Below are 104,382 nucleotides of genomic sequence, written 5' to 3'. Positions count from 1 at the left end.
TGCCGGACGCCGCCGTCGTCTGCCTGGTAGGACCTGGGTGCGGGCCAAAGCGGCAGGGGCGGGTGGTAGCTTGATGGTGCCGGCGAGGGTATGGCCCGCGCCGCATGGACCCTGGAGTTGCCCATGGATAGCCTCGCAACGAAAAACGCCCTCCTGAACGACAGCCCTTGGGGCGGCACCCCGCTGGTGGCCGCGGCACGGGCCATCGCCACCATCGCCCACCGCGGGCAGACGGACAAGCTTGGCGTGGATTACATCCTGCACCCCGCGCGGGTCGCGGCCCGCCTGGCGGATCCGGTCGAGGTGGCCGCCGCGTGGCTGCACGATGTGGTTGAGGACTGCGGCGTCATCCCGGACGACCTGCTCAAGGCGGGGATCGCCCCGGAGGTGGTGGACGCCGTCGTGCTGCTGACCAGGCCTCCGCGCGGCCAGGAGGGCTCGGACCCTGACGCCTACTACCGGGCCTTGCGGGAGAACCCGGTCGCCCTCGCCGTCAAGCGCGCCGACATCGCAGACAACACGGACCCCAGCCGCACGGCGCTGCTGCCCGCAAAGGAGCGCGAGCGACTGCGGGCCAGATACGACCATGCGCTGCAGGTCTTGGCCGGCCGGGAGTCGGGCCGGGAGTCGGGCCGGGAGTAGGGGAGGACCGGGGCGCCGGAGGGGGAGCGGGCACCGCCTGCGGCAAGCGGCTCCCGCCTCCTGAGCGGGGACGGGAGCCGCTTGATCCCTGTCTTCGCGGAGAAAACGCAGCCGCCGTCTAGGCTCTGGCCGCGGCCAGGTTTGGAGCAGCGATGCCCGGTGCCGCGTCCTGGCCGTAGAGCCAGTCGGTGTAGCGGTAGTCGTCGCCGCGGTTCTTGAACAGGGTGTTGCGCAGGGAGCGGGCGATGCCCGGCTCGACGTGCCAGGACTCGCCCCACACGCGGGCGGTGCGCTGGACGGTGGCCGTGCGCTCGGCGCGGGCTTCGTTGTAGGCGGCGAGCGCGGCGTCCCAGGCGCCGGCGTCGACGCCTTCGCCGGCGAAGACCGTGGCGGCGGTGACGTCCTGCAGCACCGCGGCGTCCTCGAAGGCCTGGCACGCGCCCTGGGCCAGGTACTGGAGCATCGGGTGGGCCGCGTCGCCGATCAGGGCCATGCGCCCGTCCACCCAGTTCCGGATCGGATCGCGGTCGTACATGGGCCAGCGGATGCTGGCGGTGAGGTTCTTCAGGGAGTTGCGGACCTCGGGAACGCAGTCCTTGTAGGCCTCCTGCAGTTCCGCCTCCAGTTCGGCGACGCCGGAAACCTGCTCGATGCCGCGCTCGAAGGAGGGCGACTTGAAGACCGCGACCGTGTTGAGCAGTTCGCCCTTGCGCAGCGGGTACTGGACCAGGTGGCAGTTCGGGCCCAGGTAGACCACAACGTCCTCCAGGTCCTGGGCGTTCTCCACCTCGGCGATCGGGCGGGTGCCGCGGTAGGCGACGTAGGCGGAGCCGACCGGCTGGTCGCCGGAAACGGCAGGGCGGAGCGCGGAGCGGATGCCGTCGGCGCCGAGCACGACGCCGGCCCGGTAGGTCTCGCCGGTGGAGGCGAAGGCCGTGGCGGTGTCCCCGGCGGTCTCGACCTTTTCGATCTCGACGCCGTTCGCCAGTTCGACGCCGAGCCGGTGGCACTCCTCCACGAGGATGCGGTGCAGGTCCGGGCGGTGGACCACCACGTAGGGGGCGCCATATGTGGCCTGGAACTGGGCGCCGACGTCCTGGCGGGCGATTTCCTCGCCGGAGAGCGCATCGCGGAACACGAGGTGGCGCGGCTTCACGCCGATCTCCATCACCTTCTCCAGCAGGCCCCAGCGCTGGAGCAGGCGGGTGGCGTTGGGGGCCAGCTGCAGGCCGGCGCCCACCTCGCCGAATTCGGGGGCCCGCTCGACGAGCGTGACGCTGGCGCCGTTGGTGCGCTGGCCGATCGCGGCGGCCAGGCCGGCCATGCCGCCGCCGACGACCAGGACATCGGATGCGTTGGGGGAAGTGGACATGTCTTGCCTCTCTGGTGGGGTCCGGGCGGTTGCCCGCGGGACCGGTTTCCTCACACTGTGGTGCCCCTCGCGGCCAGGGAACGATAAAATTCTGTTATGCAGAATCCCAAGGGCCAGCAGCGCAAGCCCACCTACGCCATCGACGCCGTCGACAACGCGCTGACCCTGCTGCAGCTGCTGCGGGACCTGGGGCAGGTCCGGCTGAAGGACGCCGCCGCCGAACTCGGCGTGGCCCCTTCCACCGCACACCGGCTCCTGGCGATGCTGGTCTACCGGGGGTTCGCGGTCCAGGACGAGTCGCGCCGCTACCTGCCCGGCCCGGCGATGGGCGCCGCGCCGGCGGGCATCAGCTGGACCGCGGAACTGCGCCGCATCGCGCAGCCGCACATGGAACTGCTCGCGTCCCGGCTGAACGAGACGGTCAACCTGATGGTGCGCGTGGGCACCCAGGTCCGCTTCCTGAGCACCGTGGAGGGCTCCAACCTGCTGCGCATCGGGGATCGCCAAGGCTCGGTCATGCCGGCCCGGGCGGCGTCCGGCGGGAAGGCGATCCTGGCCGAACTGCCGGAGGCCGTGCTGCGCCAGCTCTACGGCAAGCCCAGCGCCGAAATCGCCGGAGACAGCGTCTCCGCGGCCGAGTTCCCGGCGTTCCTGCGCGAGCTCGCCGCCATCCGGACCGCCGGCTTCGCCGCCAACTTCGAGGGGACCGAGGAGGGCATCAGTGCCCTCGGCCTCACCCTGCACAACGGGGCGGGCACCCTGCTCGGAGCCCTCTCGGTGGCCGTGCCGTCCACGCGCTTCCGGCAGGTGTACGACGCCGGTCTGGTCCGCGCCGTGATGCAGGCCAAGCTGGGCCTCGAGGCCGACCTGCTGGATTTCCAAGTCGGCGGCTCCGCCCAATAAATTCTGCACCAAAGAACTTTGTCCCCCACCGTGCAGTGGGCTGCGTAGCCTCAAAACAGGAACCGCGCCGCACTTCGCAGCCCCCACTTTCCAGGAGGGACACCATGAGCCACAACCAGATGATCGCCGCCGATCCGACGCCGGAAGAGCAGGAACAGCTGGACAGGCTGTACGACGATTTCGGGGCCGAGCACCTGATCCCGCTGTGGACCGAAATCGGGGACCTGATGCCCATGGCGCCGGTGCCGGCGGCCGTGCCGCACGTGTGGCGCTGGAACACGCTGCTGCCGCTGGCCGAGCGGGCCGGGGACCTGGTGCCGGTGGGCCGCGGCGGGGAGCGCCGCGCCATTGCGCTGGCGAACCCGGGCCTGGGCGGGCGCCCCTACGCCACCCCGACGCTGTGGGCCGCGATCCAGTACCTGGGCGGGCACGAGACGGCGCCGGAGCACCGCCACTCGCAGAACGCCTTCCGCTTCGTCGTCGAGGGCGAGGGCGTCTGGACCGTGGTGAACGGGGACCCGGTGCGCATGTCGCGCGGGGATTTCCTGCTGACCCCGGGCTGGAACTTCCACGGCCACCACAACGAAACCGACCAGCCGATGGCCTGGATCGACGGGCTGGACATCCCGTTTGTGCACTACGCCGACGCCGGCTTCTTCGAGTTCGGCACCGAACGGGTGACCGACGAGTCCACCCCTGACATCTCCCGGTCCGAGCGGCTCTGGGCCAACCCCGGCCTGCGCCCGCTTTCGGGCTTGGAGAACACCGTGTCCTCGCCGATCGGCGCCTACCGCTGGGAACACACCGACCGCGCCCTGGCCGAGCAGCTTTTGCTCGAGGACGAGGGCCACCCGGCCACCGTCCATCAGGGCCACGCGGCCGTGCGCTTCGTCAACCCCACCACCGGCGGGGACGTCATGCCGACCATCCGCGCCCAGTTCCACCGCCTGCGCCCCGGCGCCGCCACTCCGGTCACCCGCGAGGTCGGCTCCAGCGTCTACCAGGTCTTCGAAGGCCGCGGGGCGATCACGGTCAACGGGCAAACCCACCCGCTGGAGAAGGGCGACCTGCTCGTCGTCCCGTCCTGGGCCGCCTTCTCCCTGCAGGCCGAAACCGAATTCGACCTGTTCCAGTTCGGCGACCAGCCGATCATGGAGCGCCTGAACTTCAACCGAACCCACATCGAAGGAATGACCAAGTAATGCGCCTGACCACCCTCCGCACCCCCGCAGGAACCGTCGCCGTCCGCCAGGACGGGGACACCTACACCGAGATCGACGGCTTCGCCGACGTCGCCGAACTGCTCCGCGACCCCGAGTGGAAGGCGCGCGCGGCCGCCGCGGCCGGCGCCACCCACCCGGTCGACGGCGCCGAGCTGGCCTCCGTGGTGACCACCCCGGGCAAGATCGTCTGCGTGGGCCTGAACTACCGCAAGCACATCCTGGAAATGGGCCGGGACCTGCCGCAGTACCCGACGCTGTTCTCCAAGTACCCGGAGACGCTGATCGGTCCGAACGACGAGATCGAGCTGCCGGCCGAGGACGAGGCGATCGACTGGGAGGCCGAACTGGCCGTCATCGTGGGCAAGTCCGGCCGCCGCATCCCGCAGGAGGAGGCCGCCGGGCACATCGCCGGCTACTCCATCTGCAACGACATCTCCATGCGCACCTGGCAGTTCCGCACCAAGGAGTGGCTGCAGGGCAAGAACTGGGAGAAGTCGACCCCGCTGGGCCCGGTGCTGGTCACCGGCGACGAATGGACCCCCGGCGGCACCATCCGCACCGTCCTGGACGGCAAGGTCATGCAGGAAGCCTCCACCGGGGACCTGCTCTTCGACCCGGAGTTCCTGGTCTCCTACGTCTCCACGATGATCACCCTGAACCCGGGCGACGTCATCATCACCGGCACCCCCGGCGGCGTCGGCCGGGCCCGCACCCCGGAGGTGTACATCACCGACGGGCAGACCGTGGAAACCAGCATCGAGGGCATCGGCACCCTGCGCAACCGCGCGGTCGCCACGGTGTCCGCCACCGTCTGACCCGCCCCCACCCGTACCCTGCCCGCCCGGTCCGGCACCTCCTGCCGGGACCGGGCGGGCACCCGCCAAGCCCCACCCCTCAACCCCACTCCTCAACCCTTGGGAGGACCGATGACTGCCCGCCATGACCTGACCACCGATGCGACCCTGCTGGCCGAACTGCTCACGGTCCGGCGCGGGACCGCGTTCTTCGGACGCAAGCTCAACGAACTCACCGACGACCAGCTTCGGGAGCCCTCGCTGCTGCCGGGCTGGAGCCGGGCCCACGCCGTCGCGCACATCGGCTACAACGCCCGCGCCCTCACCCGGCTCATCGAGTGGGCGAACACGGGCGTGGAAACCCCCATGTATTCCTCGCCCGACGCGCGCAACCAGGAGATCGACGCCGGCGCCACGCTGCCGGCGCGCGCCCTGCGCCACCTGCACGAACACGCCGCGATCACGCTGGACGTCAGCTGGCGCGACACCCCGCCCGACGCCTGGGGCCAACCGGTCAAAACCGCCCAGGGCCGCACCGTGCCCGCCGCGGAGACCGTTTGGATGCGCACCCGCGAGATCTGGGTCCACGCCGTGGACCTGGACAATGGCGCCCGCTTCAGCGACATCCCGGACCATGTCAACGAACGGCTGCTGGGCGACGTCGCCGGTACCTGGAAGGCCCGGGGGCAGGACAAGGGGCTGGTCCTGAAGGTCGCCGGCGCGCCGAACACCACGGAGCTGAACACTACTGAATGGGGCGACCTGGACGCCGTCGACCCGGAAGTCGTCTCCGGCAGCCTGCCGGCCTTGACCGGCTGGGCCTTGGGCCGCAGCCGCGACGGCATCACCTCCAGCCACCGCGAGGACCCGGCCGCGCCACGCTGGCTTTAGGAACGGCTGGCTTTAGGCACGGCCGGCTTCGATGCCCCCTCTTCAGCAGGGTCCGCGTCCCTGGAAGGAGGCATCCAGGGACACGCGCCAGGCTTTCCCCGCCGAATGCGGGGCGTCGCCGGTTCCGGCGGCGCCCCGCATTCGGCGTCTATTCGGCCAGCAGGTGGCACCAGGTGTCGGTCAGCAGGTCCAAGGCCTGTTCGCCGTCGGTGTCCCAGCCCAGCCGCATCCACCGCCGGGACAGGAACTCCAGGCCGCCGAAGGCCAGCAGGCAGCGGTCCCGCCGCGTCGCCGGGTCGAAGCGGCCGGCCTGGTCCAGGCCCTGCTGCATCTCCTCCACGGTTTCGTCGAACCACCGGTCCAGCGCCGCCTGGATGTCCGGATCGACGGCGGCAGCCTGGTGGCCGGCGATGACATACGGGCGGATGGCCGCCCACTGGTCGAACTTCCGGGCCAGCCAGGCCTTGATTTCCTTCCGTTCCCCGCTGCGCACCACGGCCGGCAGGGGCGGCGAATCGGTGCTGGTGAGGATGTTGTTGGCCTCCTGGATCAGGGACTGCATCAGGTGGGCCTTCGAGGGGAAATGCGCATAGAAGGTGGTCCGGGTCGTGTCGGCGGCGGCGGCGATGTCGTCGACCGTCGTTGACGCGTACCCCTTTTCGTCGAAGAGCGCCAGGGCCTTCCGCAGCAGGAGCTGGCGGGTCATCTGCTTCTGTGCTTTTCGGAGACTGGCCACGGAGTCAGGTTAGTCGACGGTGCAGGGCGGCCGTCGGGGGAGGGGGCCGAACGGATTTCACCCCTCGGGATGGCGCAAACCGCGGCACTCGGCGCGGACAATTCCGTCTCAGGGACCGCGAGACGAAACTTCAAAGCCCAACTTGCAGAGGATTGAGATTTCAATCACTAAATTCAGTTGACGCACCGTAAAGTCAATTGTCATAATAATAGTGAAAATGCTCACAGGGGCAGCCAATGCCCAGCCACTCCCGGCAAAACGGCCGCAGCAGGATTGCGTTGCCGCCGGGCCTGCCTCGAAGCACTCACCGTCGGGCCCGTGCTGGGCTCCGTCTCCAGGCGCGCCCACCTCTTCTCCGACCGGCAAGGCCACCACAAGCAAAAGGAGCACCATGATTCAGGATCCCGGGTCCCCGACCCCCATCTCCCCGCCGCCCCCGGCTCCGCCGGCGCGCATCAAGGGCACCTTGGCCGCGGCCTCCCTGGCCGTGATGGTCGCGCAGGTCGCCAACGCCCTGCCCGGCGCGCTCAACGGCGTGTTCCAGCAGACCTTCAACACCGTCGGCTCGCAGCTGACCTGGATCACCGCGGCGTTCATGATCCCGGTCGTGGTCTTCGAACTGACCTTCGGGGTGCTGGGAGACCGCTTCGGGCACCGCAAGCTGGTCGCCGGCGGGTCCGCCCTGATGGTCCTGGGCTCGATCGTGTGCACGTTCTCGCCCACGATCGAGTGGATGTGGGCCGGTTCGGCGCTGAACGGCCTCGGCGCCGGCGCCGTCTTTCCGGCCACGCTGGCGCTGGTCGCGGCGGTCGCCCGCACCCCGAAGGAGCGCATCCGCGGCATCGCGGTCTGGGCGGGCTTCCTCTCCGCCGGCTCCGCGCTCTCCCCGCTGCTCGGCGGGGTGTTCGCCGGGTTCGGCTGGTGGCGCGGCGCGTATGCCGCCGTCGCGCTCATCAGCCTCGCCGCCGTCGTCATCACGCTGCTGCGCGCCCAGGAGTCCGCGAAGCAGGAGGGCCGCCGGCCCGACCTGTGGGGCCAGACAACCTTCGCGATCGGCCTGATCCTGGTGCTGTTCGGCCTGGTCCAGGGGCCGGAGGACGGCTGGACCGCCACCCACGTGATCGCCTCCCTGGTCATCGGGGCCGTTATGCTCGTGGTCTTCGTGGCGATCGAGCTGCGCGTCGAGTCCCCCCTGCTGGACCTGCGCCTGTTCCGCAACCGCCAGTTCACGGTGTCGTCCATCGTCGCGGTGGTGGGCATGTTCGCCTTCCTGGGCGCCTGCTTCTCTACCAGCATGTGGCTGGGCCCCGTGCAGCACCAGGACGGGCTCTACATCGGACTGCTGTTCCTGCTCCTTCAGGGCCCAGCCTTCTTCCTGATCCCGGTGATCCACCGCCTGCAGGAGCGCATCGCCGCGCGCTGGCTGCTGACCGTGGGCTTCCTGTCGATGGGTGCGGGGGCGTTCCTGGCCAGCCAGAACGACGTCGCCAACCGCGACGTGACCGCTTTCGTGCTGCCCTCGCTGCTGGTCGGCATCGGCTTCGCCCTGACGCTGTCCCCGATGACGGCGATCGCTGTCACCTCCGTGCCCCGTCACCAGACCGGCATGGCCAGCGCCACCACCAACCTGCTGCGCGACCTCGGCTTCGCGCTCGGCCCGGTGCTGGTCGGCGCGATCGCCCTCAGCGCCGCCGGCAGCCAACTGGTCCCGGCGCTGCAAGCCTCCGGTCTGCCGGCCGACCAGCTCGGCCCGGCCCTCGGGATTGCCGAAGCCGGGGGACCCATCGCGCTGAACAGCCTGCCTCAGGGCGTCCCGGGCTCGGCCGCCCACGAGATAGCCCTGCAGGCCCTGGGCAACGGGTTCTCCCTCGCGTTCACGGTGGTCGCCCTCGCCGCCCTCGCCGCGGCCCTGTTGAGCCTGATCGGCCTGCACGGCATCCGCAACGAACACCAGCAGGCAGCCGAGCCGGAGGCCACCGCCGACCTGGTGCATTAGGAGGCCTCGTGCTTTAAGAGGTCGGGTGCATTAAACGACTTGTGCACTAGCCGATCCGCCGGTGCCGTCGGGCGCCGGACGGTTTGGCCCGGAACCAGAGCGCCGCCCTCCCCATCGTGGGGGAGGGCGGCGCTTTGCGTCCGTGGCGGTGCGTCCGTACCGGTGCGTACCGCCGTCGGGCTACAGGTGGACGGCCGGCACCTCTGACTCCGCGCCGCTGAACGTCTTCTTGTCGATGGTGATGAGCGCCAGGGCGATCGGCGCGATCAGGAGGGCGAGAACCGCGGCCCAGAGGAAGACCGCGGAGTAGCCGGCGGACAAAGCCTCCAGCATCGGTCCGCCCGCGGCGGCGGTGGCGGCGGCCGCGATGGTGCTGAAGAGGGCGATGCCCAGCGAGCCGCCGATCTGCTGGGATGCGTTCACCAGGGCACTGGCGGCGCCGGCGTCGTCCTTGCCGACGCCGAACAGGGCGAGGTTCTGCATGGGCACGAAGACCAGGCCCAGGCCCACGCCCATCAGGACCAGGGCGGGCAGCATGTCGACGAGGTAGGTGCCGTCAGCGCTCACCCGGGTGAGCCACAGCATGGCGGCCGCCATGAAGACCGGACCGGCCGCCGTGGGGATCTTCGCGCCGAGTTTGGGCAGGTTCTTGGCGACGATTCCGGCAGTGAGGATCAGGACGACGGTCATGGGCAGCGAGGCCAGGCCGGCCATGAACGGCGCGAAGCCGAGCACGATCTGGAGGTGGAAGTTGATGAACAGGATGCCGCCGATGAGGACGGCGCCCGCCAGGAACGAGGCCAGGAACGCGGCGCCCCGGTTGCGTTCGGTGGCCACGCGCAGCGGCAGCAGCGGGTGCCTGACACTCCGCTCGACCAGGACGAACAGCACCATCAGGACGGCGCCGGCCAGGATGAAGCCCCACGCCTCGGGGGCGGCCCAGCCGTGCTCGGCGTTGGTGAAGCCGTAGACCAGGGAGCCCAGGCCGAGCGCGGCCAGGACGACGCCGGGCCAGTCGTACCTGGTGTCGCCGTCGGCTTTGCTTTCCGTGACGCTGTAGGCGACGCCGAGCAGTGCCACGATGGCGATGGGCACGTTCACGTAGAAGCACCAGCGCCAGGAGACGTACTCGGTCAGGTATCCGCCCAGGAGGACGCCGATGGCCGCGCCAACGCCGCTCAGCGAACCGAAGATGGCGAAGGCCGTGCCCCGGCTCTTCCCGCCCGGGAACGCCACGGTCAAGAGGGCGAGCGCGGCCGGCGCCAGCAGCGCCGCGAAGACGCCCTGCAGTGCGCGGGCGCCGATGAGTACCGAGGCATCCTGCGCAACGCCGCCGATGACCGAGGCCGCGGCGAAGCCCGCGGAGGCCCAGATGAAGGCCTTCTTCCGGCCCCAGAAGTCCGCGATGCGTCCGCCGAGCAGCAGGAGGGCGCCGAAGGCCAGCGCATAGCCGGTCACGACCCACGAGCGGGTCGAATCGCTGATGCCCAGTTCCTCCTGCAGGCGGGGCAGGGCGAGGTTCACGATGGTGCCGTCGAGCACCACCATCAGCTGCGCCAGGGAAAAGAAGATCAAGGCCATCCAGGCTTTTCGGGATGTGCCCGGTTGCTGATTGGGCGGCGCGCTGGTCGTTGCTGTCGTCACTGTTTCCACACTTCCTCAAAGTAATACTTACAAAAGTATAAGTGATGAACGGAAGCGGTCCGAACTCGGCGGGATCAGCCCGGCTGCCCAATGATCGAGGCGAGGCGCTGGAGGGCGGGCAGGCTGGCCCGGATCCGGGCCTGCTCCTCCGGCAGCAGCTGCGCGGTCGCTGTTGCCAGCACATCGGCCCAAGCCGTCTCCAGGAGCGTCTTGATCCGCAAGGATTCGTCGGTGGGATGAAGAGTGACGTAACGCTTGTCGGTGGCGTCGCGGGTGCGGGTGACCAGCCCGCGGGCGACCAGTTCGCGCAGCTGGGTGCTGACGTTGCTGAACTGCCGTCCCAGCCGGGAGGCCACCTCGGCGACCGTGATCCCAGGCTGGTTCTCCACCACGCGCAGGATCTCAATCAACGCGTTCGGCAGCGGAGGCAGGCCCGTGCCCTCGAGGGATTTTCGGCGCACGTCGAAGGAAATGTCCATCAGCGCCACGGCAAGTCCCCGGTGGTCCACGGCTGGCGCTGGGTCCTGCGCGGTGTCCGGCGCCGCGGCGGATTCAACGTTTTCCATTCCCCCAGCTTAGGCCGCGGCCCCGCCCCGGACGGGCGCTAGAACCGGGAGGAACTGCCGGAGCCCGAAAAGCTTCCTCCGCTGGAACCGTAGCCGGTGCTGGGGGAGGACGAGGCGCTGGTGCGCGCCTCCTCCACGGCCGAGCGCCCGCTGCTGAAACCCGCGGAGTAGGCGATAACGCCGCGGCCGCCCAGGTTCGGGTAGCCCACGTCGATGATCGTGCCGTGGCTGCGGGTCCGCAGGCGCTCCTGCTCGCGGGCCTTCTCCAGTTCCGCGCGCATCAGGTCCGCCTCCTGCTTGCTCCGCGTGGCGGCCTCGACCACGGTGTCCGCATGGGCGGCCAACAGGCCGGTGAGTTCCTCGCGGGCCCTCCGCACGGCGTCGAGCGCCTGGTCGGGGGTCAGGGTCCGGTCGGCCAGGCCGGCGCCGCAGGCCTCCAGCCGTTCCCGGGCGCCTTCGGCGAACAGGCGCAGGGCGCGGGCGCTGGCGGCGTCGGTTCCGGCGCCCGCAAGAAGCTGCGGGATCCCGTCCAGGTCCTCCCGCAGGCCCGCGGTCTGGGCCCTCCAGGCCTTCCGCCAGTGGTTGGACATGTTCAGCAGGTCGTTGGCCTGGGCTATCGCGTCGTCCAGTCCGTCCAGGGACAGGGCCAGCTCCTCGAACCGTTCGGCCTTGCGGACCGCTTCCTTTCGCGAGCGCGCCCTCTTGCCCAGTCCCAGCAGGTCCTGGTGCATCCGCGTCGCCTCGGAATGGCGTTCCTCGAAACCGGAAAACTTCTCCAGCAGCAGCCGCCCGTAGGCCGAGTCCTCCGGCACCGTGCGCGCGTTCAGCTCGGTGGCCTCCAGGTCGGTGGTGACGGACGCGTAGGACGCCTCGCCCCGCTCCAGCAGTTCGGCGAAGAGTCGGCGGCGGCCGGCCCGCACCGCCTTCGCCGTGCCGAGCGCGCCCAGTCCGATCACGGCCGCCGCCGCGCCCGCGATGTACAGGGCGGGGGAACGGTACCAGGGGCGGTTCATCAGGTCTGCGGCCTTGGCGATCCCGTCGATCGTGCCGTCCGTCCAGCGCGCCTCCCGGTAGGCGTCCTTGGTCGCCTCCTGGATCTCCTCCTGCTGGTCGAGGCTGACCTTCCGGTCCTCGCCGAAGTACGTGCCGACCTGGCGCCCGTCCGGGTCCAGGGCGATCAGGAACAGGCCGTCGGCCCACTTCTGCCCGTCGGCGGTGATCCACTCCGGGTGCTCCGCGCGGGCGAACGCCAGGACCACCTCGTTGAGGTTGTCGGACGCCTCGCCGCGGCGCGTGTAGACGGCGACGGTGGTCGGCTCGTAGAAGTCCAGGCCCGCGACGGCGGACTCGAGCTGCGGCAGGTACAGCACGCCGGCGTCGTCCTCCACCACCAGGTCGGTGGCCGGCACCGCGTGCGCGGCCGGGGCCGCGGTCAGCCCCAGCAGCACGACGGCGGCGGCCACCACCAGCCAGCGCAGCGCCTGCGCCGCCCGGAGGGCAAGGCCACGGACGCCGGAGGCGCGCGTTGTGGTCACCATGTCGGACGCCGCCGGGCTCAGGCCTTGCGGCGCCCGAAGACGAAGTAGGCGATCGGGCCGATGAAGTTGATGAAGGTGCCGGCGATCCACGCGGCCTTGGGGCCCTTGATCTGGTAGGCCGGACGCTTGGTGATGTCCTTGATGGCGGCGGTCTGCAGGGCGATCTGCAGGGCCCCGAGGGAGAGAACCCGGGCCTGCTGGGCCTTGGTCAGGTCTTTCCAGTGCTTCCTGTCCTGGTGGTACTTGCGGAGGCTGCCCATGGCAGGTCCTTTCGGTCTGCGGTGCGGATGACTTCATCCTAGGCCGGTTCGCGGCGCAGGGCTCTAGTTCGCCCGGCCCGCTTCAGGCCGGCCTGCCGGTGCTGTCCGTGACGGAGGCCTGCGTCTTGAACTTGTTGCAGAAGACCGCGTAGGAGCCGTCGGTGCGCTGGGCCAGGGTGGCCCCGTCCTGCCAGATGCCGTTCTCCGCTGACCACTCGGTGCCGGGCGGATCGCCCTGGTTCTGGTGGATGTTGTGGACACCCAGGGTGCCGTCGTGGAACGGCTCGCCGAAGACGAACAGCCGCTGGGAGGCGTCGATCAGGGGTTCGAGCTCGGCCAGCGCATCGGTGCTCCGCCCCGATTTCCAGGGCTGATCGTGCATAAGGGGCCCGAGCAGGCGGGCCCAGATGCCCGTCGCCCCGAGCAGGCACCCGGGCTTCAGCGGGCGCAGGTCGGGATTGCGGATGTAGTCTAGGGCCCCGCTGGCGGGGGAGGCGGCCAGAAGGTGCCACCCGTTGGACAGGGCATCGATCCCCTTGAGCGTGGATGCGGGCAGCTCGACGGTCTTCCACTGGACCCCGTTGGGCAGGAACTTGCTGTCGACGTCAATGGCGCAGTGGTAGGTCCCCGCCGGCGCTGAAACGTACAGGTTCCCGTGGAAGTACTGGCCGTAGTCGTTGACCGGATCGCGGTGGTAGTGGTGCCGCGTGCCGATGACGACGCCGTATCCGTGGTTGAGAGGCATGGGCGCTCCCTGGGGGTGGGCAGGGCGTCGTGGAGTGCACGCCGCCTGGTATCAGGATCGATCCGGCCCGTTACTGCGGCGTTACGGTCCCGCCGGCCCCGGTCCGGCGCCGCTACCCGCGCAGCTTTTCCATGTCGCGGCGGTCCTTCTTGGTGGGACGCCCCGTGCCGCGGTCGCGCACCGGGACGCTGGGGACCAGTTCGCGGGGGCGCTCGGGCGTGGTGTCGATGTAGCAGCGGGCGGCCGCCTCGGCGCCGACCCGCTTGGAGATCAGCGCGCCCACCTCCAACAGCCGCTCGAAACCCGGCTGGCGCACCCTGATGGCATCCCCGACCACGACGGTCTGCGCGGCTTTCACCGGGCGTCCGTTCAGGCGCACGTGCCCGGCGCGGCAGGCGGCGGTGGCCGCCGAACGGGTCTTGTAGGCGCGGATCGCCCAGAGCCAGGCGTCGATGCGGACGGATTCGGTGCTGCCCATGGTCCCCAAGTCTAGTAGGCGGCGAGGGGCCCGCGCCGAGCGAAGCCAGGTGCGGGAGCCGGCCGGACGCTCTCCCAGACGCCCCTGCGTGGCCCGACGGTGAATCCGATGATAACGGTGTGGCAAATGTGCATATTGATACTTATGTGATTAGTGTTGTTTCGCTTAGGCTGGGATCTTGTGGCCCGCGTCTTCACTGGTCACCCCAATGAACGACTCGTCGCCCGGGTCCGCCCGGCTGGATGGCAGGTGTCCGCATGGCCGCTTCACAGCGCACGTTCGCAGTACCGGTGACCACTATGCTGGCCGCCACCGTGCTGGTTTCCGGCCAGGCCGTGGCCGCCGCCGCTCCCGCCGCCGCCGATCCCGCCGTCCTGGCCGCCCAGCCGCGTCTCGGCGTCGTCCCCGGGCCCGTCACGGCAACGACCGCCACGAAGCTGGTCCTGCCGCTCAAGGCCGGCTCCTACCGGTACTCCTCCCAGTACGGGCCGCGCTGCATTCCGGTGATCGGCGGCTCCACGTTCCACCGCGGACAGGACCTGGCCGCCGCCAACAACGATCCCATCTACGCGATCGCCGACGGCACCGTGACCCGCACCAACAACGGGACCAGCTCCACCAGCGGCTACATCGTGGTCAAGCACGTCATCGGCGGCAGGACCTACCACTCCGTCTACGTCCACATGTGGAACGCAACCACCCACGTCAAGGCCGGTTCCGTGGTCAAGGCCGGGCAGCAGATCGGCCTGGTCGGCTCCTCCGGGCCCTCCACCGCGCCGCACCTGCACCTGGAGGTGTGGGAAGGGGCCTGGTACACCGGAACCTCGCTGGATTCCACCACTTGGCTCAAGGCCCGCGGCGTCGACCTCAAGGGCAATGCCGGGCGCGTATATTCTTCGGTAGTGCCCTCGTCCTGCAGCTACTATGCGGCCAAGCAGGTGAGCCTTCTTTCCCAGCCGAACGCCGCGGCCCTGCCGCTGGTCGTCCTGCCGGTCAACACCCAAATGACGGGAGTCCCCGCAGACATGAGCAACGGCTACGTCAGGGTCACCGCCAAGGGCCTCACCGGCTGGGTCGCGCACTCCGCCGTCTCCCCGTCCAAGGTCGCCGGCTCCACATCCCCGGGATCTTCCGCAGGCCCTTCCACCGGCGGCACCACCCCCGTCTCCAGCGGGGGCTCCACCACCACGACGCCCCTGTCCGGCCGCTACAAGGTCGTTTCCGGGGTGAACATGCGTGCCGGCGCCGGCAACACGTACAACGTCGTCAAGGTCCTGCCGCGCGGGGCCGTGGTCACCGCCGTGGCATCCACCAACGGCTGGTACAAGGTCACCTACTCGGGCACCAGCGGCTGGGTGTACTCCAGCTACCTGGCCTCGACCACCGGCGGGACGCCCACGACGCCGGCCCCGTCCACCCCCTCGACGCCGTCAACCACCCCGGCCGCGGCCACGCACACCACCACGGCGGGGCTGAACCTGCGCAAGGGAGCGGGCACCACCTACGGCATCCAGAAGGTCCTGGCCAAGGGGACCGCCGTGACCGCGCTGGGCACCCAAGGCTCCTGGACGCGCGTCACGGCCGGATCCACCACCGGCTGGGTGTCCACCGCCTACCTGAAAAAGATTTCGGCGGCCACCACCGCGCCGGCACCCGCCAAGCCCTCCGCGGCGCCCTCGGTCGTGTTCAAGACCGCCGCGAACCTGAACCTGCGCTCCGGCGCGGGCACCGGATACCGCGTGCTGAAGGTGCTTTCCAAGGGAACCAGCGTCACCGTCGTCTCGGTGAAGGGCACCTGGTCCCAGGTCAAGGCCGGTTCCACCACCGGGTGGGTCTCCACCAGCTACCTGGCAACCCCTGCCGCGGCCGCCGCGCCGGCGGGCACCACGGCCCTCGCCCCGTCCAGCTACCGGACCACCACCACCGTCAACGTCCGCAAGGGCCCCTCCGACGCGCAGGCCGTGGTGAAGATCCTCGCCAAGGGCGCCGTCGTGTCCGTGGACGCTCGCAACGGGGCCTGGCGGCGGATCACCGTCGGCTCCACCACCGGCTGGGCGCCGGCGTCGCAGCTGACCGACGGAACGGTCGCCGCATCCGCGTCCACGAGCACGACCGCAGCGGTCAACTTCCGCAAGGGACCCTCCACCACCTACGCCTCCCACGGGATGCTGCGCGCCGGAACGAAGGTGACGGTGAACGGCACCTCCGGGCTCTGGAAGAAGGTCACCTACGCCGGCAAGACCGGATACATCCACGGGGCATACCTGAAGTAGTCCGGCGGGCGTCCTTCTACGGGGCGTCCTCCTGCTGGGCATCCTCGTACTGGACCATGCCCCCTTCGGCGGAGGCCTCGTTCAGCGCACGCACGTCCTCGCGGTTCAGCTTCAGCCGTGCCCCGGCCATCAGCGCGCTGAGCTGGACCACGTTCCGGGCGCTCGCGATCGGCGCGGTGACCTCGCCGCGGGAGCGCAGCCACGCCAGGGCCACGCTCGCCGGTTCCTCGCCGAGCCGGCTGCCGATCCGGTGCAGTTCGTCCAGCACGGCCAGTCCGGCGGGGGAGAAGAACCGGGACACGTGCGCGGCGCGCTCAGCCCCGACCGCGTCCGCCGCGGAGCGGTACTTGCCGCTGAGGAAGCCGGAGGCCAGCGCGGAATACGGCAGGACGCCGAGTCCTTCGGCGAGGGCCAGGGGCGCCACCCGGTCTTCGTAGGGGTTGCGCGCCACCAGGTTGTAGTGCGGCTGCAGGGCAATCGGCCGCGGCACCCCCAGTTCCGCGGAGAGCCGGAGCCATTCCCGCACACGGTCGGGGGAGTAGTTGGACAGGCCGATGTAGCGGACCTTGCCCGACTGCACCAGGTCCCCGAAGGCGCGGACGGTTTCCTCCAGCAGGACCGTGGGATCGTCGCGGTGCGCGTAGTAGAGGTCGATCGTGTCGATGCCCATCCGGCCCAGCGAGGCCTCGGCGGCGGCCTTGACCGAACGGGCGGAGAGCCCCCGGTATTCGGGGTGGGAGCCGGCCTTGGTGGCGATCAGCAGGTCGTCGCGGTCGTCCCGGCCAGCCAGCCAGGACCCCAGAATGCGCTCGGATTCGCCGCCGGAGTGCCCGGGCACCCAGTGCGAATAGCCGTCCGCGGTGTCGATCATCGTTCCGCCCTCGGCGACGAACGCGCTGAGCACCTCGTGCGACTCCGCCTCGTCCGAGGTCCAGCCGAAGGTGTTGCCGCCCAGCACCAACGGGAAGATGTCCAGATCGGAGGCTCCAACGAGATTCATGGCGGTCCTTCCAAGGGAAACCTGCTGTAACGATTAAACGCCCGAAATCCCGGAATCGTTCTCCCGTGCCGGCGCCGGGGTTTTTGGCGCCCCGTTTTCCCTCTCCGTCCCCGGCGGTGGCGCGGGTGGCCGTGCCTCAGGTCTCGTCCAGCAGCGCCGCCAGCCGCCGCTCAAGGAAGCGGTCCTCGGGACGCGGCTCGTCACCTGCGGCCCACACTCCGCCCAAGCCGTCGGCAAGGATCTCCGCCACGCTGGCCCGCACGACGTCGGGAACGCACAGCGCCGTCCCGACGGCGAGCAGGCCCCAGTCCTCCCATTCGCGGACCAGCCGGTGGCCGGCCCGGGCGGTGCGGCGGGCCGCGCTGCGCTCCGCCGCGCCGGCACGGTCGGGGGCCGCCAGCAGCCAATCCAGCGGCGTGGGATGGTCGGAGGAGCCGGTTGCCAGCAGGGTCAGCGCCAGTTCGGCCACCTCGGGCCCGTGGCGGCCGTCTTCGATGCGGTCCAGATCGCAGGCCAGGAACTCGGTCACGAAGTCGCGGGCCGCGCCCAGCCACTCCGTCCCGCCGTCGTCCGGGCCAGCCAGCAGGATCTCCGCGGCCGGGCCCGGCACGATGCGCGAGGCCACCAGGCGGGTGGCGCCCACGGTGTGCAGCGCGGTCAGGACGGTCACCAGCTGCGGCACCTCCGCCATGCTGCGCACCACGCGCGTGCCGTCACCGGCATCCTGGGCGTCCGGGCCGCCGCTTCCGGCGCCGCGGGCGCGCACTCCGATGCAGGCCGCGGCCTCCTCGATGTCCCGGCGCCGCAGCAGGCCCGACGCCGTGGCCTCGCGGCCTCCGCCGATCCAGGCCAGCAGGTCCAGGCCCCGGCGGACCACCGGCAGCGCGGCCAGCGCCGCGGCCTCCTGCTCCACCGTCAGGTCCGGAATGTGGAGGTCGGACAGGAGCGGGTCCGGGGCGTCGTTGCTGTCCAGCAGGTCCAGGACGCGGTCGAAGTCCGCGTCGCTGCCGGTCCACCGTCCGGTCTGCCCCAGGAAGTTCACGTAGAGCGCCAGTGCCCCGGAGAGGGACTCCATCCGCTCCGGATCGCCGCTGCGCGGGTCGCTCTCCAGCGCTGTCCGCAGCAGGCCGGGGGCCAGGTCCGTGGCCGAGGAGGTTTCGGCCAGGTCCGCGAACGTCTTCAGGAAGTCCTTCACCAACGCCAGGTCCCGGCGTCCCGCGTCGGCGGGGCCAAGGGGGTCGTGCCAGCGCACGAACTCCGGGGCCATCGAATCGACGGCGCGCCCCACTATCGCTGCGGACAGCGAATAGACGGCGGCTTCCCGCGGCAATCCGCGGCCGCCCGTCCCGTTGCGGCTGTTCGATGGTGGCACCACAATGTCCCCTCGTCGGATGGTGGCGTCCGCGGACGCCTCGCCCTTCCGGGCCACGCTACGTGCCCGTCCGGCAGGACACAACGGGTCGGCCCGGTTCCGCGCGCAGCGGCCATATCCTGCCGGGGCGCAGACCCGGAGGTTGGCGTGCCGTTGGGCGGAACGGGGTGCGGCAAGGGTCCGGCACCCTGCCTACTGTGGAAGGTGAGGGCCCCTGCGCAGGGGCCGGACAGCAGCCGTTTGCGCGCCGCGGGGCGCCGCCACGGATTCCAAGGAGTGTGCATGACCACCATCGAGATCCCCGACTACACGACCGACACGTTCTTCGGGCTGGAGGACAAGTGGCTTGAGACCGCCGGTGGCGAGCTGACCCACTACCACGAGCTGGGTGAGGGCACCCCGATCCTGTTCCTCCACGGCTCCGGCACCGGCGTGACCGCCGCCGCCAACTGGTGGCTGAACCTGCCTGAACTCTCCGCGCTGGGGCGCTGCATCGCGATCGACTCGATCGGCTACGGCCAGTCGGTGGTCGCCCCCGGCACCGAGTACGGGATCAAGGAATGGGTCCGCCACGCGGTGCGCGTGCTCGACGCCCTGGGCATCGAGAAGACCTGGATCGTGGGCAACTCCCTGGGGGGCTGGCTGGCCTTCCAGTTCGCCATCGACTTCCCGGAGCGCCTGCTGGGCGTCGTGTCCATGGGCACCGGCGGCGCGAAGCTGACCGGCGCGCTGGCCGGGCACTCCAAGCCGGACCTGTCTGAGGCCGGCATCCGCAAGACCCTGGAGATGTTCGTGGTGGACAAGTCCCTGGTCACCGACGAGCTGGTGTCCCTGCGCTACCAGTCCGCCCTCAATGACACCGCCTCCGACCGCCTCAAGGACGTCGTCGCGGCGCGCGACCGCGACCGCTACGAGCTGCCGCTGGACTTCGATGTCCTGGCCAAGATGGAGGTCCCGGTCCTGCTGATCCACGGCGTCCAGGACGTGGTGATTCCGGTTTCCCGCACCTGGGAACTGCTGAACACCATCCCCCACGCCGACGCGCACATCTTCTCCCAGTGCGGCCACTGGTCCCAGGTGGAGCGCTCGGCCGAGTTCAACCGGGTCATCACCCAGTACCTGACCGCCCGCGGCGTCACCGGAAAGTAGTCCAGACCGCCCCGCGTCCCACAAAACGATGCCGGAGGGCCGGGTTCCGTACGGAACCCGGCCCTCCGGCGTCGTGCTGTCTTCTGCGCTACTCGGCGATGTAGAAGAGGCGCTTGTTGACGAATTCGTCCATGCCCAGGGGTCCGAGCTCGCGGCCGAAGCCGGAGCGCTTGACGCCGCCGAAGGGCATGTCCGCGCCCTCGCCGACCCCGTTGACGTTGCTCATGCCGACGTCGAGCTGCCGGGCGAGGGTGCGGGCGCGCTCGGGATCCTGCGAGAACACGGCGCCGCCGAGCCCGTAGACGGTGTTGTTGGCCAGCTCCAGGGCCTCCGCGTCGGAGGAGACCTTGTAGACCACCGCGACGGGGCCGAACAGCTCCTCCTGGTAGGCGCGCATACCCTCGGTCACCCCGGTCAGCACGGTCGGCTCCAGGTAGGCGCCGGGACCCTCGACGGCGCGGCCGCCGGCGTGGACGGTGGCTCCCTTGTCCACGGCGTCCTTGATCTGTGCGGCCAAGCCTTCCGCGGCGGCGCGGGAGGAGAGCGGGGCGAAGGTGCCGTTCTCCTCCTTGGCGGGGTCGCCCGGGACGAGCCCGTTGGCGTGGTTGGTCAGGGCGGTCACGAACTCGTCGTAGATGTCTTCCATGACGATGATGCGCTTGTTGGAGTTGCAGGCCTGGCCCATGTTCTCCATGCGGGTCTCCCACGCGGCGGCCGCCGAGGCCGCGACGTCGGCCGAGTCCAGGACCACGTACGGATCCGAGCCGCCGAGCTCGAGGACCGCCTTCTTGAGGTTCTTGCCGGCGAGTTCGCCGATGATGGCGCCGGCGCGTTCGGAGCCGGTCAGGGACACGCCCTGGATGCGGTCATCGGCGATGATGTCCGCGATCTGGGCGTGGGTGGCGAAGAGGTTCACGTACGCGCCGGCGGGCAGGCCGGCGTCGTCCATGATCTGCTGGATCGCCAGCGCCGAGCGCGGGCAGGACTCGGCGTGCTTGAGGATGATGGTGTTGCCCAGCACCAGGTTCGGCGCGGCGAAGCGGGCCACCTGGTAGTAGGGGTAGTTCCACGGCATGATGCCCAAAAGCGGGCCCACGGGCAGCTTCTGAATGACGGCCTTGCCCCCGCCGATGGGCTTGATCTCCTGGTCCGCGGCCAGGGCCGGGCCCTCGGTGGCGAAGTACTCGAAGATGTCGGTGCAGAACTCCGCCTCGCCGCGGGACTGGGAAAGGGGCTTGCCCATCTCCTCGGTGATGATGGAGGCGAGTTCCTCGGCGCGCTCGGTGAAGAGCTGCCCGATGCGGTGCACCACCTTGGCGCGCTCCTCGATGGGCACCTCGCGCCAGGCCTTGTACGCGGCGTCCGCGGCCTCAAGGGCCTGCCCGACCTCGGCGTCGGTGGCCGAGGCGAACTCCTCGACAGTCTGCCCGGTGGCGGGATTCACGACGCGGTATTGGGGGGTGGTCACAGCGGGGGCTCCAATCTGCTGTACAACTTGTGGGTGCTGCGGGTGGTGGGTGTTGCGGGTGCGGCGCCCCACATGTGGCGCGCCGCACACCCACTATGGTTGCCTGAAACTGCGGATTTGGAAAGTCGGAACCACCAGAATGGCTCCAATTCGTTGCAAATTGATGCTCTCAGTCATGAATTGGTTTTATTGGGTCCATCCTGCAACCGAATCAGTCGCCGTACGCGCTTCCACTGTCCTCGGGGGAGGGGCTCCCGGAGCCGCTTGTGTCCCCCGGGCACTGCTGGCAGGCTGGGCGCATGCCCAGCGAGGACGATGTCCGGAGGATCTGCCTTTCCCTGCCCGGCGTGGCCGAGCGGGAAAGCCACGGCCGTCCCGCATGGTTCGCCGCCTCGATGATGGCCCGCATCTGGGAAGACGGCGTGCTCTCCGTCAAGGCCGCGGACCGGGATGCCCTGGAGGCGCAGGACCCGGACACCTACTTCTGGACCGCCGCCTACGAGGACACCCCGCTGGTGGTGCTGGTGCGGCTGGAGCGCATCGACGAGGACCAGCTTGGCGAACTCCTGGACGACTCCTACCGGCTCTCCGGCGCGGGGCACCACCCGTCCTAGGCTGTCCCCCGGTAAGCGCGGGGCAGTCGGGCCCCTGCGTGGCGACGAAGTCGACACGAGAGGGCCTGCCCCGCGCGCTAGGAGTGGCTGGTGAGGCGCTTGGCCGCGTCCATGGCGGCCTCGTTGAGCGCTCCAACGATTTGCGGCAGCCGGTCGCGGTCGTAGCGCGCGGCGGGGATCGCCACCGCAAAGGCCGAGAACGGGCGGGCCCCGAGGGGAATGGCGACTCCGAGCGCGGCGACCCCGGGCCCGATCTCGTCGAAGCTGGACCCGTAGCCGGTCCTGCGGACCGCCGCCAGCTGCCGCTTGAGGGTAGCCGGGTGGGGCCCCTCCGGACCGGCCTCCGCGTAGAGGGCATCGATGGCCTCGTTGCGCAGCAAGGACAGCAACGCCTTGCCGGCGGCTGCCTTGTGGGCCGGAAAGGTGCCGTCCAGGGGCAGGGACACCCGCAGGCTCTGCGCGGTGTCCTCGATGGAGTCCAGGAACCTGATCGACTGCTTCTGCAGCACCACCAGCGCCACGGTTTCACCCAAGACCTCGTGCAGGTGTTCCAGGGTGGGGCGGGCCAGCGCGCGCAGCGCCGAGTGGGCGATCGCCGTGGGAGAGCCCGCGCCGAGCTCAGGCCCCGCCAGATAGCGCCGTTCCCTGTCCTGGACCGCAAAACCGCGGAAGGTCAGGGCCGTCAGGATCCGGTGGGCGGTGGAGGGGGCAACCCCCAGCAGCTCGGCGGCGTCGGTCACGGTCAGGGCGCCCTCGTGGCGCAGGACCCGCGCCAGCTGCAGGGCCCGGTCGACCGACTCGATGGGGGGCTGCGGGCCCTCCGGCGGGCGCATGGCCAGCCCTTCCGGGGCTCCGCCGGTGCCGGCGTGGAGGGCGGGGTCGTCCGGGGCGGTGGTGTTGTGCTCTGCGGACCGTGGCATGGTCCAAGAATGCCACGCAGAACGCCCGCCGTAACCGTTAGCCGAAGTATTCCCGGGCGGGCGTCCGGGGGCGTTAAATGAAGCACCGGCCATAGCGGACAAGGAGGCGACTACTCCGCTATGGCCGGTGCTTCTGATCACTCGCACCTTGAGAAGGTGCTTTCAGCCTAGGGACGCCCCCTGTGAGTAGGCTGAACGCATCGTTTGAGAATGGTGGGAACCGGCAGGGCGGGGGACGTTAGTAGTTCGACGGCGGGTCGGAGGCCGGAAACGACTCGTCCTCCCATTCCTCCACCTTTTCCTCGTCGGTCATGTGCCGGGCTCCGTCTTGCAGCTCCTTGTCGTGGTCGCGCTCGGCGCTCGCCCAGTCCTCGGGCAGATCCTTCGCGCGCGACAAAACCTCGGTGTCTTCGGGGCTGGTCTCGTTGGGGGCTTCGCTCATGGGGTCCTCCTGGATCACGTGGCGGTCGTGGTGACACCAGTCTGGTCCGGCCCCGGCGGACTGTCGAGGGACGCCGGGCACTCCGAGAGCCCTGAGGGTCCACACGCCGCGGCTTAAAGGAGTGAGCACCGGCCGGACGACCCGTTGGGGGGAATGGTCGTTAGTTCCGGCCGGTGCTCTCATCACTCGCACCTTCAAGAGGTAGTAAAGACTCTAGGGACCGAAGCTGGGTGCAACCTGAAAAACCCGTCAGAACAGCATGTGAGTGCGGGCCCGCAGGCTGCTCCTCGGACCCTAACGTTTAGGGGCCTCCCACCCCTCGCTGGCGCTCGGGGCGGGTCCCTCGGACCCTAAACTTGGATGGTGCCTTCTGTGACGAACCCGCTGGACGGGACCCCCATCGCGTACGACGACGCCGGCGGCGACGGACCCGCCGTCGTGCTCCTGCACGGTTCCGCGCTCTCCCGCGCCATCTGGCGCGGGCTCGGCTACACGCCCGCGCTGGCCGGCTTCCGGGCGGTGCGGATCGACCTGCGCGGCCACGGCCGCAGCGGCAAGCCGCACACCTCCGACGCGTACCGGATGCCGCTGGTCGCCGCCGATGTGGTCGCCGTGATGGACGCGCTCGGAATCGGTGCCGCGCACGTGGTGGGGTACTCGTTCGGCTCGCGCGTGGGCTTCACGCTCGCGGCCACGGTGCCGGAGCGCGTCCGCACGCTGGCCACGCTCGGCGGCACCTACCAATCACAGTCCGGCCAGATCGCGAAGCTGTTTTTCGACGGCTACGCGCAGGCGCTGCACGACGGCGGGATGCCCGGCTTCGTCGCGGGCCTCGAGGCCGCCGGGTGGGCGGTGGACCCGGGCACGCGGGCCGCGTTCCTGGCCAACGACCCGCTGGCCCTGGCCGCCTACTTCGAGCGGACCGAGGTGGAGCCGGGCCTGGGCGAGTTCGTGCTGCCGCAGCTGCGCCTGCCCGCCCTGCTGCTTGCCGGGACCCGGGACGGCCAGCGGCTGCGGGAGTCCCGGCATGCCGCGGAGCTGATGCCCAACGCGCGGTTCGTCGAGCTGCCCGGGCGCACGCACGCCGGAACGCTGTCCCCGGCCGGTCCGGTGCTGGAGCACCTGGTGCCGTTCCTCGAGGAAAACTAGCCGGCGAAGGCGGAGATCCCTGTGATGTCCCGCCCGATGATCAGCGCCTGGACGGTCTCCGTGCCCTCGTAGGTGTGGATGGCTTCGATATCCGCGAAATGCCGGGCCACGCGGTTCTCCAGCAGGATGCCGTTGCCGCCGAGCAGGTCGCGGGCGGTGGAGGCGATCCGCCGTGCGGTGCGGGTGCAGGTGTACTTGGCCAGCGAGGCCTGGACGTGGGCCAGGTCCCCGGCCGCTTCCAGCCGCGTCATCTGCACCGCCATCAGCTGCATCGTGGCCAGTTCGGAGCGCATCCGGGCCAGCCGCTCCTGGACGATCTGCGAGGCCGCCAGCGGGCGGCCGAACTGCACGCGCTGGGCGGCGTACTGCACGGCCGTCTCGTAGCAGGCGGTGGCATGCCCGACGGCGGACCATGCCACCCCCAGCCGGGTGGCGACCAGGACCTTGGCGGCGTCCTTGAAGCTGTTGGCGCCGGGCAGGACCATGGTGTCCGGGGCGAACACGTCCTCCATCCGGATGTGCGCCTGCCAGATCGCGCGCAGGCTCAGCTTGCCCTCGATGGTGGTGCCCACGTAGCCGGGGGAGTCTTGGGGAACCAGGAAGCCGCGCACCGCGCCGCCGCCGTCGCGGGCCCAGACGACGGTCAGCGCGGGGATGCCAGCGGCTCCCAGCGAGCCGTTGCCGATCCACTTCTTCTCGCCGCTGATCCGGTAGCCGCCCGGGACGCGGACGGCGCGGGTCTCCAGCGAGACGGAGTCCGATCCGTGCGTGGGTTCGGTGAGGGCGAAGGCGCCCAGGACCTCCGCCGTCGCCAGCCGTGGGCCCCAGTGGGCGATCTGTTCGGGGGAGCCGCAGGCGGCGATCGTGCGCAGCGCCAGGCCCGCCTGCACGGCGGCAATTGTGCCCACCGATCCGTCGCCCCGGGAGAGTTCCATGTTCACCAGTCCGGCCGCCAGCGCGCTCATGGGGGCGTAGCCCTCCACCTCGAGTCCGTCGCGCAGCAGATCCAGCTCGCCGAGCCGGCGGGCCAGGTCCAGCGGGTAGGTGGCGGCGTTCCAGTGCGCGTCGATGGCGGGGCGCACCTCCTCCAGGCAGAAGTGCCGGGCCCGGTCCCAGTAGGTGCGGTCCGCCTCGGGGATGTCGCGGAACACTCCGGCGGGGTCCGTGTCCACCTCGCCCCAGAGCCGGTACTCCGGTTCGGTGACGCCGGCGGGGAAGCCGGCGGCCTGGAGGTCTTGCGGGGCCTGGATGTTGTGGGGGGTCATGGGGCGTCCTTTTCCGGGGAAGGGGTGCGCCACCAGCCTCGGTGATACTCGGTATCACCGTCAAGGGATTCAGTTTCAGTTTCTGCGGGAGCCCCGCAGCTACCCGAGGGCGTCGCGGACGGCTTGGAGGATGGATTCGGTTCCCGCGCCCGGATCGAGCACGGTGACGACGACGGCGGGCCGCGCCGGCACGGCCTGTCCGGCCGCCGGAGCCCCGAGCGCTGGTGCCCCGACCGTTGGAGCCCCCGCCTGCCCGGGCGCCTGGCCTGCCAGCCACGGTCCGAACAGCGCGCACAGCTCGGCCAGCCGGGCCTCGAGCTCCGGGCGGATGGCCTCCACGGGGGTGCGCAGCCAGCGCCGCAGGTGGTCGTTGTGCACCGCCACCACGGCGGCGGCGAACGCCGTCGACGCGGCCCGGCGCCCGGCGTCGTGCTCCACCCCGCCCAAGGCGCCGCCCAGGAAGGTGCGGAAGGCGTGCTCGTAGCGGTGGGTGCTGACCAGTTCGCGGTCGCGCAGGGCCGGGACCTTCTGCAGCAGCCGGTGGCGCAGCAGCGCGGCCTCGCGCTGGGCCGTGAGGTGGTCGAACACCGCCAGCGCGGCCGCCGCGACGGCGGGGCCGGGAGCGCCGCCGCCGGCGAGCACCTCGCCGGCCCGGGCAAGCACCGCCTCCTGGTCGGCGAAGACCATGTCCTCCTTCGAGCCGAAGCGGCGGAAAAAGGTGCTGCGGCTCATGCCTGCGGCTACGGCCAACTGGTCCACGCTGGTGGAGTCGAAGCCCTGCTCCAGCAGCAGGCGCAGGGCGGCGGCGGGCACGGCGGGGGCAGGGGTCATGCCGGTGAATCTAACACGGAGCCCTTGTCCGCAGCCCTTTCGCCGGACGCCGGACACCTGCAATGATGCACTTCGGCGACGCGGCGGAAGGCGGCACAATGCTGGACATCAACGAGGTCCTGGCCAAGTACGGGACCGGTGACGACGGGGACTTCCACCTCCGCGTGAATTTCGTGGCCAGCCTGGACGGCGCGGTCACCCGGGACGGACTCTCCGACGGGCTCAACAACGAGGACGACCTGATCGTCTTTTCCGCGCTGCGCCGGCTGAGCGACGTGGTGCTGGTCGGTGCCGGAACGGTGCGGGCGGAGGACTACCGCGCGCTGCGCCTGTCCGCCGAATCCGTCCGGTGGCGGCAGGAGCACGGGCTGCAGCCGCATCCGGTGATGGCGGTGGTGAGCGGGAACCTGGACCTGGACCCGGGCCTGCGGATCTTCGCGAACCCGCCCCACCGGCCCCTGGTGTTCACCACCGCCGAGGCTCCGGCCGAGCGCGCCGCCGCGCTCGCCGACGTCGCGGAGGTCATCCGCTGCGGGGGCGAGTACGGGGGCGTCGACGTCACGGCCATGCTGGCCGAACTGGAGCGTCGGGGACTGCGGCGGGTGCTGAGCGAGGGCGGTCCACACCTGTTCAGTGCGCTCCTGGCCGCGGATCGGGTGGATGAACTGTGCCTGACGCTGTCCCCCTTCCTGGAGGCGGGGACGGCCGGGCGGATCACCGCGCCGGGCCCCCACGCCGGCTGGCCCATGCGGCTGGGGCACACCTTCGCGGCCGGGGACATGATCTTTCTGCGTTACTTCAGGGACAGGTCGGAGGGCGCCCCCTTCGATGACGAAGCGTCCGCCGACGCAGGCTCCAGCTCCGGCTCCGGTGGGGGCGCCGCAGAGGACAAGTAGCCGGCGTCGTCAGCCACGTCAGCCGCCGCCATTCCGTGCGGGGTGGCCAGCACCCAGCGGCCGCCCGGGTGGTGCTCCAGCACATGCCAGGCGCAGTTGGCCGGTGCCTGGACGGTGCCGTGCAGACCTTGTTCGGGCAGGTGGTGTTCGGGCAGGTGGCCGGACAGGCGTTCGGTCAGGCCCAGCACCGCGATGATGCCCCAGCGGATGGCTGCGCCGTGCCCGACCACCAGCGCGGTCCCGCCATCGTCCAGCGCGGCGGTGACATCGCCCAGGGCGGCTGCCATCCGGGCCCCGGCGTCGGCCGGGTGCTCCGCCCCGGGCACCACGTAGGCCGGGTCCGAGGTGAAGTGCCGGTGGACCTCGGGATGCTGCCGGCCCAGCTGGTCGCGGGTCAGGCCCTGGCGGATCCCCACCCCGACCTCGCGCAGTCGCGGGTCCAGGGCGATCCGCTGTCCCGTCAGCCGCGCCACCGCCCCGGCCGTGTCCCGGGCCCGGGACAGGTCGCTGGACCAGATGCCGTCAGGCCGCAGCGCGGCCAGGACCGGCGCCGCGGCGGCGGCCTGGGCCCGGCCGGTGCGGTTGAGCGGAATGTCCGCCGTTCCCTGCGCGCGGTCGGCCACGTTCCAATCGGTCTGGCCGTGCCGCCAAAGCAGCAGCCGCTTGGGCCGGGGGCGTGCGTGGTCGGGGTGCGGCCGGTCGGGTGAGGGCCGTTCCGGCCCGGCGGACGCTGCCGCGGTCTGAAGATCCATGGTCCTGAAAGCCCCTGAAGAAGTGTGGTGAAGCAGTGCAACAAGAAGCTGGGTGAAGTGACTTGCACCGACGCCGGACAGCCTACCGCCCGTCCGCATGCAGTCCGTCCCTTCCGAAGGGCAGCCCGGCAGGGCCACCCAGTAGGGTGGTGCTTGTCGCTAGGGTTGTGCTGGCGGCGCCAGCGCCTTGCGCGCGGCTTGCAAGGCGCGGCGCAACGGGCGGGAAGGACTTCTTGGTGCAACCGGTGACACGGGCCGCGTGGCCGTTGCCCCACACCTCGCACAGCGGCGACTGGCCGCTGGCGGGGCTGCTGGAGGCCAAGCGCGCCGCCGGAGTGGCGGTCAGCGTCGTCATCCCCGCCCGGAACGAGGAGAAGACCATCGCCGGGGTGGTTGGGGCGCTGCGCCGGGAGCTGGTGGACCGGGCGGGCCTGGTCGACGAACTGGTGGTCATCGACTCGGATTCGGTCGACGGCACCGCGGCCCGCGCCCGGGAAGCGGGGGCCACGGTCCACGCCGCGCGCGGCATCCTGCCCGAACTCGGAGCGCTCCCGGGCAAGGGCGAAGCCCTGTGGAAGTCGCTTTTCGTCACCACGGGCGAGATCCTGGTCTTCATCGACGCCGACCTCACCGAGTGGGGCGTGCACTTCGTGACCGGGCTGCTCGGCCCGATGCTCCACCTTCCGCGCGCCCAGCTGGTCAAGGGGTTCTACGACAGGGTATCGACGTACCAGGGGCAGGCCGCCGGCCTCGAGGGGGGCCGTGTCACGGAGCTGTTGGCGCGGCCGCTGCTGAACCTCTGGTGGCCCGAACTGGGCGGCCTGGTGCAGCCGCTTGCCGGGGAGTGGGCGGTGCGCAGGTCGCTGTTCGAGTCCATGGAGGTTCCCACCGGGTACGGCGTGGAGCTGGCAACCGTCCTTGAGGCCCACGCCCGCCACGGGCTGGCCGGGCTGGCGCAGGTGGACCTGGGGGCCCGCGCCCACAGCCACCAGAGCATCCACGACCTGTCCCTCATGGCCACCGAACTGCTGGCCGTGGCCGACCGGAAGCGGAACCGGCCGGCGGCCCAGGACGCCCCGCCCCACCTGGTCCAATTCAGTCGTGGCCCCGACGGAGCGGTCCGCCCCATCCGCCGCGACGTCCCGTCCGCCGTCCGCCCCAAGGCAACCGGCCTGGCGGCCTACCGAAGCAAGGAGCTCCACCGATGACCGCCGTCCGCACGTTCGCCCCGTCCCCGCGTCCGGCGGAGCTCAAGCTCCGCGGGGCCACCTTCGGCACCGACGAGCTGCTGACCATGGCGATCGTCAACCGGACCCCGGATTCCTTCTACGACCGCGGGGCGACATATGCCTTCGAAGCCGCCCTGGAGCGCGTCCACCAGGTGGTGGAGGAGGGCGCCGAAATCGTCGATATCGGCGGGGTCAAGGCAGCCCCCGGCGAAGAGGTCGGGGTGGCGGAGGAACTGCGCCGGACGGTGGAGTTCGTGGCCGCGGTCCGCGCAGCGCATCCGCGCCTGGTCATCAGCGTGGACACCTGGAGGCACGAGGTCGGCCGGGCGGTCTGCGAGGCCGGCGCAGACCTTCTCAACGATGCCTGGGGAGGGTGGGACCCGCGCCTGGTCGAGGTCGCGGCCGAATACGGTGCGGCCATCGTGTGCACGCATGCCGGCGGCGTGGCCCCGCGCACGCGCCCGCACCGGACCGGCTACGCCGACCTCACCGCCGATGTCCTGGATGGCGTCATGAAACTGGCGAACCGTGCCCTGGAGGCCGGCGTCGACCCGGCCAGCATCATCATCGACCCGGCCCACGACTTCGCCAAGAACACCCACCACTCGCTGGAGATCACCCGCAACCTGGATCGGCTGGTCGCGACCGGACTGCCGGTCCTGGTTTCCCTGTCCAACAAGGACTTCGTCGGAGAGACCCTCAACCTCCCCCTGGAGGAGCGCCTGACGGGAACGCTCGCGGCCACCGCCGTCGCGGCGTGGCAGGGGGCCCGCATCTTCCGGGTGCACGAGGCCGCCCAGACGCGCCAGACGCTCGACATGGTGGCCGCCATCCGCGGCACCCAGGCCCCCGCGCTGGCCCTGCGGGGACTCGCCTAGGCGCCGGTCCCCGGATCCTGCAATCGAAGTAAGGAAACCCCGCAATGCTTCTTGCCGCCGCCCTTGCTCCGCATCCGCCGCTGCTTTTCACCGAGCTGGTCGGCCCGCCCGGCGACCTGCCCGAGGCCGTGCGCTCCCTCCTGTCCAGCTGCACCCGTGCCGTGGAGAGGCTGGTGGCGTGCCGGCCGGAGACGATCGTGGTCATCGGCGCTGCGGAGGACAGCCGGGACTACGACCCCCGCGGCGCGCTGCCGGTCCACCGCTACGGGCCGCTGGCGGCGCCGGCCGCTGACGGCGCCGCGGTTGAGGAGGGCAGGGCGGAAGGGGCCGAGGTCCTGCCGCTCAGCCTGGGGGTGGGCTCCCGGCTGCTGGACCTGGCCGGATGGCGTGGCGAACGGCGGCTGGTGGGGCTGGCGGCGGACGCGCCGGCGGCCGAGTGCGCCGCGGCCGGGCGGGAGGCGGTGCGTGCGGGGCGCCGCGTCGCCGTCCTGGCGATGGGGGACGGCAGCGCCCGCCGCGGCCCCAAGGCACCGGGCCACCTGGACGGGCGGGCCGCGGAGTTCGACGCCGGGATCCTCAAGGCCCTGCGCGAGGCCGACGCCGGGACCCTGCTGGCGGTGGATCCGGCGCTGGCGCGCGAACTCCTGGCCGCGGGCCGGCCCGCCTGGCAGGCCCTGGCCGGTGCATCCGGTGCATCCGGTGCGGCCGGTGATACCGCCCAGGCGGTAAAGGCTGAGGTCCTCTACTCGGACGACCCCTATGGCGTGCACTACACCGTGGCGCTCTGGACGCCCTCGCCCTCGGCGGGGTCCGGCGAGTAGCCGGCGGACCCCTGCGGCTGGGCCGTCTCGGCGGCCCAGCGGGTGCGGGCCACCTGGACCGCCTCCGCCAGTTCGGCGAGGCGGTGGGCACGGGCGGATTCGGCGGGCGTGAACGGCTCGCCGGGACGGTGGGCCAGCAGGGGTTCCCCGCTGGCCGTGGGCAGGCGCAGCAGCGTCCCGGCCGCCCGGGCGGCCTCCAGCACCTCACGGGCGGGAAGGCCCGACGGCGGCGACCCCACTGGCGTCATCACGGGGGAGTTGCGGACCACGACGATTCCCGGCGCGTGGATCTCGGCGCCGAGCAGCTCGGACAGGGCCTCCGGCAGGGACTGCGGCTCGGCCGCGACGCGGGCGGCCAGGCCCAGGCTGCGGGTCTGCGCGTCCCCGAGGGCCATCGGGGAGGTCGGCCAGGCGGCCCCGTCCCGCGCCCCGGCCCCGTGCAGGGCGTCCACCAAGTCCTCCTCCTTCAGGCCGGCCGGGGCGGACAGCACCAGTTCGTCGAGGACCTGGGAGGTTTCGCCGCCGAGCGGATGCACGTGGATGACCAGGATGTTGGCGCCAACGACGGCGAGCCCGTGCGTGACGCGCTCCAGCGCCCCGGCCCGGTCCGGCAGGGTGAAGCGCACGCGCCACAGGGCCTGCGCCTCGTCGAGCACCTGGCGCCGCTTGAGCTCCGGGGCGTGGAGGAACCGGCGCAGCAGGCGGGCCGCCGACGGTTCGGCGACCCAGATGGCCAGTACCGTCGCGGTGACGGTCAGCAGCAGGACCTTCAGGAGCAGGGGCAGGTGCAGGCCGACGATCAGCGCGTGGACCGCGAGTTCCACGGGCAGGATCGCCGCGACCAGCGCCAGCGTGCGGCGCATCTGCGCCGGTTCGGGCAACTGCCCGCAGTCCGGGCACGCGAGGGGATGGCCGCGGTGGGGGCGGTGTGGGCGGGAGCTTCCGGTGAGCCGCTTCATGGCTCTAGCGTGCCCCCGCAGTGTCACCGCCGTGTTGCGTGCCGGTCACGCCGGTGTGAGGGTTCCGTTCCGGCCACGTGGCAGCGCGCCGGGGGAAAGGGGCGGCTATGCGGGCGGCTTGCGGAGGAAGAGGCAGACCAGGCCGGCCGCCACCGCGGCCAGGCCCGGCAGCAGCAGTGACTGGCCGAGGGCGCTGCTGAAGGCGGCCTGCAGGAAGTCCGGGACGGCATGGCCCAGCGTGGATTCCGCGCCGTGTGCCAGGAGAGTGTCCGGGGAAGCGCCGATGTCCTGGGCATGCTGTGCGACGGCGGCCGTGGACTCGGCCGCGATCCGCGACTCCATGAGTGCGGCGATCAGGGCCGAGCCCAGCACCGACCCGACCTGCCGCATGGTGTTGTACACACCCGACCCCGCGCCGGCGTCGGCCGGACCGAGGTTCCGCGTGGCCGAGAAGGACACCGAAGGCCAGATGAACGCACCGCCCAGGCCCATGGTGAGCGGCGGCAGCAACAGCAGCCAGTACGGGGTGCCGGGCCCGATCAGCAGGCCGTAGGCGATGATCGAGACGCCCAGCAGCAGGAAGCCCGGCACCGCCATCAGCTTGGGATCAATCCGATTCACCGCCCGCCCCGCCACGGGCGCCAGCGCTGCGGAGACTACGGCCATCGGGGCAAGCATCAGGGCCGACAGCGTCGGACTCAGGCCGCGCACGGACTGGAGGTAGAGCACGATGGGGAAGCTCATCGAAACCACCGTCAGTCCCATCCCGGTGATGGCGACGTTGGCCAGGGAGAAGTTGCGATCGTGGAAAAGGCGCAGCGGGATCAGCGGTTCGCCCCGGGTGTAATGCTGCCGGAGGATGAAGAGCACCATCACGGCGAGGCCGGCCGCCAGCAGGTGCCACACGCCCACCCCGCCGGCTATCACGCCCCAGTCGTAGCTGTTGCCTTCCTGGATGCCGAAGACGATCAGGAACATCGCCACCGAGGACAGCGCCACGCCCAGCCAGTCGATGCGGTGCGCATGCCGTTCCAGTTGCGGCACCTTGGCCATCGCGCGCCAGAACGCCAGGATTCCCACCGGGACATTGACGAAGAAGATCCACTCCCACCCGAGGGTGTCCACCAGGACGCCGCCGAGGACCGGTCCCACCAGGGTGGCGATGCCGGCCACGGCCCCCCACAGTCCGATCGCCGGGCCGCGCCGCTGTGCCGGGAACATCCGGGTGATCACCGTCATCGTCTGCGGGCTCATCAGGGCGGCACCGAGGCCCTGGACGACGCGGGCGGCGATCAGCAACCCGATGCTGGAAGACAGCCCGCACCACAGGGATGCCGCGGTGAAAACCGCAAGCCCGGCCAGGTACACGTTTTTGGGCCCGTACCGGTCCCCGAGCCTGCCGGTGACCAGCAGCGGAACCGCGAAGGCCAGCAGGTAGGCGCTGTTCACCCAGACCACGCCCGTGATGCCGGTTTCCAGCCCGCGCATGATGGCGGGCATGGCCGTGGACACGATCGTGGTGTCCACCAGGATCATGAAGAAGCCGATGGCCACCGCCCACAGGGCGCCCCACGCGGCCTTGCTCGCGTTTGTCTCCCAGGGGTCCGCCGACCGCGCCGCTGTGCTCACCGCCCGAGCCTACTAGAGCCGGTTCGGAGCCGACGTGGAGCCCGGTAGGCGCTACCCGGTGCGCACCGTTCCGTCGATGCAGGTCACGGCCTCTCCCGCGATCCAGATCCCCTCGGCATCCGTGGACACCTCGATGAGTCCGGCGCGGCCCAGGCGGGTGCCTTGGCGCACGGTGTAGTGCTCCGGGGCGAGGCCGTCGCGGGTGAGCCAAACGGCGAAGCCGGCGTTGAGGCTGCCGGTGGCCGGATCCTCCGGGAACCCCTCGCCCGGAACGAACGCGCGCACCTCGAAGTCGGCCGGGGCGGAGGCGACGGCCGACTGGAACGCGGCGGCGGTGACCGGCAGGCCCGCGGTGTCCGGGGCCGGCAGTGGCTCGAGTTCGGCCCGGGCCCCCTTGCGGCGCGCGGTGCGGGCGGCTCCCCGGTACCGGCCCGTGTGCGCGCCGTGGGAGGCGTGCGGGCCGATCACCCCCACCTCCAGGCCCTCCAGGACCGCGAAGTCAGGCTCCAGGGCCAGCACCGTGTCGGCGTCGCGCAGCATCAGCCCGGCCCATTGCGGGCCGTTGGCGATCCACTGGTGGGCCACCACGTCGGCGCGCGCCAGGCCGAGCCCGGACAGGGCCCACTCCAGCACGTCGTCCTCGAGCGGGCCGGTGCGCACCAGAGGCGGCGCCTTCAGCGCCAGCCAGTGCCCGTCGTCGTCCGCGGCGTGCGCGCGGACCTCGATCAGGCCCGCCGGGCACTCCTGGACCACGACGCCGGGACGGGACGGGACGCCGCCGGCCTCCAGCCAGGCGTGGGCCGTGCCGAGCGTGGGATGGCCGGCGAACGGCAGTTCCGTGGTGGTGGTGAAGATCCGCACCCGGTAGTCGGCGCCGGGCTGGGTGGGCCGCAGGACAAACGTGGTTTCCGCCAGGTTCATCCAGTTGGCGAAGCGGAGCATCTCCTCGTCGGCCATCCCGTCCGCATCCAGGACGACGGCGAGGGCGTTTCCGTAGTACGGGGTCGCGGTGAAGACATCGACCTGCTTGTAGGGGCGCAGACTCATGGGAGCCATGGTGGCACATCCGGCGCGGCCGATCGGGTCATCCGGCGCCGCGGGCCGAGTCGACCGGCACCGCCAGCCACGTCAATCTGCGCAATCCGCTTCCGGCCCGGTGCGAGGTTTGGCAGGCTGGGTCCATGAGTGTCATCAAGATCAATGCCATCACCGTCCCCGCCGACTCCGGCGACGAGCTCGCCCGCCGTTTCGCCGCCCGCGCCGGCGCCGTCGACAACGCCCCCGGCTTCGAGGGCTTCGAGCTGCTCCAACCCACCGACGGCCGGAACGTCTGGCTGGTGCTGACCCGCTGGGCCGACGAGGAATCCTTCGACGCCTGGACCAAGTCCCGCGCCTTCGGCCAGGGGCACGGCCAGGAACAGGGGCGCGGCCAAGAGCAGGGTGGGGCGCAGGGCGAGGGGAACCGTGAGGAAGGTCACGGCGGCGAGGGCCACGGCGGGGCGCGCAAGCCCATCGGGCTCGGTGCCGAACTGTGGTCCTACCAGGTGGCCGACCTTTCCGCACCCCGCCCTGAGTAGCGGGAACACGGCTCCGGGCGGGCTGGCCGCGGTGGCGGCGGGTTCTCCCGGAGCGTTCCCTTCAGAAGCCACCGGGTCACGTTTCGATTAAGGTTTTACCCAGTTTCGTATGGAACGCTGGAGCAATGCTTGCCCTTGCCTCCACCCCGGTGCCGCCCACGCCGGCGCCTTCCGGGGACCCCCTGATCCCAGAAGACAGCCTGACACCCACCGTCAACGACGTCGTCGGAGACCTGACCCAGGCCGCCGGCACCGACTCGCTGCCGGAACCGTTCCGCCCCTGGTTCGCGGTCATCATTGCGGTGATCGCTTCCGTCCTGATCGTGACCATCGCGTTCACGGCCCTCGGCGGCGTGCTGCGCAAGCACCCCACGCTGCGCACGGACACCGCGAAGGCCCGAGTGCCAGCGACCCTGGTGCTGTCCTTCGTGGGGTCGCTGAGCGCGCTGGAAGTCACCGTGCCGGATGCTCCATGGCGCACGCTCGTGGACTTCCTGCTCCTGGCCGGGCTCATCTGCAGCATCGCCTGGCTGGCGACGGTGCTGCTGCACCTGCTGGAGGCGGGGCTGCTGGCGAAGTACCGCAATGACCTCTCCAACGAGCGCCGGATCGCCAAGGTGCGCACCCAGGTCTCGCTGCTGCGGCACGTGGCCATCGCCGTCGTAATGGTGCTCGCGGTGGCGGGCATCCTGCTGCTGATCCCGCAGGTGCGGGCACTCGGCGCCGGTATCCTCGCCTCCGCCGGTCTGATCTCCGTCGTCGCCGGTCTGGCCGTGCAGAGCACCCTGGCCAACGTCTTCGCCGGCCTGCAGATCGCCTTCACCGACGCGATCCGGGTGGACGACACCGTGCTGGTGGAGACCCAGCAGGGCCGGATCGAGGAGATCACGCTCACCTACGTCGTGGTCGCGATGCCGGACGGGCGGCGCATGATCCTGCCCTCGACCTACTTCACGTCCACCCCGTTCGAGAACTGGTCCCGCGGGACCGCGGAGCTGAACGGCAACGTGCTGCTTGACCTGAACTGGAACGCCCCGGTGGACACGATCCGCCACCGCCTGACGCAGCTGCTGGAGGCCACCGACCTGTGGGACGGGCGCGTGGGCGTCCTCAACGTCACCGACGCGATTGCGGGCGTGCTCAAGGTGACGATCACCGTCAGCGCCCGCAACTCCGCGGACCTGGCGGACCTGCGCAACTACGTGCGCGAGAAGCTGGTGCATGACCTGCAGACCAAGTACCCGGAGGCGTTGCCGGCACCGGTGGCGCAGGTGGCGGGCGCGAAGAAGTAGAGCCCCCTATCGGGGCAAGACGACGGCGGCGGCGGGGTATTCCCGCCGCCGCCTTTGCGTGTGGGGCGGTTCGGTGGCGGCCGGTCAGTACCGGCTGAGGGCCGCGGGTCGGTAGTCCTCGCGTTCCCGGGCGCGGGCGGTGCGCCGGCGCAGCTCCTCGACCAGCCGGTCGGCCATCCCGACCAGGGCGCGGATCTGTTCCTCGTCGCGATCGACCCAGCGGCACAGGGGTTCGGCGTGGACCGGGACGAAGTCCTCGTGCTGCTCCCAGACCACCAGCGTGCGTTCCGCGCCGAGGACGTACTGCTGCCACCAGACCTGGCGCAGGTAGTGGCGCGGGATGGACCGCCAAGCCTTGTTGGTGGTCTTGATTTCGGCCAGCTCCACGCGGCCGCCGGGGCGCAGGGCGATGCCGTCCGGGGTCGCCAGATGCAGCCGCTGGCCGTGCGCGTGGAAGAGTTGGGTGCTGGGAACGATCCCATGGTGCTCGCGGACCCAGTCGGCGATCACCGGTTCGCGGGCCTTGCCGTGGTCCGTCCAGGAGTTGCCGGAAAAACCGGACCCGTGGAGCTTGGCGTGGGCCGCGGCCTCGATGCTGCGCGGGGTGGACAGCTTGGCGACGTCGGTGGCCGTGATGCCCTGCGAGCGCGCCCGCAGCCACCCGATGCGGTTGCTGGAGTCCGCCACGATGCGCAGCCTGAAATCCGTGGTTTTTGGAGCGGGGGAGGGGGCGGGGAGTTCAGGCTGCACGGAAGTCACCGGCCCATTCTTCCTCCCCTCCCCGGCGCGGGGCGAATGCGGCGCGCCCTGCCCCGCCGCATTCGCCGCGCTTGCCCCGCTTCCCTCCGCCTATGGCCGGTGCGTCAGGGGGCCGCCGGACAGGGTGCCCAGGCTGATCCTGCTGGGGGTATCGCCCCCGAGCATGATGCGCTGGCGGGCAACAACCGGCACGGATGAGTCTGCCGCGCGGACACCGGTATTGAGGTTTCGGTCCCAGCGGGGATGGCAGCTGGAGGTCACCTGGATCCTGATGCTGTCGCCGGCCTGGAACGTGCAGGCGGTCGACCACAGGCTGATGCTGAACTCCTCCGGTTGGCCGGGGACGAGTGGACGCGGAGGCGGCCCTGCGCGGAAGACCCCGTCGCCGGCGCAGGCATCCCGCCACGACGCGCGGACAATGCCGTCGGCGAGCCCGATGGAGCGGCCGTCGGGAGTGACCCGGCACAGGCGGACGACGAAGTCCGTGTCCACCGCGCTGGAGTTTGCGAACAGGGTTGCCGTCACTTCCCCGAAGACCGTCAGCGGTTCCTCCAGCGGGGAAGTCGAGAAGACGAGCACGTCATCGCGGCTTTCGACGGCACCTTGTTCCGCGGGACCGGCAAGGTCGGCCCCGAGGTGCATGGTGGCGCCTCCGGTGGTGGGAACGGGGTCGAGCGGGTCGTAGGAGTATTCCTCCGCGCCGGATATCCCCGGCGAGGCCTGCAGCGAGCCGTGCCGGCCGAGAAACAGGTCCAGACGGGAGTCCGGTTCGGGCAGTTCATCGAAGGCCCGCCAGCGGTTCTCGCCCATGAAGTAGACGAGGACGTCCGGCATCTCCGGTTCGGGCCCTTCGTTGAGCACATGTTCGAACCAGCGGGCATGGATCGAGGACAGATCCCCCAGGCCATTGACCGCCGCCGAGGAAGCCGTGGCGCCGAACGCGACATCGGGGAAGATCCCCGTGAAATTGGTGTGGCTCCACGGCCCCAGGATGAGGCGGGGACGGGGCGCGGCATTCCTGCCGGACGCCTCCAGTTGGGTGCGGTACTGCGCCAAGGTATTGGGGAGGAAGATGTCGAACCATCCCCCGATGTGAAGCGTGGGAAGCGGGACGGGTTCGCGCACGGGCCAGTCCCACGCCCGGGAGAGTTCCCCGCCGGGATCCTCGCTGGCTGAAGGGAGGATCACGGACTGCAGGAATCCGTTGGCCTGGGACTTCAGTTCGTTGAGCGGAAGGGTCGCATAGGCCGAACCGTCCGCGAAGCGGGCGTCCAGTTCGTTCCAGATGTCGAGCTCGCGGGCAAGGCGTGCCGGATCACCCTCGCATTCGCGGCGGATCTCCTCGAGGCCGATGGAGCCCTGTCCCCAGGAGAGCCGGGTCCCCAGTTCGAAGGCTCCTCCGCGGAAGAGCGCCCCGTTGTCCGCGTTCCCGGCAGCGCAGATGCCCGGCGCCAGGGCGGCCAGGCCCTGGGGGCGCCGGCGCGCGGCCCGCCATTGCGTTTCGGCAAAGTAGGACCGTCCCCACATTCCCACCCTCCCGGAGGAATAGGGCAGGTTCGCCGCCCACTCGACGGTTTCGGCGCCGTCGTCGGCCTCATGTTCCGCCGGCGTGAAGGTGCCGTCGGAACCGTGCCGGCCGCGGACATCCTGCAGGATGACGATGAATCCGCCGGCGGCAACCGTTGCCGGGTTGAGGTATGCGGAGTTGACGGCGAGGTCCCGTCCGTAGGGGGTGCGGGTAAGGAGGACGGGGAACCGGCCGGGAGCGTCCGGACGGTACACGGTTGAGCGGAGGACCGCTCCGTCACTCAGCCGCATCTCGACGTCGGCCTCAATCAGGACCTGGCGTTTCATGCGTTCGCACCGGCCTTCAGGCCAAGGTCTTCGGTGGCCGTGCGGTACGTCTCCCGGACGAAGACGAGGGCGACAAAGGCCGAGACGAGGCAGCAGGCCGCCGTGAAGATCGCCACCGGCAACCAGCCGCCGGGCCCGGGGCGGACGATGGCCGCGGCGATGGTCGGCGCGAAGCCGGTCAGGATGAGGCCCAGCTGGGAGGAAATCGCGGCGCCGGAGTAGCGGATCCGGGTTTCGAACATCTCCGCGACCATCGCCGGTCCGAGCGGGTTGACCATGGCGTAGCCGACGGACATGAGCACGATTCCGGTGACGAAGACGAGCGGGATGTTTGAAGTGGAGACGGCCCAGAAGTATGCAAAGACCGCTGCGGCGCACGTCAGGTTTCCGGTGATGAAGACGGGTTTGCGGCCTATGCGGTCAGCGAGGATTCCAAAGAGCGGCTGGACTCCGACGCTCAGTGCCGCGGTGACGATGGTGACGGCAAGCATGACGCTTCCGGGCACCAACTGCTCCTTCGCCGCGTAGGAGAGGCTGAAAGCGGAGAAGATCGATGAGACCACCGCCCAAACCCCGAACGCCATCACTTTCAGGACCGTGCGCCAGTGGTCGCGAACAACCACCTTGACGGGAAGTTCGAGTGCTTCCTTGTTCTCGAGTTCGTGCTCGAAGACCTCGGCCTCGGGCAGCCGGCGGCGGATGACGAAGCCGGCTGCCGCGACCAGGACGCTCGCCAGGAACGGGATGCGCCAGCCCCAGGAAAGCAGTTGCTCCTGCGGCATCAAGGAGACAAGGAGGAACGCGAGCGAAGCGAGGGTGATGCCGGCTGCCGCTCCGGTGTTGACCCAGCTTGCGAAGAACGCGCGCCTGTTGGCCGGCGCATGTTCAAGGGAGATGGTCACGGCACCCACGGATTCGCCGGCTGCCGAGATTCCCTGCAGGACGCGCAGCAGAACCAGGAGCACGGGAGCGGCCGCTCCGATGGCAGCCGTGGGGGGAAGGCATCCGATCAGGAACGTGGCAAGGCCCATGCTGACCAGGGTGAAAACGAGCATCTGCTTGCGCCCGACACGGTCGCCGAAGTGGCCGATCACTCCCGCGGCGAGCGGGCGCACGACGTAGCCGATGCCGATGGTGGCCATGGACAGGATCTGCCCGAGCGCAGGGTCGATGCCGGGGAAGAAGATCTTGTTGAAAACGAGGGCGGAAGCAGCGCCGTAGATGAAGAAGTCGTAGTACTCCAGCGTGCTGCCGACGAAGCTGGCGACGGCGGCCTTGCGGGCGTGGCGGCCCGTGGGCGGCGCGATCGCGGGGGCGGTGCTCGTGGGACCTGCGGTCATTGCGGATCTCCTGCTAGGTGCTTGGGGAACGGGCGGAGCGCGCCTGGCCGGCCGCGGCATCGATGCCGGGAAGCGGGTTAGTGGCGTGGATCACCCCGCAAATATGATTGCTTTAAAACAAGCGAACGTCAATAAAAGTGCAAAGTTTCTGGAATGGGTGAGACTGGGACTGTGCGAAACAGCGGAGAACGACCAACCGGCCTCGCGGCAGTGGACTTTCCACGCCCCCAGCGCGGCAACGCCAGCCAGCACCTGCTGGTCACGCTGCTGGCCGAGTTCTGGAGGAAGACCGACCTGTGGCTTCCCGCCCGGGTGGTGGTGAAGCTCGCCGAGGACGTCGGCCTCAGCCGGTCGGCGGTCACCACCGCACTGAGCCGGCTCGCCGCGCGGGGCGTCCTGGAGAACGACGGCGGCGGCAGGGCCTCCCGGTACCGGTTCACGGCCGCGGCGCGGGACCGGTTGGTGGTGGGCCATCAACAGGTCACCGAATTCGGCGATCCACGGTTCGGTTGGGACCGGCACTGGACGGCAATCGCGTTCTCCGTGCCCGAGACGGAGCGGGACGTCAGGGAGGCCTTCCGGGCCAGGCTGAAATGGCTCGGATTCGCACCCGTCTACGGAGCGCTGTGGTTCTCCCCCCGGGACCGCGTGGCCCAGGTGGCGGAAACCGCTCAAGGGTACGGAGTGGAGGACTTCATGGCCTTCCGTGTCGAGGACACCGCCCTCGAAGGGCGCCGGCCGGCGCTCGCCGCCAGCGAGGACCTGCCGGCGCGCTACGCGGCGTTCGCGGACAGGAACGAAGGCCGGCTCAAGAGGCTCCGCCAGCCGGATGCGGACCACCGGGAGGCGTTCCGCATGCGCATCGAGGCCATGGACGAATGGCGGGCCTTTCCCTGGGACGACCCGGGCATGCCGTACGAACTGCTTCCCGCCGACTGGCCCTTGGCCCGCGCCCGCTCAACGTTCGTCGACGTCTACCGCGCCACCGCCGAACGCGCCGAGCGCTACCTCCACACCGTCCTGGCGGAATCGGCCCCGGACGCCGTGCCGGGCATCAAACTGCCGGAGGGCCCCTAGGCGCCGGCGGTCAGGCGAAGTAGACGCCGATGCGGTTGCCCTCGATCTCCTCGATCCGGATGTCGATCTCGTAGATGTCCCGGAGCACCTCGGGGCGCATGATCTCCGCGGGGGAGCCCTGGTGGAGCAGCCGGCCGTCGCGCATGGCCAGGATGGTGTCCGAGTAGCAGGACGCGAAGTTGATGTCGTGGATGACCACTACCACCGTCTTGCCGAGTTCGTCGGCGAGCCGGCGGATCAGGCGCATCATCTCCACCGAGTGCCGCATGTCCAGGTTGTTCAGCGGCTCGTCCAGCAGCAGGTACTCGGTGTCCTGGGCCAGCACCATGGCGATGAACGCGCGCTGCCGCTGGCCGCCGGAGAGTTCGTCGACGAACTTGTCCGCCATGGGCAGCAGGTCCAGCTGCTCCAGGGCCCGTTCGATGTGCTCCTTGTCCTCCACCGTGGGCCGGCCGCCCGAATGCGGGTAGCGCCCGAACGCGACCAGGTCGCGCACCTTCAGGCGCATGGTCAGGTGGTTTTCCTGGCGCAGGATGGCCATGGTCTTGGCCAGTTCGCGGCTGTCGGTGCGGGCGACGTCGAGGCCGCCGACCTCCACCGCGCCGGCGTCCATGGCCTGCAGCCGGGAGACCAAGCCCAGCAAGGTGGACTTGCCGGCGCCGTTGGGGCCGATGATCGAGGTGACGCCGCCGGCCGGAATCGTGGCATCGACGCCGTCGACCACGCGAGCGGAGCCGTAGGACTTGGTGACGCCGGAGAGCGCAATCACTTCAGTGATCCCTTCAACAACAGGTACAGGAACAGGAGGCCGCCGGTGAACTCGATGATGATGCTCAGGGCCGTGGCGAAACCGAAGACCTGCTCGAGGATCAGCTGGCCGCCCACGAGCGCCACCACGCCGAGCAGGATGGTGATCGGCAGCAGCCAGGCGTGGGAGAAGCTGCGGCAGAGCTGGTAGCCCAGGCTCACCACCAGCAGGCCGAAGAACGTCACCGGCCCCACGAGGGCGGTGGAGACGGCCACGAGTACCGAGCACATGACCAGCACGGCGGTCACCGCGCGCCGGTGGTTCACGCCCAGGTTCACGGCCGTGTCCCGGCCCAGGGCCAGCACGTCCAGCGTGTGGCGCATCCGCCAGACCCCGGCGGCGATGGCGCCCACGATGGCGGTGGCGACCGCGAGCAGCACCGGATCCACCTGGTTGAAGGAGGCGAAGAAGAGGTCCTGCAGGATGAGGAACTCGCTGGGCTCCATGAGCCGCTGCAGCAGGCCGGAGAAGCCCCGGAACAGGGTGCCCAGCACGATTCCGACCAGCAGCATCAGGTGCAGCGACCGGGCGCCTCCGGTGAACAGCCAGCGGTAGAGCAGCCCGGAGAAGACCACCATCAGGACGACCTCCGCCACGAACTTCACCGCCGGGGGAGCGGTGTTCACGGTCGAGGCGCCCAGGGTGAAGACCAGCGACGTCTGGATCAGCACGTACAGCGCGTCGAAGCCCATGATCGACGGGGTCAGGATGCGGTTGGCGGTCACGGTCTGGAACACCAGCGTGGAGATTCCGACCGCGACGGCCACCAGGACCATGGCGCCGACCCTCACGCCCCGCCGGGGCAGCACGTAGCCGAGGTTTCCCTTGAGGTCCACGGTCATGAACAGGGCGATCGCGACCAGCGAGGCCACGGCCAGCAGGGCGGTGGCGGCGGCGGGTGAAAGGCGCAGCGGTGCCCGGCGCTGCGCGGGGACGGTGGGAACCGTGGGGAGGGTGGGCGCGTCAGCCACGGATTTTCCTTCCGCGCAGCAGCAGGACCAGGAACACCGCGGCGCCCAGCACGGACATGACCATGCCGACCGGAACCTCGTAGGGGTAGCGGATGGTGCGTCCGATGATGTCGCACACCAGCACGAATCCGGCGCCGAAGACCGCGGTCCAGGGGACGGCGCGGCGCAGGTTGTCCCCGAAGGCCAGGGACACGATGTTGGGGACCACCAGGCCCAGGAACGGCACCGCGCCGACGCTGGTGACGACGACGGCGGAGATCAGCGCGACGATCGCCAGGCCCAGGCGCATGATCGCCTTGTAGTTCATGCCCAGGTTGGTGGTGAAGTCGGCGCCCATGCCCGCGACCGTGAAGCGGTCCGCGGCGACGTAGCCCACCACGGTCAGTGCCGCGACGATCCACAGCAGTTCGTAGCGGCCGCGCAGGACTCCGGAGAAATCCCCGACCATCCAGTTGTTGAGGGTCTGGAGCAGGTCGTAGCGGTAGGCGAAGAAGGTGGTGACGGCGGCGATCACGCCGCCGAGCATCATGCCCACCAGCGGGACCAGCAGGGTGTTGCGCGCGGGCAGGCGCTGCAGCACCGCCAGGAACAGGGCGGTGCCCAGCAGCGCGAAGACGCTCGCGACGCCCATCTTGGCCAGCAGCGGAGCCGCGGGGGCGGCGACGGTGACCACCAGGATGCCGAGCGTGGCCGATTCGACAGTGCCGACGGTGGAGGGCTCGACGAAGCGGTTGCGGGCCATCAGTTGCATGATCAGCCCGGCCACGGCGACGGCGGTGCCGGCCAGGATCACGGCCAGGGTGCGCGGAACGCGGGAAACCCAGAAGACCTGCCACGCTGTCTGGTCGCCGGTAAGGAGGTTCGGGAGCGAGACGTCGGAGACGCCCACGAACATGCTGGCCACGGCCAGGGCCAGGATGCCCAGGCCGGCGAGGACCAGCAGGAGGGCCTCGCGGGTCAGGCGTGCCGGGGAACGGCCAAGGGCCGCCGCTTCAGGATCCGCGGCGGCCGGCCGTTCGAGTGGTGGTGCTGCCATGGTGGCGTTCGGGACGTGCGCGGGCCTAGAGGGCGTCCGCGACCGCGCCGACCATGGCCGGCAGGTTGTTCAGGCCGTAGCCCACCAGGTACCAGGCGGACGGGTCCAGGTTGACGATCTTGCCGTTCTTGGCGGCGTTGGTGGAGGCGACGAGTTCGTTGTCCAGGACGGCGGAGGCGGCCGCGCCCTCGGTGCCGACGGCGGCGTCGCGGTCGATCACGAACAGGAGGTCGGGGTTGGTTTCCTTGATGAACTCGAAGGAGACCGACTCGCCATGGGCCCCCTCGGACTTCACGTCAGCGGCGGTCGGGACGCCCAGGACGTCGTGGATCAGGCCGAAGCGGGAGCCTGCGCCGTAGGCGGTGGTCTCGCCGCCGGAGGTCAGCACGATCAGGCCCTTGCCGGCGTCGGCCGCCTTGGCCTTGGTGGCTTCGATCTGCTCGTCGATTGCCGTGAGCTTCCCGGCGACGGCATCCTCCTGGCCGAAGATCCGGCCCACGGTGGTGGCCTGTTCGGTGAAGGACTCCACCGGCCGCGCCATGTCGACTGACAGGTCGACCGTCGGGGCGATCTCGGACAGTTCGGGGTAGGCGGCCGCGGTGCGTCCGGAGATGATGATCAAGTCCGGGTCGCCGGCGGCGATGGCCTCGAAGTCCGGCTCCTTCATGGAGCCGATCTTGGTGTAGTCGGCGCCGGCGTACTTGGACAGGGACTCCGGGAACTCGGCGTCCGGCACGCCGTCGGCCTCGAGGCCCAGGGCGTTCATGGTGTCCAGCACGCCCAGATCGAAGACGAAGACGGTTTCCGGGTTGACCGGGACGTTCCCGGTGGTGCCCTGGGCGTGTTCCACGGAAATGGTGGCCCCCGCAGCGGACGAGGTTCCGGCGGATGCTCCGGCATCTCCACCGCAGGCGGTCAGGGCGAGCAGGGCGGCGCCGGCGGCGGCGCCGCCGAGGGCGGTACGCAGGGAAGTCTTCACAGTCACAACTCCGGGAGAAACGAATGGTGGGATGCCCGTCGATTAGGAAACGAAGCCGTTTCCTATATCGGGGGCCTTTCGGCACGCTATAGGCGAGGCTTGCCTAAGGGCAAATCCTGTGAATTGGGTCGCAGTGGGCCGTGAAGGCCCGATCCGGCCCGGGAGGCCCGGGTTTCCGGGCTTTTCCGGGCAGCCCAAGTGCCATTCCAAGGGGCGACACATGTCGATTTTCGGGCGTGGCCGGCGTTCCGGCGCGGCTCAGCGGCTGCGCCGGACCAGCCGTTCCACCACCGCGTCGGGAGCCAGCCGGGCCACCAGGGCCAGGGCCTTGTAGCGTGCGGAGGGGATGGACACCGGCTTGCCGGCGTTGGCATCGGTGAGCCCCTCGCGCACCACCTGGTCGGCGGTCAGCCACATCCAGTTCGGGATGCTGCGCTTGTCCATGCCCATGCGGTCGTGGAACTCGCTGTGCACCAGTCCCGGGCAGAGCGCCGTGACGGAGACGCGGCGGTCCCGGTAGAAGACGTTGGCCCAGCGGCTGAAGTTCACCAGCAACGCCTTGGCAGCCGAGTACGTGCCGTTCGGGGTGAAGGCGGCCACCGAGGCGACGTTGACGATCCGCCCGCCCCCGGTCTGTGCCATGGATCGCAGGGCCGCATGCGCCAGGGCCAACGGGACCTCGGCGTGGATGCGCAGCAGCTCCAGTTCCCGCTCCAGATCGTTGTCGGCGAAGTTGCCGGCCAGGCCGTGTCCGGCGTTGTTCACCAGCATGTTCACCGGGTTGGCGGTGTCCGCCAGGCGTGCGGTCACCGTGGCGCGGCCCTCCTCGGTGAGCAGGTCGGCGGCCACGGTCTCGACCGGGACCGCGTAGCGGGCGCGCAGCCCCGCTGCGGCGTCGGCCAGGCGGTGCCCGTCCCGGGCCACCAGCACCAGGCCGTGCCCGCGCGCGGCCAGCTGCTGGGCGAACTCCGCGCCCAGGCCCGAGGTACCGCCCGTGATCAGTGCCGTGTAGGCGGCTTCTGCGGTGAAGTGTGCCTCGGGATGTCCGGAAGTGCTGGCCATGCCTTGACCCTATCGAAGTGCCCCCGGGCCACCAAGACGGCGAGCGTGTCGCCCATTACCCCAAATTCGTGTTGTCCATTCATGGCGTGTAAGGCTAGCCTTTCCTCGATCCATAGCCTGTCCCCGATTCATTGCTCCCACCGAAGGACCCCCATGACGTTCTCCCGTCGTGCCGGCCTGCTCGCAGCAGCCGCCGCCATCGCCCTCACCGCCACCGCCTGCGCCGGGGGTTCCACCACCGGTTCGGCGGCGGGCAGCTCCTCCGCCCAGGCCGCCGCCGACTCGTTCCCCGTGACCGTGGAGAACATCTACGGCAAGACCGTCGTCCCGGCGCAGCCGACCCGCGTCGCCACCCTCTCCTGGGTCAACGCCGACGCCGTGCTGGCCCTCGACGTCGTGCCCGTGGGCATGCCGCTGGAGACCTGGGGCAACAACGAGAACGGCTCCACCGATTGGAAGGACGCCAAGCTTGAGGAGCTGGGCGCCGCGATCGGCACCGACAAGGCGCCGAAGCAGTACTCCGAGGCGGACGGGGTGAACTTCGAGGAGATCGCCGCGCTTACCCCGGACCTGATCGTCGCCGCGTACTCCGGCCTGACCGAGGAGGAGTACACCAAGCTGTCCAAGATCGCCCCCGTCGTCGGGCCGGTCGCCGCGAACTACACCGCCTCCTGGCGGGACACCACCACGGCGGTCGGCAAGGCCCTGGGCAAGTCCGCCGCGGCCGAGGCCGTGGTCGCGGACGTGGACGCGCAGTTCCAGGCGGCCGCCGCGGCGAACCCGGTGCTGAAGGACAGCACGTTCATCGCCGGCAACCTGGAGCCGGACACGGGCGGCATCAACATCTACGCCGGCGGGGACAACCGCCCGCGCTTCCTGGCCGACCTGGGCATGACCGAGGCCCCGGTGGTTGCCGAGAACGCCAAGGACGGCGAGTTCTTCTTCAACTGGGCCGGCGAGCGCGGCAACGAGCTGGAGTCGGACGTGTTCTTCACCTGGCTGCCGGAGGGCAACACCCGCGAGGACGTCGAAGGGGATCCGCTGATGGGCCAGATCCCGGCCGTCAAGGACGGCGGACTGGTCGCCACGAACGATCAAATGCTGACCCTGGCCGTCTCCGCGTCCAGCCCGTTGAGCCTGCCGTGGGCCCTGAAGGAGTTCACCCCGATGCTCGTCGAGGCCGCCCAGAAGGTCCAGGACGCCAAGTAGGGCCCAGGACGCCACGTCCTGACCGCCCGGCCGCGCCCGCAACGGGGCGCGGCCGACGTGCCGCACCACCCCTAAAGCGCACCACCACGAAAGACGGATCGATGACATCCAAGCAGGAGGCCCCTGCCTTGGCCCCGGCGGCCTTGCGGCCCGCGGCAACGCCGGGGCGGCAAGGCCGCGAGAGGCGGCCCGGCCGCAGCATGCTGCTGGCGGGGCTGCTGGCCGTGGCGCTGCTGGCCGTCTGCGCCCTGTCGCTGACCGTCGGGGCCCGGCCCACGTCCCTGGCCACCGTTTGGGATGCGCTCACGGCCGCCGACCCCGTCAACGGGGACCACGCGGTGGTGCTCAACCGGGTGCCGCGCACCGTGACGGGGCTGCTGGTCGGTGCCGCGTTGGCGCTGGCCGGCGCCGGCATGCAGGGCATCGCCCGCAACCCCCTGGCCGACCCCGGAATCCTGGGCGTCAACGCCGGTGCCGCCCTCGCCGTCGTGCTCGGGATCTACCTCTTCGGCGCCGCCAACGTGACCGGATACATCTGGTTTGCGTTCGCCGGCGCCGCCGTGGCCGCGGTCGCCGTCTACCTTGTCGCCAGCCTGGGCCGGGAGGGGGCCACCCCGCTGAAGCTCGCGCTCGCCGGGGCGGCCCTCGCCGCCGGGCTGGCCAGCGCCATGCACGCCGTGCTGCTGGTCAGCCAGGAGAGCTTCGATTCCTTCCGCTTCTGGCAGGCCGGCGTGCTGGGGGTGCGGTCGTTGGGCGAAATCGCCCAGGTCGCCCCGTTCCTGGCGGTGGGGGCGGCCGTGGTGCTGTCCTCCGCGCGCCTGCTAAACGCCCTTTCGCTCGGCGACGACACCGCCCGGGGGCTGGGCCTGCGGGTCGGCCGGGCCCGCGCCGTGGCGGCGGCCGGCGTCGTGCTGCTGTGCGGCGGCGCCACCGCGCTGGCCGGCCCCGTGGGGTTCGTCGGACTGATTGTCCCGCACGCCGTGCGGGCCCTGGTCGGCAGCGACTACCGCAAGGTGCTGGGGCTGTCGATGCTGACCGGCCCGGTGCTGGTGCTGGCCGCCGACGTGATCGGACGGGTGATCCTACCCCCGTCCGAGGTCCAGGTCGGGGTCGTCACCGCGCTGGTGGGCGCACCGATGTTCATCTGGCTGATCCGGGGCCGGAAGCGGGTGGCACTGTGACGCCCAACCCCGCGGGAACCCCCCTCCGCACTACACCCGCGGCGCCCCCGCAGGCCACGGCCAGCACCCGCCGCCCGCGCCGGACGGCCCTGGTGGGCGCGGCGCTGGCCGCCGCCGTCGTCCTGCTGTTCCTGGGCAAGACCACCCTCGGGGACGTCGTGGTCCCGCTGCCCGCGCTGGCGGCCATCCTGCGCGGCGAGATGGTGCCCGGCCTGGGCTTCATCGTTATGGAGGACCGGCTGCCCGCGGCGACGGTGGGCCTGCTCGCCGGGGCCGCCTACGGGCTGGCGGGCACGCTGTTCCAGACCCTGCTGCGCAACCCGCTGGCCAGCCCCGACGTGATCGGCGTCGGCTACGGCGGCGCGGCTGCCGCGGTGGCCGGGATGCTGCTCTTCGACCTCCAGGGAGTGGGGCTGGCCGCCGTGGCCTTCGGCGGGGCACTGGCCGTGGCCCTGACGATCCACGCCCTGTCCGATTCCGGGCGCAACACCGGGAGCCGGCTGATCCTGGTCGGAATCGGCTTCGCGGCAATGCTCCAGGCGGCCATCACCTACCTGCTGACCCGGACCGACGTCCGGGCGGCCAGCGAAGCCCTGCACTGGCTGGTCGGATCGCTCTCCGGCAGCACCTGGGAGCGCGCCGCCGTGCTCGGGGCCGCCGTGGCCCTGCTGCTGCCGGGCTGTGTCCGGGCCGCCTCCACGCTGCGCATCCTGGAACTCGGGGACGACTCCGCGGCCGGACTGGGCCTGAACGTGCGCCGCAGCCGGCTGGGCCTGGTGGTCCTCGGCGTGGCCCTGTGCGCGGCGGCGACGGCGGTCACCGGCCCGCTGTCCTTCATTGCCTTCCTGTCCGGGCCGCTGGCCCGCCTGATGGCCGGCGGCCGGACCAACCTGGCCTGCTCCGCACTCACCGGCGCGGTCCTGGTGCTCGGCGCGGAGCTGCTGGGATCCAATGCCTTCGGCGACATCGATTTGCCGGCGGGGGTGGTGACGGGCGCGCTCGGCGCCCCGTTCCTGCTGTGGCTGCTGGTGCGCTCCAACAAGAGAGGAAACGGTGGCTGAAATGGCCCGACTCGAAGCACGCGACCTGACCCTGGCGTACGACTCGGCAACGGTGGTGGAGGACCTCACCCTTGAGCTGCCGGCCGGGGAAGTCACGATGATCGTCGGGGCGAACGGCTGCGGCAAATCCACCCTGTTGCGCGGGCTGTCGCGGCTGCTCAAGCCTGCCTCCGGCAGCGTCCTGCTGGACGGCAAGGACATCCACGCGAAACCCGCCCGCGAGGTCGCCAAGGTCCTGGGGCTGCTGCCCCAGTCGCCGATCGCACCGGACGGCATCACCGTGCGCGAGCTGGTGGGGCGCGGCCGCTACCCGCACCAGGGCTGGTTCCGCCGCTGGTCGGCGGAGGACGACGCCGCCGTCGACCGGGCGCTCGCCGCCACCGGCACCGCCGACCTGGCCGAACGCTCCATCGACGAGCTCTCCGGCGGGCAGCGCCAGCGCGTCTGGATCGCCATGGCGCTGGCGCAGGAGACCGACCTGCTGCTGCTCGACGAGCCCACGACGTTCCTGGACGTCGCGCACCAGATCGACGTGCTCGACGTCATCACCGACCTCAACCGCGAGCGCGGGACCACCGTGGCGATCGTGCTCCACGACCTGAACCTCGCCGCCCGCTACGGCGACCACCTGGTGGCCCTGAAGCAGGGGCGGATCGTGGCCGCCGGGCGTCCGGCCGACGTGGTGACCGAGGACCTGGTCAGCGAGGTCTTCGGCCTGCCGTGCCGGGTGGTCCCGGATCCGGTGGCCGGCACGCCCCTGGTGCTGCCCATCGGGCGGCACCACGCCGCCGCGAACCCGGCGCCGGCCCAGCCGGCCCCACTCCAGCCGGCCGCCCTGCCGGCGGCCGGCTGACCGGAGTCCTTCGCGTCCGCTACCGCGTGGCGGAGAAGAGGGCGGGGGCGGGGGTTCCGTCGGCGAGGTCGGCCAGGACGCGGCCGATCGCGGGCGTGAACTTGAATCCGTGGCCGGAGAATCCCGCGCCGACCACCACCGGCCCCACCCGGTCCAGGACAAAGTCCTCGGACTCGGTGGAGGTGTACGTGCAGCTGATGGGTTCGCAGGCGTCCGCGTCCACGCCCGGCAGCCATTCGCGCACGTAGCGGCGCAGGGCCTCCAGCTGGACCGGTTCCGGGGTGAAGTCGCGGGCGTCCGGATCGACGACGGGGCCCACCCCGTGCCAGCCCGCCTTGACCCCCTCGCCGGGGGTCAGCATGCCGTAGACCGGGCTGTAGAAGTAGGAGTCAGCGGCGGCGCCGGGATCCGGGAAGTGGTTGAAGCTGGGCCATTCGTGGGAGGGGTCCAACGGCCGGAAGTGGGCCGGCTGCTCCTGGGTCACCACCAGCCGGGGCAGCCGCACGAGGCCGTCCAGCAGCTTCCGGCTCCACGCGCCCGCGGTGACGATCACGCGCCGGGCGCGGTACTCCTCGGCGTCGGTGACGACGGCGACGGCGTCCTCGCCGAGGACCGTGATCTCCCGCACGGGGGTCGAGTAGTGGAACCGGGCGCCGTGGGCCTCGGCCGACGCGCGCAGGGCCGCGAGCGCGTCGGCGGCCCGCACGCGCCCCGCCTCGGGGACGTAGAGGACCTCGCCGCGGAAGCGCATCCCCGCCCAGCGCTCGGCCGCCTCGGCGGGGGAGAGGAAGGAACTGTTGATGCCGCGCGCCGCGTGGACGTCGCGCACGTGCCGCAGCGGCTCCAGGTGGCCGTGGTTGATCAGCCCCACCAGGTCCAGCAGCTGGGTGCCGGTCTCGGCCGCCAGCTCGTCCCACAGGGTGCGGGCCTCGGTGACGAGGTCCAGGTACTCGGCCTGGTGATAGGCGGTGTTGAAGTTCCGGGTGGCGCCGTGGGAGGCGCCCATGTGGTGGCCGGCCTCGAACCGTTCCAGCAGGACAACGGATTGTCCCCGGCGGGCCACGTTCCATGCCGCCGCGGAGCCCATGGCTCCTCCGCCCACCACGACGACGTCGATTTCGGTCACCACGAACTTGTCTCCCTACCGGTTTGCCCAAACTCCGTCCGCCCGGCGCGGACCGGATGTCCACGTGCCAGATTACGGGACGACGGCGGTGGGGCGCCTGCCGGTCCGAAACCTAGCCGACGGCGTCCGAGCGCATGAACTCCTCGGCGGCGCGCACCTGCTCCGGCGTCGGAGTGATCCCGGTATAGAGGACGAACTGCTCCAGGGCCTGCAACGTTCCGATCTCGGCCCCCGTGATGACCTGCTTTCCGGCCTCGCGCGCCGCGCGGACCAGCGGCGTCTCGGCGGGCATGGCCACCACGTCGATGACCGCCTGCGCCGCCTGGACCTGTTCGCGCGTGAAGGACAGCCGGTCCGCGTCCTCCCCGCCGGCCATGCCGATGGGGGTGACGTTGACCAGCAGTTCCGCGCCGCCGTCGTACTCGGGGGCCCACGCGAAACCGTACTGTTTGGCCAGCGCGCGGCCCGCCTCCTCGCTGCGGGCGATGACCGTGACGTCGCGGAAGCCGGCGTCGCGCAGCGCCGCGACGACGGCCTTGGCCATGCCGCCCGAACCGCGCACGGCCGTCCGGAGCCGCGCGGGCACGCCGCGGCTGGCCAGCAGGTTCGCCACGGCGGAGTAGTCGGTGTTGTGCGCCGTCAGGACGCCGTTGTCATTGACGATCGTGTTGACCGACTCGATCGCGGCGGCGGAGGGGGCCATGTGGTCGACCAGCGGAATCACGGCCTCCTTGTAGGGCATGGAGACGGCCGCGCCGCGGATCCCGAGTCCGCGGATGCCGGCCACGGCCTGGGCGATGTCGGCGGGCGCGAAGGCCTTGTAGATCCAGTTCAGGCCCAGTTGGCCGTACAGGTGGTTGTGGAACCGCGTCCCGTTGTTGCTGGGCCTCGCCGCCAGCGAAATGCAGAGGGTCATGTCCTTGTTCAAGATCGGCATGTCTCCCAGCCTAATCCGGTGCCCCCGCTGGAGGGTCCGGAACGGCGTGGGGCGCTAGCCGGAGGCCTTCCCCTCGGGGCCCAGCAGGTAATGCAGTTGCGCCGCGACGCCGTGCTCCACCGCGGGCCGTATCGAGGCGTCGATGTCCGCGTAGACCAGGTCGGCCACCGCGGAGACCGGCGGCTCCCCGGTGCCGGGCCCGCCGGAATTGGACCCCCCGGAATTGGCCGCGCCGAGCTCGGCCAGCGCCGCCCGCACCTGGTCGAGGCGCTCCAGCCGGTGCGCGCGGTAGAAGCGGGCGGTGGCGGACAGGTCGGGGACCAGCGGGCCGTGGGCGGACAGGCCCGGAGCGGAACCGAACTCCTCCAGGCGGTCCAGCGTGGCGAAGAAGTCGGCCAGCGTGCCGTCGGGGTAGCCCAGGCTGGTGGTGCCGCGGCCCAGGATCGTATCCCCGGTCAGCACCGCCCCGCGCGGGCCGTCCTCGGGCATGAAGAAGCACAGCGAGTCCGCGGTGTGCCCGGGGGTCGCCACGACGCGGATCTCCAGCCCCGCCGCCTGCACCACCTCCCCGTCGGCGAGCGGATCCGCCCCGCGGCAGTGCTCGGGCAGGGCGGCCCGGACGGGTGCCCCGGTCAGCTCGACCAGCCGGTCGATGCCGTCGGTGTGGTCCCGGTGCCAGTGCGTGATGAGCACCAGCTCGACCGGCCCCTCGGCGGCCAGGGCGCGCAGGTGGCCCTCGTCGTTCGGTCCCGGGTCGACGACGACGCACGATTCCCACCCGGGGAAACGCAGCACGTAGGAGTTGGTGCCGTCCAGGGTCATCGGCCCCGGGTTCGGGGCCGTGATCACCGAGGCGAACGCGGATACCGCCGTCGCGCCGGCGGGGCGGGGTGCGTCAGCCGGGGTGGGCGTGGCGGAGGAAGGGACGTTGGATGAAGGTTCCGGGGCCGTCGAGCCAGTCATGGATCCAGTGTAGAAGTGGAGCACCCATCCTCGGCCGTGGTGCCGGCTGCGATATCGAGCACCACTTCGTTGCGGCGCAGGAACCGCGGAGTGAAGGGCGGATTGAAGCGGTCGAACCGTGGCGCGCCGACGGTTTGCACCCCGTCACGGGCCAAGGCCGCCCGCAAGTGCCCAAGGTGCCGTTCATACGATTCCTGCGACCAGCCGCCCCGGTAGCGCCGAACCGCGGCCAGGGTTTCCGGAACATCGCGGATCCGAACCCTGCCATCGGTGGGGACGGGGGCGGTGTCCTGCCGGAGGCCGACCGGCAGGACGAAGGCCACGGTGTAGCCGCCGTCGGCTGCGCCGCGCTGGGCCACCGGGGCCGTCATTGCCACCCGTTCCGACGCCGCCCGAACGGCCCCGGTTTGGGCCACCGGGGCCGTCATGGGGATCTTCCGCCGGGATCGGTTCCGGCCTCCGATGTAGCCGGCCAGCGTCCTGAAAGCCGCATTGCCCGCGCCAGTGAAGGAGGCCTGGACCGTCACTTCCGCGATGGCGTGCTCGGCGTAGCGACGCAGCTCATAGTCCGGGTGCAGACTAACCAAGGCGTATTCCTGCTTGGCGGCCATGGATGCACTTCCAATTTCTCGCCCGGGTCCCTCAGGCGCCGGACCGCCCGGTCGGCGCCTGAGGGACCCGGGCGCGGGATCAGCTGCGGGTCACCGGAATCTTGGTGGGGCCGCCGGCGGGATGCTCGGGCACACGAACCCGGACCTCAAGCACCCCGTCCCTGTAAGAGGCGGAGACGGCGTCTTGGGCGGCCCCCTCCGGCAGTGCGATGGTGCGTGAGAAGGAGCCGTAGCGGAACTCGGAGCGGTAGCTGGACTTCTCCTTGTGTTCGCTCTTCTCCTGCCGTTCGGCCGTGATGGTCAGGACGCCCTCGGAGACGGTGATCTCCACGTCCTTCTCCGGGTCGATGTCCGGCAGTTCGGCGCGGACCACCATGTCACCGCCCTCTTGGTATTCCTCCACGCGCAGCCACGACGATTCCCAGTCGCCCTCGAAGAAGCGGCGGAAGGGTTCCGGAAGGATGTCGAACCGGTCCCGCCTGACAATGCCAGCCATGATCCATCTCCTCATTGGGATTTGTGGATGAATGGCATCAGGATACGTGCGTGGCCGCACCGGAAACAGGGCTGCGCTCAGGGCTGCGTTCAGGGCTGCGCCGGGTCCCTCAGTCCCGCGCGCCGGCCGTCCCGAGCAGATCCAGCAGCCGGGCGAGTTCGGCCCGGTCGGCGGGGGAGAGCGCGGCGAAATACCGTTCGGACTGCTCCCGCCGGGCCGCGGCGACCTCGGCATGCAGTTGCCGTCCCGCGGCCGTGAGGAACACGCGCGTGGCGCGCCGGTCGGCCGGGTCGGGCCGGCGCTCCACCAGCCCCTTGGCCTCGAGCTGGTCCACCACCTCGGTGGCCGAGCGCGGGGCGATCCGCAGGCGCTCGGCCAGTTCCTTCAGCCGCAGTCCGCCGCCGGAGTTCCCGCCGTCGCAGCCGGCCGGTTCGCCGCCGTGCACCTCGCCGCCGTTCAATTCGCCACCGTTCAATTCGCCGTCGTGGCGTCCGGCCGCCTGCAGCGCCCGCCACTGGTGCGGGGTCAGCCCCCAGGGGGAGAGCTGTTCCATCCAGCCGCGCCGCAGTCCGCGGAAGGCGGCATGGAAGAGGTTGCCGAGGTCCGGCGTTGTATTGGAGGTCACCTGAGCCAGTCTAGCCTTTGTCCGGCAACCACATGGTGAGGTAACCTCTCTATTGGGTGGCGCACCGCGCGCCGCCGTCCGTCCCACCCCGGAGGTGCCCATGACCCACATGGATGGCCAGCATGGAGGCCACGGAGGTCCCGGAGGACCCGGAGGACCCGGAGGACCCGGCAGGATCAGCCAGGCCGACCGCTCCCAGCTTGTCGAGCACCCCGCCGACCTGCGCCGCATCGCTGCGCTCTTCACCCCGCACAAGGGGGCCATCGCCGTCGTCGTGCTCCTGATCGTGGTCTCCAGCGTGGTCTCGCTCGCCCAGCCCTTCCTGGTCCGGGCGGCCATCGACGAGGCCCTGCCGCAGCACAACGTGCCGATGCTGGCCGCGCTCGCCGGCGGCATGGTCGCCGTCGCGGTGGCCACGGCCGTCATTGGCGTGCTGCAGACCTGGATCGCCACCACCATGGGCCAGCGCGTGATGCACACGCTGCGCACCGGCCTTTTTACGCACCTGCAGCGCCAGTCGCTGGCCTTCTTCACGCGCACCCGCGGCGGGGAAGTGCAGTCGCGCCTGACCAACGACATCAACGGCATGCAGTCGGTGGTCACCACCACGGCCACCGCCGTTGCGGCGAACCTGACCACCGCGGTGGCCACCGCCGTCGCCATGGTGGCCCTTTCGCCCGGCCTGAGCCTCCTGTCCCTGCTGGTGGTCCCGCCGGCGGTGTGGCTTTCCCGCCGCGTGGCGCTGCTGCGCCGGGACATCACCGCCGTCAAGCAGCGCGAACTCGCCACGCTGCACACCCAGGTGGAGGAGGGCCTCTCCGTGTCCGGGGTGCGCCTGGCCAAGACGCTGGGCACCGGGCCGGGGGAGGCCACCCGGTTCGCGGCCACCTCGGAAAAGCTGACCGGGCTGGAGGTGCGCTCGCAGCTGGCCGGGCGGTGGCGGATGGCCACGATGCAGGTCGTGTTCGCCGCGATCCCCGCCCTGGTCTACCTCTCCGCCGGCTTCCCGTCGCTGACCGGCGACCTGAGCATCGGCACCCTGGTGGCCTTCACGGCCCTGCAGGGCACCATCTTCCGCCCCATCATGGGGCTGCTGAACGTCGGGGTCCAGTGGGTCACGGCCCTGGCCCTCTTCAGCCGCATCTTCGAGTACCAGGACCTGGTGCCGGACATCGTGCCGCCGGCGCGGCCGGTGGCCGTGGACACCTCCGCGGTGCGCGGGGAGTTGAGCTTCGCGGGGGTGCGGTTCGCCTACGACGCCGACGCACCGGCCGACGGCGGGCGCGCGGCCCGGCCGGAGGTGCCCGGGACGGCGGCGGACGGCGCGCGGCGCCGGCGCGGCCGGGATTCCGGTGAAGCCGGCGGGGATTCGGGCCGGAACGCGGGCGGGGATCCCCGGGACGGCGCCCGGCGCGAGGTGCTGCGCGGCATCGAGCTGACGGTGCCGGCGGGGACCACGACGGCGATCGTGGGGGCCACGGGATCTGGCAAGAGCACGCTCGGGTCGCTGGTGCCCCGGCTCTTCGACGCCACCGCCGGCCGGGTCGCCGTCGACGGGGTCGACGTCCGCGACTACGCCCCGGAGGACCTCGCCCGGATCGTGGGTGTGGTGTCCCAGGAGACCTACCTGGTGCACGCGAGCGTGCGGGAGAACCTGCTGCTCGCGAACCCGCAGGCCAGCGACGCGCAGCTGTGGGAGGCGCTGGCCGCGGCGCGGATCGCGGACCTGGTGGCCGGGCTGCCGGACGGGCTGGACACCGTGGTGGGCGCCCGCGGCCACCGCTTCTCCGGGGGCGAGCAGCAGCGCATCGCCATCGCCCGGACCATGCTGCGCAACCCGAAGGTGCTGGTCCTGGACGAGGCCACGTCCGCGCTGGACAACACCACCGAGGCCGAGGTGCAGGCGGCCCTGGACCGTCTGTCCGCGGGGCGGACCACGCTGACGATCGCGCACCGGCTCTCCACCGTCGCCAACGCCGACCAGGTGGTGGTGCTCGACGCCGGCCGGATCGTGGAGCGCGGCACCCCGGCCGAGCTGCTGGCCGCCGGCGGGGCCTATGCCCGGCTGGCCGCGAGCCGGTCCGCCGAGGAGCATTCGGTGGCGCGGGGCTAAGTGGCCCAGCGGCGCACAACGGCGCCAGCGGTGCCCGGCGGCGCCCGGCGGAAGGAGGGCCGCTGGGCGGGTCCGGATGGAAGCGCCGCGGGCGGCGGACCGCTTAGCGGCGGGACGCCAAGCGGGCGAACCGCTTCACCGAGACGCGGCGCCGGGACGTCAGGCGCATGAACTGCTTCACCGTGAAGGGAATGGTCAGGTAGACGCCCAGCGGCACGATGATCGTGACGGTGATCAGGGTCGGAACCGGACCAGGCAGGCTGCCGGTAAAAGGCTTCAGCAGCAGGGACACCGCCGAGGCCTGGAGCGCCATGACCAGCCAGGTGGCCACGGCGCGCAGGTGTGCCGAGGGCTGCCGCGGCTCCGCCGGGGCGGTCTGGTCAGGCGTGGTGGCATCCAGCGCCGCGCGGCCTTCCGGGGCCGAATCCAGGGTAGCGGTGGCCAACGCGTTCGCCTGCGGGATGCCCAATCTTAATCTCCAACTGTTTGGTTGCTTTTGCGTCCACCGTACGTCGGGGACTGCCAATCTGCAACTAAATGGTTGGCTGGGTAGGGTTGAGGCATGGCATGGGACACCGAAGCGACCCGACACAAGCTCCTGGCTGCGGCGACGGAGGAGTTCGCCGCCCACGGGTATGCCGGGGCGCGGGTGGACCGCATCGCCGCGAACGCCGGGGTCAACAAGCAGCGCATCTACTCCTACTTCGGGGACAAGGACGGGTTGTTCGAGGCCGTGCTCGGCGACGGGCTGGCCGAACTGTTCGAGACCATTCCCCTCGACGGTGAAGGCCCGGACGCGGTGGCGGACCACGCCGCGGCGATGTTCGACTTCTTTGGCGAGCGCCCCGGCCTGGCCAGGCTCTTGTGCTGGGAGGGGCTGGAGCGGGCGGGGTCGCCGGCCGCGGCGGCCCTGCGCGCCCGCGGATGCGGCGGCAAGATCGAGGCCATGTGCCGCGTGCTGCCGGGGGCAAGCCGCCAGGACGCGGCCGACCTGGTGCTGTCCGTGACGACCCTCGTGGTCGGCTGGCACGGGTTGTCTCAGCTGGACGTGCTGATGGCCGGGGATCTTCCGCGCACCCACGCCCTCCGCCGCGCCTCCGTTGCCGTCGCGGCCCGGGGCATGGCCGAGGCGGTCGCCCGGGGGTAGGGCTCCGCCGTCGGGCCGGGTTGACCCCCGCCGTCGCCCCCTTGCGCCGGGCGCCTAGACTGGAACCATGGAAACGCGTGAATATTCAACTAAAGGCGCCTACGTGACCACGGGTACCGAGTTCACCCGCGACACCCACTACATCGAGGACCGCATCGTGGCGGACCCCGAAATCCTGCGCACCTCCGGCGGCCCCGTCGGCGGCAGCATCGGCAACCCCCACGGCGGCCTGTCCGAGGGCGCCCAGGCATGGCCGGTGGAGGCGGGCCGCTACCGCTTGGTCGCCGCCCGCGCCTGCCCCTGGGCCAATCGCACCATCATCGTGCGCCGCCTGCTGGGCCTGGAGGACGCCATCTCGCTGGGTACCCCCGGCCCCACTCACGACGTCCGCTCGTGGACGTTCGACCTGGACGAAGGGGGAGTGGACCCGGTGCTCGGCACCGAGCGCGTGCAGGAGAACTACTTCAAGCGCTTCCCCGGCTATCCGCGCGGGATCACCGTCCCGGCGATCGTCGACGTCCCCACCGGCGCCGTGGTCACCAACGACTACCCCCAGATCACCCTGGACTTCTCCACCGAATGGAAGGCCTTCCACCGCCAGGGCGCCCCGGACCTGCTGCCGGCGGACAAGCTGGAGGAGATGCGGCCCGTCATCAAACGCATCTTCACCGAGGTCAACAACGGCGTTTACCGCTGCGGTTTCGCCGGGTCGCAGGAGGCCTACGCCGCGGCCCACGACCGGCTCTGGGCCGCCATGGACTGGCTCGAGGAACGCCTGGCCACCCGGCGCTACCTGATGGGGGACACCATCACCGAGGCCGACGTGCGCCTGTTCACCACCCTGGTGCGCTTCGATCCCGTCTACCACGGCCACTTCAAGTGCAACCGCAACAAGCTCACCGAGATGCCGGCGCTCTGGGCCTACGCCCGCGACCTGTTCCAGACCCCGGGCTTCGGCGACACCGTCGACTTCGACCAGATCAAGGCGCACTACTACGTGGTCCATGAGGACATCAACCCCACCCGGATCGTCCCTTCCGGCCCCGACCTGTCCAACTGGCTGGAACCGCACGGCCGGGAAGCGCTCGGGGGTTCCCCGTTCGGCACCGGCACGGCCCCCGGCCCGGTCCGCCCGGGCGAGGAGGTCGCCCCCGGCACCAACCCGCTGTACCCGGCCTGACGCCCGCGGGCCGCGGCCCTGGCTTGCCGGACCTAGCTTGCGGGTCCGGGCGGGAACCGCGGGGTCCACTGGATCTGGACCTCGCGGCGCACCAGCCACCGCCCGAACGCCGCGCAGGCACCCGTCAGCAGGCCGGCGGCGACGTGGAACGCCGGCCCGGCCGCCGGCAGGTACAGGGCGGAACCGGCATACCCGAAGGCCGCGAACACCGCTGCGAACGCGGCAACGTGTCCGGACAGGGCGCCGACCCGGCGCAGGGACAGCCCCAGCAGCAGGGCCAACGGCATGCCGCACGCCAAGGCCAGCGGCCCGCCAAACGTGGCGATCAGCCACCAGTCGTCGAACGCGGAGGGGACCCGCAGGACCGTGGCGAAGAACGCGGCCACGGCGAAGCTCGCACCCAGCCAGGACAGGTAGGCTGCCACGACGCCCTTGAAGTAGGCCCGCGGCCCGTACTGGAGCCGGAGCCGCGGCCCGTTCGGCCGACCGTTGCCCCCTCGGACCGGTCCGGTTCCCATGGCTCCACGGTACGCCCGTTCCGTGGCCCGCGCCGGTCCTACAGTGCGGCAGCCCCGGCCTCGGCGACCGTCTGGTCCTGCTCCCCGGAGCCGCCGCTGACTCCGACGGCGCCGACCACCCTCCCGTCGCGGCTGATCGGGATGCCTCCGGCGAAGATCATGATCCGGCCGTGGTTGCTGGCGTGGATGCCGTAGAACTGCTGGTTGGGCTGGGAGTTGTCGCCCAGGTCCTTGGTTGCGATGTCGAAGGCCCGCGCGGTGAAGGCCTTGTTGATGGAGATGTCGATGCTGCCGATCCAGGCGCCGTCCATTCGCACGTGGGCAATGAGGTTTCCGCCCGCGTCGACGACGGCGATGTTCATGGGCTGGCCGATCTCGCCGGCCTTGGCCTCGGCGGCGGCGATGATGGCGCGGGCGTCCGTGAGGTTGAGTGTCATGGCAATGCTCCTTGAGGGGGGCTAGGCCTTGATGTAGCCGTTGGGGTCCAGGACGTATTTCGTGGCGGCGCCGGCGTCGAACTCGGCGTAGCCGGTGGGGGCGTCCTGAAGGGGGATCGCCTTGGCGTTGACGGCCTTGGCGATCTCGAGGCGCCCGTGCAGGATCGCCATCATCAGCTGCCGGTTGTACTTCATGACCGGACACTGGCCGGTGGTGAAGGACAGCGACTTCGCCCAGCCGGTGCCCAGCGAGAGGGACAGCGAGCCGTGCTTGGCGGCCTCGTCGACGGCGCCGGGGTCCCCGGTCACGTAGAGCCCGGGGATGCCCAGGGCTCCGCCGGCGGCGGTGATGGACATCAGCGAGTTCAGCACCGTGGCCGGGGCCTCCTGGGCCTGCGCGCCGTGCCCGTGGCCGCGGGCCTCGAAGCCGACGGCGTCGATGCCGCAGTCGACCTCCGGGACCCCGAGGATTTCCCCGAGCTGCTCCGGGAGGTCGCCGGCCCCGACGTTGACGGTTTCGCAGCCGAAGGAGCGGGCCTGCGCCAGGCGGTCCTCGTTCATGTCGCCGACAATGACGACGGCGGCGCCGAGCAGCTGCGCGCTGGCGGCGGCGGCCAGCCCCACGGGTCCGGCGCCGGCCACGTAGACCGTGGAGCCGACCCCCACTCCGGCCGTGACCGCGCCGTGGAAGCCGGTGGGCAGGATGTCGGAGAGCATGGTCAGGTCCATGATCTTCTCCAGGGCCTGGTCCCGGTCGGGGAACTTCAGCAGGTTCCAGTCCGCGTAGGGCACCAGTACGTATTGGGCCTGCCCTCCCACCCAGCCGCCCATGTCCACGTAGCCGTAGGCGCTGCCGGGCCGGTCGGGGTTCACGTTCAGGCAGATGCCCGTCTTGCGCTCCTTGCAGTTGCGGCAGCGGCCGCAGGAGATGTTGAAGGGCACGGAGACGAGGTCGCCGACCTTGATGAATTCGACGTCCGGTCCCGTTTCGACGACCTCGCCGGTGATCTCGTGCCCCAGCACCAGGTTCGGCGGGGCGGTGGTGCGGCCGCGGACCATGTGCTGGTCCGAGCCGCAGATGTTGGAGGCCACGGTGCGCAGGATGGCGCCGTGCGGCACCTTCCGGCCCACGTTGGCCGGATTGACGCCCGGGCCGTCCTTGAGTTCGAAGGTGGGATAGTCGGTGTCGACCACCTCCACCTTGCCGGGTTCCTTGTAGGCGACAGCCCTGTTTGCGGCCATCCGTACCACTTCCTTTTCCCGTGTGCCCGGTGTCTGCCTTCCAGTTGTTCAGCGTAGGTTCGACCGCGGGGCGAATCCATGGTTGTGCCCCACCGGTGTGCCCCGGGCGCGGGGGCGGGGATGGTGGAGCGCCGTCCTGTCGGGGGCGCGTGGCAGGATTGAAGGCATGACGATCACCGCTGCCGCAGACGGCTCTGCCCTCGGAAACCCCGGACCCGCAGGGTGGGCCTGGTACGTGGACGAGGGCTGCTGGCGCGCCGGCGGCTGGCCCCACGGCACCAACAACCAGGGCGAGCTGATGGCCGTCCTGGACCTCTTCCGCTCCACCAAGCACGTCCCCGACGAGCACCTGCGCATCCTCTGCGACTCCCAATACGTCATCAACTGCGTCACCAAGTGGATGCCGGGCTGGAAGCGCAAGGGCTGGAAGAAGGCCGACGGCAAGCCGGTGCTCAACGTCGATCTGCTGAAGCAGATCGACGCGGAGCTCAAGGGCCGCGACTACAGCTTCGAATGGGTCAAGGGCCACAATGGCCACGACCTGAACGAGGAGGCGGACGACCGCGCCCGCGCCGCCGCGACCGCCTTCCAGGCCGGCCGGACGCCCCCGGAAGGTCCCGGCTTCATCGGCGATGCGCCGGCACCGACCACCGGGGCGGCCCCGGACACCGAGGCGGCAGGTTCAACGACGGCGGCTGAAGCCCCAGTACGTGAGGTTCCGGAGCGCACGGCGACCGGGGCCTCCCCGGAGGCCGAGCCCTTCCTCGAAGAACCGGCGCTCTTCGGCGCGGACACCGACGGTGACCTCCCCGAGGCCGCGGAGGACACCGACGAGGCCGAGGCGCAGATCGCCGAACTGGGCCGCGGTGCCGGCGCCGAGGAGCCGGCCGAGGACTTCTTCGCCGCGCTGGACGGCGCGGCGGTCCCGGCCCTGCAGTCCTCGGACCTCGACGCCGTCCTGGCGCTCCAGGCCGCGCTGCTGGACCGGGAAGTCCGCGCGGACACCGCCGCGGTGCTCTACCTGCTGGCCCCGGACTTCCGCGGGGTTTCGGCCGCGGGCCAGCCGCTGGACCGCGAGTACTACGCCCAGCAGCTGGCCGCGCGGCCGGAGTCGGCGGAGCTGCAGCTGCTGGAATCGGCGGTCCTGGGAACCGACCTGCTCCAGGTCATCTACCGCCGCTTCGAGGAAGGGAGCGCCACCGTCGCCAGCGCCCTCTGGGAGCGGGCAGGCGAAGGGGCCGCGGCCGCCCGCTGGCGGCTTCGCTTCCAGCAGGAATCGCCGGAGTCCTAACCGGCCTGGAATCCAGCCGGCCCGGAATCCAGTTGGCCAAGAACCTGGCCGGCCGGAGACCTTCCCGGCCGGAGTCCCTTCTCAGCCGGAGTCCCTGGCGGCCGGGGTTCCGGACGGCCGGACCGCGCCGGGGCTACGCTGAAACGGTGATTGCGCCGAACAACGGCCCGGCCGATGCCGGCCCAGCCCATCCCCACTCCCTTGAAGCCGCCGAACGGCCGGCCCCCGATCCCCGCTTCGCCCCGGTCGCCGCGCTCCTGGAGAGCTTCGCGGCCCAAGACCCCGACTATTCGGCCCAACTGTGCGTCTACGTCGCCGGGCGCCCGGTGCTGGACCTGGCCGTCGGCCCCAACTGCGCACCGGACTCGCTGACCGGCGTCTTCTCCTGCAGCAAGGGCGCCGCAGCCATGGTGATCGGGCTGCTGGTCCAGGACGGGCTGCTGGACCTGGAGGCGCCGGTGGCCAGCTACTGGCCGGAGTTCGCGGCCAACGGCAAGCAGGACATCACCGTCAGCCAGCTGCTCAGCCACCAGGCCGGGATCCTGGGGATCGACGGCGGCCTGCCCACCTCCCACTACCTCGACTCGGAGCGCGGCGCCGAACAGCTGGCGGCGGCCGAACCGCTCTGGATCCCGGGCCGGGCCCACGCCTACCACGCCCTGACCATCGGCGTGGTGATGGAGGAACTGGCGCGGCGCATCACGGGGGAGCGCCTGCAGGAGATCTACGAGCGCCGGATCCGCGTACCCTTCGGCCTGGACTTCCACCTGGGCCTGGCCGCGGCCGACGAGCCGCGCTACCGCGACGTCCTGCACCCGCTGGAAGCCCCGTCGCTGCCGTTCATCGATCCCTTCGGACACCTGGGCATCGCGGTCAACTCCGCGGCCGGATTCGAGGGTCCCGACGGGCGCACGCACAACATCATGGACGTGCCCAACGCCCGCGAGGTCCGCGAAGCCGGCTTCTCCGCGGCCGGCGGGACCGCCTCCGCCCGCGGCATGGCGAGGCTGTACGCGGCGGCGAGCACCGGCGTCGTGCTCGCGGACGGCAGCGTGGCCGGACCGTTCCTCTCCGATGCGACCCGCGCCGCGCTCTCCCGCGAGCAGGTGTTCGGGATCGACCGCGCAACCGGCCTGACCGGGGCGTTCGGGACCGTGTTCATGAAGTCGCAGCCGCGCAACGACTTCGGCTCCTGGCGCGCGTACGGGCACGACGGCGCCAACGGCGCGCTCGCGTACGCGGACCCGCTCTACGGGATCGGGTTCGGGTACGTGCCGGCCCGCGCCGAGGCGCTGGGCACCGGCAGCCGCGGCGGCCTCCTCTCCGTGGCGGTCAGGCAGGTGCTGCTCGCCGGATAGGACGACGCCGGCGCAGTCCAGGCGGGCCGTCCGGGATTTTTCCCGTTTTCTGGCGGCGACGGCCTTGGTTGGCGGCGTGTTGCGGGGACACGCCGGACAGACGGGCGGGCAACTGGGAAAAATTGCGGCGGGACCGGCTATCCGGCCTCGCGGGTCGCGCGCGGCCAGCCCGGCGTGGCCAGCAGCATGCCTCCGTAGGCGACGGCCAGGACCTCCACTCCCCACTCCCGCACCGCATGTTCCAGGGTGTCCATGCCGCCGGCGACGATCGCCGTGGCCAGCACGTCAGCGGTCAGGATGTCCTCGCCCAGGACGCTGACCTGCCGGAACGCGGCGCCATGACCGGTGCTGCCGCTGTGCCCGGCACCGCCCCAGATGTGTTCGCCGCGCTCCGCGGACCCGGAGGTGGCCAGGGCGGCCGTGGTGCCCGGCGTCCCCGCCAGCGGGAGGTCCGCCACGAGGGCCTGGGGATCGTCGGGATCGGCGATGGCGGCCCGCCACGGCGTGCCCCCGCGCGGGTCGGCCCGGTCAGCGGGGACCGGGAACGGGGAGCCGGAGCAAAGGATGTCCCCGCCGGCATTGACCGCCCAGTGCGGCACGCCGAGCTCCTCCAGCGCCTCGCCGGCGGCGGCGATCGCCCACCCCTTGACGACCCCGTTCAGGTCCAGGACCCCGTCCGGTCCGTGCGGGGTGAAGACCCCGCCGGTGCGGTTGCGCCATTCGAGCGCCAGCGCGTACATGCCGCGCAGGCGTGCGCTGGCGAACGGCAGCGAGCGCTCGCCGGCTGACACGCGGCTCAGCTCCGACTCGGGCCGGTAAAGGCTGAACCTCCGGTCGGCGTCCGCGAAGATCCGCAGCAGGGTATCGGAGAGCACGTCCAATTCCTCCCCGGCCAGCGGCGCGCTGACCCCCACCACGGTGCCCATGGTCTCGAAGGTGCGCGTGGCCAGCCGCGGCGGCAGCGGGTCGGCGGGGATGCTCAGCGGACTCGTGGCCGGGAAAGTCATGCCGGGGAATGTTATGGCGGGGAAGGGGGTGTGGGCGGGCATGGGGTCCTCCTAGAGGTTGGCCTTGTCGATCGCGGACTGCAGGGAGTCCAGGTAGGCCCTGCTGGTGTAGGTGGCGCCGCCGACCAGCTGGACGTCGGTGGACTGGGAGCTGAGCACTTCCTCGCGCAGGACCGGCTCGGCCACCTGGGAGATCCGCTGGGAATGCCCGTCCCGCTCGGGCAGCTCCACCGCCTCGACGTCGGTGATCTCCCCGCCCTCCACCGTGATCCGGACCTGGACGTCGCCCCAGCGGGTCGAGTACGCATCGCCGGTGACGGTCGCGTCCGATCCGGACGAACCGCTGTCCGTGGAGGAACCCGACGAGCCGGACGTGCCGGACGTGCCGGAGGAACCCGACGAGCCGGACCGGCCGGAACCCGTCGCCGAATCGGAGGTGTCGGAGGCGCCTGCGGCAAGGGCCTGCCCGGATGTCGCCGCACCGGCGGCCAGCACCCCCGAGTACCAGCCGGACACCAGGACCCCGGCTGAAGCCAGGACGGCGAAGATGGCGGAACGGATTCTCATGGCTCGAACCTTTCGAGATGCAGGGACTCGGGCGCCACGCCGGCGGCGCGGGCATCGGCGGCAACGGACGCGGACCAGCCGGCCGGGCCGCAGACGAACACGTCGGCGTTCCGCAGCCAGGGGGCGAAGGACTCCAGCCGGTACCCGGCGGCGCTGTGCGCCTCGGGCAGCCAGGCGGTTTCCGCGGGGCCGTGGGTGCTCCGGTGTCCGGCGGCCTCATACAGCGCGGCCCCGCGGAGCCGGCACAGCTCAGCGATCTCCCCGCGCAGCATCAGGTCCTCCGGCGTGGACCCGCGCAGGACGACGGCGCACCCGCCGGGCGGGAAGGCGGCGCGCTCCAGCAGGGCCCGGATGGGCGCGATGCCGGCGCCCGCGCCGACGAGCACCAGCCCGGGGCGGGTGCGGGCCTGCTCGGTGAACAGCCCGTAGGGGCCGGAGAACAGGACGCGGGTGTCCGGGGCCAGCCCGGCGACGGCGGCCGATCCGGCACCGAGTCCGCGCACCGTGATGCGCAGCAGGCCACCGTATTCCCCGCCGTGATGGGGCTCGGCGGAGAGCGAGTACGGATGCTGCTGCCACCACAGGCCTGGGGCGAGGAACCGCCAGCGCAGGTACTGCCCGCCCTGGGCTCCGAGGTTTTCCAGCCCGCGGCCGGACACCACCACCGACCAGGTGTCCGGTCCCTCGGGGAGGACGGCGTGCACCCTGGCGCCCGCGCGCAGGGTGGTCCACAGGGGCAGTGCGACGCGGTACACCAGCAGCGCCGAAAGCGTCACCGCATACAGCGACATCCAGTACCAGCGCTGCGGGGCGCCTTCCGCGAGCACTCCGCCGGCGCTGAACTGGTGGGGGAGGGCGGCCAGCACCGCGCCGTAGGAGAGCAGGTGCACCGCGAACCAGAACTCGTACGGCAACCGGCGGCGCACCGCCACGATCGAGGTGCCCACCACGGCCAGGAACAGTCCCAGGCCCAGGAACGCGAGCGGGAAGTCGGGGGTTTCCCAGAGGGAGGCGATCTGGGCCAGGGGATCCAGCCCCAGGGCGGCGCCGTAGCCGAGGACCAGCAGCAGCGCATGGGCCAGGATCAGGTAGAGCGCCGGCTTGCCCAGCGTTGCATGGATGCGCATGGCGGCGTCCAGTCCGATCGCGCGGTCCACCCAGGGCAGCCGCGCGGCCAGCAGCAGCATAACGAGCACTAGGTGGGTTCCGGCGAGGCCGGCCATGATGCCCACCCCGGTCAGCCACGACGCGAAGCCGCTCCATTCGCGCACGGCCCCGGTGGCCAGGTACAGCGAAACGGCCAGCGCCGTGGTCGCCCACACCGCGGTGTGGAAAATGTCCTCGCGGACGGCGCGGCGCCGGGCCAGGGCCCGGAAGTCCGGCACGGCGGCGGGCGGGGCAGTCGGCGCCCCGGTGGGTGCACCATCCGGCAAGGGGCTGCCGGACGGTACACCCACCGGGGCGCCGAGTGACGTCTCGGCCGGGCTGGGGATGCTCATGGAACCACCGTGCTCCCCGACCCTATTTCCTGGCTGTGAACGCGCAAAGTGCCCCGCATGAGTGGGCGGGTCCGGGATTCTTCCCACGCCCGGTCCGGGCAGGAACACGATTCCCGGCGCTCCGTGTGGACACGCCGGGGCGGCAGGCTGATGACTGGGAAAAATTGCCGAACGCCGGCCGCGGGGCCCGGCTATGCTCGGGGCATGCGCAACCACGGCGGAGGCCACGAAGACCTGCGGGACCTGGCCCGCCGCTCCTTCGGATGGGACACGTTCCGCCCCGGGCAGCTCGAATCGATCACGGCCGCGGTCTCCGGCCGCGACGTGCTGGCCGTGCTGCCCACCGGAGGCGGCAAGTCGGCCATCTACCAGCTGGCCGCGCTCTCCCTGGAGGGGCCGGCCGTGGTGGTGTCCCCGCTGATCGCCCTGCAGGCGGACCAGCTCGAGGATCTCAACGCCCTGCCCGGGGTCCACGCGGTGGCGGTGAACTCCGCGCTCGGCGAGGCCGCCCAGGCCCGGGCGTGGGAGGCGGCCGCCGCGGGGGAGGCGAAGTTCCTCTTTCTCGCCCCGGAGCAGCTGGCCAAGGACGACGCCGTCGAGCGCGTCCGCGCGCTGCGCCCGGCCCTGTTCGTGGTGGACGAGGCGCACTGCGTCTCCGCCTGGGGTCACGACTTCCGGCCGGACTACCTGCGCCTGGGCGCCGTGCGGGAACGGATCGGACGGCCGGTGGCGATCGCGCTCACCGCCACCGCCTCCACCCCGGTGCGCGAGGAGATCCTGGAGCAGCTGCGGATGGACGACGCGCGGGTGGTCGTGCGCAGCTTCGACCGGCCCAACCTGAGGCTGGAGGTGGCGCGCCACCACGGCGTGAAGGTGAAGGAGAAGGCGGTCCTGGACCAGGTCGCGGCCCTGCCGGTGCCCGGGCTGCTCTACGTCTCCACCCGCGCCAACGCCGAAAAGTACGCCCGCCGTCTGGGGGAGCGGGGCCTGCGCGCCGCGGCGTACCACGCAGGCCTTCCGGCCTCTGAGCGCGAGCGCGTGCATCGGGACTTCCTCGCGGACCGGCTCGACGCCGTCGTCGCCACCACCGCGTTCGGGATGGGGATCGACAAGCCCAACGTCCGGTTCGTTGTCCACGCGGACATCCCCGGCTCGCTGGACAGCTACTACCAGGAGATCGGGCGGGCCGGTCGCGACGGGCGGGACGCCGTCGCGACCCTGCACTACCGCTCCGAGGACCTGGGCCTGCGCTCCTTCTTCGGCAGCCACCGGGCCGACGAGGACGCCCTGCGGGCGGTGCTCCAGGTCCTGCGCGAGGCCGACGGGCCAATGCAGCTGTCCGCGCTGAGGCAACGGATGGCCGGGGAACAGCCCGGCGGCGAGGGCCCGGAAGGCGATCAACCGGATAGCGACCAGCTGGAGGACGGCGCCCTGGCCTTCTCGCCCCGCAAGGCCACCAACGCGGTGAACCTGCTCGAATCCGCCGGCATTGCCGCCAGCGGTCCGGACGGGATTTTGGTGGATGCCTCCGTCAAGATCCCGGACGCGGTGCGCCGGGCCGTGAAGACCGCAGAGTCCCAGGCGCGCATCGAACGTTCCCGCATTGACATGATGCGCGGCTATGCGGAAACCGGCGGCTGCCGGCGCCAGTACCTGTTGGGCTATTTCGGCGAGGACCTTGCGGACCCTTGCGGGAACTGCGACAACTGCCTGTCCGGCACCGTGGAGGACCTGACGCGTACGGAGCACGGCCCGTTCGTGCTGCACGGGCCGGTGGTGCATGCGCAGTGGGGCGCCGGCGTCGTTATGGGCATCGAGGAGGACCGGCTCACCGTCCTCTTCGACAGCGAAGGCTACAAGACGCTGTCCCTGCAGGCGCTCGAGGACGGACGGCTGCTGCGGCCAGCCTGATGCCCACGGCGCACCTGATGCCAACTGCGCGATTGCGGCTACGCTGGGCCCGTGGAATTTGCGAAGCGTTTTGTGGCCCTGGGGGACTCGTTCACGGAAGGCGTGGGGGACCCGGACCCGCTGCGCCCCAACGGGGTGCGCGGCTGGGCGGACCGCGTCGCGGAGCAGCTGTGCGCCGCCGACCCGGAGTGGGGCTACGCGAACCTGGCCGTCCGCGGCAAGAAGATCCGCCAGGTCATCGCCCAACAGCTCGACGCCGCGCTGGCGCTGCGCCCCACCCTGGCGACCCTGTATGCCGGCGGGAACGACATCCTGCGCCCGAACGTGGACATCGACTCCCTCATGGAGGGGTACGACGGCGCCGTGGCAGCCCTGCGCGCGTCCGGCGCCGCCGTCGTGCTCTTCACGGGCTTCGATTCGGCCAGCTCCACGGTCTTCGGCAAGACGCGCGGGCGGACCGCCATCTACAACGAATGGGTCCGTGAGATCGCGGACCGGCACGGCGCCGTGATCGCCGACTACTGGCGCTGGCGCGAGTTCCAGGACTGGCGCTACTGGGCCGAGGACCGCCTGCACATGGGCCCGGCCGGGCAGATCCTCATGGCCAAGAAGGTGCTGGCCGTGCTGGCGGAAACCGATGCCATCGACACCCCGGAGCTGGCGTACGCGCCGGTGCTCACCCGGATCCAGCGGCTGCAGGCCGACGCGGCCTGGGCGCGCGAGCACGTGGCGCCGTGGGTCAGGCGCCGCCTCACCGGCACGTCCTCCGGCGACCTGCTGGGCGCGAAGTACCCGGAGTACGTCCGCCTCGGCGCCTGAGCGGCCGCCCGCGCATCCGACGCCGCGCCGGTCGCGGCAGGTCAGGTAAGGCTTCCCGGGCTGGCCCAAGGTCCGTGCGGGTGCTTTGCTTGCCCTATGACCGATCCTCCGGAGGCCGTCCAGCACGGTGGGGAACCACATGATTCCACGGACACCGCGCACCGCCTGAACTGGCTGCGCGCCGGGGTGCTCGGGGCGAATGACGGCATCGTCTCCACCGCCGCCGTTGTGGTCGGTGTCGCCGGGGCGACCACCGCGGTGGGGCCGATCCTCACTGCCGGCGCGGCAGCCCTGGTCGGTGGTGCCATCTCGATGGCGCTCGGCGAGTACGTCTCCGTCTCCAGCTCCGCGGATTCCCAGCGCGCGCTGATTGCCAAGGAGAAGCGCGAACTGGCGGAGATGCCGGAGGCGGAGCTGGAGGAGCTGGCCTACATCTACGAATCCAAGGGGATCAGCCCAGCCACCGCGCGGCAGGTCGCCCTGGAACTGACGGCCCACGACGCGTTGGCCGCGCACCTGGAGGCGGAACTGCACATCGCCGAGGCCGAGGTCGCCAGCCCGTGGAACGCGGCGTTCGCCTCCGCCGCCGCGTTCACCGCCGGCGCCGTGCTGCCGTTCCTCACCGCGGTGCTGCTGCCCGCGGCGGTGCGCGTGCCGGTGACCTTCGCAGCCGTGCTCATCGCGCTCGCCCTGACCGGCGCCGCCGGGGCCCTGCTGGGCGGGGCGAAGCCGCTGCGGCCCACCCTGCGGGTGGTCACCGGCGGGGTGCTGGCCCTTGGGGTGACCTTCGCGATCGGTTCGTGGCTGGGCAGCTCCGGCGTGGTGGGGTAGCTACGCCTGCCCCGGGCCCGATACGCGGGGCTGGGCCGGGGGATCGGGCGGCCCCCCTAGGCGAGGATGCGTCCCTCTGGCGGTGCCGGGGTGGGCAGCAGCCGTTCCAGGATCTCCAGCACCCGGAGAGTCGCCCGGCTCGGCCGGGGGCCCCAGAGGACGACGGCGGCCAGGTAGGTGGGCTGCTCGGCAAGCTCCCGGTAGACCAGGCCGGGAACGTTGATGTGGCGGACCGAGGAGACCGTCAGCGTGACCCCGATCCCCGCAGCGACCAGCGCCAGGATGGCATACGAATCCGGCGCCTCCTGGACGATCCGCGGCAAGTGGCCCTCCTCGTGGGCCAGCAGCAGTCCGGCGTCGCGGACCGTCGATCCCTGATCCGCCGGGAAAGCCACCCACGGTTCCGCCGCCAGGTCGCGCATGGCGACGGTCTCCTGGCGGGCCAACCGATGGTCCAGCGGCAGGGCGGCGAGCAGCCGTTCGTACGCAAAGACGCGCCACTCCACCCCGGGGTGGGTCACCGGCAGCCGGGAGAAGCCCATGTCCAGCTCCCCGTAGGCGACCAGGCGCTGGGTGGCGCCGCCGTAGAGCATGGAGCGCAGGTCCAGTTCGATGCCGGGGTCCTCGGCCCGCACCACCCGCCCCAGCGGCGGGATCACCGCCCGGCTGCCGGCCCCCGCATAGCCGATCCGGACGCGGCCGAAGACTCCGGGCCCCTTCATCCGGGCGGCCAATTCCACGGCGTGCGCCCGTTCCAGCGTTTCGCGCACCGGCTCCACGATGGCGGCGCCCTGGTCGGTCAGCCGCACCGAGCGGGTGCTGCGGTCGAAGAGGGCCACGCCCAGGTCCGCCTCCAGCCGGCGGATCCACTGGCTGAGCTGTGGTTGGGCCATGTGCAGGCGGCTGGCGGCGCGGCCGAAATGCAGTTCCTCGGCGACCACGAGAAACGCCTTCAGGTGCTTGAGTTCCACTTTTCCAATTTATAGCGATTCCTTATCAAATTTGAATGGATTGTTTATTGGACGTCCATCGGTTCGGGAAGGCACCCTAGTCGACGTGCCGTAGGCGACATGCCCCTGTGCCACCGGACACAAACCCGCACTTTCACGAAGGATCACCCATGAACACCACGACCGAGACCACTGAGGCACCGCCCGGGCGCTCCGGCATCATGCAGAAGACCGCCGGCTTCTTCACGGAGCTGATGCGCAAGTACCTGCCCGATCCGTTCGTCTTCGCCATCGTCCTCACCCTCCTGACGTTCGTGCTGGCGTTCGCCGTCCAGCGCCAGAACCCGGTCGATGCGATCGTGAGCTGGGGCGATGGCTTCTGGAGCCTGCTGGCGTTCACCACCCAGATGGCGGTCATCCTGGCCGCGGGCTTCGTGCTGGCAAACTCTCCGGTGGTTGACCGCCTGATGGACCGGATCGTGCTCCTGGTGCACACCCCGAAGGCCGCGGTCATTGTCGCGACGCTCGTCGGCGGCATCGGCTCCTACCTGAACTGGGGCTTCGGCCTGGTCATCGGCGGCGTCGTCGCGCGCAAGCTGGCCACCGAGATCAAGGGCATCCACTACCCGCTGATCATCGCCAGCGCCTATTCGGGCTTCACCATGTACGGGCTGGGCCTCTCGGCCACGGTCCCGTTGACCATCGCGACCCCGGGCCATGCGCTGGAGGACAGCATGGGCCTGATTGGGCTGGAGGAAACCATCTTCTCCCTGCCGATGGTCATCACCGCCTTCGTGGTCATGGCCACCCTCCCGTTGCTGAACGCGGCCCTGCACCCGAAGCCCGGCCAGCCCGTGAAGGAGTTGGACCCGGCCCTGTTCGCAACCGCCGATTCCGGCCCGTCCAACGGCGAGTTCTCCGAGGACACCCCGGCCAACAAGCTGAACAACTCGCGGATCCTGAGCATGGTGATCGGCCTGGCCGGAATCCTCTATGTGGTTTTTCACATGTTCCAGGGCGGCAAGGTCGACCTGAACCTGATCAACTTCATCATCCTGTTCCTGGGCATCATCCTGCTCGGCACCCCAATCGCCTATGTCGCCAAGCTCAACGAGGGCATCAAGACGATCTCCGGCATCATCCTGCAGTTCCCCTTCTACGCGGGCATCATGGCGATCATGGCCGGCTCCGGCCTGGTGCTGACCATCTCCGAGTGGTTCGTGAACGTCTCCACCACCGAGACCTTGCCCTTCTGGGGCCTGATCAGCTCGTTCGTGATCAACTTCTTCGCCCCCTCCGGCGGCGGCCACTGGGTCATCCAGGGCCCGTTCATGATCGAAGCCGCCAACACCCTGGGCGCCTCGCTGCCGCAGACCTCCATGTCCGTAATGCTCGGCAATGCCTGGAACGACCTGGTCCAGCCGTTCTGGATCCTCCCGGCGCTGGCCCTGTCCAAGCTCAAGCTCAAGGACATCATGGGCTACACCGTGATCATGATGTTCTGGGTCGGCCTGATCTACATCGCCGCCATCCTCTTCTGGGCATTCATGGGCTAGGTCCCCACACCCCGCAAGCCGCGGGCGGCCGGCCCGGAAAGCCGGCGCGGAGGGGCGCATCCGGCAAGGATGTGCCCCTCCGCGCCGGCATGTCCGCCGCTTCCCGCGATCTCGTCGGCCCCGCCGCCTGCCCTTCCACCTCGCCGGCAGGGGAGAGGATGCCAAGCGGCTCGGGGCTCAGGCGGGCTGGATTCCGAGCACGGGCAGCTTGTCCAGTGCCCGCGTCATGTTGTTGAGCTGCCGTTTTGGCTGCCCCACCTCGAACCGGCGAATCCTGCGGGCCATGGCGCCGATCACCGCGAACGCCTCGAGCCGGGCCAGACCCTGCCCGGCGCAGCCGTGCACGCCGTACCCGAAGGACAGGTGGTCCACCGGGTTCCGGCGGACCTGGAAGGAATCCGGGTCCTGGTAGTGGCGCGGGTCGCGGTTGCCGGCACCGAAGAGGATGGCGATCTGCGCCCCTTCCGGGATGAAGGTCCCGTCAACGACGGTGTCCTCAGTGACCAGCCGGCCGAAGGCATGCGCCGGGGCCTCGTAGCGGAGGACCTCGTTGAACGCGGAGGGAATCAGCGACGGGTCCGCGCGGACCAGGTCGTACTGGTCCGGGTGGGCCGCGAACTGCGCGATCGCGTTGCCGATGGACGCGATGGTGGTGTCCATCCCGGCCGCAACGTACTGGTGGATGATGTGTCCGCAGCTCTCCAAGGGGATGTCGCCGCGCTCCCCGGCGTCGAAGATCGCCCGGCCCATGCTGCCCTCGGCCAGGTCCTTGGCCTGGACCCCAACGCACCACTGGAAAAGCTCGCCGGCGACCGGGAAGTTCTCGATGGTCCGCTGGTTCATGGGGCCGAGCACGTTGAATGCGGCTTCGCCCCAGCGCAGGATGTTTTCCCGTGCCTCGCCCTGCACACCGATCAGGTCCGCCACGACCTGCAGCGGCAGCGCCCGGGCGAGGTCGTCGATCGCGTCGAACGAACCGCGCTCCACGAGCTCGGCGACCATGGCGTCTGCCTTCCCGTCGATGCCGTCCTTGAGCTTGCGCAGCGCACGCGGGGACAGGTTCTCGGTCAGGGCGGCTCGCAACCGCGTGTGGTCCGGCGGGTCGGTCGCGAGGCTGGTGCCGGCCAAGGCCTGGTTCATCTGGTCGTTGAAGGCGACGGCGTTCGAGGAAAACACCTGCCAGTTTCCCAGCGCCTCGCGGTTCTGCTCGTAGCGCGTGAGCGCCCAGACCCCGTTCCGGGTCAACTGGACCACGGAGGACCGTTCACGGATCTCGGCAAAGAAAGGATAGGGGTCCAGCAGGATCTCATCGGAAAAGAGATCGACATCCGATGAAACCGACGTCTCCATAGTCATGGCACCTCACATGGGGGCTCGGGATCCGCGCCGGCGGGCCGAAGCCCGTGCCGGTGCGATCCAAGGGGTGGATTGAGGTGGCGGCACGCGGAACGCCGTCCTCTTCGACGTCCGCACCGGGCACCCCACCGATGGAGACAGTCAAGGGCAGGAGTGAACTATGGCACAAGTGAATAATTTGCATGCCATTCATGCGCCGGGCAAATAGTTCCTGCTTCGCGCGCTAGCCCCCGTTGCCGTGGGCCGGTGCGTAGCGGGCCCGCAGCGGTTCGGCGGCCTCGATGAGGATGTCGCGCAGCCACGTCTTGAACGGGTCCTCGGCCAGCCACGGGTTCCAGACCATGTCGATGCCCAAGGTCTGGATGGGGAAGGGGAATTCCTCCATGCGCAGGTCGAACCTGCCATCGAATTCCAGGCCGACCTGGTAACGATGGACCGCCACCCCGCCGGCCTGGGCGATCAGGTGGGGGACGAACAGGTAGTCGGACACGCGCTGGCGAACCGCGTACGGCACCTTGCGTTCGTCGAGGATCTCGTACGGCCGCTGGTTCTCCGAGGACGCATCGACAACCACGTGGGGCACGGTCTCCAGCAGTCGCAGCGCATCGGCCTCCCGGGGCGCGTCCCAAGACGTGACGACGACCCACCGGTCGTCGTACAGGCGCTCGCGCGGGTAGGAAGAGGCGAACGCCTCCGGAAGGAGGACGACGTCGGCCGCATCCTCCGCGAACACCGCCATGGTGGCCACACTCGTGGTGCGCAGGCGCAGCACCGTGTTCGGTGCACGCTCCGCCAGCAGCCGGCTGAGTGTGCTGCCGATGACGAACGCGGTGCTGTTCGTCATCGCCACGGTGATCACGCGGCGATCGACGGCGGGATCGAAGGGCGCGGCATAGACGAGCCTGGCCGTCTGGTGCAGGGCCTGCCGCAACGCCGGCAGCAGCTCCACGGCCCGCGGGGTCAGCACCATTCCGCGTCCCTGCCGCACGAGGAGTTCGTCACCGAGCAGCCGGCGCATGCGGGTCAGGCCGTGGCTCATGGCCGGCTGCGAGAGTCCGACTTTGCCCGCCGCCCGGGTGACCGAGCGCTCCTCCAGCAGCGCCAGCAGTGGAACCAGAAGGTTGAGGTCCACGGAGCCCAGCCGCGCCAGTTCCGCATCCATGCCGGATTCGCCGTTATGCATGGCGCACCCCTTTCGCCGCGGAGCCTGCTCCGCCTATTCATCCGATGCACGTTCAGGATGAGAATAATTCATTTGTGCGATACAAGGCCCGCTGAAAAGCTTCTTGCCACTGGGTGGCCCACGCCACACCCCAATCCGGAGGAGAGCACCATGAACATCGTCCTTGACCGACCCCGCTGCGAAGGGCACGGCCTCTGCGAGGAGGTAGCGCCGCAGCTGATGCATCTGGACGACGAGGGCGAGTTGGTCCTCGACGTCGAAAACGTGGACAAGGAGCTTGAGGCCGCGCAGGCCGCCGTTCGCGTCTGCCCCGTCGCCGCGCTCCGGCTGGCCTGAGCATGCGGCGGCTGGAACGCGTCGTCGTCGTCGGCAACGGGATCGCGGGCCTCACCGCCAGCGATTCGCTGCGGGCGGCCGGCTTTGAGGGGGACCTGACCATCGTCGGCGACGAGTCCCATCCGCCCTACAGCCGCCCCGCGCTGTCCAAGGCGGCCCTGCTCGACGGCGGCGACCTGGCCTCCCACCACCTGCCGGCGGCGACCCACGAGGCGACCGAGCTCCTCGGCGCGAGCGCAGCCCGGCTCGACGCCGACCGCAAGGTCGTGTTCCTCGACGACGGCACGGACCTTCCGTACGACGCCGTGGTGATCGCCTCGGGCTCGCGGGCACGGCGCCTGGGGAGCGGCGATCCTGCGCGGCAGGAAGCCGAAGAGCTGACGCTGCGCAGCCTCGATGATGCCCTCACCCTGCGCAGGCGGCTGGCAGCCAAGCCGTCGGTCGTCGTCGTCGGGGGCGGCGCCCTCGGCATGGAGATCGCCTCCGGCTGCCTGGCGGCGGGGTGCGAGGTCACGCTGGCGGCACGGGATCGGCCGCTGCTCGGCCAGCTGGGGCCCTATCTGTCCGAGGTGTTCCTTTTGGCCGCCGGGCGCAGCGGGCTGAAGTTTGCGCCGTCCCGCGCGGTCGGGCTGCGCGATGCCGGCGGGCACGCCCTGGTTGAACTGGCGGACGGCTCGTTCCTGGAGGCGGAACTTGTGGTCAGCGCCATCGGCGACGAACCGAACGTCGAATGGCTGTCCACCAGCGGGCTGCTGACCGGCGGCACGCTGGAAGTCGACACCCGCGGACGGCTTCGGCCCGACGTCGTCGCCGCGGGGGACGTGGCGGCGTTTTCGACCAGGCGCGGCATCCGCCGCGTCCCTCTGTGGACCAGTGCCATCGAGCAGGGCAAGATCGCCGGAGCGTCGCTGGTCAAGGGCGATGATGCCCCGGAACTCGACTTCCAGCCCTACTTCTGGACCGAACAGTTCGGCCTCAACCTGAAGGCGAGCGGTTTCCTCCCCTTGGAGGGTGGGCCCGAGCTGCTCGAAGGCGACCCTGGCGACGGTTCGGCGCTCATGCGCTGGTCCCACGACGACGGCTCGGGTACCGCCGTCGCGCTCAATTACCGGATCCCCGTTCCCCGGCTGCGCCGCCTCGGCGGCGCGGCTCCGTCGGTGGGAGTCCGGGTTTGCTGACCCCGTAGCGCGGCCCTGCCTGGAGGGCATTCCCATGTGGTCACGGCTGTGGCAGGCTAGCTGCCACCGGGGGGAAATCAGCTGCCACCGGCGGGAAAAGGGGGAGACATGACGGTCAGCGAAATCACGGGCGAACGGACGCTTTTCTGCAATTCGGAGTCCTGCGGGCAGCAACGCCTGCACACTGTCATCTGGGAGGTCCGTGTGCAAAAGGACGGACACGAGACAAGCCGGACGCCTCTGTGGTGGAAGTGCCAGGAATGCGGCCAAGAAAACGCCCGGGAAGACTAGCCGGCGCGGCCCTCCGCTCCGTCCACTAGGCCTTGGCCGGGAGAGCCCGCCGTGCCGCGCCTGAGGAGCGGCCAGAAAGGGCCGTTGCGACCGGGCCGTCCGCTGGGTGCGGCCCGTCCGACGGGCTCTTGATCCACTTCTGGGCCTGTGGTTGAGTGGCGCACGTCAGAGTTCGGTCGAGTGGCTTTCCTCAATCTCAGGAGTCCGAAATGTATCTGCACACCCAGCAGCTGATCAACGAAATCGCCGTCGACGAGCCGGATCCGGCCGCCGCAAACGCCCTGCAGGAAGGCCTCGGCGGGCAGTTCGGCGAGATGCGCACCATGATGCAGTACCTGTTCCAGAGCATCAACTTCCGCGGGGATGCGGCGGGGAAGCCCTACAAGGACCTCCTTCAGGGCATCGGCACCGAGGAAATCAGCCATGTGGAGCTGATCGGCACCACCATTTCCCGCCTGCTTGACGGTTCCCCGCGCTACAACGGAAAAAAGACCGATCCCGTCGACGAGCCGGGAGCCGGGGGCGCCACCCCGCTGAAGATCGCCCTGGACACCAGCAACATCCACCATTACCTCGTCGCCGCGCAGGGCGCCCTGCCGGTCGACGCCGCCGGCAATCCCTGGAGCGGCAGCTACGTGTACAACAGCGGCAACTTGGCCCTGGACCTGTTGTACAACCTGATGTTGGAGTCCACCGGCAGACTGCAGAAGTGCCGGATCTACGAGATGACGGACAACAAGACGGCCCGTTCCACCATTGCCTACCTGATCGTGCGGGACCAGGCCCACGAGAACGCCTACGCGAAGGCCCTGGAGAGCCTCGGCGTCAATTGGGGTGCCGTCCTGCCCATCCCGAAGACCAACGCCGAGCAGTTCCCGGAGGTGAAGAAGCTGCTGGACCAGGGGCTGCAGAACGTGCAGTACACCTTTGGCGCGGACGACCTCAGCGAGGCCGGCAAGCTGTTCCGCGGAGCTTCCCCCTCCGACGCGACGCAGGAACTGCGGACCGAGGTGATGCCGGAAGGCTTCCCCATGACGATCTCTCCCGAACGCCGGGAGGAATTCTCGCCCGGACTGGACAAGGACCTGCTCGCGCTGATCCAGGCCACCGCCGAAGTCGAACTCAAGGACGCCGACAACCCCAAGGAGACCAAGGCGAGCAAGAAGCCCAAGGAGACCCAGAAATAGGGGCCGCACAGGGGCGTCCGACGCACCGCCCGGCGGTTGCGGAGGACGCCCCTGCCCGACCATGGCCCGCCGCGCCTCCTGCCTGGTGGCGGCCAACCCCGCGAGGAAAAGGAACACTGCCAGGAAGGGGGCCCGTGGGTCCATCACTGCTCTTCGGCGTCATAGCTTCCAGCGCGCTGATGCTCGGCGCGATGGTGGGGGTGCGCTTCGAGTTGCCCAAACGGCTGCTGGCCATGGTGCTTGCCTTCGCTGCCGGAGCGCTCATCACCGCGCTGTCCTTTGAACTATTCGAGGATGCCCATGAGCAAGGGGGCATTTGGCGTGCCTCGCTGGGCCTGTTCGCGGGAGCGCTCGTCTTCACCGTCCTGAGCGCCCTCCTTGACCGGTGGGCGCAACCGGGCCGCGGCGCGATTCCTGCCGACGAATACCGCGGAAGCGCCAAGCTGGATACCGATGCGGCGGCCACGGGAATGGCTCCCAGCCCGGCCTCCACGCGCGGGGCTGCGGGATTGGCCCTCCTGGCCGCGGCGACCCTCGACGGCTTCCCGGAAAACATGGCCCTCGGGGTCTCGCTGGCCGAAGGCACCGGAGGCTTGGCGCTGCTGGCGGCCATCTTTGTCTCCAACCTGCCGGAAGCACTGGTCAGCGCCGCATCCATGCGCAGCCAGGGGAAGTCCACCGGCTACGTGCTGGGAATGTGGGCAACGTGCAGCGTGGTGCTGGTCTTCGCGGTCGTGCTGGGCGCGGGTCCGCTCTCGGGTGCTTCGCCGGAAACCATTTCCTTGCCGCTGGCCTTTGCCGCCGGGGCGGTCATTGCCGCGCTGGCGGACACCATCATGCCGGAGGCCTTCGAAAACGGAGGGCCCGCGGTGGCCCTGAGCACGGCCGCGGGATTCGTCCTGTCCTACGTGCTGTCTCTGGCCTAGGAAGCTGCCCCTCGCGTAGTAGAAAAGTGGTGCGCCGGCTTCCCAGACGTTCCGCCTGCCGGTGCATGACGCCGACCTCAGTTGTTCGCGGCGCCGGAAGCGAACTACCATATCCAGTGTGTGCCCTTGCGGGCACGCACAGCCATTGACATGCGGCGGGAGAGCCCCGTCAGAGCCACTGGCGGGCGCCGTAGGAGCAATTTCCTCCCCGGGAATCTCTCAGGCCCCCGTACCGCCGCGAAGAGGCAACTCTGGAAAGAAGTCGGCCGTGCCTGCGGTCCCGGATCCCCGGGAAGCGCAACCGCGGTGCGGCTCACCGAAGGTGCAAGCAGCGCCCGGGCAGCCGCCCGCCGCTGCGGAAACTCTCAGGTCCAATACAGAGTTGGGGAGGAACCGAAGTTCATTCGGCGTGCGCGCGCCGACATACCTTGGAGTTTCCCCCATGACCGCGACACCTGTCCGCACCCCCGCCCTCACCACCAGCGAGGTCGTCTTCGCCGATCGCCACATCGGTCCGCACGGCGAAGCCTCCGAGGCCATGCTGCGCCAGCTCGGCTACGCCAGCCTCGACGAGCTCGTCGACACCGCCGTCCCGGCGGACATCCGCCAGGAGACGCCGCTGGAGCTGCCGGCTGCCCGCTCCGAGGCCGAAGTCCTTTCCGACCTGCGCGCGCTTGCCTCCAAGAACATCCTGAAGACCCAGATGATCGGCCAGGGGTTCTACGACACCTTCACCCCGCCGGTGATCCTGCGGAACATCCTCGAGGATCCGGCCTGGTACACCGCCTACACCCCGTACCAGCCGGAGATCTCCCAGGGCCGCCTCGAGGCGCTGCTGAACTTCCAGACCCTCGTCGCGGACCTCACCGGCCTGCCCATCGCCAACGCCTCCCTGCTGGACGAAGCCTCCGCCGTCGCCGAGGCCGTCCTGCTGATGCGCCGCGGCAACAAGGCCAAGGGCCACGCCAAGACCGTGCTGGACTCCAACGTCTTCCCGCAGACCATCGCCGTGGTCCAGGGCCGCGCCGAGGCGCTCGGCTTCGAGGTCGAGGTCGCCGACCTCACCCAGGGCCTGCCCGAGGGTGACATCTCCGGCATCGTGCTGCAGCAGCCGGGCGACAACGGCCGCGTCGTCGACCACTCCGCCATCATCGCCGCCGCCAAGGAGCGCGGCGCGATGGTCACCGTCGCCGCCGACATCCTCTCCCTGACCCTGATCACCGCCCCCGGCGAGCAGGGCGCCGACATTGCGGTCGGCAACACCCAGCGCCTGGGCGTCCCGCTGTTCTTCGGCGGCCCGCACGCCGCCTTCATGGCCGTCCACAAGGGCCTGGAGCGCCAGCTTCCGGGCCGCCTGGTGGGCGTGTCGAAGGACGACGCCGGCACCCTCGCCTACCGCCTGGCCCTCCAGACCCGCGAGCAGCACATCCGCCGCGAGAAGGCCACCTCCAACATCTGCACCGCGCAGGCGCTGCTGGCGATCACCGCCTCGATGTACGCCGTCTACCACGGCCCGGCCGGCCTGAAGGCGATCGCCCAGCGCATCCACCGCCACGCCCGCACCCTCGCCACGGTGCTCGCCGGCGCCGGCATCGAACTGGCCGCCGACCAGTTCTTCGACACCGTCACCGCCCACGTCCCGGGCCGCGCGGTCGCTGTCGTCGCCGCCGCCGAGCAGGCCGGCATCAACCTGCGCAAGGTCGGTGCGGACACCGTGGGCGTCTCCGTCGACGAGATCACCACCACCGCGCACGTGGTCGCCGTCGCCGAGGCCTTCGGTGTCGCCGACGCCGCCGCAGCCGTCGCCGCCGGTGCGGAAGGGTACGAACTGGACGCCGCCGTCGTGCGCACCTCGGACTACCTGACCCACCCGATCTTCAACACGATCAAGTCCGAGACCCAGATGCTGCGCTACCTGCGCCGCCTCTCCGACCGCGACCTGGCCCTGGATCGGACCATGATCCCGCTGGGCTCGTGCACCATGAAGCTGAACTCGACCGCCGAGATGGAGTCCATCTCCTGGCCCGAGTTCGCCGGCATCCACCCGTTCGCCCCGGCCCACCAGACCGTCGGCTGGCGCGAACTGATCACCGACCTCGAGGACCGCCTGTCCACGATCACCGGCTACGCGGGCGTCTCCCTGCAGCCGAACGCGGGCTCCCAGGGCGAATACGCCGGCCTGCTGGCCATCCGCCAGTACCACCTGGCCAACGGCGGCGAGGACCGCGACGTCTGCCTGATCCCGGCCTCCGCGCACGGCACCAACGCCGCCTCGGCGGTGCTCGCCGGCATGAAGGTGGTGGTGGTCAAGACCGCCGAGAACGGCACCATCGACGCCACCGACCTGGACGCCAAGATCGAGGCCAACCGCGAGAAGCTGGCCGCCATCATGATCACCTACCCGTCCACGCACGGCGTGTACGACGCGGACGTGCGCGAGGTCTGCGAGAAGATCCACGCCGCCGGCGGCCAGGTATACATTGACGGCGCCAACATGAACGCCCTGGTGGGCCTGGCCCAGCCGGGCAAGTTCGGCGGCGACGTGTCCCACCTGAACCTGCACAAGACCTTCTGCATCCCGCACGGCGGCGGCGGCCCGGGCGTCGGCCCGGTGGCCGTAGCCCAGCACCTGGTGCCGTTCCTGCCCGGCGACGCCACCGGCGCCACCCACGGGCGCGAGGGCACCCCGGTCGCGGCCACCGCGTTCGGGTCCGCCGGCGTGCTGCCCATCTCCTGGGCCTACGTGGCGATGATGGGCGGCGAGGGGCTCACCCAGGCCACCAAGTACGCGCTGCTCACCGCCAACTATGTGGCCTCCCGCCTGAACGACCACTTCCCCGTGCTCTACACCGGCAACAAGGGCCTGGTGGCTCACGAGTGCATCCTGGACCTGCGCGAACTGACCAACAAGACCGGGGTCACCGCCGAGGACGTGGCCAAGCGCCTGATCGACTTTGGCTTCCACGCCCCGACCCTGGCCTTCCCGGTGGCGGGCACCCTGATGGTCGAGCCCACCGAGTCCGAGGACCTGGGGGAGATCGACCGCTTCATCGACGCGATGATCGCCATCCGCAAGGAAATGGACCAGGTCCTGGCCGGCGACTTCACGGTGGAGGAGTCCCCGCTGCGCAACGCTCCGCACACCGCTTCCGTCCTCGTCTCCTCCGACTGGACCCGCAAGTACCCCCGCGAGCAGGCTGCCTTCCCGGTGGAGTCCCTGCGCCAGGACAAGTACTTCCCGCCGGTGGGACGCATCGACGGCGCCTTCGGCGACCGCAACCTGATCTGCTCCTGCCCGTCCCCCGAGGCCTTCGAAGGCTAGCCGGCCACGCGTGGGGCCCCGGCCGGGGCCCCACGCCACACCTCCGCCACGGCATGCCCCTGCCCCGGCACACTTCCGGCAGTGCCCGCTTCCGAGAGGGCACACCCTTGCCTGCCGAGGCACCGGGCACCCCCAACATTTTCGAAAGGCTGACTCCACGATGAGCACCGTTTCCCCGCAGCAGACGTCGCTGCACGCCGAGCACGCCAAGCTCGGCGCATCCTTCACCGACTTCGGCGGCTGGGACATGCCGCTGAAGTACGGCTCCGAACTGGCCGAGCACCGCGCGGTGCGCGAGGCCGCCGGCCTGTTCGACCTCTCCCACATGGGCGAGGTCCGCGTGCGGGGCCCGCAGGCCGCGGCGTTCCTGAACACCGCCCTGGTGGGCAACCTCGCGGCAGTCAAGGTCGGCAAGGCCAAGTACTCGCTGATCTGCAACGCCGACGGCGGGATCATCGACGACCTGATCAGCTACCGCCGTGCCGAGGACGAGTATCTGGTGGTGCCCAACGCGGGCAACGCCGCGACCGTAGCCGCGGCCCTGGCCGAGCGCGCCGCCGGCTTCGACGTGGAGGTGGCCGACGAGTCCTCCGAGACGTCGCTGGTCGCCGTGCAGGGGCCGGCCGCCGCCGGGATCCTGCTGGGACTCGTCCCTGAGGACCAGCGCGCACTCGTCGAAGGCATGCCGTACTACGCGGCCGACGAGGCCACCGTCGCCGGGATTCCGGTCCTGCTGGCCCGTACCGGCTACACCGGCGAGGACGGGTTCGAGCTCTACGTGCCCAACGCCCAGGCTCCTGCCCTGTGGGCCGCGCTGCTCGAGGCCGGGCAGCCGCACGGGCTCATCCCTGCCGGGCTGGCCTGCCGCGACTCGCTGCGCCTGGAGGCCGGCATGCCGCTGTACGGCAACGAACTGTCCCTGGAATCCAACCCGTTCGAGGCCGGCCTGGGCCCGGTCGTCTCCTTCAAGAAGGAAGAGTACTTCGTCGGCCGCACCGCACTGGCCGCCGCTAAGGAAGCCGGCACCGGCACGGCCGCGGGCCGCCGCCTGGTGGGGCTCAAGGGCCTGGGCCGGCGCGCCGGCCGCGGCGGGTACCCTGTGCTGAAGGACGGCGCCGTGGTCGGCGAGGTCACCTCCGGCCAGCCGTCCCCGACCTTGGGATACCCGGTCGCCCTGGCCTACGTCGACGTCGAGCACACCCAGCAGGGCACCGCCCTGGACGTGGACCTGCGCGGCAAGGCCGAACCCTTCGAGGTCGTTGACCTGCCCTTCTACAAGCGCCAGAAGTAGAATCCCCGGGTCGGCACCATGTGTCCGGCCCGCCCTCCCGCCGTCACCCGACGTCCCCGAAAGGAACACACCAGATGAGCAAGGTTCTCTCCAATCTCCGTTACTCCGCCGAGCACGAGTGGATCGACGACGCGTCGCCCGCCAAGGTCGGCATCTCCCAGGTCGCCGCCGACGCCCTCGGCGACGTCGTGTACGTCGACCTGCCGCAGGTCGGCGCCACCGTCACCGCCGGCGAGGCCTGCGGCGAGGTCGAGTCCACCAAGTCCGTCTCCGACCTCTACGCCCCGGTCTCCGGCACCGTCGTCGAGGTGAACCAGGAGGCCGTGGACAACCCGGCCATCCTGAACGAGGACCCGTACGGCGCCGGCTGGCTGTTCACCGTGGAGGTCAGCGAAGAGGGCCCGCTGCTCTCCGCCCAGGACTACGCCTCCGCCAACGGCGGGGACGTCGAGTAGCCTCGGCGCAGTACTTTCCACGGGCCCGGAATCGCGCGATTCCGGGCCCGTGGCGTGTCTGCGCGGGTCTTCCGCCGCGCCGGTCCGGGGCACCGGCTTAGGCGGGCCTTTCGGCCTGCCGAAGCCGGTGCTAGGTTGGGCGGAACGACCGAGTCGGCACACGTGGCAAGGCTGCCGCGTGGGAAGGAGTTCCCCCATGGCTAACCGGGCAGGTTCCACCGGTATTGATGCGGCACTGTATCGACGTGAGGGGCCGTGGTGCACCGCCTTCGTCGACGCCTCGCTGGGCACGACGGCGGCCAAGGAGGCTGCCGATGCGCTGCCGGAGAAGGCCGCGCAACTGCTGGCGTCGCAGCGCGCCGACGAGGGGGACATTGCGGCCATGCGGGCCGCCCTGCTGCCCGCCCAAGGGTTGGCCTCGCCCGCGGCCCGCTTCGTGGCCATCAACAAGGGCGAAATCGTGCTCGACGAGGTGCTCCCGGGAGTCGAGGCCGGAGCACCGCGCGTGGATTGCGGCCCCTTCCCGAACCTGGTCCCGCTGGCCCGGACCCGCGGCGGGCAGTTCCCCTACGTCGTGGCCGAGGTCGGGCGCGACGGCGGCGAGGTGCGGCTGCGGCACTCGGCGGCGGCCGGGGTGGCCGAGGTGCGCCGGGTGGCCAGCAACCCGGACGAGGCCCACCACGCCCGGAAGGTCCCGGACCGGTACGGCGAACCGCAGAATCGTGCCAATACCGAGGAGATCTGGCGGCGCAACGCCGACGAGCTCGCCAAGCAGATCGACGACGTGGTCCGCGACAGCGGGGCACGCCTGGTGGTGCTCTCCGGGGACGTGAAGGCCCGCGAACTGGTGCTCTCCCAGCTGGCGGAAGCCAGCCGGGCCATCGCCACCACGGTGGACCAGCACACCCGCACCGGCGGCGCGGACGCGAACATCTTCACGGCCGAAATCGAAACCAAGGTTGCCCAGGCGATGGCCAACGACATCCGCGACCTCTCCGACAAGATCTCCAACCGGCTCGGCAGCGGCCGCGGCGGGCTGGCGCTCGGCCTGAACGAGGTGGTCACAGCTCTCCAGCAGGCCCAGGCGGACCTGGTCCTGGTGGCCCAGTACCAGGACAACGCGACGCTGCGCGCCCTTACCGCCGAGCCATGGCTGGACACCGACGACTCGTCGGAGCACGCCGAACTGGTGGCCGGATCCTGGCCCGCGCCGGAAGTCCTGCTGCGGGCGGTTGCCCTGACCGACGCCACCATCCGCTACGTCCCGGACGGGGTCCTGCCCTACGGGACCGGGGTTGCGGCCCTGCTGCGCTGGCAGAACGGTGAGGCCTACTGACGGGCGCGCTTGGCGGTTACCGGGCCGCGCGGGTCAGGTAGACCTTCCGCAGCGGCTCGGTGACCGTCCAGACGGTCCTCATCCCGGCGGCGAGGCGCATCACGGTGCCCGGGGCCAGTTCGGCCCGGCGCACCGGGTGCCCTCCGGCGGGTTCGATGACCACGGTCGCCCGGCCGGCGGTCACGACGAAGACCTCGTCGATTTCGACGTCGTACATCGTGCCCTCGGTCAGTTCCCACACGCCGACCTCGAACCCGTCCAGTTCGGTGAGCGTCATCCAGCCGACCGTCGGCGTGCCGACGGCGGCCTGCTCGGCCGGCACCGGCCCGTGGTCCAGCGGCAGCCGATTCACGCGGAGCGCCTGCCCCGGCTTCAGCCCGATCTCTCCGAGCCCATTGAGTCGTTCCATGCCCACCCGTTCCGCTGTCCTGTGCCAGTTGTTCCGTGTCAGTTGTCCCCGCGTCCGCCCTACCTTGCCCGCTGCCGCGTGCGTGGCGGACGGCCGCCCCGGCGTGTGGTCATCCTATTGCAGCAACCGGCGCATCGGTGCAGGTCCGCGCCGGAAACGCGGCCGACCCCGGGCCGCACACACGGTGGGCGCAGCATGCGCGCAGGGTGGGCGTAGGGTGGGGCACGGAAGCCGAACACCAACGAAGGACCCCGTCTCTTGGCCCGCACCGCCCCCACCACCCGCCACCGGACCGTCGGCCCCGCCCTGCTGCTTGCCGGCATCCTGCTCGTGGCGGCGAACCTGCGCCCGGCGATCACCGCCGTCGGGCCGCTGCTGGACCCGATCGGTGCCGAAACCGGGCTCGCCGCGGCCCAGCTGGGGCTGCTGACGGCCGTGCCGCTGCTGGCCTTCGCCGCGGTGTCGCCGCTGGCCCACGGGCTGGGCGAACGCTTCGGCACCGAACGCACAGTGCTCGGGGCGCTGTTCCTGCTGCTGGCGGGAACGCTGCTGCGCCCGCTGCCCGGCGCCGCGGCGAGCCTGTGGATCGGGACCTTCATCATCGGGGCGGCGATCGCCCTGGGCAATGTGCTGATCCCGGCGATCATCAAACGCGAATTCCCGGGCCGGGTGACGGAACTGACCGGCGGTTTCTCCGCCGTCATGGGTGGCCTGGCCGCGCTCGGCGCGGGACTGGCCGTCCCGCTCTCCGGGATTCCGCTCGGTGGCGAACCCGCGGGCTGGCGGTTCGCGCTCGGCGCCTACGCGGTCCTGGTGCTGCCCGCGCTCCTGGTGTGGTGGCCGTGCGCGCGCGCCGCCCGTGCCGGGAGGGCGTCAGCGGGCCGGGACGCGGCGGACGACGGCGGAGCCCCCGCCCGCGGCGCGGTCTGGCGTTCGGGGGTCGCGTGGCAGGTGACCGCGTACATGGGCCTGCAGTCGCTGACCTTCTATGTGCTGGTCAGCTGGCTTCCGACGGTCGAACAGTCCTACGGCCGGCCCGCCGTCGCGGCCGGGTGGGACCTGATGCTCTTCCAGTTGGCGGGAGTCGTTGCCAGCCTGCTGGCGCCGCTGATGCTGCGGGGCCGCCTGCAGCGGATCGGCCCGGTGGTGCCCGCGGTGGGCGCCGCCGGTGCGGTGCTGGGACTGATGCTGGCCCCGGAGGCAATGCTGTTGTGGGTGGTGCTGGCCGGTTTCTTCGGCGGCGCGTCCCTGGTGGTGGCGCTGTCCCTGTTCGGGCTGCGCACGCGCACGCACCGGCAGGCCAGCGCCGTGTCCGGGATGGCCCAGTCGGGCGGGTACCTGCTGGCCGCCGCCGGCCCGCCCCTGTTCGGCCTCCTCCACGAGCGGACGTCGGCATGGATCTGGCCGCTGGCGCTGGTGCTTGCCGCCACGCTCCTGCAGGCGTTGGTTGGGGTACTGGTGGGGCGCAACCGGTTCGCGCTGGGGGAGTAGGACCCCAGCGGTCAGCGTTCCGCAGTGGCTAGTTCTTCGCCGTGGTTAGGTTTTCAGAGTGCCGTAGGGCCACCGCTGGTCCGGCAGGTCCGCACCGGGTGCCGACCATTCGGCGATCCACGGGCCGGTGCCTTCCGACGCGTCGATCACGCCGCGCTCCAGCCAGGCGTAGTCCCCGGCCAGCACCCTGCGGGAGAGGCGCCGGTCCGGCGTGTCGGTGTTGCTCCACAGCGCCCGGAACTGTTCTTCGGTGCGCTGCCGCGACTGCCGGCAGAACGCATCCGCCAGCTGCTCCGCGGACCGCCCGCGCTCCGGGTCCTGGTCGCGCAGCAGTGCGACCCGGCTGACGCAGGCCGACATCGCGAACAGTTCAGCCCCGATGTCCACCACCCGTCCCAGGAACGCCTGGCGGTGCTCCATCCCGGCCTGCCACCGGGCCATCCCGGCGAAGGTGTGCCGGGCCAGGCGGCGCGAGGCCCGCTCGATGTAGCGCAGGTGCTGCCCCAGCCGTCCGTGCTCCCGGTACGACGTCGGCAGCAGGCCCGGCCCCGTGGCCAGGGTCGGCAGCCAGCGGGCGTAGAAGCCCGAGGCCCCGGCCGCGGCCTTGGCCTTGGCGGCGAGGTCGGCATCCGGGTCGGCGAGCTTGCCGGCCGCCTTGAGGTGCGCATCCACGGCCTCGCGGGCGATCAGCAGGTGCATGATCTCCGTGGATCCCTCGAAGATCCGGTTGATGCGCATGTCCCGTAGCTGCTGCTCCACGGGGACCGCCCGCTCCCCGCGGGCGCGCAGCGAGTCGGCGGTCTCGTAGCCGCGCCCGCCGCGGATCTGCACCAGCTCATCCGCCACCTCCCAGGCGCGTTCGGAGGACCAGAGCTTGGCCAGCGCGGCCTCGATCCGGACGTCCTCCATGCCGGCGTCGGCGAGCGCTGCCGACAGCTCGAAGACGGCCTCCAGGGCGAAGGTGGTCGCCGCGATGAAGGCGATCTTCTTGCCGACCGCCTCGTGGGCGCCGACCGGGCGGCCCCACTGCACCCGGGCGTTGGACCACTCCCGGGCGATCTTCAGCGACCACTTGCCGCCGCCGGCACACAGCGCGGGGATGGACAGCCGGCCCGTGTTGAGCGTGGTCAGGGCAATCTTCAGTCCTTGGCCCTCGCGTCCCAAGCGGTTGGCGGCGGGAACGCGGACCCCCTGGAAGCGGGTCACGCCGTTCTCGATGCCGCGCAGCCCCATAAACGCATTGCGCCGCTCCACGACGATTCCGGGGGAGTCCGCCTCGACGACGAACGCGCTGATCCCGCCGGGCGCCTCCGTTCCGTCGGGGAGGGTGTGGGCGGGGACGGTGGCCATAACGACGGCGAGGCCCGCCACGACGCCGTTGGTGGTCCAGAGCTTCGCCCCATCGATCACGTACCACTCGCCGTCCTCGGACGCCGTCGCGGTGGTGCGCAGGCGCGCGGGGTCGGATCCGACGTCGGGCTCGGTCAGCAGGAAGGCGCTGATCTCGCCGGCGGCGCAGCGGGGCAGGAAGCGGCGCTTCTGGTCCTCGGAGCCGAACATCTTGACCGGTTCCGGCACCCCGATGGACAGGTGCGCCGAGACCAGGGCGCCGAGGCTGGGATGGACGGAGCCCACCAGCATGAGGGCCCGGCCGTAGTCGGCCAGGGTCAGTCCCAGCCCCCCGTACTCTGTGGGGATCTTCATGCCGAAGACGCCCAGATCGGTCAGGGCGCGGATGTAGGCGTCAGGGACGCGGGCCTCGCGTTCGATCCTCCCGCCGTCGAACCCGCGCAGGACCTCCTCGAGGCGGGCCAGGAACGCGGCGCCCTTTGCCGCGCGGTCCGGGTCCGGAAGGGGGTGGGGATGGACCAGGGTCCAGTCGAACCGGCCCAGGTAGATGCCCTTGGCGAAGCTGGGCCGCCGCCATTCGGTCTCGCGGGCCGCCTCGGCCACCGCGCGGGCGGTGCGCTCGTCGACGTCGGCCCCCGGCCCCGAAGCTCCCGGCCCCGAAGCTCCCGGCCCCGAAGCCGCCGGCACCGAAGCCGCCGGCACCGAAGCCCCCGTGCCGGAACCCCCGGCATCCGGCGCTGCGGACCCGGACGGTTCATCGAGCAGTGGGGCATCGAAAGGGTGTGGGTCCATTGCGGTCTCCCTCGACCTGCGCGCGACGCGGGAAGCGCGGCGCGGTGTGCGCCGGGGCCCGCCGCGGGCCGGGAGCCCTCACGCTGTGCCCCAAGGCTACTCGCTGGTAGGAGATTCGGCCACGGGCTCCAGCCGCACGCAGCAGCCGCCCGCTCCGTCCGGATCGGGGACGGCCCGCAGCGTTCCCCCGGACCGTGCGGCGGCCGCGCCGAGGAACTCGAGGTTCATCCCGCACACCGTCTCGCGGTGGTTTCGCGACAGCTGGTGGAACGGGCACTCCAGCAGCGTGACGGAGCCGTCCCCTTCGGGGCGCGGACGGTAGCCGGTGTTGCGAAGCACCGCCTGCAGGGCGTCCCCGGGTGCTCCCGTGGCGGCGTCCGCGCGGGCCGCTTCGGCGGAGTCGGCCCCGGCCTGCCGGGAAACGCGCGGCAGCGTTGCGGCCACGGGGTCGCCGCTGCGCACGGACTCCTCGATGGCCCGGGCCATCAGTTCGGCGGCCAGGCCGTAGTCCCGGGGCGGAACGCTGGCGCCGACCTCGGACACCGCTGCCGCGTAGAACTTCGAGGGCCGCCCGGCCCCCGGGCCGCTCCGTCCGCCGATCCGGCGGAACTGGACCTCCAGCAGCCCGTTCTCGGCCAGCCGGTCCAGATGCAGGGCCGCCGTGGCGCGCCGCAGCCCCAGCGCGTCGGCGGCCTCGTCGCGCGAGACCGGTGCGGCGGCGGCAAGGACCAGTTCGTAGACCGCCTTCCGCGTGGGGTCGGCCAGGGCGGCGACGGCGGCCAGCCGGTCGTCGGGGGTGGAGAGGGCCATGCGTCCAGCGTAGCTCTAAAACCTTCCCTCTATTGCTTTAGAGGCTGTAGCTTTCTAAAGTGAAGTACGGATTGTTTTAGAAAGGAAAGAGTCATGGACCTCCACTCGCCGGCGGCCGTTCCGGCACTCCGCACGGATCCCGCCCGGCAGGCCTACCTGCTGCTGCGCACGCTCTTCACCGTCGCGCCGATCCTGTTCGGCCTGGACAAGTTCTTCAACCTCCTCGTCGACTGGACCACCTACCTCGCACCCGTCGCCACGCAGGTCGTCCCGCTCGAGCCGCGGACGTTCATGTACGTGGTGGGCGTCATCGAGATCGCCGCCGGCATCCTGGTGGCGCTGCGGCCCCGGATCGGATCGTTGGTGGTGGCGCTGTGGCTGGCCGGCATCATCGTCAACCTGCTGGTGCTGGGCGACTTCTTCGACATCGCGCTGCGCGACTTCGGGCTGCTGGTCGGCGCCGTGGCGCTGAATCGGCTCGCCTCCTCCCGCGCGGCAGGGGCCGCCTAGCCGGGACCGCCTGACCGGGACCGTCCGAGGGGTTCAACGGTTTCCGGCGGCGCGTTCCGGGGCCGGAGCCGGGGGAACGGTACGGCGTCAGGGGCCCGCGGCTAGGATTGTGCCCATGCCGCGCCCGACCATCGCCCTGACCTTCCCCCGCTCCGCAGCCCCGTACACCGAGGCCTACCGCGAGGAGGTGTCCGATCTGGCCGCATGCGCGGCCGCCGCCGTCGAGGCGGCCGGAGGGACCGCCGTCGTGCTGGACTCCAGCGCCGGCGGCACCCCGGACGCCGACCGGTTCGACGGCGCCCTGATCCTCGGCGGCGGGGACGTCGACCCGGCCCGCTACGGCAGCCCCGGGCACCCGAGCATCGGCGACACCGACCCGGCGGCGGACGCCTTCGAGGCAGCGCTGATCGAGGACACGCTCGCCGCGGGGCGCCCGGTCCTGGGCATCTGCCGCGGCATGCAACTGATCAACGTGGTCCGCGGAGGCACGCTCATCGAGGACCTCGGCCCGGACTCCTTCCACAAGGACCACACCCCGGAGGACCTCATGGTCACCCATGACGCGGAGGTCCTGCCCGGCACCCGGCTGGCCGAGGCCCTCGGGGCCGGCGGCATCCCCGTGCAGTCGGCCCACCACCAGGCCGTGCGGGACGTGGGCCGCGGGCTGCGCGTAGCGGCCCGCGCCGCCGACGGCGTCATCGAAGCGATCGAATCAGTGGCGATCGAGTCCGCGGCGTTCGACGACGGCGGCACCCCCGACGGCGATTGGGTAATGGCCGTGCAGTGGCATCCCGAGCACCGGGGCACCGTGCCGGGCCAGTTCGCCGCACTGCTGGAGCCCTTCATTAGCCAGGCGGCGCGGATCGCCCGGGACCGGGCGGACCGGGCGGATCGCGCCGTTCCCGCCGAGGCGTGCGTCTCCGCCTAGGACGGCTGCCTGGGACTGCTGCTGCATAGGACCACTGCTACGGCGCGTTGATCACGACGATCCGCACGAACCGCACCACCTCGTCCGAATCGTTGACGTAGGAGTACGGCCGGTCGGTGGCGATCTTCGCGACGCTTCCGGCGGGCACGGAGTGCGTCCGGCCGTCCACCGAGAGCACCAGCGTTCCGGCGGACACCGCCAGCAGTTCCTCCGATCCCGCCGGATCCGGCTCGGCGCCGTACCGGTCGCCGGGCCCCAGGGACCAGTCCCACATCTCGGCCCTTCCGCGGCTGCGCGTCGTCGTGAACACGCGCCCGGCGCTTTCCTCGGCGAGGCCGCGCCAGACGGTGGCGGCCTCCCCGCCCCCGACCAGTTCGACGGCGCTGTCCGACGGGGGCCGCACGAGGGCCGAGAAGTCGACCCCCAGGGCCCTGGCCACCTTGTCCAGGGTCACCAGCGAGGCGTTCGCCGTTCCGCCCTCGATGGCGGTCAGCATCCGCCGGCTGACGTCGGCCTGCTTGGCCAGGTCGGTGACGGAGATCTTGCGGGCCACCCGCAGCTGCCTCACGGTCGCACCGACGGACGCCAGCAGCGAGCTTCCGGCCGCATCCACCTCTGTCATGCCCAGCGCCACCTTCGGGAGAGTGAGTGATGAAGTGAGCGATAAAGTGCCCAGTTGGCCCTCAGGGTAGCAGTTTGCCTTACGGCGCAACCCCTAGCCCTCGCTCGCCGCGGTGGCGGCGGATCCGGAGCGCTGCTGGGCGAAGAAGCCGCTGAGCCGTTCGAGTCCCTCGCGCAGGACGGCCTGGTTGTTTGCGTAGCCGATGCGCAGGCAGCCTTCGATGTCGAAGGCGCTGCCCGGGGTGAGCAGGACGCCGGTTTCGGCCAGGATTTGCTCGGCCAGTTCCTCGGAGGGCTGGCCGGTGCCGTAGCGCAGCAGGGCGGTGGTCCCGCCGCGGGGGCGGAGGTAGCCGATGGCCGGTTCGCCGGCGACCCATTCGTCGAGGATCTCCAGGTTGGTGCGCACGATCGAGCGGGAGCGTTCCAGGATGGCGTCCTTGGTCTCCAGGGCGATGCAGGCCAGCAGGTCGTCCACCATGCCCACGCTGATGGTGGTGTAGTCCCGGTGCGCGGAGATCCGGTGGATGAGTTCCTCGGGACCTGCCACCCAGCCCAGGCGCAGGCCCGCGAGGGAGAAGGACTTGGACATGCTGGCGGTGCTGATGCCGCGCTCGTACAGGTCCGCGATGGAGACCGTGAAGCCGTCGCCGTCCTGGTCGATGCCGCGGTAGACCTCGTCGGAGAGCACGTAGGCACCGGTCTTGGCGGCGATCCTCGCGATGCCCTCCAACGTCTCGCGGCCCATGAGCGAACCGGTCGGGTTGTTGGGGTTGTTGATGGCGATCAGGCGCGTGCCCGGGCCCGCCGCGGCCTCCAGTTCGGCCAGGTCCGGCAGGAAGCCGTTCTCCTCGCGCAGGTTCACGTACCGCACCTGCGCCCCGAAGCTTTCCGGGATCGAGTAGTGCTGCTGGTAGGTGGGCAGGACGGTGACGACGACGTCCTCGGGCTCGATCAGGGTCTGGTGCACCAGCGCGTTCGCGCCGGCGGCGCCGTGGGTCACGATGACGTTTTCCGGTCGCTGGTGCTCGTACAGGCCCGCGACCAGGTTCCGCAGCCGGTCCGTGCCCTCGATCGTCCCGTAGGTGAGCTTCAGCGGCAAAAGCTCCTCCAGGAACGTCTCCCGCTTGCCCGCCATGTCCAGCAGCTGCTCCACGGTCAAGGACTCCACGCACGTCTCGGCGAGGTTGTGGGTACAGGTGGTCTCGTACCTGTTCATCCACATTTCGACTTCGAAGTTTCTGATCTTCACGAAGGGGCTCCTTGTTCCGGGGGGCGGTGAACACGCACTTTCCCTAAATGATACATATATTGCTCATATGGGCATTAGGGCTGATGTCGCGACGTGGGGAGTGCGCAATCGCACTGCTTTGGGACTCGCCACCCCAAACATCAAACGTCTAATGTTTAGACATGACCTCCGCAGCTCCCGCCCAACCGCAGTGCCCGCAGACCCTCGATGTCCCGCGCCCGGTGATTGCCGCACCCCCGGCCCCCGCGAGCGCACGGTGGGTCCGCGCGCTGCTGGCGGTCGCCGCCGTCGTGCTGGTGGGACTGAACCTGCGCGCGGCCATCGCGTCCGCCGCGCCGCTCTACCACGGCCTGCAGGACCTGCTCGGCTACGGCCCGCTCGTTGCTTCGCTGCTGCCGACCATCCCCGTGCTCTGCTTCGGGTTCGCCGGGGCGGCCACCGCCTGGCTGGTCCGGCGCGCAGGGCTGGAGCGCGCGATCGCCCTGGCCCTGGTCCTGCTCACGGCCGGGCTGGCGGCGCGCGCCGTCGAATCCACCGCCATGCTGCTGGCGGGCACGGTGGCCGCCATGTGCGGGCTGGCGGTCTGCAACGTGGCCATGCCGTCCTTCATCCGCGAGCACCATGCCCGCCGCACCCCGGTGATGACCGGGACCTACACCATCACGATGTCCGTGGGCGCGACCCTCGCGGCGACCGTCAGCGTCCCGATCGCGGCCGAGCTCGGCTCCGCGAGCCTCGGGCTCGCGGCGTGGGCGCTTCCGGCCGTCGTCGCCCTCGTGGCCTTCCTGCCGCTGGCCCTCCGGCGCCGCGCGGGAGGGCGCGCGGCGGGCCGGCACGTCTCCCCGTGGCCGATGCTCGCCACGCGCAAGGGCCTGCTGTTCACCAGTTTGTTCGCCGTCCAGGCGCTGCTCGCCTACACCATCATGGGCTGGCTGCCCTCCATCCTCATCGCCCGGGGGCTGGACGCGACGGCGGCCGGGCTCATCCTGGGCCTGGTGCAGGTGGTCACCATTCCGGCGGTCGTGCTGCTGCTCTGGATGGCGGCCCGGCCGCGGCTGGTGCGCCCGGCCTTTATGGTCGTCGGAGTGTCCTCGCTGACGGGGTTCACCGCGCTGCTCTTTGTCCCGGCCCAGTGGGCCGTGGTGCCGGCCGTGCTGATGGGCATCGGATTCGGCATCTTCCCGCTGGTCATGCTGCTGATCAGCCGCAGCGGGGAGACCGCCGCGGAGACCACCGCGCTGTCCACGCTGGCCCAGTCGCTCGGCTACCTGATCGCCGCGGCCGGGCCGTTCGGACTGGGGCTGCTGCACGACGCGCTGGGCAGCTGGACCGTGCCGCTCGCGCTGCTGGCCGCCTGCGCGGTGGTCCAACTGCTGCTCGCCTACTGGCTGAGCAAGCGGCCGGCGGGCGTCCCCGCAACGGTCCGGACGGGGGAGCGGGCATGAGCGCGGGGGAGCGCGGCGCCTCCGGCGTCCGCCCGCCGCTGGCCGGCGAGGTCGTGTCCCGGCTGCGGGACGCCGTCGCGTCCGGCCGCTGGGCGGTGGGGGAGCGGATTCCGCCCGAGCCCGAGCTCGTCGCCGAGTTCGGGGTCTCCCGCGGCACGCTCCGCGAGGCCATCAAGGCGCTGGCCCACTCCGGGATGTTCGAGGTGCTGCGCGGGGACGGGACGTACGTGCGGGCCACCAGCGAGATCCGCGGCACCGCGCAGCGGGTCTACCGCGAGCACGCGGACGAGGACGTGCTGCAGGTGCGCTTCGCGCTGGACACCCAGGCGGCCCGGCTGGCCGCGCGGGCGGCCGACGCCGGCGTGGTCGCCGAGCTGCGCGCACTGCTGGCGCAGCGCCGGCAGGCGTGGGACGCCGGCGACTTTCAGATTTGGGCCGCCACGGACTGGGTCTTCCACCTGCGGGTCGCGGAGGCCTCCGGAAATCCGTTGCTGCACGAGCTCTACGACAGCTTCGGCGACGTGTTCCACGGGACCAAGATGGCCCAGCGGCTGGACAAGGGGTTCGACGGCTGCCTGGCGGCAGGGCACGAGGACCTGGTCGACGCGATCGAGGCCGGGGACGGCGAGGCCGCGGTACGCACCGTTATCGCGAACCTCGACTACTGCATGCATTGGATGCCCGGGACCCAGTAGGGTAGCGGGCCGTTCAGGTTCCCGGTGCCGGGTAGGCGTAGAACCCCTGCCCGGACTTGCGGCCCAGCTTGCCCTCGGCCACGAGCGCGGCAACCTGCGCATCCGGCCGATCCGCGGCGTCCCCGGTTTCGGCGTAGGTGGCCTGCGCGATGAAGTCGATGACGTCCAGGCCCACCATGTCCATCAGCTCGAACGGACCCATCGGATGTCCCAGCGCGGTGCGCGCGGTGGTGTCGATGTCCTCCCTGCTGGCGATGCCCGCGGCGGCCAGGGCCAGCGCCTCCTTCTGGATGGCCCCCATCAGCCGGTTCGCGATGAAGCCGGGCACCTCGCGGTTGATCAGCACCGGCTGCTTGCCCAGGCGGCGGGCCAGCTCCAGCGTGGTCTCGACGGTGGCCTGCGAGGTCGCCCTGTGCCTGACCACTTCCACGCACTTCATCACCAGGGCCGGATTGAAGAAGTGCATGTTGCACACCCTGTCCGGCCGGCCCGTGGCGGCGGCGACCTTGGAGGCGCCCAGGGTGGAGGAGTTGGTGGCGAGGATCGCGTGCTCCGGGGCCACCTGCCCCAGCCGGGCGAAGATTTGTTCCTTGATATCCAGCCGCTCGGTGGCCGCCTCGATCACGAAGTCCGCACCTGCAGCGCTGGCGTCCAGGTCCGTGGCGAAGGACAGCCGGCCAAGGGCTGCCTCCGCCTCCGCGGCGGCGAGGCGGCCCTTGGCGACGGTGGCCTCCATCCGCGCGGTGAGCTCCGCCCGGGCCTTGGCGAGGGACTCCGCGGAAATGTCCTGGACGGTGGTTTCGTAGCCGGCCAGCGCGGCGGCCATCCCGATCTGGCTGCCCATGGTGCCGGACCCGATCACCAGGATGGTCCGGATGCCCTCGATGGACGGGGCTGTGGATTCGGTGGACGGGAGGGGGATGCCGGCGCTCATGCGGCTCCGCCCCTCAGGTACACGGTGGTGGTGTGCGTGAAGAACTCCTTGGCTGCGGCGCCCTGCTCCTTCGGCCCGTAGCCGCTCTTCTTCGCACCTCCGAACGGCACGTGCGGGTCGGCGCCGGCGGATTCGGAGTTGATGTGCAGGATGCCCACGTCCAGCTCATCGACGGCCTCCAGCGTGCGGGTGAGGTCTTGGGTAAAGACCGCGGCGGAGAGGCCGAACTCGCTGTCGTTGGCCAGCCCGAAGGCCTCCTCGGCGCTTGAGGCCCGGCGCAGCGTCAGGACGGGTCCGAAGAACTCCTCGCGCCAGCAGGCGTTGGCGCCGTCGGCGACCTCCAGCACGGTCGGTGCCACGAAGGCGCCCTCAGCCAGTGGCCCGCCGTCGTACGCGCCGGTGCCGGCCGCGCCGCCGCCGGCCACCACGCGCGCGCCCTGCCGCAGGGAGGTTTCAATGCCGGCGAGGATGGACTTGCGGGCGGCCGCGTCGATGACCGGGCCCATCTGGATGGCAGGGTCCGTGGGGTCGCCGACCGCCCAGGAATCCAACCGCGCGCGCAGCCGCTCCAGGAATTCGTCCGCCACCGTGTCCTCGACAATCAGCCGCGACGTGGCCGTGCATTTCTGGCCGGTGGAGCGGAACGCCCCGAACATGAGCTGTTCGGCGGCCAGGTCCAGGTCCGCGTCGGCCAGGACGACGGCGGCGTTCTTGCCGCCCATTTCCGCCTGCACCGGCACTCCGCGGGCGGCGCCCTGCGCCGCGAGGCGCCGGCCCACGCCGGTGGAGCCGGTGAACGTGATCCCGTCCAGGTCGGGATGTTCGACGAGCTCGTTGCCCATGGACCCCGGGCCGATCAGCAGGTTCAGCACGCCGTCCGGCAGCCCGGCCGCGTCCAGTGCCTGGGCCAGGCGCATGGCCAGCAGCGGCACCACGCTGGCCGGCTTCCAGACCACGGTGTTGCCATACGCCAGGGCCGGGGCAATCTTCCACGCCGGGATGGCGATGGGGAAGTTGAACGGGGTGATGACCCCGACCACGCCCAACGGCTTGCGGGTGACCAGGATCCGTTCGCCGCGCCGCGGCGAGGAGAAGACCTCGCCGGCGGTGCGGTCGCCCTCGTTGCCGTAGTAGCGCAGGATCTGCGCCGCGCGCAGCACCTCGCCGGTGCCCTCGGCCGCGGTCTTGCCTTCCTCCCGGGCCAGCTCCAGGCCCCAGGCCTGGGCGTTGGCCTCGACATGTGCGGCCGCGGCCAGCAGCACGGCACCGCGCTCGTGGGCGGGGGTGCGGGCCCAGCCGCGGGCGGCGCGGCGCGCGGCGTCGACGGCGCGGTCCACCTCGGCCGCGCCGGCCTGCCGGCCGCTGGCGACCACCTCGTCGGGGCGGGCCGGATTCGTGGAAGTGACCAGGCCGCCGTCGCCCTCCACCCAGTCGCCGGCAATGTACTGCTGCAGCTGAACGCTCATCTGTAGCGGACCCTCCTACCGGAACGCCGGGATGCCGGTGATCCGGTTGCCCAGGATCAGGGTGTGGACCTCGTCGGTGCCCTCGTAGGTGCGCACTGATTCGAGGTTGTTGGCATGGCGCAGCGGGGCGTGGTCCAGCGTGATGCCGTTGCCGCCGAGCACGGCTCGGGCGTCGCGGCAGATCTGGATCGCCTCGCGGCAGTTGTTCAGCTTGCCCACGGAGATCTGGTGTGGCTGCAGCTGCCCGGCATCCTTGAGCCGGCCCAGGTGCAGGGCCAGCAGGAAGCCCTTGTTGATCTCCAGGGCCATGTTGACCAGCTTTTCCTGGGTCAGCTGGTAGCCGGCCAGGGGCTTGTCGAACTGCAGGCGCTCCTGGGAGTAGCGCAGGGCGGCCAGGTAGCTGTCCCGGGCCGCGCCCATGGCGCCCCAGATGATGCCGTAGCGGGCCTCGTTCAGGCACTCGAACGGCCCGCGCAGGCCCTTGGCGTTGGGCAGCATGGCTTCGGCGGGCAGGCGGAGGTCGGTGAGCTCGATGTCGCACTGGATGGAGGCGCGCATGGAGAGCTTGGGTTCGATCGGGGTGGCCTTGAAGCCGGGCGTGTCGGTGGGCACCACGAAGCCGCGCACGCCGTCCTCGGTCTGCGCCCAGATGATGGCGACCTGGGCCACGGAGGCCAGCCCGATCCAGCGCTTGGAGCCGTTGAGGACCCAGTCCTGCCCGTCGCGGCGGGCGAAGGTCTTCATGGAGCCCGGATCGGAGCCGGCGGTCGGTTCGGTCAGGCCGAAGCAGCCGATCGCCTCCCCTTTGGCCATCAGCGGCAGCCATTCGCTCTTCTGTTCCTCGGACCCGTGCTTGTGGAGGGCGCTCATCGCCAAGGACCCCTGGACGGAGACGAAGGTGCGCAGCCCCGAGTCCCCGGCTTCCAGTTCCGCGGCGGCCAGGCCGTAGTCGACGGCGGAGCGTCCGGCGCAGCCGTAGCCGCTCAGGTGCATGCCGAGCAGGCCGAGCTTGGCCATCTCCGGGACGATCTCCAGCGGGAAGTGGGCGTCCTCGTACCAGCCGGCGATGTTGGGCTTGATGGTGGCGTCCACGAAGGTGCGCACGGAGTCGCGCAGCGCGCGCTCCTCGGCGGAGAACAGGGAATCGAGGCTGATCAGGTCGAATTCTTCGGTCACGGTGGGTTCCTCTTCGGGGTGGTGGGCTCTGGGGCGGGACGACGGCGGCGGGCCGGTAGGGATGGCCCGCCGCCGGTTCGGGCGGGTCGGGTCAGACGGCGTTCGAAACCGCTGTGTTGGATACCGCTGCGGCGGATTCCGCGGCCACGGCAAGGATCGCCTTGCGCAGCACCCGCAGGCCGTCCGCGAGCAGGTGGGGGCCGATCACCAGCGGGGGCAGCAGGCGGATGATGTTCCCGTGCGTGCCGCAGGTCAGGGTCAGCACGCCCTGCGCGTGGCAGCGTTCGGAAACGGCCTTGGCGAGGTCCGCGCGCGGGGCAAGCGTGCCGCGGTCGGCGAACTCCACGGCCAGCATGGCGCCGCGTCCGCGGAACTCGGCGACGACGTCGGTCTCCTCGGCCAGCGGGGCGAGCGCCTCACGGGCGGCGGCCTCGATGGAGCGGGCGTTGGCCAGCAGGGACCCGTCCTCGAAGGCTTCGAACACGGCCAGGGCCGCCTCGCAGGCCAGCGGATTGCCGGCGTAGGTGCCGCCCAGGCCGCCGGGATGCACCGCGTTCATCAGGTCGGCGCGCCCGGTGACCGCGCTCAGCGGCACACCGTCGGCCAGCGCCTTGGCGCTGAGCGTGAGATCCCCGGCGACGCCCTCGTGTTCGCTGGCGAACAGGGTTCCGGTGCGGCCCATGCCGGCCTGGATCTCGTCGAGGACCAGCACGATCCCGTGGCGGTCCGCGATCGCCCGCAGGCCGGCCAGGAAGCCGGGCGCCGGGACCACGAAGCCGCCCTCGCCCTGGATCGGCTCGATCACCATGGCCGCGAATTCCTCCGGGCCGTGTTCGGCCAGCGTGGCCTCGACGTCGGCCAAGGCCGCGGCGGTGACGGCTTCCGGCCCCTGCGCCGCGGCGGGGGAGCGCAGCGGGTTGGCCGAGGAGGTGCGGACGACCTCGGCCGGGAAGGGGCCGAAGTTCAGCTTGTAGGGGCTGACCTTCGCGGTCATGGCCATGGTGAGCAGGGAACGGCCGTGGTAGGCCTCGTCGAAGACCAGCACCTTGTCCCGGCCGGTGGCGGAACGGGCGATCTTTACGGCGTTCTCCACTGCCTCGGCGCCGGTGGAGAAGAGCGCAGTGCGCTTGTCGAAGGCGCCGGGGACGTGCTCGTTGAGCCATTTGGCCACCTGCGTGAAGGATTCGTACTCGGTGACCATGAAGCAGGTGTGGGTGAAGCGTTCCAGTTGCCGGGCCACCCGTTCGCGGACGCCGGCGTGGCTGGCCCCGATGCTGGTCACGGCGATGCCGGAGGCGAAATCGATGATCCGGTTGCCGTCCACGTCCTGCAGGATGCCGCCGTCGGCCCGGTCGACGAAGACCGGCAGCGCTACGCCGAACCCGTCCGTGACGTGCGCCTGGCGCTCGGCGTGCAGGGCCAGGGACCGGGGCCCGGGGATCGAGGTGGCGAGGTGGCGCGACTGGGGGAGCGGGGCAAGCTGCGGGGCCGCTGGGGCGGCCAGGGTCTCTGTCATGGGCACCACCGTAGGCGGCCCCTCGCGGACCGGTCATTGGATGTTCTATCCAAGCGACCGCCGTTGTTCGGGCAATCGGGCCAAACTGCTGCATAATCGGCCCATGGTTTCACTCGCGCATTTGTGCAGCCGGCTCGGCGGCTCGCTGCAACCGGCCATCGCAGGACCGGTGTCCGCCCGGCAGCTTTCCGGCGTGCACGTGTCCGAACTCGAGGACCCCACTCCCTACCTGGAGGGCGGCGAACTGCTGCTGACCACCGGCATTCCGCTGCGCGGCGCCGGCCTCCACGCCGGCCAGGCCACCACGGCCGCCTACGTGCGCCGGCTCGCCGGCCGCGGGGTCGCGGCCTTGGGCCTCGGTTTGGGCGAGGGACTGGATACCGTCCCGCCGGCGCTGGCCGAGGCCTGCCGGGAGGCCGGCCTGGAGCTGTTGGTCGTTCCTGACGGGGTGCCGTTTATGGACGTCTCCCGGGCGTACTGGGACCTTGCCGCGCAGGGCGGCCAGGCTGACCTGCTGGCGGGCCTGGGAACCCAGACAGCCCTGGCCCGGGCGGCGTTGCGGCCGGACGCGCTGCCCGCCGTCGTCAAGGGCCTGGCCCAGGCGCTGGGCGGCTGGGCCGCATACCTGCCCGCGGGCGGGGGACCGGCGACCGTCTGGCCGGAGAGCACCGGCGCCCTGCTCCCGCAACTGCGCCAGGAAACCCAGCGGATCAACCAGACCGGGGCGCCGTCGGCGGCCACGTTCGGGCTGCACGGCACCGCGGTGGTGGAGTACCCGATCCTGGTGGGCCGGCGGACCGAGGGGTTCCTGGCGATCGGTGCCGGGCGGACGCTGGCGAAGGCCGACCGCCAAATCATTCTCACCGTCTGTGTCCTGCTTTCGCTCAAGGCCCAGCAGGAGGAGGAACTGGCAGGCACGTCCGCCGCGCTCGGCGCCGCGGTGGCCAAGCTGGTGCTGCGCGGGCACGTGGAGGCGGCGCGGCTGCTGGCCGCGGACACCGGCCTGGGTCCGCTGCCGGAGCGGGTGCGCGTGCTGGCGGTGCGGGTGCCCGCGGAGCGCGGAACCGGCGCCGACCGGCTGGCGGCGTTGGCCGCGGCGGTCCCTGCGCTGGCCACGGAGGAGGGCGTCGCCGGGCTGGGCGGGGCCTTGGCCACCGGGCCGTTCCGCCTGATCGAGGACGGGATCGCCTACTTCCTGCTTGAAACCCCGGAGGCCTCCACGGCCGGGGCCGCCCGCCGAGGGGACGCCGAGCGGGGGCCTGCCGGGCCGCAGGATCCACGGGGCGAGGCGCCGCCGTGGCACGAATGGGGCTGGGACCGGGACGACTGGGAGCAGGGTGAATCCGGAGCGTTGCCCGGGCGTCTCCGTTCCGGCGCCGTCCTTGGAGGCGAGGCGCCGGCATCATCGTCGCCACAGCCTCCGCAGGTCAGCACCGGAAGATCCGGCGCCAGCACATCCCGCGCCGACATGTCCAGCGCCCGAACATCCAGCGCCGGATCAGTGGGTGCCGGACCCGCGGGTGCCGGGCTGCCTGCCGCCGGATTGCCGGGCGGCGCGCTCACCGAGCCGCTGGCGCTCGCCGACGTGCCGGGCCGGGTGGCCGCGCTGCGGCATGCCGCCCTTCAGGCCCCTGCGGGATGCCTGGTGGGAACCGGTGGAGGCGCGGAGGCGCGCGCGGATACCTGGGTGGAGTTGCTGGCAGGGTACGGGCGGGCGGACCTGCTGGGCACGGTCGCCGCCTACCTGCGGCACCGCGGGCACTGGGAGGAGGCGGCGCGGGAGCTGGGGGTGCACCGCAACTCGTTGCGGCACCGGATGACCGTGGCCGAGCGGCTGGTCGGGACGGGACTGGACGACCCGGACACCGCAGCCCACCTGTGGCTGGCGCTGCGCCGGCGGGGGATCTGACCTGGCGATGCCCCAGCCACAGGCCCTGAGGAGAGGGGGCTGATGAGGAAGCGTCGTGTGGCAGATGGGTGGGGTGCTTGGCGCGAACCGTCTCGAAGGCCAGCTATGCGCTGTTCCGCCCCGAGGCCACACCCCTTAAGTGGTTCCCATCAAAAGTCGAGTAGAATATATCTACGAACTACTGATGAATTAATAGTACAAAAATACTAGTCTGGAGCCATGGAAACCGCACCGCACCACCGCCAGGCCGCGGGGCCCCGGCTCCGGCCGGACGAGCTCCCGCCGGAGCCGTGGGCCGAGGAACCGGCGGACCTGCCGGGGGCCGAGTTGACGGAGCCGGAGGTGGACCCGCTGTTTGCGGAACTGCCGGGGGCCGAACTGGCGGAGCTGGAGGTCCCCGAGCCGGCGGTGGAGCCGTGGCGGCCCGGACCGCTGCCCCTGTCCGCGGCGGTGGAGCGGCTGGTCCTGCTGGAGCGCTTCCGGGCGATGCTGGACGCCGAGGCCGTCGGGCTCCGCGTCCGGGTGCTGACCGCCTACCGGGA

At 71.0% G+C, this 104,382-nt stretch carries 96 protein-coding genes, 1 pseudogene and 1 riboswitch; of the genes and pseudogenes, 45 read left to right on the top strand and 52 right to left on the bottom strand.

Features of this window, described 5'->3' with window-relative positions:
* The first annotated feature begins 123 nt into the window (after positions 1–123).
* Positions 124–642 carry a phosphohydrolase gene (locus ABD912_RS15590; protein ID WP_345152156.1) on the top strand — a complete coding sequence of 173 codons (519 nt, stop codon included), beginning with the start codon at positions 124–126 and terminating at the stop codon, positions 640–642.
* Between the two features lie 118 nt (positions 643–760).
* On the opposite strand, the gene ABD912_RS15585 is transcribed toward ABD912_RS15590, so the two are convergent.
* Positions 761–2,014 carry an FAD-dependent monooxygenase gene (locus ABD912_RS15585; RefSeq protein WP_345152154.1) on the bottom strand — a complete coding sequence of 418 codons (1,254 nt, stop codon included), beginning with the start codon at positions 2,012–2,014 and terminating at the stop codon, positions 761–763.
* 96 nt (positions 2,015–2,110) lie between these two features.
* On the opposite strand from ABD912_RS15585, the gene ABD912_RS15580 reads away from it, so the two are divergent.
* The 4 genes from ABD912_RS15580 to ABD912_RS15565 all read left to right on the top strand — a co-directional run bounded on the left by ABD912_RS15580 (position 2,111) and on the right by ABD912_RS15565 (position 5,825).
* Positions 2,111–2,917 (top strand): IclR family transcriptional regulator, encoded by an 807-nt coding sequence (locus tag ABD912_RS15580; RefSeq protein WP_345152152.1) that lies wholly within the window; start codon positions 2,111–2,113, stop codon positions 2,915–2,917.
* Positions 2,918–3,021: 104 nt separating this feature from the next.
* The gene (locus ABD912_RS15575; protein ID WP_345152151.1) at positions 3,022–4,119 is read left to right on the top strand and encodes a cupin domain-containing protein; all 1,098 of its coding nucleotides are present in this window, start codon (positions 3,022–3,024) and stop codon (positions 4,117–4,119) included.
* The gene (locus tag ABD912_RS15570) at positions 4,119–4,955 is read left to right on the top strand and encodes a fumarylacetoacetate hydrolase family protein (RefSeq protein ID WP_345152150.1); all 837 of its coding nucleotides are present in this window, start codon (positions 4,119–4,121) and stop codon (positions 4,953–4,955) included. The genes ABD912_RS15575 and ABD912_RS15570 overlap by 1 nt, the downstream gene beginning before the upstream one ends.
* Before the next feature lie 111 nt (positions 4,956–5,066).
* Positions 5,067–5,825, top strand: coding sequence for a maleylpyruvate isomerase family mycothiol-dependent enzyme (locus ABD912_RS15565; protein ID WP_345152148.1), 759 nt, complete (start codon positions 5,067–5,069; stop codon positions 5,823–5,825).
* A gap of 148 nt (positions 5,826–5,973) precedes the next feature.
* On the opposite strand, the gene ABD912_RS15560 is transcribed toward ABD912_RS15565, so the two are convergent.
* On the bottom strand, positions 5,974–6,531 hold the full coding sequence (locus ABD912_RS15560; RefSeq protein WP_345152146.1) for a TetR/AcrR family transcriptional regulator: 558 nt from the start codon (positions 6,529–6,531) through the stop codon (positions 5,974–5,976).
* 421 nt (positions 6,532–6,952) lie between these two features.
* Between ABD912_RS15560 and ABD912_RS15555 the strand changes: the two genes are divergently transcribed.
* Entirely contained in the window at positions 6,953–8,557 is a 1,605-nt protein-coding gene (locus ABD912_RS15555; protein ID WP_345152143.1) for an MFS transporter, read from the top strand.
* Positions 8,558–8,737: 180 nt separating this feature from the next.
* On the opposite strand, the gene ABD912_RS15550 is transcribed toward ABD912_RS15555, so the two are convergent.
* The 6 genes from ABD912_RS15550 to ABD912_RS15525 form a co-directional block, all read right to left on the bottom strand.
* On the bottom strand, positions 8,738–10,138 hold the full coding sequence (locus tag ABD912_RS15550; RefSeq protein ID WP_345152140.1) for an MFS transporter: 1,401 nt from the start codon (positions 10,136–10,138) through the stop codon (positions 8,738–8,740).
* 137 nt (positions 10,139–10,275) lie between these two features.
* The gene (locus ABD912_RS15545) at positions 10,276–10,767 is read right to left on the bottom strand and encodes a MarR family winged helix-turn-helix transcriptional regulator (RefSeq protein ID WP_345152138.1); all 492 of its coding nucleotides are present in this window, start codon (positions 10,765–10,767) and stop codon (positions 10,276–10,278) included.
* Positions 10,768–10,805: 38 nt separating this feature from the next.
* Positions 10,806–12,305: a DUF5129 domain-containing protein gene (locus tag ABD912_RS15540; protein WP_345152136.1), complete on the bottom strand. Its 1,500-nt coding sequence runs from the start codon at positions 12,303–12,305 to the stop codon at positions 10,806–10,808.
* Between the two features lie 17 nt (positions 12,306–12,322).
* Positions 12,323–12,565 carry a PLD nuclease N-terminal domain-containing protein gene (locus tag ABD912_RS15535; protein ID WP_345152133.1) on the bottom strand — a complete coding sequence of 81 codons (243 nt, stop codon included), beginning with the start codon at positions 12,563–12,565 and terminating at the stop codon, positions 12,323–12,325.
* An 82-nt stretch (positions 12,566–12,647) separates the two neighbouring features.
* Positions 12,648–13,310: a DUF2278 family protein gene (locus ABD912_RS15530; protein WP_345152132.1), complete on the bottom strand. Its 663-nt coding sequence runs from the start codon at positions 13,308–13,310 to the stop codon at positions 12,648–12,650.
* 112 nt (positions 13,311–13,422) lie between these two features.
* Positions 13,423–13,788 carry an RNA-binding S4 domain-containing protein gene (locus tag ABD912_RS15525; protein WP_345152131.1) on the bottom strand — a complete coding sequence of 122 codons (366 nt, stop codon included), beginning with the start codon at positions 13,786–13,788 and terminating at the stop codon, positions 13,423–13,425.
* Between the two features lie 257 nt (positions 13,789–14,045).
* Between ABD912_RS15525 and ABD912_RS15520 the strand changes: the two genes are divergently transcribed.
* A complete protein-coding gene (locus tag ABD912_RS15520) occupies positions 14,046–16,061 on the top strand; it encodes an SH3 domain-containing protein (RefSeq protein WP_345152128.1) in 2,016 nt (671 codons plus the stop codon).
* 16 nt (positions 16,062–16,077) lie between these two features.
* Here ABD912_RS15520 and ABD912_RS15515 read toward each other — a convergent pair whose 3' ends face one another.
* Positions 16,078–17,061, bottom strand: a complete 984-nt coding sequence (locus ABD912_RS15515) for an aldo/keto reductase (protein WP_345152125.1) — start codon at positions 17,059–17,061, stop codon at positions 16,078–16,080.
* Between the two features lie 136 nt (positions 17,062–17,197).
* Positions 17,198–18,433 carry a hypothetical protein gene (locus ABD912_RS15510; protein ID WP_345152124.1) on the bottom strand — a complete coding sequence of 412 codons (1,236 nt, stop codon included), beginning with the start codon at positions 18,431–18,433 and terminating at the stop codon, positions 17,198–17,200.
* Between the two features lie 282 nt (positions 18,434–18,715).
* On the opposite strand from ABD912_RS15510, the gene ABD912_RS15505 reads away from it, so the two are divergent.
* Positions 18,716–19,582: an alpha/beta fold hydrolase gene (locus ABD912_RS15505; RefSeq protein ID WP_345152121.1), complete on the top strand. Its 867-nt coding sequence runs from the start codon at positions 18,716–18,718 to the stop codon at positions 19,580–19,582.
* Positions 19,583–19,670: 88 nt separating this feature from the next.
* On the opposite strand, the gene ABD912_RS15500 is transcribed toward ABD912_RS15505, so the two are convergent.
* Positions 19,671–21,050, bottom strand: coding sequence for an NAD-dependent succinate-semialdehyde dehydrogenase (locus tag ABD912_RS15500; protein ID WP_345152119.1), 1,380 nt, complete (start codon positions 21,048–21,050; stop codon positions 19,671–19,673).
* Positions 21,051–21,349: 299 nt separating this feature from the next.
* On the opposite strand from ABD912_RS15500, the gene ABD912_RS15495 reads away from it, so the two are divergent.
* Positions 21,350–21,664, top strand: coding sequence for an MmcQ/YjbR family DNA-binding protein (locus ABD912_RS15495; RefSeq protein ID WP_345152117.1), 315 nt, complete (start codon positions 21,350–21,352; stop codon positions 21,662–21,664).
* 77 nt (positions 21,665–21,741) lie between these two features.
* Here ABD912_RS15495 and ABD912_RS15490 read toward each other — a convergent pair whose 3' ends face one another.
* Together ABD912_RS15490 and ABD912_RS15485 are read right to left on the bottom strand one after the other, a co-directional pair.
* Entirely contained in the window at positions 21,742–22,584 is an 843-nt protein-coding gene (locus ABD912_RS15490) for an IclR family transcriptional regulator (RefSeq protein ID WP_345152114.1), read from the bottom strand.
* A 238-nt stretch (positions 22,585–22,822) separates the two neighbouring features.
* Positions 22,823–23,026, bottom strand: a complete 204-nt coding sequence (locus tag ABD912_RS15485; RefSeq protein WP_345152112.1) for a hypothetical protein — start codon at positions 23,024–23,026, stop codon at positions 22,823–22,825.
* A gap of 363 nt (positions 23,027–23,389) precedes the next feature.
* Between ABD912_RS15485 and ABD912_RS15480 the strand changes: the two genes are divergently transcribed.
* A complete protein-coding gene (locus tag ABD912_RS15480) occupies positions 23,390–24,175 on the top strand; it encodes an alpha/beta fold hydrolase (RefSeq protein ID WP_345152111.1) in 786 nt (261 codons plus the stop codon).
* Here ABD912_RS15480 and ABD912_RS15475 read toward each other — a convergent pair.
* Both ABD912_RS15475 and ABD912_RS15470 read right to left on the bottom strand, forming a co-directional pair.
* Entirely contained in the window at positions 24,172–25,440 is a 1,269-nt protein-coding gene (locus tag ABD912_RS15475; protein ID WP_345152107.1) for an acyl-CoA dehydrogenase family protein, read from the bottom strand. The genes ABD912_RS15480 and ABD912_RS15475 overlap by 4 nt on opposite strands.
* A gap of 99 nt (positions 25,441–25,539) precedes the next feature.
* Positions 25,540–26,271, bottom strand: coding sequence for a TetR/AcrR family transcriptional regulator (locus ABD912_RS15470; RefSeq protein WP_345152105.1), 732 nt, complete (start codon positions 26,269–26,271; stop codon positions 25,540–25,542).
* A gap of 98 nt (positions 26,272–26,369) precedes the next feature.
* Here ABD912_RS15470 and ABD912_RS15465 point away from each other — a divergent pair, with 98 nt between their 5' ends.
* Positions 26,370–27,167 carry a pyrimidine reductase family protein gene (locus ABD912_RS15465; protein ID WP_345152102.1) on the top strand — a complete coding sequence of 266 codons (798 nt, stop codon included), beginning with the start codon at positions 26,370–26,372 and terminating at the stop codon, positions 27,165–27,167.
* Here the strand turns inward: ABD912_RS15465 and ABD912_RS15460 are convergent.
* The gene (locus ABD912_RS15460) at positions 27,065–27,919 is read right to left on the bottom strand and encodes a histidine phosphatase family protein (RefSeq protein WP_345152100.1); all 855 of its coding nucleotides are present in this window, start codon (positions 27,917–27,919) and stop codon (positions 27,065–27,067) included. The two genes, ABD912_RS15465 and ABD912_RS15460, sit on opposite strands and share 103 nt — an antisense overlap.
* A 236-nt stretch (positions 27,920–28,155) precedes the next feature.
* Between ABD912_RS15460 and ABD912_RS15455 the strand changes: the two genes are divergently transcribed.
* From ABD912_RS15455 to ABD912_RS15445, 3 genes are read left to right on the top strand one after another with little or no spacing between them, the layout of a single operon-like run.
* On the top strand, positions 28,156–29,127 hold the full coding sequence (locus ABD912_RS15455) for a glucosyl-3-phosphoglycerate synthase (protein WP_345152098.1): 972 nt from the start codon (positions 28,156–28,158) through the stop codon (positions 29,125–29,127).
* Positions 29,124–30,026 (top strand): dihydropteroate synthase, encoded by a 903-nt coding sequence (gene folP / locus ABD912_RS15450; RefSeq protein ID WP_345152096.1) that lies wholly within the window; start codon positions 29,124–29,126, stop codon positions 30,024–30,026. Before ABD912_RS15455 ends, folP begins: the two co-directional genes overlap by 4 nt.
* A 44-nt stretch (positions 30,027–30,070) precedes the next feature.
* The gene (locus ABD912_RS15445; protein WP_345152095.1) at positions 30,071–30,847 is read left to right on the top strand and encodes a class III extradiol ring-cleavage dioxygenase family protein; all 777 of its coding nucleotides are present in this window, start codon (positions 30,071–30,073) and stop codon (positions 30,845–30,847) included.
* On the opposite strand, the gene ABD912_RS15440 is transcribed toward ABD912_RS15445, so the two are convergent.
* From ABD912_RS15440 to ABD912_RS15430, 3 genes are all read right to left on the bottom strand, one after another.
* Positions 30,796–31,806, bottom strand: a complete 1,011-nt coding sequence (locus ABD912_RS15440) for an ACT domain-containing protein (RefSeq protein ID WP_345152093.1) — start codon at positions 31,804–31,806, stop codon at positions 30,796–30,798. The two genes, ABD912_RS15445 and ABD912_RS15440, sit on opposite strands and share 52 nt — an antisense overlap.
* 105 nt (positions 31,807–31,911) lie before the next feature.
* Entirely contained in the window at positions 31,912–33,435 is a 1,524-nt protein-coding gene (locus tag ABD912_RS15435) for a DHA2 family efflux MFS transporter permease subunit (protein ID WP_345152091.1), read from the bottom strand.
* 51 nt (positions 33,436–33,486) lie between these two features.
* Positions 33,487–34,482 (bottom strand): PhzF family phenazine biosynthesis protein, encoded by a 996-nt coding sequence (locus tag ABD912_RS15430; RefSeq protein WP_345152090.1) that lies wholly within the window; start codon positions 34,480–34,482, stop codon positions 33,487–33,489.
* 134 nt (positions 34,483–34,616) lie between these two features.
* On the opposite strand from ABD912_RS15430, the gene ABD912_RS15425 reads away from it, so the two are divergent.
* Together ABD912_RS15425 and ABD912_RS15420 are read left to right on the top strand one after the other, a co-directional pair.
* Positions 34,617–35,012, top strand: coding sequence for an antibiotic biosynthesis monooxygenase family protein (locus tag ABD912_RS15425; RefSeq protein ID WP_345152088.1), 396 nt, complete (start codon positions 34,617–34,619; stop codon positions 35,010–35,012).
* Between the two features lie 125 nt (positions 35,013–35,137).
* Positions 35,138–36,304, top strand: coding sequence for a mechanosensitive ion channel family protein (locus tag ABD912_RS15420; RefSeq protein ID WP_345152087.1), 1,167 nt, complete (start codon positions 35,138–35,140; stop codon positions 36,302–36,304).
* 84 nt (positions 36,305–36,388) lie between these two features.
* On the opposite strand, the gene ABD912_RS15415 is transcribed toward ABD912_RS15420, so the two are convergent.
* From ABD912_RS15415 to ABD912_RS15405, 3 genes are all read right to left on the bottom strand, one after another.
* The gene (locus tag ABD912_RS15415; protein ID WP_345152388.1) at positions 36,389–37,054 is read right to left on the bottom strand and encodes a YqaJ viral recombinase family protein; all 666 of its coding nucleotides are present in this window, start codon (positions 37,052–37,054) and stop codon (positions 36,389–36,391) included.
* A 99-nt stretch (positions 37,055–37,153) separates the two neighbouring features.
* A complete protein-coding gene (locus ABD912_RS15410; RefSeq protein ID WP_345152086.1) occupies positions 37,154–38,917 on the bottom strand; it encodes a CocE/NonD family hydrolase in 1,764 nt (587 codons plus the stop codon).
* Positions 38,914–40,257 (bottom strand): MFS transporter, encoded by a 1,344-nt coding sequence (locus ABD912_RS15405; protein ID WP_345152085.1) that lies wholly within the window; start codon positions 40,255–40,257, stop codon positions 38,914–38,916. Before ABD912_RS15405 ends, ABD912_RS15410 begins: the two co-directional genes overlap by 4 nt.
* A gap of 171 nt (positions 40,258–40,428) precedes the next feature.
* On the opposite strand from ABD912_RS15405, the gene ABD912_RS15400 reads away from it, so the two are divergent.
* The gene (locus ABD912_RS15400; protein WP_345152084.1) at positions 40,429–41,334 is read left to right on the top strand and encodes a PaaX family transcriptional regulator; all 906 of its coding nucleotides are present in this window, start codon (positions 40,429–40,431) and stop codon (positions 41,332–41,334) included.
* Positions 41,335–41,344: 10 nt separating this feature from the next.
* On the opposite strand, the gene ABD912_RS15395 is transcribed toward ABD912_RS15400, so the two are convergent.
* From ABD912_RS15395 to ABD912_RS15375, 5 genes are all read right to left on the bottom strand, one after another.
* Positions 41,345–42,103, bottom strand: a complete 759-nt coding sequence (locus ABD912_RS15395) for an iron ABC transporter ATP-binding protein (RefSeq protein WP_345152083.1) — start codon at positions 42,101–42,103, stop codon at positions 41,345–41,347.
* On the bottom strand, positions 42,100–43,113 hold the full coding sequence (locus ABD912_RS15390; RefSeq protein ID WP_345152082.1) for an iron chelate uptake ABC transporter family permease subunit: 1,014 nt from the start codon (positions 43,111–43,113) through the stop codon (positions 42,100–42,102). The genes ABD912_RS15395 and ABD912_RS15390 overlap by 4 nt, the downstream gene beginning before the upstream one ends.
* Complete coding sequence (locus tag ABD912_RS15385; RefSeq protein WP_345152081.1) at positions 43,106–44,149, bottom strand: ABC transporter permease; 1,044 nt, start codon at positions 44,147–44,149, stop codon at positions 43,106–43,108. The genes ABD912_RS15390 and ABD912_RS15385 overlap by 8 nt, the downstream gene beginning before the upstream one ends.
* Positions 44,150–44,174: 25 nt before the next feature.
* Positions 44,175–45,128: a siderophore ABC transporter substrate-binding protein gene (locus tag ABD912_RS15380; RefSeq protein ID WP_425548087.1), complete on the bottom strand. Its 954-nt coding sequence runs from the start codon at positions 45,126–45,128 to the stop codon at positions 44,175–44,177.
* Positions 45,129–45,386: 258 nt separating this feature from the next.
* Positions 45,387–46,190, bottom strand: a complete 804-nt coding sequence (locus tag ABD912_RS15375; protein ID WP_345152079.1) for an SDR family NAD(P)-dependent oxidoreductase — start codon at positions 46,188–46,190, stop codon at positions 45,387–45,389.
* 153 nt (positions 46,191–46,343) lie between these two features.
* On the opposite strand from ABD912_RS15375, the gene ABD912_RS15370 reads away from it, so the two are divergent.
* The 4 genes from ABD912_RS15370 (at position 46,344) to ABD912_RS15355 (ending at position 50,494) form a co-directional block, all read left to right on the top strand.
* Positions 46,344–47,399: an ABC transporter substrate-binding protein gene (locus ABD912_RS15370; protein WP_345152078.1), complete on the top strand. Its 1,056-nt coding sequence runs from the start codon at positions 46,344–46,346 to the stop codon at positions 47,397–47,399.
* A 101-nt stretch (positions 47,400–47,500) separates the two neighbouring features.
* The gene (locus ABD912_RS15365) at positions 47,501–48,580 is read left to right on the top strand and encodes a FecCD family ABC transporter permease (RefSeq protein WP_425548082.1); all 1,080 of its coding nucleotides are present in this window, start codon (positions 47,501–47,503) and stop codon (positions 48,578–48,580) included.
* The gene (locus tag ABD912_RS15360) at positions 48,577–49,641 is read left to right on the top strand and encodes a FecCD family ABC transporter permease (protein ID WP_345152077.1); all 1,065 of its coding nucleotides are present in this window, start codon (positions 48,577–48,579) and stop codon (positions 49,639–49,641) included. The genes ABD912_RS15365 and ABD912_RS15360 overlap by 4 nt, the downstream gene beginning before the upstream one ends.
* Position 49,642: 1 nt before the next feature.
* Positions 49,643–50,494: an ABC transporter ATP-binding protein gene (locus ABD912_RS15355; protein ID WP_345152074.1), complete on the top strand. Its 852-nt coding sequence runs from the start codon at positions 49,643–49,645 to the stop codon at positions 50,492–50,494.
* 19 nt (positions 50,495–50,513) lie between these two features.
* On the opposite strand, the gene ABD912_RS15350 is transcribed toward ABD912_RS15355, so the two are convergent.
* From ABD912_RS15350 to ABD912_RS15325, 6 genes are all read right to left on the bottom strand, one after another.
* Positions 50,514–51,623 (bottom strand): FAD-dependent oxidoreductase, encoded by a 1,110-nt coding sequence (locus ABD912_RS15350; RefSeq protein WP_345152072.1) that lies wholly within the window; start codon positions 51,621–51,623, stop codon positions 50,514–50,516.
* Between the two features lie 109 nt (positions 51,624–51,732).
* Positions 51,733–52,557: a shikimate 5-dehydrogenase gene (locus ABD912_RS15345; protein WP_345152070.1), complete on the bottom strand. Its 825-nt coding sequence runs from the start codon at positions 52,555–52,557 to the stop codon at positions 51,733–51,735.
* Positions 52,558–52,611: 54 nt separating this feature from the next.
* Entirely contained in the window at positions 52,612–53,520 is a 909-nt protein-coding gene (locus ABD912_RS15340; RefSeq protein ID WP_345152068.1) for an MBL fold metallo-hydrolase, read from the bottom strand.
* Positions 53,517–54,131, bottom strand: a complete 615-nt coding sequence (locus ABD912_RS15335; protein WP_345152066.1) for an SOUL family heme-binding protein — start codon at positions 54,129–54,131, stop codon at positions 53,517–53,519. Before ABD912_RS15335 ends, ABD912_RS15340 begins: the two co-directional genes overlap by 4 nt.
* A 79-nt stretch (positions 54,132–54,210) precedes the next feature.
* Positions 54,211–54,627: an Hsp20/alpha crystallin family protein gene (locus ABD912_RS15330; protein ID WP_345152065.1), complete on the bottom strand. Its 417-nt coding sequence runs from the start codon at positions 54,625–54,627 to the stop codon at positions 54,211–54,213.
* Between the two features lie 109 nt (positions 54,628–54,736).
* Complete coding sequence (locus ABD912_RS15325; RefSeq protein ID WP_345152063.1) at positions 54,737–55,252, bottom strand: MarR family winged helix-turn-helix transcriptional regulator; 516 nt, start codon at positions 55,250–55,252, stop codon at positions 54,737–54,739.
* A 100-nt stretch (positions 55,253–55,352) separates the two neighbouring features.
* Here ABD912_RS15325 and ABD912_RS15320 point away from each other — a divergent pair, with 100 nt between their 5' ends.
* Positions 55,353–57,365, top strand: coding sequence for an ABC transporter ATP-binding protein (locus tag ABD912_RS15320; protein WP_345152062.1), 2,013 nt, complete (start codon positions 55,353–55,355; stop codon positions 57,363–57,365).
* 103 nt (positions 57,366–57,468) lie between these two features.
* On the opposite strand, the gene ABD912_RS15315 is transcribed toward ABD912_RS15320, so the two are convergent.
* Entirely contained in the window at positions 57,469–57,834 is a 366-nt protein-coding gene (locus tag ABD912_RS15315; RefSeq protein WP_345152061.1) for a hypothetical protein, read from the bottom strand.
* A 93-nt stretch (positions 57,835–57,927) separates the two neighbouring features.
* Between ABD912_RS15315 and ABD912_RS15310 the strand changes: the two genes are divergently transcribed.
* Together ABD912_RS15310 and ABD912_RS15305 are read left to right on the top strand one after the other, a co-directional pair.
* On the top strand, positions 57,928–58,512 hold the full coding sequence (locus tag ABD912_RS15310) for a TetR/AcrR family transcriptional regulator (RefSeq protein ID WP_345152060.1): 585 nt from the start codon (positions 57,928–57,930) through the stop codon (positions 58,510–58,512).
* A gap of 67 nt (positions 58,513–58,579) precedes the next feature.
* Positions 58,580–59,692 carry a glutathione S-transferase family protein gene (locus ABD912_RS15305; protein WP_345152059.1) on the top strand — a complete coding sequence of 371 codons (1,113 nt, stop codon included), beginning with the start codon at positions 58,580–58,582 and terminating at the stop codon, positions 59,690–59,692.
* Positions 59,693–59,724: 32 nt separating this feature from the next.
* Here ABD912_RS15305 and ABD912_RS15300 read toward each other — a convergent pair whose 3' ends face one another.
* The 3 genes from ABD912_RS15300 to fdhA are packed head-to-tail and all read right to left on the bottom strand — an operon-like array spanning position 59,725 to position 61,889.
* Positions 59,725–60,210, bottom strand: a complete 486-nt coding sequence (locus ABD912_RS15300; RefSeq protein ID WP_345152057.1) for a hypothetical protein — start codon at positions 60,208–60,210, stop codon at positions 59,725–59,727.
* A gap of 38 nt (positions 60,211–60,248) precedes the next feature.
* On the bottom strand, positions 60,249–60,647 hold the full coding sequence (locus ABD912_RS15295; protein ID WP_345152056.1) for a GlcG/HbpS family heme-binding protein: 399 nt from the start codon (positions 60,645–60,647) through the stop codon (positions 60,249–60,251).
* 21 nt (positions 60,648–60,668) lie between these two features.
* Positions 60,669–61,889, bottom strand: a complete 1,221-nt coding sequence (fdhA, locus tag ABD912_RS15290; protein ID WP_345152053.1) for a formaldehyde dehydrogenase, glutathione-independent — start codon at positions 61,887–61,889, stop codon at positions 60,669–60,671.
* A 166-nt stretch (positions 61,890–62,055) separates the two neighbouring features.
* Between fdhA and ABD912_RS15285 the strand changes: the two genes are divergently transcribed.
* Complete coding sequence (locus tag ABD912_RS15285; protein WP_345152052.1) at positions 62,056–63,180, top strand: RNase H family protein; 1,125 nt, start codon at positions 62,056–62,058, stop codon at positions 63,178–63,180.
* A 146-nt stretch (positions 63,181–63,326) separates the two neighbouring features.
* Entirely contained in the window at positions 63,327–64,538 is a 1,212-nt protein-coding gene (locus tag ABD912_RS15280; protein WP_345152050.1) for a serine hydrolase domain-containing protein, read from the top strand.
* Positions 64,539–64,675: 137 nt separating this feature from the next.
* Here the strand turns inward: ABD912_RS15280 and ABD912_RS15275 are convergent, their stop codons facing one another.
* The 3 genes from ABD912_RS15275 to ABD912_RS15265 are packed head-to-tail and all read right to left on the bottom strand — an operon-like array spanning position 64,676 to position 67,611.
* Positions 64,676–65,545, bottom strand: a complete 870-nt coding sequence (locus ABD912_RS15275; RefSeq protein WP_345152048.1) for an FAD:protein FMN transferase — start codon at positions 65,543–65,545, stop codon at positions 64,676–64,678.
* A 51-nt stretch (positions 65,546–65,596) separates the two neighbouring features.
* A complete protein-coding gene (locus ABD912_RS15270; RefSeq protein WP_345152046.1) occupies positions 65,597–66,112 on the bottom strand; it encodes an FMN-binding protein in 516 nt (171 codons plus the stop codon).
* Positions 66,109–67,611 carry a ferredoxin reductase family protein gene (locus ABD912_RS15265; protein ID WP_345152044.1) on the bottom strand — a complete coding sequence of 501 codons (1,503 nt, stop codon included), beginning with the start codon at positions 67,609–67,611 and terminating at the stop codon, positions 66,109–66,111. The genes ABD912_RS15270 and ABD912_RS15265 overlap by 4 nt, the downstream gene beginning before the upstream one ends.
* A gap of 204 nt (positions 67,612–67,815) precedes the next feature.
* Between ABD912_RS15265 and ABD912_RS15260 the strand changes: the two genes are divergently transcribed.
* From ABD912_RS15260 to ABD912_RS15250, 3 genes are all read left to right on the top strand, one after another.
* Entirely contained in the window at positions 67,816–69,522 is a 1,707-nt protein-coding gene (locus ABD912_RS15260) for a RecQ family ATP-dependent DNA helicase (protein WP_345152042.1), read from the top strand.
* Between the two features lie 51 nt (positions 69,523–69,573).
* Positions 69,574–70,341, top strand: coding sequence for an SGNH/GDSL hydrolase family protein (locus ABD912_RS15255; RefSeq protein WP_345152040.1), 768 nt, complete (start codon positions 69,574–69,576; stop codon positions 70,339–70,341).
* A 96-nt stretch (positions 70,342–70,437) separates the two neighbouring features.
* The gene (locus tag ABD912_RS15250) at positions 70,438–71,172 is read left to right on the top strand and encodes a VIT1/CCC1 transporter family protein (protein WP_345152038.1); all 735 of its coding nucleotides are present in this window, start codon (positions 70,438–70,440) and stop codon (positions 71,170–71,172) included.
* Between the two features lie 56 nt (positions 71,173–71,228).
* On the opposite strand, the gene ABD912_RS15245 is transcribed toward ABD912_RS15250, so the two are convergent.
* Positions 71,229–72,143 (bottom strand): LysR family transcriptional regulator, encoded by a 915-nt coding sequence (locus ABD912_RS15245; protein WP_345152037.1) that lies wholly within the window; start codon positions 72,141–72,143, stop codon positions 71,229–71,231.
* 149 nt (positions 72,144–72,292) lie between these two features.
* Here ABD912_RS15245 and ABD912_RS15240 point away from each other — a divergent pair, with 149 nt between their 5' ends.
* A complete protein-coding gene (locus tag ABD912_RS15240) occupies positions 72,293–73,678 on the top strand; it encodes a short-chain fatty acid transporter (protein ID WP_345152036.1) in 1,386 nt (461 codons plus the stop codon).
* A gap of 177 nt (positions 73,679–73,855) precedes the next feature.
* On the opposite strand, the gene ABD912_RS15235 is transcribed toward ABD912_RS15240, so the two are convergent.
* Entirely contained in the window at positions 73,856–75,034 is a 1,179-nt protein-coding gene (locus ABD912_RS15235; protein ID WP_345152034.1) for a cytochrome P450, read from the bottom strand.
* Positions 75,035–75,257: 223 nt separating this feature from the next.
* Entirely contained in the window at positions 75,258–76,217 is a 960-nt protein-coding gene (locus ABD912_RS15230; RefSeq protein WP_345152033.1) for a LysR family transcriptional regulator, read from the bottom strand.
* Positions 76,218–76,367: 150 nt separating this feature from the next.
* Here ABD912_RS15230 and ABD912_RS15225 point away from each other — a divergent pair, with 150 nt between their 5' ends.
* The 8 genes from ABD912_RS15225 to ABD912_RS15190 all read left to right on the top strand — a co-directional run bounded on the left by ABD912_RS15225 (position 76,368) and on the right by ABD912_RS15190 (position 86,539).
* Positions 76,368–76,553, top strand: coding sequence for a ferredoxin (locus ABD912_RS15225; protein ID WP_345152032.1), 186 nt, complete (start codon positions 76,368–76,370; stop codon positions 76,551–76,553).
* A gap of 2 nt (positions 76,554–76,555) precedes the next feature.
* Positions 76,556–77,731: an NAD(P)/FAD-dependent oxidoreductase gene (locus tag ABD912_RS15220; protein WP_345152031.1), complete on the top strand. Its 1,176-nt coding sequence runs from the start codon at positions 76,556–76,558 to the stop codon at positions 77,729–77,731.
* A gap of 500 nt (positions 77,732–78,231) precedes the next feature.
* Positions 78,232–79,209, top strand: a complete 978-nt coding sequence (locus ABD912_RS15215; RefSeq protein WP_345152030.1) for a manganese catalase family protein — start codon at positions 78,232–78,234, stop codon at positions 79,207–79,209.
* 134 nt (positions 79,210–79,343) lie between these two features.
* A complete protein-coding gene (locus ABD912_RS15210) occupies positions 79,344–80,135 on the top strand; it encodes a ZIP family metal transporter (protein WP_345152029.1) in 792 nt (263 codons plus the stop codon).
* Between the two features lie 146 nt (positions 80,136–80,281).
* Positions 80,282–80,380, top strand: a riboswitch (glycine riboswitch).
* A gap of 197 nt (positions 80,381–80,577) precedes the next feature.
* Positions 80,578–83,457 (top strand): aminomethyl-transferring glycine dehydrogenase, encoded by a 2,880-nt coding sequence (gene gcvP / locus ABD912_RS15205; RefSeq protein ID WP_345152028.1) that lies wholly within the window; start codon positions 80,578–80,580, stop codon positions 83,455–83,457.
* Positions 83,458–83,617: 160 nt separating this feature from the next.
* The gene (gcvT, locus tag ABD912_RS15200) at positions 83,618–84,748 is read left to right on the top strand and encodes a glycine cleavage system aminomethyltransferase GcvT (RefSeq protein WP_345152025.1); all 1,131 of its coding nucleotides are present in this window, start codon (positions 83,618–83,620) and stop codon (positions 84,746–84,748) included.
* Between the two features lie 74 nt (positions 84,749–84,822).
* Positions 84,823–85,203, top strand: coding sequence for a glycine cleavage system protein GcvH (gene gcvH, locus ABD912_RS15195; protein WP_345152024.1), 381 nt, complete (start codon positions 84,823–84,825; stop codon positions 85,201–85,203).
* Positions 85,204–85,399: 196 nt separating this feature from the next.
* Entirely contained in the window at positions 85,400–86,539 is a 1,140-nt protein-coding gene (locus tag ABD912_RS15190) for a baeRF2 domain-containing protein (RefSeq protein WP_345152022.1), read from the top strand.
* Between the two features lie 16 nt (positions 86,540–86,555).
* On the opposite strand, the gene ABD912_RS15185 is transcribed toward ABD912_RS15190, so the two are convergent.
* A complete protein-coding gene (locus tag ABD912_RS15185) occupies positions 86,556–86,948 on the bottom strand; it encodes a cupin domain-containing protein (RefSeq protein WP_345152021.1) in 393 nt (130 codons plus the stop codon).
* Positions 86,949–87,206: 258 nt separating this feature from the next.
* Between ABD912_RS15185 and ABD912_RS15180 the strand changes: the two genes are divergently transcribed.
* Positions 87,207–88,439, top strand: a complete 1,233-nt coding sequence (locus ABD912_RS15180) for an MFS transporter (RefSeq protein WP_345152019.1) — start codon at positions 87,207–87,209, stop codon at positions 88,437–88,439.
* Between the two features lie 45 nt (positions 88,440–88,484).
* Here the strand turns inward: ABD912_RS15180 and ABD912_RS15175 are convergent, their stop codons facing one another.
* Positions 88,485–90,581, bottom strand: a complete 2,097-nt coding sequence (locus ABD912_RS15175; protein WP_345152017.1) for an acyl-CoA dehydrogenase family protein — start codon at positions 90,579–90,581, stop codon at positions 88,485–88,487.
* Positions 90,582–90,677: 96 nt separating this feature from the next.
* Positions 90,678–91,391, bottom strand: a complete 714-nt coding sequence (locus tag ABD912_RS15170) for a helix-turn-helix transcriptional regulator (protein ID WP_345152015.1) — start codon at positions 91,389–91,391, stop codon at positions 90,678–90,680.
* 93 nt (positions 91,392–91,484) lie between these two features.
* Here ABD912_RS15170 and ABD912_RS15165 point away from each other — a divergent pair, with 93 nt between their 5' ends.
* Together ABD912_RS15165 and ABD912_RS15160 are read left to right on the top strand one after the other, a co-directional pair.
* Positions 91,485–91,901 carry a hypothetical protein gene (locus tag ABD912_RS15165; RefSeq protein WP_345152013.1) on the top strand — a complete coding sequence of 139 codons (417 nt, stop codon included), beginning with the start codon at positions 91,485–91,487 and terminating at the stop codon, positions 91,899–91,901.
* 115 nt (positions 91,902–92,016) lie between these two features.
* Positions 92,017–92,829, top strand: a complete 813-nt coding sequence (locus ABD912_RS15160) for a gamma-glutamyl-gamma-aminobutyrate hydrolase family protein (protein ID WP_345152011.1) — start codon at positions 92,017–92,019, stop codon at positions 92,827–92,829.
* Between the two features lie 37 nt (positions 92,830–92,866).
* On the opposite strand, the gene ABD912_RS15155 is transcribed toward ABD912_RS15160, so the two are convergent.
* Entirely contained in the window at positions 92,867–93,451 is a 585-nt protein-coding gene (locus ABD912_RS15155) for a helix-turn-helix domain-containing protein (protein WP_345152009.1), read from the bottom strand.
* 93 nt (positions 93,452–93,544) lie between these two features.
* The gene (locus ABD912_RS15150; protein WP_345152008.1) at positions 93,545–94,699 is read right to left on the bottom strand and encodes an aminotransferase; all 1,155 of its coding nucleotides are present in this window, start codon (positions 94,697–94,699) and stop codon (positions 93,545–93,547) included.
* Between the two features lie 161 nt (positions 94,700–94,860).
* Between ABD912_RS15150 and ABD912_RS15145 the strand changes: the two genes are divergently transcribed.
* Positions 94,861–96,144, top strand: coding sequence for an MFS transporter (locus tag ABD912_RS15145; RefSeq protein ID WP_345152007.1), 1,284 nt, complete (start codon positions 94,861–94,863; stop codon positions 96,142–96,144).
* The gene (locus ABD912_RS15140; protein WP_345152006.1) at positions 96,141–96,839 is read left to right on the top strand and encodes a FadR/GntR family transcriptional regulator; all 699 of its coding nucleotides are present in this window, start codon (positions 96,141–96,143) and stop codon (positions 96,837–96,839) included. The genes ABD912_RS15145 and ABD912_RS15140 overlap by 4 nt, the downstream gene beginning before the upstream one ends.
* 13 nt (positions 96,840–96,852) lie before the next feature.
* On the opposite strand, the gene ABD912_RS15135 is transcribed toward ABD912_RS15140, so the two are convergent.
* The 4 genes from ABD912_RS15135 to ABD912_RS15120 all read right to left on the bottom strand — a co-directional run bounded on the left by ABD912_RS15135 (position 96,853) and on the right by ABD912_RS15120 (position 101,931).
* Complete coding sequence (locus ABD912_RS15135) at positions 96,853–97,773, bottom strand: 3-hydroxyacyl-CoA dehydrogenase family protein (RefSeq protein WP_345152005.1); 921 nt, start codon at positions 97,771–97,773, stop codon at positions 96,853–96,855.
* The gene (locus ABD912_RS15130; protein ID WP_345152004.1) at positions 97,770–99,239 is read right to left on the bottom strand and encodes an aldehyde dehydrogenase family protein; all 1,470 of its coding nucleotides are present in this window, start codon (positions 99,237–99,239) and stop codon (positions 97,770–97,772) included. Before ABD912_RS15130 ends, ABD912_RS15135 begins: the two co-directional genes overlap by 4 nt.
* 15 nt (positions 99,240–99,254) lie before the next feature.
* A complete protein-coding gene (locus ABD912_RS15125; protein ID WP_345152002.1) occupies positions 99,255–100,415 on the bottom strand; it encodes an acyl-CoA dehydrogenase family protein in 1,161 nt (386 codons plus the stop codon).
* Positions 100,416–100,506: 91 nt separating this feature from the next.
* Positions 100,507–101,931: an aminotransferase class III-fold pyridoxal phosphate-dependent enzyme gene (locus ABD912_RS15120; protein WP_345152001.1), complete on the bottom strand. Its 1,425-nt coding sequence runs from the start codon at positions 101,929–101,931 to the stop codon at positions 100,507–100,509.
* Between the two features lie 103 nt (positions 101,932–102,034).
* On the opposite strand from ABD912_RS15120, the gene ABD912_RS15115 reads away from it, so the two are divergent.
* Positions 102,035–103,840 (top strand): PucR family transcriptional regulator ligand-binding domain-containing protein, encoded by a 1,806-nt coding sequence (locus ABD912_RS15115; protein WP_345151999.1) that lies wholly within the window; start codon positions 102,035–102,037, stop codon positions 103,838–103,840.
* A gap of 219 nt (positions 103,841–104,059) precedes the next feature.
* Positions 104,060–104,382, top strand: a pseudogene (locus tag ABD912_RS15110) (hypothetical protein); the annotation flags it as partial.

The sequence above is a fragment of the Arthrobacter ginkgonis genome (assembly GCF_039540195.1).
Taxonomy (GTDB): Bacteria; Actinomycetota; Actinomycetes; order Actinomycetales; family Micrococcaceae; genus Zafaria; species Zafaria ginkgonis.
Note: the sequence above shows the minus strand (reverse complement) of the source record. Positions and strands in the feature narration are given on the sequence as shown.

Excerpts from the sequence above, each read along its gene's own strand:
- ABD912_RS15590 (WP_345152156.1), top strand. The coding sequence starts at position 124 with ATGGATAGCCTCGCAACGAAAAACGCCCTCCTGAACGACAGCCCTTGG.
- ABD912_RS15585 (WP_345152154.1), bottom strand. The coding sequence starts at position 2,014 with ATGTCCACTTCCCCCAACGCATCCGATGTCCTGGTCGTCGGCGGCGGC.
- ABD912_RS15580 (WP_345152152.1), top strand. The coding sequence starts at position 2,111 with ATGCAGAATCCCAAGGGCCAGCAGCGCAAGCCCACCTACGCCATCGAC.
- ABD912_RS15575 (WP_345152151.1), top strand. The coding sequence starts at position 3,022 with ATGAGCCACAACCAGATGATCGCCGCCGATCCGACGCCGGAAGAGCAG.
- ABD912_RS15570 (WP_345152150.1), top strand. The coding sequence starts at position 4,119 with ATGCGCCTGACCACCCTCCGCACCCCCGCAGGAACCGTCGCCGTCCGC.
- ABD912_RS15565 (WP_345152148.1), top strand. The coding sequence starts at position 5,067 with ATGACTGCCCGCCATGACCTGACCACCGATGCGACCCTGCTGGCCGAA.
- ABD912_RS15560 (WP_345152146.1), bottom strand. The coding sequence starts at position 6,531 with ATGACCCGCCAGCTCCTGCTGCGGAAGGCCCTGGCGCTCTTCGACGAA.
- ABD912_RS15555 (WP_345152143.1), top strand. The coding sequence starts at position 6,953 with ATGATTCAGGATCCCGGGTCCCCGACCCCCATCTCCCCGCCGCCCCCG.
- ABD912_RS15550 (WP_345152140.1), bottom strand. The coding sequence starts at position 10,138 with ATGGCCTTGATCTTCTTTTCCCTGGCGCAGCTGATGGTGGTGCTCGAC.
- ABD912_RS15545 (WP_345152138.1), bottom strand. The coding sequence starts at position 10,767 with ATGGAAAACGTTGAATCCGCCGCGGCGCCGGACACCGCGCAGGACCCA.
- ABD912_RS15540 (WP_345152136.1), bottom strand. The coding sequence starts at position 12,305 with ATGGTGACCACAACGCGCGCCTCCGGCGTCCGTGGCCTTGCCCTCCGG.
- ABD912_RS15535 (WP_345152133.1), bottom strand. The coding sequence starts at position 12,565 with ATGGGCAGCCTCCGCAAGTACCACCAGGACAGGAAGCACTGGAAAGAC.
- ABD912_RS15530 (WP_345152132.1), bottom strand. The coding sequence starts at position 13,310 with ATGCCTCTCAACCACGGATACGGCGTCGTCATCGGCACGCGGCACCAC.
- ABD912_RS15525 (WP_345152131.1), bottom strand. The coding sequence starts at position 13,788 with ATGGGCAGCACCGAATCCGTCCGCATCGACGCCTGGCTCTGGGCGATC.
- ABD912_RS15520 (WP_345152128.1), top strand. The coding sequence starts at position 14,046 with ATGGCCGCTTCACAGCGCACGTTCGCAGTACCGGTGACCACTATGCTG.
- ABD912_RS15515 (WP_345152125.1), bottom strand. The coding sequence starts at position 17,061 with ATGAATCTCGTTGGAGCCTCCGATCTGGACATCTTCCCGTTGGTGCTG.
- ABD912_RS15505 (WP_345152121.1), top strand. The coding sequence starts at position 18,716 with ATGACCACCATCGAGATCCCCGACTACACGACCGACACGTTCTTCGGG.
- ABD912_RS15495 (WP_345152117.1), top strand. The coding sequence starts at position 21,350 with ATGCCCAGCGAGGACGATGTCCGGAGGATCTGCCTTTCCCTGCCCGGC.
- ABD912_RS15490 (WP_345152114.1), bottom strand. The coding sequence starts at position 22,584 with ATGCCACGGTCCGCAGAGCACAACACCACCGCCCCGGACGACCCCGCC.
- ABD912_RS15485 (WP_345152112.1), bottom strand. The coding sequence starts at position 23,026 with ATGAGCGAAGCCCCCAACGAGACCAGCCCCGAAGACACCGAGGTTTTG.
- ABD912_RS15475 (WP_345152107.1), bottom strand. The coding sequence starts at position 25,440 with ATGACCCCCCACAACATCCAGGCCCCGCAAGACCTCCAGGCCGCCGGC.
- ABD912_RS15470 (WP_345152105.1), bottom strand. The coding sequence starts at position 26,271 with ATGACCCCTGCCCCCGCCGTGCCCGCCGCCGCCCTGCGCCTGCTGCTG.
- ABD912_RS15465 (WP_345152102.1), top strand. The coding sequence starts at position 26,370 with ATGCTGGACATCAACGAGGTCCTGGCCAAGTACGGGACCGGTGACGAC.
- ABD912_RS15460 (WP_345152100.1), bottom strand. The coding sequence starts at position 27,919 with ATGGATCTTCAGACCGCGGCAGCGTCCGCCGGGCCGGAACGGCCCTCA.
- folP (WP_345152096.1), top strand. The coding sequence starts at position 29,124 with ATGACCGCCGTCCGCACGTTCGCCCCGTCCCCGCGTCCGGCGGAGCTC.
- ABD912_RS15445 (WP_345152095.1), top strand. The coding sequence starts at position 30,071 with ATGCTTCTTGCCGCCGCCCTTGCTCCGCATCCGCCGCTGCTTTTCACC.
- ABD912_RS15440 (WP_345152093.1), bottom strand. The coding sequence starts at position 31,806 with ATGAAGCGGCTCACCGGAAGCTCCCGCCCACACCGCCCCCACCGCGGC.
- ABD912_RS15430 (WP_345152090.1), bottom strand. The coding sequence starts at position 34,482 with ATGAGTCTGCGCCCCTACAAGCAGGTCGATGTCTTCACCGCGACCCCG.
- ABD912_RS15425 (WP_345152088.1), top strand. The coding sequence starts at position 34,617 with ATGAGTGTCATCAAGATCAATGCCATCACCGTCCCCGCCGACTCCGGC.
- ABD912_RS15420 (WP_345152087.1), top strand. The coding sequence starts at position 35,138 with ATGCTTGCCCTTGCCTCCACCCCGGTGCCGCCCACGCCGGCGCCTTCC.
- ABD912_RS15410 (WP_345152086.1), bottom strand. The coding sequence starts at position 38,917 with ATGAAACGCCAGGTCCTGATTGAGGCCGACGTCGAGATGCGGCTGAGT.
- ABD912_RS15405 (WP_345152085.1), bottom strand. The coding sequence starts at position 40,257 with ATGACCGCAGGTCCCACGAGCACCGCCCCCGCGATCGCGCCGCCCACG.
- ABD912_RS15385 (WP_345152081.1), bottom strand. The coding sequence starts at position 44,149 with ATGGCAGCACCACCACTCGAACGGCCGGCCGCCGCGGATCCTGAAGCG.
- ABD912_RS15375 (WP_345152079.1), bottom strand. The coding sequence starts at position 46,190 with ATGGCCAGCACTTCCGGACATCCCGAGGCACACTTCACCGCAGAAGCC.
- ABD912_RS15370 (WP_345152078.1), top strand. The coding sequence starts at position 46,344 with ATGACGTTCTCCCGTCGTGCCGGCCTGCTCGCAGCAGCCGCCGCCATC.
- ABD912_RS15365 (WP_425548082.1), top strand. The coding sequence starts at position 47,501 with ATGACATCCAAGCAGGAGGCCCCTGCCTTGGCCCCGGCGGCCTTGCGG.
- ABD912_RS15355 (WP_345152074.1), top strand. The coding sequence starts at position 49,643 with ATGGCCCGACTCGAAGCACGCGACCTGACCCTGGCGTACGACTCGGCA.
- ABD912_RS15345 (WP_345152070.1), bottom strand. The coding sequence starts at position 52,557 with ATGCCGATCTTGAACAAGGACATGACCCTCTGCATTTCGCTGGCGGCG.
- ABD912_RS15340 (WP_345152068.1), bottom strand. The coding sequence starts at position 53,520 with ATGACTGGCTCGACGGCCCCGGAACCTTCATCCAACGTCCCTTCCTCC.
- ABD912_RS15335 (WP_345152066.1), bottom strand. The coding sequence starts at position 54,131 with ATGGCCGCCAAGCAGGAATACGCCTTGGTTAGTCTGCACCCGGACTAT.
- ABD912_RS15330 (WP_345152065.1), bottom strand. The coding sequence starts at position 54,627 with ATGGCTGGCATTGTCAGGCGGGACCGGTTCGACATCCTTCCGGAACCC.
- ABD912_RS15320 (WP_345152062.1), top strand. The coding sequence starts at position 55,353 with ATGACCCACATGGATGGCCAGCATGGAGGCCACGGAGGTCCCGGAGGA.
- ABD912_RS15310 (WP_345152060.1), top strand. The coding sequence starts at position 57,928 with ATGGCATGGGACACCGAAGCGACCCGACACAAGCTCCTGGCTGCGGCG.
- ABD912_RS15305 (WP_345152059.1), top strand. The coding sequence starts at position 58,580 with ATGGAAACGCGTGAATATTCAACTAAAGGCGCCTACGTGACCACGGGT.
- ABD912_RS15300 (WP_345152057.1), bottom strand. The coding sequence starts at position 60,210 with ATGGGAACCGGACCGGTCCGAGGGGGCAACGGTCGGCCGAACGGGCCG.
- ABD912_RS15295 (WP_345152056.1), bottom strand. The coding sequence starts at position 60,647 with ATGACACTCAACCTCACGGACGCCCGCGCCATCATCGCCGCCGCCGAG.
- fdhA (WP_345152053.1), bottom strand. The coding sequence starts at position 61,889 with ATGGCCGCAAACAGGGCTGTCGCCTACAAGGAACCCGGCAAGGTGGAG.
- ABD912_RS15285 (WP_345152052.1), top strand. The coding sequence starts at position 62,056 with ATGACGATCACCGCTGCCGCAGACGGCTCTGCCCTCGGAAACCCCGGA.
- ABD912_RS15275 (WP_345152048.1), bottom strand. The coding sequence starts at position 65,545 with ATGACTTTCCCGGCCACGAGTCCGCTGAGCATCCCCGCCGACCCGCTG.
- ABD912_RS15270 (WP_345152046.1), bottom strand. The coding sequence starts at position 66,112 with ATGAGAATCCGTTCCGCCATCTTCGCCGTCCTGGCTTCAGCCGGGGTC.
- ABD912_RS15265 (WP_345152044.1), bottom strand. The coding sequence starts at position 67,611 with ATGAGCATCCCCAGCCCGGCCGAGACGTCACTCGGCGCCCCGGTGGGT.
- ABD912_RS15260 (WP_345152042.1), top strand. The coding sequence starts at position 67,816 with ATGCGCAACCACGGCGGAGGCCACGAAGACCTGCGGGACCTGGCCCGC.
- ABD912_RS15250 (WP_345152038.1), top strand. The coding sequence starts at position 70,438 with ATGACCGATCCTCCGGAGGCCGTCCAGCACGGTGGGGAACCACATGAT.
- ABD912_RS15240 (WP_345152036.1), top strand. The coding sequence starts at position 72,293 with ATGAACACCACGACCGAGACCACTGAGGCACCGCCCGGGCGCTCCGGC.
- ABD912_RS15235 (WP_345152034.1), bottom strand. The coding sequence starts at position 75,034 with ATGACTATGGAGACGTCGGTTTCATCGGATGTCGATCTCTTTTCCGAT.
- ABD912_RS15230 (WP_345152033.1), bottom strand. The coding sequence starts at position 76,217 with ATGCATAACGGCGAATCCGGCATGGATGCGGAACTGGCGCGGCTGGGC.
- ABD912_RS15225 (WP_345152032.1), top strand. The coding sequence starts at position 76,368 with ATGAACATCGTCCTTGACCGACCCCGCTGCGAAGGGCACGGCCTCTGC.
- ABD912_RS15220 (WP_345152031.1), top strand. The coding sequence starts at position 76,556 with ATGCGGCGGCTGGAACGCGTCGTCGTCGTCGGCAACGGGATCGCGGGC.
- ABD912_RS15215 (WP_345152030.1), top strand. The coding sequence starts at position 78,232 with ATGTATCTGCACACCCAGCAGCTGATCAACGAAATCGCCGTCGACGAG.
- gcvP (WP_345152028.1), top strand. The coding sequence starts at position 80,578 with ATGACCGCGACACCTGTCCGCACCCCCGCCCTCACCACCAGCGAGGTC.
- gcvT (WP_345152025.1), top strand. The coding sequence starts at position 83,618 with ATGAGCACCGTTTCCCCGCAGCAGACGTCGCTGCACGCCGAGCACGCC.
- gcvH (WP_345152024.1), top strand. The coding sequence starts at position 84,823 with ATGAGCAAGGTTCTCTCCAATCTCCGTTACTCCGCCGAGCACGAGTGG.
- ABD912_RS15190 (WP_345152022.1), top strand. The coding sequence starts at position 85,400 with ATGGCTAACCGGGCAGGTTCCACCGGTATTGATGCGGCACTGTATCGA.
- ABD912_RS15185 (WP_345152021.1), bottom strand. The coding sequence starts at position 86,948 with ATGGAACGACTCAATGGGCTCGGAGAGATCGGGCTGAAGCCGGGGCAG.
- ABD912_RS15175 (WP_345152017.1), bottom strand. The coding sequence starts at position 90,581 with ATGGACCCACACCCTTTCGATGCCCCACTGCTCGATGAACCGTCCGGG.
- ABD912_RS15170 (WP_345152015.1), bottom strand. The coding sequence starts at position 91,391 with ATGGCCCTCTCCACCCCCGACGACCGGCTGGCCGCCGTCGCCGCCCTG.
- ABD912_RS15165 (WP_345152013.1), top strand. The coding sequence starts at position 91,485 with ATGGACCTCCACTCGCCGGCGGCCGTTCCGGCACTCCGCACGGATCCC.
- ABD912_RS15160 (WP_345152011.1), top strand. The coding sequence starts at position 92,017 with ATGCCGCGCCCGACCATCGCCCTGACCTTCCCCCGCTCCGCAGCCCCG.
- ABD912_RS15155 (WP_345152009.1), bottom strand. The coding sequence starts at position 93,451 with ATGACAGAGGTGGATGCGGCCGGAAGCTCGCTGCTGGCGTCCGTCGGT.
- ABD912_RS15145 (WP_345152007.1), top strand. The coding sequence starts at position 94,861 with ATGACCTCCGCAGCTCCCGCCCAACCGCAGTGCCCGCAGACCCTCGAT.
- ABD912_RS15140 (WP_345152006.1), top strand. The coding sequence starts at position 96,141 with ATGAGCGCGGGGGAGCGCGGCGCCTCCGGCGTCCGCCCGCCGCTGGCC.
- ABD912_RS15135 (WP_345152005.1), bottom strand. The coding sequence starts at position 97,773 with ATGAGCGCCGGCATCCCCCTCCCGTCCACCGAATCCACAGCCCCGTCC.
- ABD912_RS15130 (WP_345152004.1), bottom strand. The coding sequence starts at position 99,239 with ATGAGCGTTCAGCTGCAGCAGTACATTGCCGGCGACTGGGTGGAGGGC.
- ABD912_RS15120 (WP_345152001.1), bottom strand. The coding sequence starts at position 101,931 with ATGACAGAGACCCTGGCCGCCCCAGCGGCCCCGCAGCTTGCCCCGCTC.
- ABD912_RS15115 (WP_345151999.1), top strand. The coding sequence starts at position 102,035 with ATGGTTTCACTCGCGCATTTGTGCAGCCGGCTCGGCGGCTCGCTGCAA.